This window comes from Pontibacter sp. 13R65 (assembly GCF_047525655.1).
Classification (GTDB): domain Bacteria; phylum Bacteroidota; class Bacteroidia; order Cytophagales; family Hymenobacteraceae; genus Pontibacter.
Genome location: NZ_JBLIQL010000003.1, coordinates 115,343 through 230,685, shown reverse-complemented (window position 1 = coordinate 230,685; position 115,343 = coordinate 115,343). Strand labels below are relative to the sequence as shown.

The 115,343-nt window shown below is 47.5% G+C and carries 87 protein-coding genes and 2 tRNA genes (2 of these 89 running past the window's edge); 54 read left to right on the top strand and 35 right to left on the bottom strand.

The genetic code is table 11. The annotated features are described in order from the left end of the window. The 7 genes from ACMA1I_RS05410 to ACMA1I_RS05380 all read left to right on the top strand — a co-directional run. A protein-coding gene (locus ACMA1I_RS05410; protein ID WP_337067271.1) for a hypothetical protein crosses the window boundary here: on the top strand, positions 1-550 show its end. It extends 2,885 nt beyond the left edge of the window; the window shows 550 of its 3,435 coding nt (coding positions 2,886-3,435); the start codon falls outside the window, past its left edge; the stop codon is at positions 548-550. Positions 551-928: 378 nt separating this feature from the next. After that, positions 929-1,876 (top strand): hypothetical protein, encoded by a 948-nt coding sequence (locus ACMA1I_RS05405; protein ID WP_337067270.1) that lies wholly within the window; start codon positions 929-931, stop codon positions 1,874-1,876. A gap of 177 nt (positions 1,877-2,053) precedes the next feature. Continuing rightward, on the top strand, positions 2,054-3,847 hold the full coding sequence (locus tag ACMA1I_RS05400; protein ID WP_337067269.1) for a hypothetical protein: 1,794 nt from the start codon (positions 2,054-2,056) through the stop codon (positions 3,845-3,847). 12 nt (positions 3,848-3,859) lie between these two features. Then, a complete protein-coding gene (locus ACMA1I_RS05395; protein ID WP_337067268.1) occupies positions 3,860-4,519 on the top strand; it encodes a hypothetical protein in 660 nt (219 codons plus the stop codon). Between the two features lie 751 nt (positions 4,520-5,270). Then, positions 5,271-6,419 carry a hypothetical protein gene (locus ACMA1I_RS05390; RefSeq protein ID WP_337067267.1) on the top strand — a complete coding sequence of 383 codons (1,149 nt, stop codon included), beginning with the start codon at positions 5,271-5,273 and terminating at the stop codon, positions 6,417-6,419. A 16-nt stretch (positions 6,420-6,435) separates the two neighbouring features. Next, positions 6,436-8,154, top strand: a complete 1,719-nt coding sequence (locus ACMA1I_RS05385) for a BCCT family transporter (protein ID WP_337067266.1) — start codon at positions 6,436-6,438, stop codon at positions 8,152-8,154. Beyond that, the gene (locus ACMA1I_RS05380; RefSeq protein WP_337067265.1) at positions 8,151-9,029 is read left to right on the top strand and encodes a universal stress protein; all 879 of its coding nucleotides are present in this window, start codon (positions 8,151-8,153) and stop codon (positions 9,027-9,029) included. The genes ACMA1I_RS05385 and ACMA1I_RS05380 overlap by 4 nt, the downstream gene beginning before the upstream one ends. A 96-nt stretch (positions 9,030-9,125) precedes the next feature. Here the strand turns inward: ACMA1I_RS05380 and ACMA1I_RS05375 are convergent, their stop codons facing one another. Continuing rightward, on the bottom strand, positions 9,126-9,740 hold the full coding sequence (locus ACMA1I_RS05375) for a MarC family protein (RefSeq protein WP_337067264.1): 615 nt from the start codon (positions 9,738-9,740) through the stop codon (positions 9,126-9,128). Positions 9,741-10,484: 744 nt separating this feature from the next. On the opposite strand from ACMA1I_RS05375, the gene ACMA1I_RS05370 reads away from it, so the two are divergent. Next, positions 10,485-11,279 carry a hypothetical protein gene (locus ACMA1I_RS05370; protein WP_337067263.1) on the top strand — a complete coding sequence of 265 codons (795 nt, stop codon included), beginning with the start codon at positions 10,485-10,487 and terminating at the stop codon, positions 11,277-11,279. A gap of 43 nt (positions 11,280-11,322) precedes the next feature. Continuing rightward, positions 11,323-13,221 carry a DUF5723 family protein gene (locus ACMA1I_RS05365; protein ID WP_337067262.1) on the top strand — a complete coding sequence of 633 codons (1,899 nt, stop codon included), beginning with the start codon at positions 11,323-11,325 and terminating at the stop codon, positions 13,219-13,221. Between the two features lie 285 nt (positions 13,222-13,506). Here the strand turns inward: ACMA1I_RS05365 and ACMA1I_RS05360 are convergent, their stop codons facing one another. Both ACMA1I_RS05360 and cysC read right to left on the bottom strand, forming a co-directional pair. Continuing rightward, the gene (locus ACMA1I_RS05360; protein ID WP_337067261.1) at positions 13,507-15,552 is read right to left on the bottom strand and encodes a M13 family metallopeptidase; all 2,046 of its coding nucleotides are present in this window, start codon (positions 15,550-15,552) and stop codon (positions 13,507-13,509) included. Between the two features lie 698 nt (positions 15,553-16,250). Then, the gene (gene cysC / locus ACMA1I_RS05355) at positions 16,251-16,865 is read right to left on the bottom strand and encodes an adenylyl-sulfate kinase (RefSeq protein ID WP_337067260.1); all 615 of its coding nucleotides are present in this window, start codon (positions 16,863-16,865) and stop codon (positions 16,251-16,253) included. A 133-nt stretch (positions 16,866-16,998) separates the two neighbouring features. Between cysC and ACMA1I_RS05350 the strand changes: the two genes are divergently transcribed. After that, positions 16,999-17,889, top strand: a complete 891-nt coding sequence (locus tag ACMA1I_RS05350) for a sulfotransferase domain-containing protein (RefSeq protein ID WP_337067259.1) — start codon at positions 16,999-17,001, stop codon at positions 17,887-17,889. A gap of 113 nt (positions 17,890-18,002) precedes the next feature. Here the strand turns inward: ACMA1I_RS05350 and ACMA1I_RS05345 are convergent, their stop codons facing one another. From ACMA1I_RS05345 to ACMA1I_RS05320, 6 genes are all read right to left on the bottom strand, one after another. Then, entirely contained in the window at positions 18,003-18,476 is a 474-nt protein-coding gene (locus ACMA1I_RS05345; protein ID WP_337067258.1) for a hypothetical protein, read from the bottom strand. 32 nt (positions 18,477-18,508) lie between these two features. Next, positions 18,509-19,024, bottom strand: coding sequence for a GreA/GreB family elongation factor (locus tag ACMA1I_RS05340; RefSeq protein WP_337067257.1), 516 nt, complete (start codon positions 19,022-19,024; stop codon positions 18,509-18,511). A 502-nt stretch (positions 19,025-19,526) separates the two neighbouring features. After that, positions 19,527-22,082: an ATP-dependent helicase HrpB gene (hrpB, locus tag ACMA1I_RS05335; protein WP_337067411.1), complete on the bottom strand. Its 2,556-nt coding sequence runs from the start codon at positions 22,080-22,082 to the stop codon at positions 19,527-19,529. Positions 22,083-22,333: 251 nt separating this feature from the next. Beyond that, entirely contained in the window at positions 22,334-22,702 is a 369-nt protein-coding gene (locus tag ACMA1I_RS05330; RefSeq protein ID WP_337067256.1) for a hypothetical protein, read from the bottom strand. A 207-nt stretch (positions 22,703-22,909) separates the two neighbouring features. Beyond that, positions 22,910-24,334: a 23S rRNA (uracil(1939)-C(5))-methyltransferase RlmD gene (gene rlmD / locus ACMA1I_RS05325; RefSeq protein ID WP_337067255.1), complete on the bottom strand. Its 1,425-nt coding sequence runs from the start codon at positions 24,332-24,334 to the stop codon at positions 22,910-22,912. Positions 24,335-24,370: 36 nt separating this feature from the next. Further along, the gene (locus tag ACMA1I_RS05320; RefSeq protein WP_337067254.1) at positions 24,371-24,559 is read right to left on the bottom strand and encodes a hypothetical protein; all 189 of its coding nucleotides are present in this window, start codon (positions 24,557-24,559) and stop codon (positions 24,371-24,373) included. A gap of 51 nt (positions 24,560-24,610) precedes the next feature. Between ACMA1I_RS05320 and ACMA1I_RS05315 the strand changes: the two genes are divergently transcribed. Then, positions 24,611-25,423, top strand: coding sequence for an SDR family oxidoreductase (locus ACMA1I_RS05315; protein ID WP_337067253.1), 813 nt, complete (start codon positions 24,611-24,613; stop codon positions 25,421-25,423). A gap of 384 nt (positions 25,424-25,807) precedes the next feature. On the opposite strand, the gene ACMA1I_RS05310 is transcribed toward ACMA1I_RS05315, so the two are convergent. Continuing rightward, a complete protein-coding gene (locus tag ACMA1I_RS05310; RefSeq protein WP_337067252.1) occupies positions 25,808-26,545 on the bottom strand; it encodes an SH3 domain-containing protein in 738 nt (245 codons plus the stop codon). Between the two features lie 71 nt (positions 26,546-26,616). Here ACMA1I_RS05310 and ACMA1I_RS05305 point away from each other — a divergent pair. From ACMA1I_RS05305 to ACMA1I_RS05290, 4 genes are all read left to right on the top strand, one after another. After that, a tRNA-Lys gene (locus ACMA1I_RS05305) sits at positions 26,617-26,689 on the top strand. 161 nt (positions 26,690-26,850) lie between these two features. Further along, positions 26,851-26,923 (top strand) — tRNA-Lys (locus tag ACMA1I_RS05300). A 186-nt stretch (positions 26,924-27,109) separates the two neighbouring features. Further along, positions 27,110-27,592, top strand: coding sequence for a DUF4126 family protein (locus ACMA1I_RS05295; RefSeq protein ID WP_337067251.1), 483 nt, complete (start codon positions 27,110-27,112; stop codon positions 27,590-27,592). 219 nt (positions 27,593-27,811) lie between these two features. Next, complete coding sequence (locus ACMA1I_RS05290; RefSeq protein ID WP_337067250.1) at positions 27,812-28,525, top strand: DUF4403 family protein; 714 nt, start codon at positions 27,812-27,814, stop codon at positions 28,523-28,525. A gap of 124 nt (positions 28,526-28,649) precedes the next feature. Here the strand turns inward: ACMA1I_RS05290 and hemH are convergent, their stop codons facing one another. Continuing rightward, on the bottom strand, positions 28,650-29,705 hold the full coding sequence (hemH, locus tag ACMA1I_RS05285; protein WP_337067249.1) for a ferrochelatase: 1,056 nt from the start codon (positions 29,703-29,705) through the stop codon (positions 28,650-28,652). Positions 29,706-30,424: 719 nt separating this feature from the next. Between hemH and ACMA1I_RS05280 the strand changes: the two genes are divergently transcribed. The 9 genes from ACMA1I_RS05280 to ACMA1I_RS05240 all read left to right on the top strand — a co-directional run bounded on the left by ACMA1I_RS05280 (position 30,425) and on the right by ACMA1I_RS05240 (position 40,978). Then, positions 30,425-32,833 carry a heavy metal translocating P-type ATPase gene (locus tag ACMA1I_RS05280; protein WP_337067248.1) on the top strand — a complete coding sequence of 803 codons (2,409 nt, stop codon included), beginning with the start codon at positions 30,425-30,427 and terminating at the stop codon, positions 32,831-32,833. An 85-nt stretch (positions 32,834-32,918) separates the two neighbouring features. Then, complete coding sequence (gene ccoS, locus ACMA1I_RS05275; protein WP_337067247.1) at positions 32,919-33,101, top strand: cbb3-type cytochrome oxidase assembly protein CcoS; 183 nt, start codon at positions 32,919-32,921, stop codon at positions 33,099-33,101. A gap of 167 nt (positions 33,102-33,268) precedes the next feature. Then, the gene (ccoN, locus tag ACMA1I_RS05270; RefSeq protein WP_337067246.1) at positions 33,269-35,458 is read left to right on the top strand and encodes a cytochrome-c oxidase, cbb3-type subunit I; all 2,190 of its coding nucleotides are present in this window, start codon (positions 33,269-33,271) and stop codon (positions 35,456-35,458) included. 101 nt (positions 35,459-35,559) lie between these two features. After that, positions 35,560-35,757 carry a hypothetical protein gene (locus ACMA1I_RS05265; RefSeq protein ID WP_337067245.1) on the top strand — a complete coding sequence of 66 codons (198 nt, stop codon included), beginning with the start codon at positions 35,560-35,562 and terminating at the stop codon, positions 35,755-35,757. Then, positions 35,754-36,956, top strand: coding sequence for a c-type cytochrome (locus tag ACMA1I_RS05260; protein WP_337067244.1), 1,203 nt, complete (start codon positions 35,754-35,756; stop codon positions 36,954-36,956). Before ACMA1I_RS05265 ends, ACMA1I_RS05260 begins: the two co-directional genes overlap by 4 nt. A gap of 336 nt (positions 36,957-37,292) precedes the next feature. Further along, on the top strand, positions 37,293-38,699 hold the full coding sequence (gene ccoG / locus ACMA1I_RS05255) for a cytochrome c oxidase accessory protein CcoG (RefSeq protein ID WP_337067243.1): 1,407 nt from the start codon (positions 37,293-37,295) through the stop codon (positions 38,697-38,699). A gap of 41 nt (positions 38,700-38,740) precedes the next feature. Next, on the top strand, positions 38,741-39,217 hold the full coding sequence (locus ACMA1I_RS05250; protein ID WP_337067242.1) for a FixH family protein: 477 nt from the start codon (positions 38,741-38,743) through the stop codon (positions 39,215-39,217). Between the two features lie 2 nt (positions 39,218-39,219). Then, positions 39,220-39,948, top strand: a complete 729-nt coding sequence (locus ACMA1I_RS05245) for a sulfite exporter TauE/SafE family protein (RefSeq protein ID WP_337067241.1) — start codon at positions 39,220-39,222, stop codon at positions 39,946-39,948. A gap of 115 nt (positions 39,949-40,063) precedes the next feature. After that, entirely contained in the window at positions 40,064-40,978 is a 915-nt protein-coding gene (locus ACMA1I_RS05240; protein WP_337067240.1) for a universal stress protein, read from the top strand. A 1,009-nt stretch (positions 40,979-41,987) separates the two neighbouring features. Here the strand turns inward: ACMA1I_RS05240 and ACMA1I_RS05235 are convergent. The 4 genes from ACMA1I_RS05235 to ACMA1I_RS05220 form a co-directional block, all read right to left on the bottom strand. Further along, complete coding sequence (locus ACMA1I_RS05235) at positions 41,988-43,232, bottom strand: acetate kinase (protein ID WP_337067239.1); 1,245 nt, start codon at positions 43,230-43,232, stop codon at positions 41,988-41,990. A gap of 13 nt (positions 43,233-43,245) precedes the next feature. Beyond that, positions 43,246-45,381 (bottom strand): phosphate acetyltransferase, encoded by a 2,136-nt coding sequence (pta, locus tag ACMA1I_RS05230; RefSeq protein ID WP_337067238.1) that lies wholly within the window; start codon positions 45,379-45,381, stop codon positions 43,246-43,248. 980 nt (positions 45,382-46,361) lie between these two features. Next, entirely contained in the window at positions 46,362-46,883 is a 522-nt protein-coding gene (locus tag ACMA1I_RS05225) for a 6-carboxytetrahydropterin synthase (RefSeq protein WP_337067237.1), read from the bottom strand. Continuing rightward, positions 46,846-48,642, bottom strand: a complete 1,797-nt coding sequence (locus tag ACMA1I_RS05220; protein WP_337067236.1) for a hypothetical protein — start codon at positions 48,640-48,642, stop codon at positions 46,846-46,848. The genes ACMA1I_RS05225 and ACMA1I_RS05220 overlap by 38 nt, the downstream gene beginning before the upstream one ends. A 378-nt stretch (positions 48,643-49,020) precedes the next feature. Here ACMA1I_RS05220 and ACMA1I_RS05215 point away from each other — a divergent pair, with 378 nt between their 5' ends. The 3 genes from ACMA1I_RS05215 to ACMA1I_RS05205 all read left to right on the top strand — a co-directional run bounded on the left by ACMA1I_RS05215 (position 49,021) and on the right by ACMA1I_RS05205 (position 50,604). Next, a complete protein-coding gene (locus tag ACMA1I_RS05215; RefSeq protein WP_337067235.1) occupies positions 49,021-49,299 on the top strand; it encodes a hypothetical protein in 279 nt (92 codons plus the stop codon). Positions 49,300-49,641: 342 nt separating this feature from the next. Beyond that, positions 49,642-50,013: a hypothetical protein gene (locus ACMA1I_RS05210; RefSeq protein ID WP_337067234.1), complete on the top strand. Its 372-nt coding sequence runs from the start codon at positions 49,642-49,644 to the stop codon at positions 50,011-50,013. 81 nt (positions 50,014-50,094) lie between these two features. After that, a complete protein-coding gene (locus ACMA1I_RS05205; protein ID WP_337067233.1) occupies positions 50,095-50,604 on the top strand; it encodes a DUF2306 domain-containing protein in 510 nt (169 codons plus the stop codon). A gap of 116 nt (positions 50,605-50,720) precedes the next feature. Here the strand turns inward: ACMA1I_RS05205 and ACMA1I_RS05200 are convergent, their stop codons facing one another. Both ACMA1I_RS05200 and ACMA1I_RS05195 read right to left on the bottom strand, forming a co-directional pair. Continuing rightward, positions 50,721-51,125 (bottom strand): group III truncated hemoglobin, encoded by a 405-nt coding sequence (locus tag ACMA1I_RS05200; RefSeq protein WP_337067232.1) that lies wholly within the window; start codon positions 51,123-51,125, stop codon positions 50,721-50,723. Positions 51,126-51,231: 106 nt separating this feature from the next. Next, positions 51,232-52,041, bottom strand: coding sequence for a universal stress protein (locus ACMA1I_RS05195; RefSeq protein WP_337067231.1), 810 nt, complete (start codon positions 52,039-52,041; stop codon positions 51,232-51,234). A 238-nt stretch (positions 52,042-52,279) separates the two neighbouring features. Here ACMA1I_RS05195 and ACMA1I_RS05190 point away from each other — a divergent pair, with 238 nt between their 5' ends. The 6 genes from ACMA1I_RS05190 to ACMA1I_RS05165 all read left to right on the top strand — a co-directional run bounded on the left by ACMA1I_RS05190 (position 52,280) and on the right by ACMA1I_RS05165 (position 58,373). After that, the gene (locus ACMA1I_RS05190; protein ID WP_337067230.1) at positions 52,280-53,836 is read left to right on the top strand and encodes a PAS domain S-box protein; all 1,557 of its coding nucleotides are present in this window, start codon (positions 52,280-52,282) and stop codon (positions 53,834-53,836) included. Continuing rightward, on the top strand, positions 53,829-54,275 hold the full coding sequence (locus ACMA1I_RS05185) for a response regulator (protein WP_337067229.1): 447 nt from the start codon (positions 53,829-53,831) through the stop codon (positions 54,273-54,275). Before ACMA1I_RS05190 ends, ACMA1I_RS05185 begins: the two co-directional genes overlap by 8 nt. A gap of 18 nt (positions 54,276-54,293) precedes the next feature. Beyond that, positions 54,294-55,526: an ATP-binding protein gene (locus ACMA1I_RS05180; RefSeq protein WP_337067228.1), complete on the top strand. Its 1,233-nt coding sequence runs from the start codon at positions 54,294-54,296 to the stop codon at positions 55,524-55,526. After that, positions 55,523-56,584 carry a response regulator gene (locus ACMA1I_RS05175; RefSeq protein ID WP_337067227.1) on the top strand — a complete coding sequence of 354 codons (1,062 nt, stop codon included), beginning with the start codon at positions 55,523-55,525 and terminating at the stop codon, positions 56,582-56,584. The genes ACMA1I_RS05180 and ACMA1I_RS05175 overlap by 4 nt, the downstream gene beginning before the upstream one ends. 540 nt (positions 56,585-57,124) lie before the next feature. After that, the gene (gene hemA, locus ACMA1I_RS05170) at positions 57,125-57,964 is read left to right on the top strand and encodes a glutamyl-tRNA reductase (protein ID WP_337067226.1); all 840 of its coding nucleotides are present in this window, start codon (positions 57,125-57,127) and stop codon (positions 57,962-57,964) included. Beyond that, on the top strand, positions 57,957-58,373 hold the full coding sequence (locus ACMA1I_RS05165) for a hypothetical protein (RefSeq protein ID WP_337067225.1): 417 nt from the start codon (positions 57,957-57,959) through the stop codon (positions 58,371-58,373). The genes hemA (ACMA1I_RS05170) and ACMA1I_RS05165 overlap by 8 nt, the downstream gene beginning before the upstream one ends. 421 nt (positions 58,374-58,794) lie before the next feature. Here ACMA1I_RS05165 and ACMA1I_RS05160 read toward each other — a convergent pair whose 3' ends face one another. The 5 genes from ACMA1I_RS05160 to ACMA1I_RS05140 form a co-directional block, all read right to left on the bottom strand. Further along, positions 58,795-60,249: a glutamate synthase subunit beta gene (locus ACMA1I_RS05160; RefSeq protein ID WP_337067224.1), complete on the bottom strand. Its 1,455-nt coding sequence runs from the start codon at positions 60,247-60,249 to the stop codon at positions 58,795-58,797. Then, on the bottom strand, positions 60,249-64,754 hold the full coding sequence (gene gltB / locus ACMA1I_RS05155; protein WP_337067223.1) for a glutamate synthase large subunit: 4,506 nt from the start codon (positions 64,752-64,754) through the stop codon (positions 60,249-60,251). The genes ACMA1I_RS05160 and gltB overlap by 1 nt, the downstream gene beginning before the upstream one ends. Positions 64,755-65,743: 989 nt before the next feature. After that, positions 65,744-67,594 carry a malto-oligosyltrehalose trehalohydrolase gene (gene treZ / locus ACMA1I_RS05150; RefSeq protein WP_337067222.1) on the bottom strand — a complete coding sequence of 617 codons (1,851 nt, stop codon included), beginning with the start codon at positions 67,592-67,594 and terminating at the stop codon, positions 65,744-65,746. 304 nt (positions 67,595-67,898) lie between these two features. Then, positions 67,899-69,506, bottom strand: coding sequence for an alpha-amylase family glycosyl hydrolase (locus ACMA1I_RS05145; RefSeq protein WP_337067221.1), 1,608 nt, complete (start codon positions 69,504-69,506; stop codon positions 67,899-67,901). A 363-nt stretch (positions 69,507-69,869) separates the two neighbouring features. Then, complete coding sequence (locus ACMA1I_RS05140; RefSeq protein WP_337067220.1) at positions 69,870-73,166, bottom strand: amidohydrolase family protein; 3,297 nt, start codon at positions 73,164-73,166, stop codon at positions 69,870-69,872. 1,049 nt (positions 73,167-74,215) lie between these two features. On the opposite strand from ACMA1I_RS05140, the gene ACMA1I_RS05135 reads away from it, so the two are divergent. Then, complete coding sequence (locus tag ACMA1I_RS05135; protein WP_337067219.1) at positions 74,216-74,371, top strand: hypothetical protein; 156 nt, start codon at positions 74,216-74,218, stop codon at positions 74,369-74,371. A gap of 133 nt (positions 74,372-74,504) precedes the next feature. Then, the gene (locus ACMA1I_RS05130; RefSeq protein WP_337067218.1) at positions 74,505-74,870 is read left to right on the top strand and encodes a hypothetical protein; all 366 of its coding nucleotides are present in this window, start codon (positions 74,505-74,507) and stop codon (positions 74,868-74,870) included. Between the two features lie 290 nt (positions 74,871-75,160). On the opposite strand, the gene ACMA1I_RS05125 is transcribed toward ACMA1I_RS05130, so the two are convergent. Together ACMA1I_RS05125 and ACMA1I_RS05120 are read right to left on the bottom strand one after the other, a co-directional pair. Further along, the gene (locus ACMA1I_RS05125; RefSeq protein ID WP_337067217.1) at positions 75,161-76,420 is read right to left on the bottom strand and encodes a T9SS type A sorting domain-containing protein; all 1,260 of its coding nucleotides are present in this window, start codon (positions 76,418-76,420) and stop codon (positions 75,161-75,163) included. Between the two features lie 365 nt (positions 76,421-76,785). Further along, positions 76,786-77,328, bottom strand: a complete 543-nt coding sequence (locus ACMA1I_RS05120; RefSeq protein ID WP_337067216.1) for a hypothetical protein — start codon at positions 77,326-77,328, stop codon at positions 76,786-76,788. 538 nt (positions 77,329-77,866) lie between these two features. Between ACMA1I_RS05120 and ACMA1I_RS05115 the strand changes: the two genes are divergently transcribed. From ACMA1I_RS05115 to ACMA1I_RS05090, 6 genes are all read left to right on the top strand, one after another. Then, on the top strand, positions 77,867-78,148 hold the full coding sequence (locus ACMA1I_RS05115; protein WP_147920606.1) for an ATP-dependent Clp protease adaptor ClpS: 282 nt from the start codon (positions 77,867-77,869) through the stop codon (positions 78,146-78,148). A gap of 15 nt (positions 78,149-78,163) precedes the next feature. Beyond that, the gene (gene recR, locus ACMA1I_RS05110) at positions 78,164-78,772 is read left to right on the top strand and encodes a recombination mediator RecR (protein WP_337067215.1); all 609 of its coding nucleotides are present in this window, start codon (positions 78,164-78,166) and stop codon (positions 78,770-78,772) included. A gap of 381 nt (positions 78,773-79,153) precedes the next feature. Next, positions 79,154-80,368, top strand: a complete 1,215-nt coding sequence (locus ACMA1I_RS05105; protein WP_337067214.1) for a pyridoxal phosphate-dependent aminotransferase — start codon at positions 79,154-79,156, stop codon at positions 80,366-80,368. Beyond that, positions 80,369-81,388: a bifunctional ADP-heptose synthase gene (locus tag ACMA1I_RS05100; RefSeq protein WP_337067213.1), complete on the top strand. Its 1,020-nt coding sequence runs from the start codon at positions 80,369-80,371 to the stop codon at positions 81,386-81,388. Then, positions 81,369-83,168, top strand: coding sequence for a TrkH family potassium uptake protein (locus tag ACMA1I_RS05095; RefSeq protein ID WP_337067212.1), 1,800 nt, complete (start codon positions 81,369-81,371; stop codon positions 83,166-83,168). Before ACMA1I_RS05100 ends, ACMA1I_RS05095 begins: the two co-directional genes overlap by 20 nt. 72 nt (positions 83,169-83,240) lie before the next feature. Further along, positions 83,241-85,040: a TrkH family potassium uptake protein gene (locus ACMA1I_RS05090; protein WP_337067211.1), complete on the top strand. Its 1,800-nt coding sequence runs from the start codon at positions 83,241-83,243 to the stop codon at positions 85,038-85,040. A gap of 181 nt (positions 85,041-85,221) precedes the next feature. Here ACMA1I_RS05090 and hemE read toward each other — a convergent pair whose 3' ends face one another. Together hemE and ACMA1I_RS05080 are read right to left on the bottom strand one after the other, a co-directional pair. Next, positions 85,222-86,262: a uroporphyrinogen decarboxylase gene (gene hemE / locus ACMA1I_RS05085; RefSeq protein ID WP_337067210.1), complete on the bottom strand. Its 1,041-nt coding sequence runs from the start codon at positions 86,260-86,262 to the stop codon at positions 85,222-85,224. A 305-nt stretch (positions 86,263-86,567) separates the two neighbouring features. Then, a complete protein-coding gene (locus tag ACMA1I_RS05080; protein WP_337067209.1) occupies positions 86,568-87,182 on the bottom strand; it encodes a MarC family NAAT transporter in 615 nt (204 codons plus the stop codon). 209 nt (positions 87,183-87,391) lie between these two features. Between ACMA1I_RS05080 and ACMA1I_RS05075 the strand changes: the two genes are divergently transcribed. From ACMA1I_RS05075 to ACMA1I_RS05065, 3 genes are all read left to right on the top strand, one after another. After that, a complete protein-coding gene (locus tag ACMA1I_RS05075; protein WP_337067208.1) occupies positions 87,392-88,522 on the top strand; it encodes a 5-(carboxyamino)imidazole ribonucleotide synthase in 1,131 nt (376 codons plus the stop codon). 3 nt (positions 88,523-88,525) lie between these two features. Further along, a complete protein-coding gene (gene purE / locus ACMA1I_RS05070; protein WP_337067207.1) occupies positions 88,526-89,053 on the top strand; it encodes a 5-(carboxyamino)imidazole ribonucleotide mutase in 528 nt (175 codons plus the stop codon). A gap of 203 nt (positions 89,054-89,256) precedes the next feature. Beyond that, complete coding sequence (locus tag ACMA1I_RS05065) at positions 89,257-90,699, top strand: HTTM domain-containing protein (protein WP_337067206.1); 1,443 nt, start codon at positions 89,257-89,259, stop codon at positions 90,697-90,699. Between the two features lie 481 nt (positions 90,700-91,180). On the opposite strand, the gene ACMA1I_RS05060 is transcribed toward ACMA1I_RS05065, so the two are convergent. The 7 genes from ACMA1I_RS05060 to ACMA1I_RS05030 form a co-directional block, all read right to left on the bottom strand. Continuing rightward, the gene (locus ACMA1I_RS05060) at positions 91,181-91,453 is read right to left on the bottom strand and encodes a hypothetical protein (protein WP_337067205.1); all 273 of its coding nucleotides are present in this window, start codon (positions 91,451-91,453) and stop codon (positions 91,181-91,183) included. 158 nt (positions 91,454-91,611) lie between these two features. Next, on the bottom strand, positions 91,612-95,256 hold the full coding sequence (locus ACMA1I_RS05055) for an AAA family ATPase (protein WP_337067204.1): 3,645 nt from the start codon (positions 95,254-95,256) through the stop codon (positions 91,612-91,614). Positions 95,257-95,311: 55 nt separating this feature from the next. Beyond that, positions 95,312-96,538, bottom strand: coding sequence for an exonuclease SbcCD subunit D C-terminal domain-containing protein (locus tag ACMA1I_RS05050; protein ID WP_337067203.1), 1,227 nt, complete (start codon positions 96,536-96,538; stop codon positions 95,312-95,314). 636 nt (positions 96,539-97,174) lie between these two features. Further along, a complete protein-coding gene (locus ACMA1I_RS05045; protein ID WP_337067202.1) occupies positions 97,175-97,579 on the bottom strand; it encodes a rhodanese-like domain-containing protein in 405 nt (134 codons plus the stop codon). Positions 97,580-97,697: 118 nt separating this feature from the next. Continuing rightward, positions 97,698-98,216, bottom strand: a complete 519-nt coding sequence (locus tag ACMA1I_RS05040; RefSeq protein WP_337067201.1) for an ankyrin repeat domain-containing protein — start codon at positions 98,214-98,216, stop codon at positions 97,698-97,700. A 47-nt stretch (positions 98,217-98,263) separates the two neighbouring features. Continuing rightward, the gene (hemA, locus tag ACMA1I_RS05035) at positions 98,264-99,490 is read right to left on the bottom strand and encodes a glutamyl-tRNA reductase (RefSeq protein WP_337067200.1); all 1,227 of its coding nucleotides are present in this window, start codon (positions 99,488-99,490) and stop codon (positions 98,264-98,266) included. Positions 99,491-99,681: 191 nt separating this feature from the next. Further along, complete coding sequence (locus ACMA1I_RS05030; protein ID WP_337067199.1) at positions 99,682-101,208, bottom strand: catalase; 1,527 nt, start codon at positions 101,206-101,208, stop codon at positions 99,682-99,684. A 454-nt stretch (positions 101,209-101,662) separates the two neighbouring features. On the opposite strand from ACMA1I_RS05030, the gene ACMA1I_RS05025 reads away from it, so the two are divergent. The 7 genes from ACMA1I_RS05025 to ACMA1I_RS04995 all read left to right on the top strand — a co-directional run bounded on the left by ACMA1I_RS05025 (position 101,663) and on the right by ACMA1I_RS04995 (position 111,255). Then, on the top strand, positions 101,663-102,316 hold the full coding sequence (locus ACMA1I_RS05025; RefSeq protein ID WP_337067198.1) for a response regulator transcription factor: 654 nt from the start codon (positions 101,663-101,665) through the stop codon (positions 102,314-102,316). A 302-nt stretch (positions 102,317-102,618) separates the two neighbouring features. After that, positions 102,619-103,581, top strand: a complete 963-nt coding sequence (locus ACMA1I_RS05020; protein ID WP_337067197.1) for a heme/hemin ABC transporter substrate-binding protein — start codon at positions 102,619-102,621, stop codon at positions 103,579-103,581. Further along, on the top strand, positions 103,581-104,648 hold the full coding sequence (locus ACMA1I_RS05015; RefSeq protein WP_337067196.1) for an iron ABC transporter permease: 1,068 nt from the start codon (positions 103,581-103,583) through the stop codon (positions 104,646-104,648). The genes ACMA1I_RS05020 and ACMA1I_RS05015 overlap by 1 nt, the downstream gene beginning before the upstream one ends. Before the next feature lie 3 nt (positions 104,649-104,651). After that, a complete protein-coding gene (locus tag ACMA1I_RS05010) occupies positions 104,652-105,479 on the top strand; it encodes a heme ABC transporter ATP-binding protein (protein WP_337067195.1) in 828 nt (275 codons plus the stop codon). Beyond that, a complete protein-coding gene (locus tag ACMA1I_RS05005) occupies positions 105,472-106,551 on the top strand; it encodes a hemin-degrading factor (protein WP_337067194.1) in 1,080 nt (359 codons plus the stop codon). Before ACMA1I_RS05010 ends, ACMA1I_RS05005 begins: the two co-directional genes overlap by 8 nt. A 572-nt stretch (positions 106,552-107,123) precedes the next feature. Continuing rightward, complete coding sequence (locus ACMA1I_RS05000) at positions 107,124-109,385, top strand: TonB-dependent receptor (protein ID WP_337067193.1); 2,262 nt, start codon at positions 107,124-107,126, stop codon at positions 109,383-109,385. A 499-nt stretch (positions 109,386-109,884) separates the two neighbouring features. Then, positions 109,885-111,255: an HmuY family protein gene (locus tag ACMA1I_RS04995; RefSeq protein WP_337067192.1), complete on the top strand. Its 1,371-nt coding sequence runs from the start codon at positions 109,885-109,887 to the stop codon at positions 111,253-111,255. Positions 111,256-111,359: 104 nt separating this feature from the next. On the opposite strand, the gene ACMA1I_RS04990 is transcribed toward ACMA1I_RS04995, so the two are convergent. Together ACMA1I_RS04990 and ACMA1I_RS04985 are read right to left on the bottom strand one after the other, a co-directional pair. Next, positions 111,360-111,653 carry an antibiotic biosynthesis monooxygenase family protein gene (locus ACMA1I_RS04990; protein WP_337067191.1) on the bottom strand — a complete coding sequence of 98 codons (294 nt, stop codon included), beginning with the start codon at positions 111,651-111,653 and terminating at the stop codon, positions 111,360-111,362. 240 nt (positions 111,654-111,893) lie between these two features. Further along, positions 111,894-112,715, bottom strand: a complete 822-nt coding sequence (locus tag ACMA1I_RS04985) for an SAM-dependent chlorinase/fluorinase (protein WP_337067190.1) — start codon at positions 112,713-112,715, stop codon at positions 111,894-111,896. 54 nt (positions 112,716-112,769) lie between these two features. Between ACMA1I_RS04985 and ACMA1I_RS04980 the strand changes: the two genes are divergently transcribed. From ACMA1I_RS04980 to ACMA1I_RS04970, 3 genes are all read left to right on the top strand, one after another. Then, a complete protein-coding gene (locus tag ACMA1I_RS04980; protein WP_337067189.1) occupies positions 112,770-113,813 on the top strand; it encodes a PhoH family protein in 1,044 nt (347 codons plus the stop codon). Between the two features lie 323 nt (positions 113,814-114,136). Then, complete coding sequence (locus tag ACMA1I_RS04975; protein WP_337067188.1) at positions 114,137-114,601, top strand: GNAT family N-acetyltransferase; 465 nt, start codon at positions 114,137-114,139, stop codon at positions 114,599-114,601. 65 nt (positions 114,602-114,666) lie between these two features. Then, on the top strand, positions 114,667-115,343 hold the 5' portion of the coding sequence (locus tag ACMA1I_RS04970; protein ID WP_337067187.1) for a ComEC/Rec2 family competence protein. The gene runs 1,450 nt beyond the window's last position; 677 of the gene's 2,127 nt are visible here — the first part of the coding sequence; it begins with the start codon at positions 114,667-114,669; the stop codon falls past the right edge of the window.

Here is a 115,343-nt window from a genome sequence, read left to right as displayed (position 1 = left end):
TAAATTGCTGAGTGCGGGCAACAACTTATCTAATGTAGAGCGTTATGCCAAGCTGGTGTTTAAGAAGGTAACGGGGCAGGAGCCGCCGGCCAACTTTAAACTCGTGCTTGTCGATAATCCGAAGCAGGTTACGGCTAACGGAGGCGCTATGGCCCTGGAAGGCACTAACCTCTCCGACCTCACCGATATTCCGATCATCCGTCCGACAGGTGCTGCTACCGAAGAAGATGCCCTGAAAGTGGTGAACAAAAGCCAGGTGACAGGCACGCTTCGCCAGGAAGTACTCGACAATGTAATGGATTGCCTCCAACTGCTGCTCGACGATGACGATGTGGCCCCGCTCATGCGAACTATGGGCGTGGAGGTAGACCCGCTGCAGGTGCTGGACTTTATGCGCGCCAACATGCAGGATAGCCTGACCATGGTGCTGGAAGACACACTGCGCGGCCTGAGCGACCGGGAGCAATTGCCGGAGACCATGTTCTTTATGCCGCTCAAGCAGTCGCTGTACCTGCTTTCAAGAGAGTTGTTTCAGCAGCAGCAACATTAGCAAAAGATCACTCACAGCGTCGTCCGGACCTGTGAGTGATTTGCTTTTGCAAATTATTCTAATGAAATAGGCCTTCCGGAGGTGTTTTTAGAGAAACAAGACATAGGACACAAGGCAAAGGACTTTTAGAGGCACAGGCTGCTTCCTAAGCTTTTCTTAATTTTTAATTTCTAATTTTGAATTTGGCGGAACCCATTAAATTATTCTAATGAAATTGATCTTCGGGAGGTAATTTTGCCAAAAATGGCTCAAGGGCAAAAGCCAATTCAGAATAACGATTTTTGTAAAACGAACCGGCACAAGTGGTAGCCAGCTAAGTAGCGGAGCTTACACATGTGACTTTTTAGAAAATAAACTTCTTAACTAAGCAAGTGGTGTATGGAATACGCATCGATTATAGTGAGCATTGTAGCCATTTTGGTGGCAGTTGTTGCCTTACTCAAAGTAAATACTTATAACAGAGCTTTATCTGGTAAACTGGAGCGTTTAAAAGATCGCAACAGCATTCTGGAACATCAACTGAGCGAGATCCGGGGAATGGCCAGCAGAGGGGGCGGCAAGCGCCAAGAGTCTGCTCCTGCAGCTAAACCTGTGCCCCAAACTTCCCGCGTCATGACAACCGTTCCTGGCAGAGCAACTGATACACAGCAGGAGCCACAGCAGCCCCGGCAGCCTAAAAGACGCAACGAGTTTAAAAAACCGCAGCAAACAGACCAAGCTGAGCAGCCAGTGCCACAACAGCGGTCACGCAGCGTGGCAAGCGATGAGCCAGGTGCTGCAGAAATAAATATTGCCAGCACTCCAAGGTCTCAGCATAGAGAACAGCGGGAGCCACGTGAGCAGCGGGAGCCGAAGGGGCAGCAGGGCGAGCAACGGGAACGAAGAAACCAGCGGGAACAACAGCAGGAACGTAGAGAGCCGGAGCAGGAGAGAATAGACCAGCGGGAACAACAGCAGGAGAAAAGAGAGCAGCGGGAACAGCAACAGGAGCGCAGGCCAGCACGAGCTACCAGGCAATATGCCATTATTCCGGAAGACGGTGTTATAAAGCAACATCAACTGCAGCAGCAGCCCGACTCCGACAGTTACCTGGAGGTAGACACGCCGCAAGATGGCAACAGCAACACCACCCGTTACCGCTTTAACCTGTCCGGCAACCAGGCCTTTGTGATATCGCAGGGAATCGACCGTCTAGAGAACGCCTTCAGCTTCGAAAAGCCATCTAATCGGAAGGTAAGTCAGGTAGTACTGCAAAACGATGGCATTCTGGCCAGAGTTGGCAACGGCTGGCGCATTCAGGAAAAAGCAAAAATAGATTTCAGATAAGACTCTTCGTTTTAATTTTGAATGAGTGATTGAGTGAATTTCAATTTTGAAAGAGTGATTAAATGGATGAATGAATTCTTAATTCTGAAAGAGTAGAGGTGTGATGTGAAAATTTAAGAATTTCCAAATTAAATGTTCCCTCACCCACTCAATCACTCATTCAAAATTTAAAAAGCCATGGAAGGTATATTTCTCATTGAAACAGTATTGATCCTGATTATTCTGGGTTACCAGTTGTATGTGTACAAGGGGAACAAGCAGAAGATCAGAACGATTGATGAGTTATATCCTTCGGAGCATCAGCTGTCGGTAAAAGAAAGTGTGCTGGCGAACGGAGCCGGGGCAACCACGGCTGGTGGGGCCAGTTTGCAGCAGCAGTGGGAAGAACTACTGGCAGGTAAACCATTCAAGGAATATTCGCTGCACAATCCGGTCGTAATACGAGCCATTCGGGTTGATAAAGATGAAATTCGAATTGATGCGCGAAACGGGGAGGCGGTGCAGCAGTACAACGTAGCCAAAGAAAGGCTCCGGAAGCTGCTTGAAGATGGCAAAATACTCTTTGTGGAAGAGGCCCCGCCTGCTGCTCCTGCCAACGAGATTGGCCTTAGCCAGGAACCGGTGGCGTTCGATCTGCTGGAGGTAAGCAACCCGTCGCCCACTTTCAGCAAAATAGTAAAGAGCACCAACGAGTACCTGAAACGCAACAAAGGAGCCGCCGCCGATTTCGAGATATTGAAAGATGTGTCGGAGCGGCACTCGGAAGCCTTGGATGCGGAGGTGCAGGCTACTATTGCCACGCCCCTTTATGTAGGTTTGCTGGGTACCTTTTCGGGTGTAATTATCGGACTGTCGAGCCTGGTATGGAGCGGCCTCCGGGCACCAGAGGCAGTAGAGGGTGTTGAAGCGCTTTCTCCTTTCATTACAGATCAGAACATTCCTTCCTTCCTTTTTGGGGTTCTAATTGCCATGGCGGGTAGCTTTCTGGGGCTCTTACTCACGCTGATGGGGAACCAAGCGCTCAAAAATGCCCGCAGCAAACGCGATATGCAGAAAAACGCCTACTATACTTTTCTGCAAACCAACCTGCTGCCCAAGCTCAACTCCGACATGGCCGCTAGCCTCGGTAACCTGAAGTCGGTGCTCGACTCGTTCAACAAAGATTTCCTGGATAAGATTTTAGGTTTCAGGCCCATTGTGGATAGCCTGACGGAGAACATCAGTGTGCAGAAGGAATTTATTCAGAAGCTGGATGAGATTGGCTTTACGCAAATGGCCAATGCCAACATGATGGTGTTTGATAAGATAAAAGAGAGTGAAAAGCTCTTCATGAATTTTATGAAATACCAAGAGGCGCTGAACCAGTCGGTAGAGAAAGGTGCTGCTCTTACCAATAACATCGAGCAGGTGCTCTCGCGGCTCACAAGCTTGCAGGAAGGCTTTGATAAGGTGCCAGGCTACCTACAGAAACACGATGAATCGATTCAGCGGCAGGTAAACTTTTTTGGCAAGCACGAGCAGGAACTTAACAACATTGCCAGCCGCACCGAACAGTATTTCGATAAAGCCGCCCTTAAACTGACCGACCTGATGGAAGCGCGCCTGCAACACCAGGAGCGGGATGCACAGAATGCCTACGCCAAATGGCAGGAGCATTTCAGGCTGCTGAACGAAGACAACGTATACCAGCGCATTGTCGACTATATGCGGCCTTTCGAGAACCTGAACCAGCAGCAAAACAACCTGAACACGCAGCAGCGGCAACTTTCAGAAAACATAAGCACCACGAATGAGCGCCTCCTGAAAAAAATGGAGACTGATGCCCAGATTCAGCAGCAAATCCTGCAGCAACTCACAGAACTTAATACTTTTCTGGTGAAGAGTGCAGAGCCAGGACCAGTGAAAGCGGCGTTTCAGAAGATCTTTGGCGGTGGCAGCAACAACACCAACGCCAACAGGCGAGTACAGTAGCAGGAGAGGAGCATGAGCAAAGAGAACAGAGACTTTTTCTGGCCCAGTTACGTCGACCTCATGACGGTGCTTTTTATCGTAATGTTGGTGTTGTTTGTGCTGAGCTTTAAAATGTTCCAAAGCAAAGACTACGAAAACCGCAACACACTAGCCCGCCTGGAGGTACAGCTGGAGGAAAAGAAAAAACTGGACGAAATCAAAGCCGCCCTATCACGTCTCGACGCAAAGTATTTTCAGTACAACGAAAAGTACAAACGCCACGAACTGCTGGTAAACGTGCTTTTCGAGCCTAGCCGCGCCGAAATTCCGCAGGTAGCGCTGGCTCCTTTGCGCAGGGCAGGAGAGGAGTTGAGCCAGGTGCTGAACTCTATTGAGGATGACGATGTAAAATATCTGATCGTGATCGACGGCCGCGCCGCCAGCTACCCCAAAGGCGACCCCCGAAATATTACAGAGCGCGACTATGCGCTGGAGCTGAGCTACCGCAGAGCCCTCGCCTTGCTTAAGTTCTGGCGCAGTGCCGGCATTAAACTCCCCGAAGACAAGATTGAGCTTATTGCCTCAGGCAGCGGTTTCGAAGGAGCCGGCAGAACCGGCGACGAACGCGATCGCCGTTTTGTCATCCAGATTCTGCCGAAGGTGGGAACACTGAATGTGAAGCAAGTAAAATAGAAATTAGATTAAACCTTGCAGACCCTAGCAGCAAAACAACCAAAAACATTTCTGGAAGGCTATTTTTATTAGAAGAATTCTAGGTGTGCCATAGCAAATGGTTGATTATCTCTACTTCACTGCCACACGCATTGTCATTCCGGTGGGATCTTGTGGGCGAGAGCCATTGACAATAGCTACTTTCGGTTTGGTCTAAGTTTGCATAGCTCTTGTTTCAGCTGTGACATAAGCATGAACCTGCTACGTTGTTTGCTTTCCAAGTCTTTTTGTCTTGATACCATAGCCCTCAGGCGATGTAAGTACAAAATGACTGAGTAAGACCTTTCTTGCTTTGCTCACCTTGCCATTGAAGCTAATTTTTAGTTTCTTCGCCAATCTAGGGGCCTACGCCCAGCTCAGAATGGCCAGAAAAGTAAATTGGGATCGGTAATAACAGTATTCTGAAATTCTAAAGTCATAGCCCGGCAGCTATGGTATCAGAATAAATTGAACCAGTGAGCAGGCTATGAAACCGCCTCACGCTGTTAGCATAGCAATAGAAGCTGCTATGCTAACTTAGACTAAACATTACCAGTAGCCACTGCTCTTGTCTCTCGCCCAAAGGAACTTGTCAGGATAAGAAAAGGATAAAGTCTTATTCTACTGCTTCGCCTCAAAATTTACTTCTGCATCAAAAATCGCCATAAAAACAACTTTTGAAGTAAAAGCTCGTCAAAGTAAAGGGCTGCTGTAGCTAAAAAATTAAAGTTTAATGCATAAAACACTTTTACTGCTAACCTTTTTCCTGCTATCTACACTCTGCTTTGCTCAGGCTCCTGAAGAAAAACCAGAAGAGAAGCCTTTTCTAAAGTTAGGGGGCGCGGCACGCTTTAACTACAACCTCTCTACCTGGAAAAAAGACCAACTGGAGCGCGCCGGCGACTTTGGTTTTGATTTGTTCCGCATCAATGTAGAATCAGAATACAAAGGAATTAAACTGAATGCGGAGTACCGGCAATATTCACAAGCCTTTGGAGGCGGTTTTCTAAAGCAGGGCTGGTTTCAGTACGATTTTTCGGAAATGTCGCAGCTGCAGGTAGGGCTCAACCAGGTGCCGTTTGGCATTCAGCAGTATAACTCGAACAACTGGTTTTTTAACATGACCTATTACATAGGTTTTGAAGACGACCACGACATGGGCGTGAAATACATTCATGACAACGGCCTTTGGCAGTGGCAGGCGGCCTATTACAAAAGTGCAGAAGAATTTGTGTTTGGTTTGGCGGAACCCAGCCCAAACCGCTACTCCTACGACGTAACCGGGCGCAACAAAGAAAACAACCAGCTGGATTTTAAACTGGTACGCCGACTGGGCGATAGCCTTGGGCATGAGTTAGGCGCCTCGGTGCAGGGGGGGCTGCTCTACAACATCGACACAGAGCGGAACGGTACCCGCTATGCGGGCGCAGTGCACTACGAATATAAAGCAGCGCACAGCCCCTGGAACCTGAAACTGCAGGCCATGTTTTACCGCTTCAAGCCGGAATACGCTACCGGAGACGAGCTGGATTTTGTAGAAATGGGTGCGTACGGAGCTAACTACAATGTAGCCAACAGAGGCGAAGTTTATACAGCAGGCATTGCCTACCACCTGCCCATCGATACGCGCCTGTTGCAGGGCATCACTTTCTACAACAACTATGGCTATTACAACAAGCGGGTGAGCGGGTTCGAAAATTCACATATGAATGTGCTGGGAGCCTTGTTTACCGCAGGGGCCATGTACATCTACACCGATGCGGCATTCGGCTACAACCAACCCTGGCTAGGGCCAGAATGGACGAATGCTCTTGCCAGGGGCACAGCAGATGATACACGCTGGCACATGCGCTTTAACATTAACATGGGGTACTATTTCTGATTAAAAAATAAACTGAATGAGTAAAGTAAAAGGAAGTAATAGAAAAAAATCGTTGGGGCTGGATGTAAACGGGCCCGTATTCTGGTCATCTATTGTATTTCTGGTGATAAGCATTTCGCTTACGCTGCTGTTCCAGGAGGAGGCCGAAGGAGCTTTTACATCTATGCAAGCCTTTGTGGCGGTCAAAGCAGGGTGGCTGTTTACGGTTAGTGTAAATATATTTCTGATTTTCTGCCTGTTTCTGGCTTTCAGTAACTTCGGGAGGATCAGGTTGGGCGGCAAAGACGCAAGACCGGAGTTTAGCACCAGTGCCTGGTTTGCCATGCTCTTTAGTGCGGGTATGGGTATCGGGTTGCTGTTCTGGAGTATAGCAGAACCAGTAAGCCACTTTCAGAAGCCCCCGCTGGGAGCGCCTGGCACAGCAGAGGCGGCCCGTACGGCCATGAATGTTACGTTTCTGCACTGGGGGTTCCATGCCTGGGGCATTTATGCGCTGGTGGGGCTGGCACTTGCCTACTTCAGCTTCAGCCGAAAACTACCGCTAACCATCCGATCTGTCTTTTACCCTTTCCTGGGTGAACGCATTCATGGGCCGATAGGGCATGTTATTGATGTGCTGGCAGTGTTGGCCACGCTATTTGGTCTGGCCACCTCCCTGGGGTTGGGGGTAAGCCAGGTAGCTGCCGGCCTGAACCATATATTTCCGGCTATTCCAAACACCACCATGGTGCAGGTTATCCTTATTGCAGGCATTACTTTGGTTGCAACCGGATCTGTGGTAATGGGGCTCGATAAGGGTGTACGTTTTCTGAGCGAGTGGAACATGCGGATTGCCATCTTCTTGCTGGTGGCGGTTGTGCTGCTCGGACCCACAGTTTTCATTCTGGGTGCATTTGTCCAAAACACCGGCGACTACATAGGTAACTTTATGCAATGGTCGTTCTGGAATGAAGCCTACTCTGGCAGAGACTGGCAAGCGGGCTGGACCATATTTTACTGGGGCTGGTGGATTGCCTGGTCTCCTTTTGTAGGAATGTTTATTGCCCGCGTTTCTAAAGGTCGCACTATTCGGGAGTTTGTGCTGGGCGTGCTGATCGTGCCCTCGCTGCTTACCTTTTTCTGGATTACCGCCTTTGGTAGTACTGCCATACACGAAATTCTGGGCGGCGACTTAACCATTGCAGACGCGGTGAAAGCAGATGTTTCAACAGCTCTTTTTGTGTTTTTGGAGCAGCTTCCTTTCTCTACCATTTTGTCTGTTGTCGGTATTATACTTGTAGCGGGCTTTTTTGTCACTTCTTCCGACTCGGGTTCTTTGGTGGTAGATAGTATTACCTCCGGTGGTAAATTAGACTCGCCGGTAAGCATAAGAATCTTCTGGGCGCTAACGCAAGGAGCCATTGCGGCCGTTTTGTTAATTGGCGGCGGACTGAATGCCTTGCAAACGGCCGCTATTGTAACGGGCCTTCCGTTTACCATTATCCTGCTGCTGATGTGCTACAGTCTGTACCGTGGGCTAAGCGAGGAATTGGAAGATGAACTAAAAGCAGGCAAAGCGCAGCAGCGCAAAGATTACCAGCAGGTGCTCACTGAGATGCTTGCTAAAAGGGCGCAAAAGCAGCAAGTGCCACTTGCTGAAGGACCTAAAACAGAACAAGTGCCTCCTGCTGAAGGACCTAAAACAGACATTGATTCAACAGAAAACACACTAAACGAAAAATCTGATTTATTATGATAGCAGTAGACTCCTTAATGGTTTGCCTCGATCTGAGCGAGATGGACGAGAAACTGGTAGCCTTCACACGCTCGGTTTGTGAGCAAATTCAGGTTAACAAAGTTTATTTTGCGCACAACATCAAAATGTATGACCTGAGCGACGATTTTAGGGAATGGATGGGAGATGTGGACCTGAGCAAAGAGGTGGAGGATAATATTACAGAGGTGGTGGCAGAGCATTTTGGCAACGTGGCTAATTATGAGATATTAGTAAGCGAAGAACCAAACAGTGAGGTGATACTTGCTGACCTGGTAAAGCGCTACAAAGTAAAGCTGACACTGTTGGGTAAAAAGGCCAGCGAGAAGAGTACAGGCGCTTTGGGTACCAAACTGCTGCGCATACTGCCATGCAGCGTGCTGGTGTTTCCTGAGCAGGCTAGCCACAGCATCAACCGTCTGCTAGTACCCATCGACTTTTCCGACACCTCAATACATGCCCTTCGCCTGAGCAAAAGTCTGGCAGATCAATTGGGCCTGTACCTCGAAATTCTGCATGTTTACCGTTTGCCTTCGCAATATTTCCCGCTCATATCGGAGGAGAAGGCAGTGCGGAAAGCAGAGGGAAATGCAAAAGAAAAATTTGTGGATTTACAGAAGCGCCATCGGGAGATAAGCGAGGTTCCTTATACCTTAATGCGTGCCGCAGACAAAAGTATTGGCGAACGCATTTGCCAGCACCTCAAAAGAGGAAAACATGATCTGCTGGTACTGGGTCTGAAGGGGAACAATCCTTTACCATCCCTCAGTCTGGGCAGTGTGCCTACCGAGCTATATGGCTCAGAAGTGACGGTACCCATGTGGTTTGTATACTCTGAAGATGTAATTAAGAAATAGTAGCAAGCTGGCAGAGGCTCCGAGAGGAGGCATTTCTTCTGAAAATGTCAGAAGGAGACAAACAACAATATCAAGTCAGAGCCTCTGCCAGCTTGCCTACACCTGCCCATGTGCCATAATCAGGTTGCTGATGCCGGTCACAACCATATCGATGCCGATGGCACCAAGGAAAAAACCATTGATGCGCAAAAGCAGCTCCATGTTTTTGTCGAAAGCCACTCTTACTTTTTTTGACTCCATCTGGTGCCGTACCTGCTTCAGGCCCATAATAACCATAAAGTTTATAAACATAATCAGGAAGAGCGCCAGCACTCCCTGCCATAGCTCCAATTGCTCCGACATGAGCACCGTTAGCGAAATCGTGCCTGCACCCACCATAAAAGGCAACGCAATTTCTGAGGCCAAATCGTGCAAATCGCCCTTTATCTGAATAAATGCTTTTTTGCCCTGTACAATAAACATATAGGCAAATGAGAAAAGCACAATGCCACCGAATATCCTGAACGAATCGAAATTAATTCGGAAAACTTTCTTAAATACCACATCTCCAAAAAGCAGAAACACCAGGAAAATAGAAAAAGAGATAATAGAGGCTTTCAGGAAAACAGACCGGAAATCTGTGTCTGACAGGTCGTGCATGACCGGTTTTAGATATAGGAAAAGTGCAAAGGGGTTAAGCATTACCAGGAAGCCTACTATCGCTGCAATCATAAAGTGTGTACCTGTTTAGTTTCTGTATGGTACGGTAGGCAGCCAGGATAGATTTAGTTGCTGATGCTATATTCGCTGTACTGCTAAAGAGCTGCCGCCATTTAGGAGGCCAGGCGGAGTAGCAAAGGAACCTTCGGAAGCTTGATTTAAGCTGCATCTGGTAATTGTGGTGCTGCTATTTCAGCTTAAATCGACTTTTTAGATACCAGCCTTGCTCACGCTTCTGATGGCGATATCCCATCTTTTCTTGAAATGACTTTTAAATTATGGAGGCAGTATTGCCTAACATGGGGTAACTGAACAATAATTGTTTGATCTGAGTCTGGTATATATTTAATAAAAAATTTGTTTTGTTCCAAAATTTAGTAAAAATACCCGGAAGTGGGTATTGTGGTTGATAGCCGAGATTTAAATATTTGTACAAAATATTTAAATTTTATAATGATTTATATTCGTTTGCCCTTTTCAATGTGTGTATTGGTAGTGCATTGCCTGCTCTTAGAGTGACACATTGAGCAAACTGCCACTCTACTTTGCGCTCAATCGGACCGGTAACCTCTGTTTTTGCTATCATACCGTGCGGTAAAGCAATGCCATTTAAGAGAGAATATAGCCGAACCTTGGCAACTAATGTCTTATAGCCTGTTTGTGGTCTATAACAGCAGGAGTATTGCAGCTCAGATACTTTAACATCAGATATGACTTATATTTTATTTTTTTCCACTAAAGCTTATAAACTTCAACATGAAACAAAATTTACAATTTTTTCTTCTTTTTGGGCTTCTCTTTACGCTTGCTGCTTGTGAGGAAGGTGTTTTGGGCCCCCGCCAACCCTTCTGCCAGGAGGAAAGGCAGGAAAACAGCAACGGCAGTTCTTTTGATAGATTCTACAACAATGATCGAATCACTGATTTGTATGCTTCTGCAAATGGTAACCTGTTGTATTATCACCAATTCACATATGATGATAAGGGCCGGGTTATCGAGAACAACTATCACGATATGCAGAACAACACGGTCAGTCCGCCCGAAATAATTGCCTATGATGAGAAAGGGAATTGGGTAAAGTCTACGGTTACTTACTCTAACGGCAATGAAGTATTCTACACAATTGAGTACGATGCGCAAAACCAGATGAAGAAGCTTACCTCTTCTTCTAAAAGGGCTGGTGCTGTTAGCGTGAACTTTACAATAGATTACGACTGGGAGGGAGGTAACAATGTGAAGCGCACTTATATCTCTTCTGTAATGCGGCAGGAGATAACGTATGAATTTGACCTGAGCAGACAAAACAAGCGGCGGAAGGAACAGGAAAAGTTAGCTTTTTTGTCGTTGGCGGTTGCCCATAACAGGAACATGTACCGAAAGTATACCACTATCTCAACCGACATTGCCTCCGGAGCGGTTACATCAACTGTACAGAACTTTGAGTATGAATACAACAGCCAAGGCTATCCCATCCAATTAACCCGGACCACTACCACAAACTCTGCTTCGCCTGTTACCACTACAACTTTATTTCACTACAGCTGTGAGTAGTTATGTATTGCCCATGTATTTTTTTAATCTCAAAATCAATTCTATGATTCGATATCTACTTTTTTCATTAATCCTGCTGCTTTCCTCTATTCGGTTACAGGGCCAGCACTCGCTCGGACTGGCGGGCAGTAATTATGCCGGTAGCCATGCCACCTTTCTCAATCCCTCTTCTATTGCAGATTCACGGCAAGGTTTCCATCTGAATTTAGGGACTGGTCATATTACTTTTTCTAACACATCCTTTTATAATACTGGCCCTACCGGGCATATTGGAAACTTGCTACAAGGTGGTGGGCAGGAAGTAGTGGAGAGCGGTGAGCTTGATCCTAAATCCTACTACCAGGAACGGCTAGATGGTAAGCAGAAGATGGCGCACTATGGACTGGAAATGCGCTTGCCTTCGTTCATGCTCAAGCTCGGACCACGCCACAGCATTGCCCTTACCAACCGTTTTAGAAGAGCTGCACATGCCAATAACGTTTCTGAAGATTTTGCCCGGGCTATCGGGTTTGGCATAGGCAATACTGCCATTCAAAATACTCCCTTTACCAACAGCGAAGCTTATTTTAACACCAATGCCTTTACTGAAACGGGCCTTACGTATGCCCTTGTGCTACTCTCGCAGGAGCAACGGTTCCTGAAGGCTGGTGTTACCGTAAAGAAGTTAACTGGCCTGCATACGGGGCACCTGCTGGTTTCGGAGGCCGACTATAGGCTGCAAACACAAAATGGCGAATCGACTATGCAGGTGCAACAGGGAAAGGCCAACCTCGGTTACTCCAGCAGCAATTACAGAATAGAAGCCAGAGACCTTATAGACGCCTTTCAAGGAAGCGGCATGCCTGGCTCCGGCTGGGGAATGGATATTGGTTTTACTTATGAGCACCGGCCTCAGTATGCAGCCTACCAATACACAGTAAACGGTAAGGAGCGAACTGACCACGGTGAGAACAAGTACAAGTACCGCATTGGAGCATCATTGCTGGATGTTGGGAATATCACCTACAAAGATCCGGAGCTGCGCCGCTACGAGGTTGCACGCCAGAACTTAACCATCGGCAGTTATACCTTTGAAGGCGTAAATGTAGACAGGCTCGGACCGGTAATAGAGGAAGCGCTGGAAGTGCAGGCTAGCGAGCGGAAAACGGAGATCGTGTCTGGGCTACCCACGGCCCTTCACCTGAACGTAGATTACCGGCTCACCCGAAACGTATTTGTAAACGGCTCCGTGCTTCATAACCTTCGTGCTAAGGAGGCAGTAGGAATGCGCCAGTACTCTACTCTTGCCGTAGCGCCACGCCTGGAGGGGCGAAAGCTGGAACTGGCGCTTCCACTGTATCTCACCAACAATTACCGCGATCTGGCGTTTGGTGCCATGCTGCGCTTTGGACCGTTTATAGTAGGTTCTGATAACCTGGCAGCACTTCTTGGGAGCAACAAAGCTGTAGGCCCGGACATATACCTGGGTATGGGGTTTGGTATTGCAACCGGTGGCCGGCGCCAAAGAATAGAAGAAAGAGCCAGGAAAAAAGAAGTTTCGAGGCAATTGAAAGCAGAAAAGGAGCAGCGAAAAGCAGCCAAAGCTGGTTTAACCTCTCCTGCTGTTACGTCTCCGTCTGCAGCTCAACCTGTTCATTCGGTGGAAAATACTCCTGCCGACTCTCTTTCTGGTGTAGAAATAAACAAAGTGGAAGTGCCGGTGGAAGAGCCCGTTTCTACTCCAGCTGTAGTTCCGGCCGAGAATGAAAAGCCAGAGCCAGCTCCGGCTCCTGAGCCCGCTACTTCAGTTGAGCCAGCCCCGGCTATAAAAACAGAGAACGGCAATGAGCCTGAAATGGTAAGCTACTCAGATGCTGCGCTGATAGGAACACCTGATTTTAGTTTAAATATTAAAAGCGGAGCAGAGCACGGAGCCTTACTGAAAAAGAGGCAATATTTTTAGAATTGAGCATAGCCCTGCACCCTTTTTATTGGCAGCAATAACTAAAGCAGACGTACCCAGATGTATACACCCTAAGAATAAATAAGGAATTGTGCCTCTGGAAGGTCTTTTTCATTAGAATAATTTGGTAACGACCTGTTGGCTGAGGTTTGAAAATGACTTCTATTCTTTATTTCTGGGAAAGTATATTCAAGGTGCTGAAACTGTAAATAAAAAGAACCTGCTCCGTTAAGAGCAGGTTCTTTTTTTAGGAATTTATTAAGGCTGCAATTTAACCATTCACCACTACCATATCTTCACTCGCTTCTCAGGAGCCAGATACAGTGAGTCGCCAGGTTTTACGTTAAAGGCAGTGTAGAACTCTGGAATGTTGCGGACTACGCCATTTACACGGAACTTGGCAGGAGAGTGCGGGTCGGTGTTAATCTGGTTTCGGAGCGACTCTTCGCGGGCTTTGCTCAGCCATGCTTGGCCCCATCCAATGAGCACTCGCTGCTCACCGGTAAAGCCATCAAGTACCGGGGCTTCTTTGCCGTTCAGGCTCTTTTTGTAGGCTTTCATGGCAATGCTTAATCCGCCCAGGTCACCAATGTTCTCGCCTAAGGTAAATTCGCCGTTTACATTCAGGTCATCAAAAACCTTAAACTCGTTGTACTGAGACACTAACGCGCCGGTTCTCTTTTTGAATTCCTGCTGGTCAGTTTCTGTCCACCAGTTGCGCATTACGCCATCTCCATCAAAGGTGCTTCCCTGGTCATCGAAACCGTGCCCGATTTCGTGGCCAATTACGCCACCAATGGCTCCATAATTTACGGCATCTTCTGCGCTCATGTCGAAGAAAGGAGGCTGCAGAATGGCTGCCGGAAACACAATTTCATTCAGCGGCGGGTTGTAATAGGCATTTACTGTTTGTGGCGTCATCATCCACTCGTCTCGGTCTACAGGTTTGCCGAGCTTGTTTATGTTGCGTTTATACTCAAACTCAGTGGCGCGTTGCATGTTGCCATACAGGTCGTTCTTCACCACTTTCAGGTCGGAGTAGTCGCGCCACTTGTCGGGGTAGCCAATTTTAGGAGTAAACTTATTAAGTTTGTCGAGCGCCTGTTTTTTGGTGTCCTCACTCATCCAGTCGAGCTCCTTAATGCTTGATTCGTAAGCTTTCAGCAGGTTGTCGACCAGTGTGAGCATGCGTTCTTTGGCTTCCGGCGGGAAGTGCTTTTTTACGTAAACTTTACCCACTATCTCACCCAGGTTGTTGTTTACCTCATCTACAGCGCGGCGCCATTGCGGACGTTGCTCTTTTGTGCCATACAGGGTTTTGTTGTAAAATTCGAAATGCTCATTATCCAGTTCGGAGTTAAGGGCGGTAGCAGAGCTGTGCACCAGGCTCCACTTTAGGTAAGTTTTCCAAGTGTCTAAAGGTGTGCTTTTTACAATGTTGTTGAGCGCCTTCGTGTAATCAACCTGTGTAATTACGATGCTGTCTTCCTGCTGCACCTCTGCTTTTTGTAGCATGGTGTTCCAGTCAAAATCTGGCATCAGCGTTTTCAGGTCTTTGGTGGCGTACTTGTTATAGAGGCCTACAATATTGCGGGTTTCCTCTTTTTTCATGTGCTGTGAGGCAAGCTTAGTTTCCAGGTCCAGAACTTGCGAAGCTTTTGCGGCACTGTTCTCGATGCCTGCAATGCGAAGCATATTATCTATGTGCTTCACATATTTTGCCCGGATGTCTTTCGATTTGGCATCGGTCTGCAGGTAGTACTCGCGCTCAGGCAAACCCAGGCCACCTTGCCAGGTGTACAGCATGTATTTTGTAGGATCTTTAAAATCTTCCATTACACCGATGCTAAAGGGTACCATGTTGCCCGATCGGTTGGCATAGGCAAAATAGTCGGCCAGCTGGTTCTGGTTGCTAATGGCGTCGATCCTTCGGAACTCCGCTGCGAGAGGGGCTAACCCAATGGAGTCCCGCACTTTTGTGTTCATGTAAGACTCGTAAAAGTCGCCTATTTTCTGCTCATCCGAGCCATCGGCAAAATTTCCTGAGGCAGCTTCCTCAATTATTGCTTTTACATCTTCCTGAGCCTTATCGTTTAGCATATGGAAAACTCCAAAAGACGATTTATCGGCTGGAATTTCGGTGTTTTTGTCCCAGTTGCCGTTTACGAAGGCCGTAAAGTTGTCGCCTGGGTTTACGGTGGTATCCATGTTGGCCACCAGAATACCGGACTTCAGCTCCCGGCTGGTTTCTTTGGTATTGTTACAAGCCGTAACCCATAGCAAAGAAGAAGCTAAGAGCGTAATCCCATAGGATTTTTTGATTTTCAGCATAATTTATTTTAGGGGTAAGATGATAGTTTTCTGACTTAACACGCAGCCGTAGAAATTGGAGTACAAAATTGACTGCCTAATATAACAATAATTGTGATAAAGGGCTCATGCAACAGGCAGCAAATTTTACAGAAGAAAGACTTGAAAAGAACTCAAATTGCCTGCTTCAGTGGCTCTGCTTCTGCAAGTGGAGGGGCTGCGACTATTTTAAAATTGGAGATTAGGGAAGTTTCTCCAGAGGAGCGGGCATACCAGAAAATACCCTGTATCCCATTTATCTAAAAAGGCCTCCTGAAGGCCATTTTCATTAGAATAATTGGCTCACTGTACTGTTAGGCTATCTCACATTTAAGAAATCTGATGATCTGCAATGAAGCTGGTAAGACCTCGCAGCGTGCGCAGCTCCTGCGAGCGTCTGGGCGAAGCGGAAGGATGACCGACAACCAGTTTCAAAAAAATCTATCATCTATCATCTAGTATCTAAAATCTTAAAATAGCCTCCGGAAGGCCATTTTCATTAGAATAATTTGAGCTAAAAGCTATTTTAAGCATGGTGTTGCGAAATTAGGCTACAATACCAAAAAGATTCACTTATGCCTCTCGCCCACAAGATCTTTGCAGGATGACAAAATGGTGCGTGGGGGAGATGACAATGCTTACATGTTATCAGAGTGTAAATAAATTAGAATAATCTAACCTTAAACCTTAACAAGGGCCTTATCCGGGTGCAGGAACTTTGGCGCAACATGCCGGATGAGCTTCTGCAGCGATTCCTCTATAGACTCGGTATCTGTTTGCAGCACCAGGTCTGGTGCGGCAGGAGCCTGGTAAGGAGCGCTAATGCCCGTAAAGTTCGGAATAATGCCTTTTCTGGCTTTGGCATAAAGGCCTTTTATGTCGCGTTGTTCGCAAACCTCCAGGCTGCAGGCTACATAAATTTCTGTTACCTTATCGGCTCCTACAATGGATTTCACCAGGTTCCTTTCTTCTTCGTAAGGCGAAATAAAAGCACACAGCACAATTAACCCAGCATCGAGCATCAGTTTGGCGACCTCACCTACACGCCTGATGTTCTCTTTTCGGTCTTGCTCCGAGAACCCCAGATCTTTGTTCAGCCCATTTCTGACATTGTCGCCATCGAGCAGGTACACGCTGTAGCCCTCGTGAAACAGGTAGGACTCCAACTGCAGGGCAAGGGTACTTTTTCCGGAACCAGAAAGGCCGGTAAACCAAACAAGCTGAGGCCGTTGAAGTAACCTTTGGGTACGTTGCTCGTGGCTGACTTCTGATTGTTGCGGATACAAATAGTGCATGGGCGCTGGCTTATAGATGGGGTTCAGTTTGTGTAATAATTGGGCCTTGTTAGGAAATGATGCCTCCTTGTACGCCAAAAAAGCAGGTATAGTCGTATAGGAGGCTGATAATATTTACATAAAAACGAACCACATGAAAATATTGCAAGGCGGTGCCCCCAAGTGCGGCAATTTCTGGCTGTACCAGATCCTGCAGCAGCTCCTCCGTAAGGCCGGCCACAACACGACAAGCTTTATTCAGCAGCAGCCTATCTACGAACTTGCCAAAACCTGGGACCTGAACTACCCAAGCCAGGCCAGCATCGATGTGCTCGATATCACCGATTTGCAGTACAGCTACCGCATCAGCAGTGTTTTCCGGATGCCAGTGGAAGATATCAACAGCTACCTCTCCCAAACAAACCACGTCTGGACTCACTCCCCGATCTGCAAACGAAGTCCAGAATTGCTCGGCCTGTTCGACAAAAAAGTGTACATCTTGCGCGACCCGCGCGACCGGGCTATTTCTGCTGCCAAGTATTACACCTCAGACTACATGCTGAAATACTACCCGCAAGAAGAAAAAGATCCGCAGGTGTTTCTGGAGAAGAACTTCGATAAGCTGCTGCAGGAGTGGGTGTGGCATGTGTTCGACCACCTGCGCCTGAGCCAGCCACACAACATCCACATTGCGTTCTACGAAGGCTTCCTGCTCGATTTTCAGCAGGAGTTAGAAAGGCTGCTGCAGTACCTGGGCCTGGAGGTAACAGCAGCGGAGCGGGAGGAGCTGGAGAAGGCGATGCATTTCTCTACTCTACAGAAGAAAAACCCGAAGCATCTTAGAAAAGGCGCATCGGGTTACTGGATGGAGCAGCTTACGCCTGAACAGGTAGAAAAGGCCGAAATTATTGCCGGGCCGCTCATTCGGTTTTTAGGTTATCCTTCGGAGCCAGTCCAGTCTATGACTTACACGACTACACCCCCGCATCAGGATTTTGAGCAGCTGAAGCAGGAGATCATTGCCTCGCAGGAGGTGCTGTATTAGTGCTTCGCTTAATTAGAAATTCAAAATTAGAAATGTTGAAAAATCTGCTTTCTTTATAAGAGGAGTAGATTTTTCAACTGATCAAAATTTATGCTGGTACGTTTGTTTAACTTTTACCACACCCCCAGCTGCCGCCCTATGGTTTTAAGCTGGCCGATGTGGTAAGCGTTGTGGTGCAGGGCAGTCATAGCGGCCCAGGAAATGGTTTTGCCGTTCGGTTTTACCTCCAAGAGATCCGTAGAGGCGTCTTTTACAATCTCAATCATCTCCTGTAGCTCATGTTCGAAGTGGCTTATGGCCTCCTGCCACTCCTGGTCACTGTCGGGCTGGTGGTTTTCAGGCCAGTGCGCATCCAGCCAAACCTCCTGGTTCTGCTGAGGGTCTTTCATAAACTGGAGCAGGGTGTGTTGGCGTGCCTGCATGTGGCCCAGCAGTACCCAGGCCGAAAAGTGCAAACCATCCAGCATGATGGCGGCTTTCTTATAATCAAATTCGCGGAGCAGAATAACGTTTGGGGCGAAGCCGCCCGCTAGCATTTCCACCAGTTGCTCTCTCAGTAAAGTATCGGGTTGAGTTTCTGTTTTCATGTGTTGGGTAGTGGATATCAATTGGGTAATTTTCAGTAGGAGATAGACGTGACTTCTACCTCTTCTTCGTTGCGGCCAAGGCGGAGCAAAATGTGTTGGCCCTTCTTGGTTCCTGTAACGGCCTGGGCAATAGGTGCTACAAAGGCAATGCGGCCCTCGGCTATAGATGCCTCGTCTACACCTACTATCGTAAAGGTTCTGATCGTGCCAATTTTTCCGCCTTTTAGTGTTTTTAAGGTAACAGTAGCTCCAAAGCGCACTTCGTCGGCTTGCTGCTCTTGCGGCTCAATTACCTTTGCACTGGCAATACGGGCATTTAACGCACTCCGTTTGCCGTTGAGAATGCTTAGTTCCCGGGTTCTGTTGGCTTCGTCTTCGTGGTTGGCTTCTACCTGTGTTCGTTGCGCCTCCAGGGCAGCTAGTTCTTCGCGGAGCAAAGCGATGCCGCGTGGCGTTACATAGTTTGGCGTGCCTGCAGGAAGAGCTGCTCTGGGTGGTATCAGTGGTGGTTCTCCCGCATCATCTTCTTTTACAAATGCTCTGCTCATGCCATGTAAAACGAAGTCTGGCAGCGGCAGGTTGTTATTATGCTTTTGCAGCTGGTGGGGCCTGGTTGGGGAGTAATTGTTTTTAGCTTTTGATGCTTTTGTAATCTCTCTTTTTTATTATCTCTTTGGGATCTTGTGGACGAGAGGTAAAAGCAGTGGCTATTGGCTTTTAGTCTAAGTTCGCATAGCTTATTTTCTTGCTGTGATCCCGGAGTGAAGCTGTTTCATTGCCTGCGTCTTTGTTCTTTTTGTCTTGATACAAAAAGAACAAAAAAAATCAAGACGATTTTGAACTCGCTGAACGCTCAAACAAAAAATCGTCAAATCATGCACTTGGCTATAGGTATTCGCCTAGTAGCCCCCTACCGCAATACTTTACAAGAATCTGCTACCCCACAACTTAAATTACTCTAATCAAATCATGGGTCTAGATATTAGGCTGCTCTCATCGAGAGCACAAATTTTAACTCATAACTCTAAACTTTTAACCCTTAACTCTTAACTAAATTGGAGGGTTTGGTCTTTTCTTTGTTCCACGGATGGGTGTGGCAGAAAGCGGATCGTCAGGCCAGTGGTGTTTGGGGTAGCGGCCGCGCAGATCTTTGCGCACTTCGAAGTAACCACTTGTCCAGAAGCTGCGGAGGTCGCGGGTAACCTGCACAGGGCGGGAGGCAGGGGAGAGCAGGTGAAGGAGCAAAGGCACTTTACCGCCTCCAACTCTGGGTGTATCGAGCAGTCCGAATACTTCTTGCAGGCGTACTGCCAGCACAGGGGTGGTAACTTCAGAATAATCTAAGGCGATGCGCGAACCGCTGGGAACTTCAAGATGTGAAGGCGCGAGGCGTTCCATTTCCTGACGCTGTTCCCAGGTTAGGCTGGTTAGCAGCAGCTCATTAAAATCCAGACGCGCCACCTGCTCCAGCGATCTTAGGCCCTGCAGGTGCGGCAGTAGCCATTCCTCCACCGTGGCTGCAAGTTCCTCCTCCGACACATCAGGCCACTGCTCCGGGGCCAGTTGATGCAGAAACGCGAGGCGTTGCCGGGTGCGTAAGGCTGTATCTGACCAGGGCAACCGATCTATACCTTTTTCGAGGAGCGCCTGCAGGAGAGCGTTTGCTACTAATTCCGGATCGGGTTTAGTGAGGTTAGTTTCCTCGAGAAGCAAAGCACCTAGTCTTGTAATTTGCCTGACTACAACCCGCTCTGTAGCGGCATCCCAGCGCACTTCCTGCAATTGCTCCAGTTGCTTAGTAAAATGTTTGAGAATATCGCTCTTAGAGACCGGAGCCGCCAGCATAACCCGCGGCTGTTTGTGCAGGTCGAGGTGTGCTACGCCGTAAAATGGCTCTTCGCTAAAAAGTTCTGTGGGTAAGGCTGCCCGCTGACCGGTAATAAGCCTTACGCGCCCCGACGATTCGCGCTGGGCCAGCCGGTCGGGGTAGGCCAGGGCTGTGAGTAAACCTACTGCCTCTGGTTGCGAGGTGCTATCTGGCACACGCATGCGCTGGCGCAGGTTACGTGCCTGTTCGCGGACCCGCCGTAGTGTGTTCTCATCAACAGAAAAGCCGGGAGTGTGAGGTCGTTTGCCTTGTAGTAGCTCCAGGCGAAGGTGCAGGTCTGGTAAGGTATGGCCAAGCATAGCCTCAATTGGTTTTAGCACATCGCGCTCTGCTAAGAGGGCTGCCAGGTTACAGGCTGTGGGGCCGTAGCCAAGCTCATGCCCGCGCATAACGAGGTGGCCCAGCCGCGGATGCAGTCCAAGAGATGCTAGTGCCTTTCCGTGGGCTGTAGGTTTGCCGGAGCGGTCGAGCGCTTCCAGGCGAAGCAGCAGGTCTTGGGCCAGGGCAAGGGCAGCAGCAGGAGGCATGTCGAGCCATTGGAGGTCAGCTACATTTTTTACTCCCCATAAGGCCAGTTCCAGGGCAAGGCTGCTGAGGTCGGCCTCGTAGATTTCGGGGTCCTGGCGGGGCGGTAGTTGTTGCTGATCGGCCAACGTCCAGAGGCGGTAGCAGATGCCCGGACCTAAACGACCTGCCCGGCCACGTCGCTGATCGGCTGCCGCCTGCGACACTGGTAAGGTGGCCAGTGTGGTCAGGCTGGTGCGGGGAACAAATTTCGGAACACGCGCAAATCCGCCGTCGATCACAATTTTAACACCTTCTATGGTTAAGCTGGTTTCTGCAATGCTGGTGGCCAGCACAACTTTTCGCTTGCCTGCCGGAGCCGGTTGTATAGCCGCCAATTGTTTAGCCAGGCTCAGGTCGCCGTGCAGCAGGTGCAGGTCGGTAGCAGGAGGTAGCTTGTCTTCCAGATGTTCCGCTAATCGTCGCATTTCGGCCATTCCTGGCAAAAAGACCAGTACATCTCCTTCAGCCTCCTGTGCCAGTGCCTGTCGAATAGTTTTGGGTACCAGCGATGCCAGCCGTTGCGCGGGGCGGGTACCGGCTGCGGCTACCTCGGCAGGCGAGAGGTAATGCGTTTCTACAGGGTATTGGCGGCCTTCGCTCCTTACCACCGGCGCCTGGAGCCAGGCACCAACAGTGGCTGCATCGAGAGTAGCGCTCATAACGAGCAGACGCAGGTCGGGGCGCAGTACGGCCTGTGCATCAAGGGCAAGCGCCAGCCCGAGGTCGGCGTGGAGGCTGCGCTCATGAAACTCATCAAAAATAATGGCAGCAATGCCTTCCAGAGCCGGGTCTTCCTGTAGCAGCCTTGTCAGGATGCCTTCGGTTACCACTTCGATTCTTGTTTTCTTAGAAACGGCCCGTTCCATGCGCACCCAATAGCCTACTGTTTGCCCTACAGTTTCCTGCAGCAGGTCCGACATGCGTTGCGCGGCAGCTCTGGCTGCGAGTCGGCGAGGTTCCAGCACCAGTATTTTTCCATCGGTTCGCCAACCTGCTTCTAAAAGAGCCAGCGGCACCAGTGTGGTTTTCCCGGCACCAGGAGGTGCTTCCAGAACAGCTCTCGTGTTCGTTTCTAACGTTTCGAGCAGCCGTGGCAGTGCTTCTTTAACAGGTAAATCGGGCAGGTTGGAGAAAGAGTCTGAAGTTGGCATCACACCTCAAAAGTCGGAAATTTTTTTGAGGTTTTTTTGGTGGTGGGTGTGGGTTCTTCTTCGGAAAGTGTTGTGGCTAAAAGGTTATTGGTTTTGGCTGGTTTGGCAAAATGCAGGAGAAGTAAGAGCGCTTTTGCTGTAAAATACGGAGCTAATATCAATTATTCTAATAGAAACAGCCTTCCAGAGGATTTTTGCCTCTGGCGAGCCATAGGGTAGCGGGGCTCACCAAAGGCATTCTCAGGCAGACTTTAATCTTCAGGGAAAGGAATAAATACAAAGTTGGTAAAATCCTGATCTACTACAAAGAGGCAGCAGAACTCATCCGGATCTTTGTAAGCGGCTATAAATTCTTCTGTTTTATCTTCTGCCACCAGTTTGCGTTGTACAAAATCTTCGAGGTAAGAGGCCGAAATATCCCATTCCAGCGCCAGTTCCTCTTTTGCCAGGAACAGAGAACCAACTGGCACCTGGGTGCGACTAAATACAAAAATCGGGTACTTCGATATCTGGCGCTTGCGAACCTGGTAAGAGGCTTCGCGCAGCGTTTCGGCCACCACTACAAAATCTTTGGAGATGGTGCCGAGGTATTTTCCATTTAATTCCGGATCGTTTTCCATTGGTAAGATTCTCGATAATAGATTTTAGATGCTAGACTTTTAACTCTAGTAGATGCTACAGGGGCCGCTAAAATGAGGAGTTACTGTGCGAAAGGATTAAAAGATGTTCACTCCACCCTTTGTACGCGCTTCCCGCTCACATGATTCTTTTAAAGATGACGATGTTGCTACTCCTAATCCCAACTCTAAACTCTTAACTTTTAGCTCTCAACTATTTACAGGTTTCGATTTCAGCAGCACAATATTCTCTACGTGGTGTGTTTGTGGGAACATGTCTACGGGTTGTACGCGAAGAACGTCGTATTTGTCGGAAAGCAATTCGATGTCACGGGCTTGTGTGGCCGGGTTGCAGCTTACGTATACAATCCGGTCGGCGTGCAGCTGTTGCAGTTTTTCCACCACATCGGGGTGCATGCCGGCACGCGGCGGGTCTGTAATCACCACGTCGGGCCGGCCATGGCGGGCAATCAGATCATCCGACAAAATATCTTTCATATCGCCGGCGTAAAAGGTGGTGTTGGTAATGTTATTGATGCCAGAGTTTATCTTGGCATCTTCTATGGCGCTTGGCACATACTCGATCCCGATTACTTCACGGCTTTGGCGGGCCACAAAGTTGGCAATGGTGCCAGCACCGGTATAAAGATCGTACACCAATTCGTTTCCAGTAAGTCCTGCAAATTCACGCGTTATTTTGTATAGCTCGTACGCCTGCTCAGAGTTCGTCTGGTAAAAAGATTTGGGACCTACCCGGAAGCGGATGCCTTCCATCTCCTCATGAATGTAAGGGGAGCCCTTGTAACAGATCACCTCCTGGTCGTGGTAAGTATCGTTCAGTTTTGGATTTACAACATACTGCAGTGAAGTTATCTCCGGGAAGCGCTCGTGCAGCATATCCAACACGCCGGTTATCACTTCCGGTTCATCCCATTTTACGAGCAGCAGCACCATGAGCTCGCCTGTGTTAGCTGTGCGAATAACCAGATTGCGCCAGAATCCTTCCTGCTTCACGGCATCGTAAAAAGGCAGGTCCAGATTTAGGGCGTAGTCGCGCACCGCCAGCCTGATCGCGTTAGAAGGGTCGGGTTGCAGGTAGCAGTGCTCGATGTTTAAAATTTTATCGAAGCGGCCAGGTATGTGGAAGCCAAGCGCACGGCGCTCGAACTCTTGGCCGGAGTTAATTTGCTCGTTGGTGAGCCAACCATTCCAGGAGAAGGTAAACTCCAACTTGTTGCGGTAGTACCTGTCTTGGTCATTGCCCAGGATCGGGTCGAAAGCAGGGAGTGCCACTTTGCCAATACGCTCCAGGTTATCCTGCACCTGCTTCTGTTTGTAGTGTAATTGTGTGTCATAGCTGAGGTGTTGCCATTTGCAGCCGCCGCACACGCCAAAGTGCTCGCAGAAAGGCTCCACGCGCAGGTCGGAGTAGCTATGGAAACGCACGGCTCGGCCCTCCATAAAGCTCTTTTTCTTTTTAGTGACCTGCACATCCACTACATCGCCGGGAGCCACGCCGCCTACAAAAATAACCATGTTGTTGTGGCGCGCCAGGCATTTACCCTCGGCCACCATCTCCTCTATCCGAATCTGTTCGATGAGCTCGAACTTCTGTTTTTTATTCTGTTTTCTCACGATGCTGCAAAATTAAGGAAAAATCGGGAGGAGTGTTTAAGATTTGAAAATTTGAAAATGTGTTGATTTGGAAATGATTGGAGCAGCAGTAGGAGCAGCGGCAGCTTTGGAAGGCCGAATTTTATCTAACTTATTTCTGAGGGTGAGGAACCACCAAGGGCCAACTGATGAACGTGGGCGGAAGAATGCAAGGAAGAACAATGCTTTCACTGTTCCTTTCAGCATAAATAATAACTTTGCAGGAGCGGTTTTAACTGCTGTTAAATTTTGATTGGAATGAAAGACAAAGTAGTACTTATAACAGGTGGCACTTCTGGTATTGGCAAGGCCTGTGCCTTTGCCTTTGGCAGGGCAGGAGCGAAGGTAGCCTTTTCGGGAAGAGATGAGAAGCGCCTGCAGGAAACGGCACAGGAGCTGCAGGCGGCTGGTATCGAAACGATTGCCATAAAAGCTGACGTTGCGGTGGAGCAGGAGTGTGAGCGCATGGTGGCCGAGACAGTGGCAAAATTCGGAAAGCTGGATATACTCATCAACAATGCTGGCATCTCCATGCGGGCGCTGTTCCAGGACCTGGATCTCGACGTGATCCGTAAAGTGATGGATATTAATTTCTGGGGCACCGTGTACTCTACTAAGTTCGCTTTACCTTACATTCAGGCAGCTAAAGGTTCTATCATAGGTATTTCCTCCATAGCCGGTTATCGTGGGTTGCCTGCCCGCACAGGTTATTCTGCCTCTAAATTTGCCATGCATGGTTTCCTTGAGACACTGCGCACGGAGCTGCTGCATACAGGGGTGCATGTGCTGATTGCCTGCCCAGGGTTTACGGCCTCCAACATTCGTAATTCAGCACTGGCGGCTAACGGGCAGCAGCAGGGCGAGACACCCCGCGAAGAAGAAAAAATGATGAGTGCCGAAGAAGTAGCCGAACGCATTCTAAAGGCTACGCAGCAGCGCAAGCGCGACCTGGTAATGACCATGCAGGGCAAAATGGCCGTTTGGGTAAATAAGCTGTTTCCAAGCCTTGCCGATAAGCTGGTGTATAATGTGATGGCGAAAGAGAAGGACTCCCCTCTGAAGAAGAAATAGATACAATGAAGTTAAAAAGCGGCAGCCAGAAAGCATTGAAAGTCTTCCTGGCTGCCGCTTTTCCATTTGCTAGATGCTGCTAAAATTAGAGCCGTATACAAAAAAAATAATTTTTAATTTGGTGTAGTACTACGGAAACTCCAGGATATTCCGCCGCCGGTGCGAGCTTGTAGCTTGTAACTTATATCATGCTCTATAATCCAGCGCATGAACCCTGAACAACCTGATCCTGCCCATTAAAAATTGTTGGTATGAAAATACGAGCTACAAGCTCGCACTAGCGAATAATACAGAGAATTGACTTGTACATTTTCCTCAACAAGATAAGCCTCCAATAGAGTAACATACGTTCTGCGTAACAGCAATTTCTAATTTAGCCCAGCCTTAAGGCAGCTCCAGTATATTCGCTTTCCGGATGTATGCCACTTCTCCTTTCCAACGAATCTCATACCAGATGTCCTGCTCCCCCCGAATAGGTACTTTGTGGCCCTGTGAGGCAGTAGCCAGCCAGGAGGAACCCGCCGATGGTGCCGACATAATGGCTACATGGTTGTTTTTGATGATGCCGGCATCTCCTAAATTCAGGAAGTTCACATAATAGAGGATAAACAACAGGTAAATGGTAAAGCCAATTTTAAAGGTATTGCTGAACCTGCGGCCTTTGCGCCAACTCAAAAACATAATTGTAACGATTACGACTGCTGCAATAAGCATCAGTTCGAGTATGCGCATGTAGTGTTTACTAAATTGGGTCTTAAAAAATTGCAGATCGCTGTATTCGTAGCCCGTCAGGCGGTGGGCTTGTGCCAGTTCTTCCATTTTTTTAAGAACGGAGCGGCTGGGCTGCTTGACGTAGAACAGATGCAGGTAATACATGGCGCTGGTATAATCGCGCAACCCCTCTTTGATGTAAGCCATTTTCAGGAGCATCTGCGGAGAGTAATGCTGCTCCTGATCCAGTATCTGCTTGTAAATAGTGAGAGCATCGGTGTATTCCTGCTTCTGAAAGAGAGAATCTGCCAGGTTTAAAGCATTTTTATCTGCCTGACAATAAGCAGCTTCGCTGCCAATGCCCAAAAAAAGAGTTAAAATTAAGGATATTTTGAACCAAAGACTTTGCATTTATTCAGATTGCTGTTAATTTTGCATCGCAATTCAGGGAGACGCCCAATGAAAATGCAAATTAGTAAAAAGATTCTGTAGCTCAGCTGGTAGAGCAATACACTTTTAATGTATGGGTCCTGGGTTCGAATCCCAGCGGGATCACACGATGTGAGCGAAAGCCTTTTCTTAAGGAGAAGGCTTTTTTCTTCTTCTGCTTTTTCACTTTCACATATTCAGCAGGAATTTAAAAAAGTGAAAAAAGTTTTTGATAGTAAAAATTAAATATTACCTTTGCACTCCCTTTCAGGGAAACATAAAGTACCGATTCTGTAGCTCAGCTGGTAGAGCAATACACTTTTAATGTATGGGTCCTGGGTTCGAATCCCAGCGGGATCACACCACTCAAAACGAGTAAAACATAAAAAGCCTGTTTACACAACGTAGACAGGCTTTTTGTTTTTACTATGGCTATCAATCCAGCTCGTCTATCAAAGTCAAAAAATAAAAGCTTTTCAATCGTTCACTTTTTCTTTTTATAGTTTCTTAACCTGAACTCTCCCGTATATACCAGAAAGTCTTATTATGAAACGATCTGAAAGAAATACGATTTTGCGAGCTGTAGGAATGGGGGCTATTGCAGGCATGCGTGCTATGTCTGCTCCGGCACTTATTAGCCATCAGGTACACAACAAGCCTGCAAGTCTGCTTGCCAACAGTCCGTTGCGATATTTGCAAAATGATTGGGTGGCTACGGGTTTTAAGGTATTTGCCGCCTCAGAACTGGCTGGCGATAAACTACCACAAGCCGGTGACCGAATAAGAGTACCATCGTTGCTGATGCGCGCAGCTTCCGGGGCGCTGGTAGGGGCTACGGTATTTGCTACACAAAAGCAAAAGCCATTACTAGGAGCCATGGTGGGGGCGGCAGCGGCTGTAGCAGCTACATATGCCAGCTTCTATGGCCGTAAAGCACTTGGCCAATATACTAATTTACCCAATGCTGCTTGCGGAGCTATAGAAGATGTCATTACCATAGGCGCTGGCTGGGCTATTTCCAGAAGCTAGTGCTGAGTATTGCCGTTGAAATTTAATTAATGGAGAGGTACAAGATAGTTTTGATCCAGGCATTGAGTACATTTTGCGTTGCTTGGAAAGCGGATAGTGGCTGATTTTTTTTGTGCCTATATATCTTGTTGATTTATAGGTTATTGTTCCTGCTGTTGCTGTGTCAGGAAGTATGCTTTTGAAGCCTCAAACAAAGTTTGAGGCTTTTTTTGTCTACCTTTGGGCTCGCATACTTCTTCTCGGAACAGACCAACAGCAGCCTGTTTGGCCTTGTTAGCACACTTGTTAAGTTTATCTATGGAAAACTCAATCAGCATAAACCTCCCAATTGCCGTTACCTATGGAGCCCTCGAAAATGTACTGAAACAGCAATTTACAGGCGAAGTTATTCCGAAGCCGGAGCCTGGTAAAGAAGCTAATCCTTATGCCCAAATCCTGGATGTTGGCATTGCGGGAAGTAGCGGTAGAGAAGGTACTATTATCCTGCATGTACAGCTGAAAATACTCCGGACTCTCCTGAAGCGCGATCGAGTTGACCTTTATGTATTGGCAACAGTAGGTTACGATAACGAGAGGCAACAGGTGTTTGTACAGCAATTTAACATGGAGTCGAAAACCTCGAGTAGCTTTTACAACAAGGCGCTTGAGGTATTGGTAAACAAGGTGGCCTACAACCAGATTATCCAAAGAACCAGAGTCAGTCTTCAGGATATAATAGGGGGACAGCTCAACAAAGTGAATGGTTTGCTGGCCGAGGGACTGAAGCTAAAAGGCTTGAAGCTGCTCGGGTCAGTAAACCAGGTGGCCGTGCAGGATATTGCTTTGCTCCAAGAAAAAGTGTCGCTGAACCTGCAGGTACAAGCTAACCTCGAAGCAGATATTTTTGATTTGCTCGGCCTGATGCCACCTAAAGAATCAGAAGTGCTTAGTTAAGAATTATAGGCTGAAGGAATATGCTGCCTCCTCCGCCGAGCTATTGGTAATTAATAAATAACACCTAAATTCTTCTAATAAAAAGGGCCTCATGGAGGCTTTTTAGGCACATTTAGTCTTATGCTTAGGCAACGGCTTTTAATTTGGCTGGTGTTACTATTTCGTTCGCAATTACTTCCCGAAGGCATTCTATCCAGAGCGGAGAGTCGTTCAGGCTCTCTACCAGTTGCCAGTCCGTGCCGCCGTGTTCTTCAAAAAGCTCCTTGTATTCATGTCCTACCTCCATGGTGGTTTCCAGGCAATCGGCTACAAACGAAGGCGCAAACACCAGTACCTTTTTAATGCCTTTTGCCGTCAGGTCTTTTATCACATCTTCGGTATAGGGTTGTATCCAAGGCTCATTGCCAAGCCGCGATTGGAAGGAGACGGTGTAGTTGTCTGGAGCAATTCCTAGTTTTTCGGCCAGGAGCCTACTGGTTTCGTAGCACTGGGCCCGGTAACAGAATTGATTAGCATGGTGGTATTCGGTAGCACAGTTGGCATGGTCGCAATTCCCTAAGCCATCTTCTTTATGCAATTGTCGCTCCGGAAGGCCGTGGTAGGTAAACAGGAAGTGTTCATAAGATGCGGTTGCCATATACTTTTTGCCCAGTGCAGCAAATGCTTCTGTAAACAAAGGCTGCGATAAAAAGTTAGTGATAAATTTGATTTCAGGTATTTGGTCCCAGATTTTTACCACCTCCATTACCTTCTGAAAAACTGAACCAGTGGTGGCGGAAGCATACTGCAGGTAAAGCGGCAAAACTAATATGTTGGATATTTTTCTCTCCTTAAATTTCGCCAGCGCTGTTTCTATTGAAGGACTTTGGTAGCGCATAGCCAGCTCCACTTCAAAAGCATCGCCTAGTGCATCTTGCAGCAGTTTTTTTACCTGGTAGCCATATGTTTTTAATGGCGAGCCCTCGGGTTGCCAGAGCTGCCTGTAAATTTTAGCAGATTTGGGAGCCCTGGTCGGTGCAATAATCAGGTTCACCAGCATCCATCTTTTCAGGTAAGGAATATCGATTACTCGCTCATCCATCAAGAATTCACGCAGATATTTTCTCACATCTTGCACCGAAGGGCTATCGGGTGTGCCTTGTTTTACAATCAATACGCCTGTTTTACCTTTAGAACTCATCGCTGAATAGTGTTATTATGAGGCAAAATTAGAACGGTAAGATCTGGTGCACGATGAGGTGTGGCAGTGTAAAAAATGACATTGGTCAGTTTTTTGCTCTTTATTCTGTTAAAAAGCCAAGGCATACCCAAGGCTGTTTTAAGCTAAAGTGGCTCTGAAAGGCCATTTTTATTAGAAGAATTCCATTGAAATAGAATGTCAAGCAAGGCATTGCGGCAGGAGGCAACGAAGCGAACTACCCCATCCAGGTGCACGAAATGAGCCGGCACTGTTCGAGCGTTCAGCGAGTGGGGTAGGGCCCCTCGATTCGGCGGGTCTTGATTTTTCTTGTTCTTTTTGTATCAAGACAAAAAGAACAAGAAAGCCAGCTATACAACAGCTTCACTCCGATGTCACAGTGGAACAGGCAACTTGCGAACTTAACCTAAACAGCCCACTGCTCTTGCCTCTCGCCCACAAGATCCTTTCAGGATGACAGGAATGTGGCTGTGGAAGTAGTGATATCCCTTTTGCTTCCACACAACCGGTATGAGAATAGCTGCAAGGTGCTGAACTGATATTTACCTGAAGGACATAATCCTAGAAATCCAGATTCGAACAGAAAGTCTTGCGGCCTGTGTTTTAACAAAGTGATTTGTATCACTTTGTTGACTGACTTCCATTCTTCTGCCAGCCGAGGTATGTAGGTACTTTTGTGTTATAACTAAAAGAAAATTGAGATGGAAGCCGCACTCCAAACCAATATTCAGACTTGCTACCATTGCGGGGACTCCTGCAACGATGAACCGATTGTAGCGCACGACAAAACGTTCTGCTGCGATGGTTGCAAAACTGTATACCAACTCCTCGAAGAGAACAACCTCTGTACCTATTACAACCTGGAGCAAAGCCCGGGTATATCAGGTAAGCAACCACTTGCCGAATCACGTTTCGCTTACCTCGACGATGCCGGGGTAGAGGCGCAGCTGGTGAACTTCCGCAGCGACACTATCAGCAAATTAACCTTCTACGTTCCGCAAATGCACTGCAGTTCCTGCATCTGGTTGCTGGAGAACCTCTTTAAGCTCAACCCGGGCATATCGGAGTCTACTGTGAATTTCATACGGAAAGAGCTTTCACTTACCTACTATAACCAACAAACAACGTTGCGGGAGGTCGTGCAGTTGCTTGCCCGCATCGGTTACGAACCCGCCATTACCCTGGCCGACACCGACGGAAAAAAAACGACCAGGTACAGCCGTACCATTATCTACAGATTAGGTATTGCCGGTTTTTGCTTCGGTAACGTTATGCTGCTGGCCTTCCCAGACTACCTAGCCGTAACCAACAGCCTGCAACGCAGCTTTGGCTCCTTCTTCGGTTACCTGAGCTTACTACTGTCTATTCCCACTTGGTTGTATAGTGCCCGTGGCTTTTTTACCTCGGCCATAGAAGGCATTAAACAGCGCATGGTCAACATCGACCTGCCTATTGCCACAGGTTTGCTGGCGCTGTTCTTTGTAAGCGTGTACCAGGTTTTAACAGGTTCAGGACCTGGCTACCTCGACTCCTTTACTGGCCTGGTATTCTTTATGCTTATTGGCAAGTATTTTCAGCAGAAGACCTACGATACCCTTTCCTTCGACAGAGATTATACTTCTTATTTCCCAGTGTCAATCACCGTGCTGAAAGACGATCAGGAGGAAGAGTATATCCCGGTTCGCAACCTGAAAGTGGGGCGCCGCATTCGCATCCGTAACCAGGAGCTAATACCGGCCGATGCCATTCTGCTACGAGGCACCGCCATGATCGATTATAGTTTTGTGTCCGGGGAGTCGGAGCCGGTGGAGAAAGTGACAGGCGAAATTATTTATGCCGGTGGCCGCCAGGTGGGAGAGAGCGTGGAGCTGGAGGTGGTAAAGGAGGTGTCGCAAGGCTACCTGACACAGCTCTGGAACGACAGTGTTTTCTCTAAGCAGGAGCAGGCCCAGAGTGTAGGTACCTACGCCAACGCAGCCGGTAAGTGGTTTATTATAGGTATTCTGATAGTGGCAGCGGGTACCCTCACGTACTGGGTGCCACGCGACCTCACCATGGCCATGAATGCATTTATATCGGTTCTGATTATTGCCTGCCCTTGTGCCTTATCGCTGGCTACGCCTTTTGTGCATGGGCACACGCTCCGGGTTTTCGGCAAAAATAAATTTTACCTGCGCAACACTGCTGTAGTAGAAACACTGGCTAAAATAGATACCGTTGTTTTCGACAAAACCGGTACGCTCACAGAGCCTAGTGCAGCAGAAGTTACCTACAATGGCAAAGATCTGGATCAGAAGCAGCAACGATATGTAAAATCCATTCTCAGCCACTCCACCCACCCGCTCAGCCAACGCATATTTCAGAGTATGGCTGGCGAAACCTCTACTGTACAGAGTTTTCAGGAGTTTGCCGGTAAAGGACTGGTTGGTGAAGTAGACGGGAAGCTGGTGCGCGTGGGTTCAGCGGCTTACTTGGGTGTAAATACTTTAAAAGGGCAGGATACCATGCAAACAGCCGTGTATGTATCAGTAGATGGCGTTTTGCTCGGTTATTATACCTTTTTTAACGTGTACCGCGATGGCCTGGCTGACATTCTCCAGGGGCTGGAGGATAAAAATATCTCGGTGCTATCCGGCGACAACGATCACGAACTGGTGCGCCTGCGAGGGCTGCTGGGAGAGAAAGCCTCCTTGAACTTTAACCAGTCGCCTATGCAGAAGCTAGAGTACATTCAGCAGCTAAAAGATGAGCAACACCGGGTGTTGATGGTAGGAGACGGCCTAAACGATGCCGGTGCGCTAAAACAAAGCGATGCAGGCATTGCCCTTACCAACAGCATTACCAACTTCTCGCCTTCCTGCGATGCCATCTTAGATGCCACTGCTTTTCATAAACTGAGCAAGTTTTTAGCCTTTTCCAGGAAGACGATGAACATCATTCTGGCCACGTTCGCAGTGTCGCTGGTGTACAACGTTATTGGTTTAACACTGGCTGTACAGGGCCTTTTCACTCCTATCGCCTCTGCCATCATCATGCCGATCAGTTCGCTGAGCGTGATCATATTCGCCACCCTCTCCGTGAAAATCGCCGCCAAACGCGCCGGGTTATAAACAATGCAAGCCAGTCAGGAGCTACCAGGAAAGCAGTAGTTTTTAAATTTTAACTCATAACTCTTAACTGTTAACTAAAGAAGCCATGTTCATCATCTTTTTATTAATCGGAATAAGTGTGGCAGTGGCTGCCGGCTTTTTAGGAGCTTTTTTGTGGGCTGTTCGCTCTGGGCAGTACGACGACGATTACACACCCGCTGTACGCATGCTCTTCGAGAACGAAGTGGGTGCCAGCCACAGACCTGCTACCGACAAACCAAAAAGTTAAGGCGGCAGCTCCTGCAGCAGCTGATTTCAATCAGCCCGGAAATTGACCTTGGTCATCTTTTAGGAGCGGGTTCTTTCTCAATTTTGCCATGACAACAGCAAGCGCAAACAAGCCAATGAACAACAAATCAACACATAAATCAATCAATCAAATGGAGGGCACCGCACATGTCAACTAATGTAGCAAAAGCTTTGGAACAGGACCCGAGGAGTATTTCGCCACCGAAGAAACAAGAACCCGGAAAACATGATACGTTTTTTTACGATAACAAAATTGTACGCGACTTTGGTATAGCCACTGTTTTTTGGGGTATTGCCGGTATGCTGATCGGGGTCATCATCGCGTTTCAGCTGGCCAACCCAGACATGAACATGGGCACTCAGTATACCACCTTTGGCCGTGTAAGACCATTGCACACCAATGCTGTTATTTTCGCGTTTGTGGGTAACGCCATTTTTATGGGTGTGTACTACTCGCTGCAGCGCCTCTGCAAAACCCGTATGTACAGCGACCTGCTCAGCAAGATCAACTTCTGGGGCTGGCAGCTGATTATTGTGGCAGCCGTTATCACGCTTCCTTTAGGTGTCACTACTTCTAAAGAATATGCAGAGCTGGAGTGGCCAATAGATATTGCCATTACGCTGATCTGGGTAGTGTTTGGCTGGAACATGTTCGGTACGCTGGCCAGGCGCCGGGAGCGCCACATGTACGTAGCTATCTGGTTCTACATTGCCACCTTCTTAACAGTAGCTGTGCTGCACATCGTGAACTCTTACGAAATGCCGGTCAACTTCTTTAAGAGCTACTCTGGTTATGCTGGTGTGCAGGATGCACTGGTGCAGTGGTGGTATGGCCACAACGCGGTAGCATTCTTCCTGACTACGCCATTTCTGGGCCTGATGTACTACTTCCTGCCCAAAGCTGCTAATCGTCCAGTTTATTCTTACCGCCTCTCTATTATCCACTTCTGGTCGCTGATTTTTATTTATATCTGGGCCGGGCCGCACCACTTGCTGTACACTTCATTGCCAGACTGGGCACAGTCGCTGGGTGTGGTGTTCTCTATTATGCTGATTGCGCCAAGCTGGGGCGGTATGATCAATGGCTTACTGACATTGCGCGGAGCCTGGGATAAGGTGCGGGTAGAGCCGGTACTGAAGTTTATGGTGGTAGCAATTACGGCTTACGGTATGGCTACATTCGAGGGCCCGATGCTGTCGCTGAAAAACGTAAACGCCATTGCCCACTTTACCGACTGGATTGTAGCACACGTGCACGTAGGAGCGCTTGGCTGGAACGGTTTCCTGACATTTGCCTTACTGTACTGGTTATTTCCACGTTTGTACAATACAAAGCTATTCTCCAATAAACTGGCTAACACACACTTCTGGTTAGGTACGTTGGGTATTTTATTCTATGGCATTCCAATGTACTGGGCTGGTTTTACCCAAGGCCTTATGTGGAAACAATTTACAGCAGAAGGTACACTTCAATATTCTAACTTCCTGGAAACCGTGTTGCAAATTGTACCGATGTATTACCTGCGTGGTATTGGCGGTGTGCTTTACCTGAGCGGTGTGTTCCTGATGGTATACAACCTGTATAAAACTGCCAAGTCTGGTGCCCTGGTGGCCGATGAGGTAGCCGTTGCGCCAGCCCGTGTAAAAGAGGAAAGCCACAACGCTGGCCACTGGCACAGCTGGATAGAAAAGCGGCCGACTCAAATGGCCATTTTTGCCACTGTTGCCATTCTGATTGGTGGTCTGGTAGAATTTATTCCTGCCTTCGTTATCAAATGGAATGTGCCGACTATTGCCAGCGTAAAGCCTTATACTTCGCTGGAACTACAAGGACGTGACTTGTACATTAAAGAAGGTTGCGTTAACTGCCACACTCAAATGGTAAGGCCGTTCCGCTCCGAAACAGAGCGCTATGGCGAGTATTCCAAAGCAGGTGAGTTTGTATACGACCACAACTTCTTGTGGGGGTCTAAGCGTACCGGTCCGGATTTGCACCGTGTGGGAGGAAAGTACCCGAACTCCTGGCACTACCACCACATGCTCGATCCAACGTCTATGTCGCCGGGCTCTATTATGCCAGCTTACCCTTGGTTATTTGAGCAGAATGTAGACCTGAGCACAACACAAGATAAACTGACTGTGCTGAAGAAGCTAGGTGTGCCTTACGAGGATGAGTACATCGCTAATGCCAACGAGGAACTGATGAAGCAGGCCGAAAAGGTAACAGCCGATCTGGCAAAGGAAGGCCTAGAAGTTAGGCCAGAAACCGAGATCGTAGCCCTCATTGCCTACCTGCAACGCCTGGGTGCTGATATTAAAGTGAAAACTGAAGAGTAATTAATCGATACAAGTATTACGTAGCAGGTAGCACGAATTCCCGAAGGATTTTAAATCGTGATACATAATACGTGATACGAGTATCGCTAAATCTAAAGAAAATGTACAAGAACGTTTTGCAAGCCATAGATGGCATTGAAATATATCCACTCATCTCGTTTACGATCTTCTTTGTGTTCTTCCTGGGTTTATTGCTTTATGTAACCCTAATGGACAAGACTTATGTGCAGCAAATGAGCAATTTTGCCTGCGCACCCGAAGATGACTCTGACGCAACGGTAGGAGGCAATAAGCAATGAACAGAGTAACCGAATTTTTGAAGCGAAGCAGGCTGGCCCTGGTGGCGGGACTGCTGCTGACAGGGAATCCGGCAGAAGCGCAGGACGCCGTGGCCGGAAAGAAAATTTTTGAAGGCAACTGTGCCGCCTGTCACAGCTTAGATGCCGATGTGATTGGACCTGCCTTGAAAGATGTGCACAAGCGTCGTGGCGATGACTGGCTGGTAAAGTTCATCAGCAATTCGCAGGAGCTCGTAAAAGCAGGCGATGCCGATGCCGTAGCTGTGTATGAAAAGTTCAACAAAGTGCCGATGCCTGCTTTTAGTGGCTCGCTGTCGGAAGAGGACATTACCAACGTTATTGCTTACATAAAAGAGGCCAGTGAGGCTCCGGCCGCTGTTGTGGCAGAAGCACCTGCGGCACCTGTTGCTCCTGGAGCCCAACCAACAGCCTCCAAAACAGAAGTTGCATTTATGGACCTGCCACCACTGGTATTCTTTATCATTGGGATTACTGGGTTTGTCCTCTTTTTGATCGTGGCGCTGATTTACATGCTGGCCCGCTTACTGGTGCCGATGATGGGAGATGCGTTGTACGACGAAGACTTCAGAGAATCGTGGGCTGGCCGCCTGATCTTCCTATTCCGAGGCGATTTGGCTTTGATGACGGGTAAAGCAAAGGACATAATCCACAGCAACCATGACTTTGATGGCATACAGGAATACGACAACGACCTGCCACCCTGGTGGAAAACCATGTTCTATGTTACCATTGTGTTTGCAGTGGGCTATATGCTGCACTTCCACGTGTTTAAAACTGGCGCACTACAAGCCCAGGAATACGATATGGAGATGGAACAAGCAGCTTTGTTTGCATCTTTAAATGTAGATGATCCGAATGCTGTAACCGATTATATGGTGCTGACCGATCAGGTGGCACTGGAGGCTGGTAAAACCATTTACTCGCAGAACTGCGCCGCCTGCCACGGACCAGAAGGGCAGGGTACAGTTGGCCCGAACCTTACTGACGAGTACTGGCTGCATGGAGGCGATGTAAATGATATCTTTAAAACCGTGAAATATGGGGTGCCAAGCAAAGGCATGGTACCATGGCAAGGCAAGCTGACCAAAGATCAGATATTGGAAGTAAGCAGCTATATTCTCTCGCTGCAGGGCTCAAACCCATCCAACCCCATAGAACCACAAGGAGAGAAAATGTAGTACCACCTTTAGGAGCAGCTGTTTAGGACCTCCCGGGAAGCTAATAAATATTTTACGCCTATCAGCAAATTATTCTAATAAAATCAGCCTTCTAGAGGCGTTAGAGGCTGTTTTAGGCCAAGGGCAAATTAAGCTAGTACTCGTCTAAATTAAAAAACCTTATCTGGAGCCGAAATAGCACCGGGTAAGGTTTTTTAGTATCGACATTTTTAAAATCAGGATTAGGATTAGTTTAAATGGTGACATTCGTCATTCTTCTGGAGCAGCCTTCCTCCTAATTTTGAGCATTATAATTATTAACAGGCAGGACTAATATCCGCACAAATTAAAACTGCCATGGCAGGTAAAATTCAAACAGCACCCGACGAGTTCCGGGATCACATCTCTACTGTAGATGCAGACGGAAAACGGGTTTGGGTGTATCCGAAAAAGCCGAAAGGCAAATTATACAACTATCGCAAATGGGTGAGCTATGCTTTGCTTACGCTTCTGTTTGCTGGTCCGCTTATTAAGTTAAATGGCCTCCCGCTCCTGATGCTGAACGTGGTGGAGCGTAAGTTCGTGATTTTGGGAGTGCTGTTCTGGCCTCAGGATTTCTTTATTCTGGTATTGGCTTTTCTGGCCATGGTGGTATTTATTATTTTGTTCACGGTGGTGTATGGCCGGCTGTTTTGTGGCTGGATCTGTCCGCAAACCATTTTTCTGGAGATGGTGTTCCGCCGCATTGAGTATGCAATTGAAGGAAACTACACCAAACAGAAAGCGCTGAATAAAATGCCCTGGAATGGGGAGAAGGTGCTGAAAAAGACTGTTAAAACAGCCATATTCCTGCTCATATCCCTTGTGATAGCCAATACCTTTCTAGCCTTTGTAATTGGGATAGATGAACTGAAAAAGATAGTGCTGGAGGGCCCGCAGCACGATCTGGTTGGCTTTGGTACGTTGATGGCCTTTACAGGCGTGTTTTATTGGGTTTTTGCCTACTTCCGGGAGCAGGTTTGTACCATTGTTTGCCCTTACGGTCGCTTGCAGGGCGTTATGCTCGACAAGAAAAGCCTGGTAGTAGCCTATGATTATGGCCGCGGCGAACCGCGCGCCAAACTCCGCAAAGGCCATGTCCGCACCCAAGGCGACTGCATAGACTGCAACCAATGCGTGCAGGTGTGCCCGACAGGTATTGATATCCGCAATGGGGCGCAGCAATTGGAATGTATTAATTGTACCGCCTGCATAGATGCCTGCAACGACATTATACGCATGATTGAGAAGCCTGAAGGCCTGATTCGCTACGACTCGGAAGAAGCCATTGCAGAAGGAAGGAAATGGACTTTGTTTACGCCACGTGTGCTGGGGTACACGGCCATACTCGTGGTACTGCTTTCTGCCTTAACTACCTTACTCGTGGTGCGCGACGATGCCCAGGCAACAATTCTGCGTACGCCTGGTCAACTGTATCAAAAAACTGAGCAGGGTACCATAAAAAATCTGTACAACATTTCTGTCATCAACAAGACAAACCATGAAATGCCGCTCACGCTAAAGCTGCTTTCAGGCAATGGAACCATACAGGTAATAGGAAGTGAACTGGTGCTGCCAGCACAGGGAATAGCGGAAGGTGTATTTTTTGCTGAAATACCGAAAAATCAGTTGCAGGGCATGAACTCCAAAATAGAAATCGGGGTGTATTACGACAACGAACTCATTACAACACAGGATACCAAGTTTCTGGCTCCGGCAAAATAAGACTTTGCCAACTCTACCAACAAACCTCAACTCAAAAAGTCATGACAACTTCAAATAACCAGACAAATAAGAATTTTACCTTATGGCCATATGCCATTGTAGTGTGCATGGTGCTTTTTATGGGCTACATAGCCTCTTTTGTGTACAAGGCCATGAATCAGGATGTGGATTTGGTGAGCAAAAACTATTACGAGCAGGAGATCGCTTACCAGGAGCACATCGATAAAGTAGGCAGAACAGCCGCCATTGGCGATGTAACCTTAAGCTATAGCGAAGAAGCTGAATCGGTGCTTTTACAGTTGCCCGAAACGCTGAAGGGAAAGCAGGTTCAAGGCAAAATTACGCTTTTCAGACCATCCGACGATAAGCTGGACCAGGAGCTACCCCTGCAGCCAGGCCGCGACATGAGCCAGTTAATCGAAACGAAGAACCTGGAGAAAGGCTTATGGAAAGTGCGCGTAAACTTTAGCGAAGGCACTAAAACATATTATACAGAAGAAACCATCCAACTGAAATAGCCATGATCTGGGCCGGATTCTTATTTGGATTATTAGGCAGTTTCCATTGTGTTGGGATGTGCGGCCCGATAGCAATGGCTCTACCATTTGTCGGGAGTTCCGGCTGGCGTTATTACGCAGGCCGGCTCCTGTACAATGGTGGCAGAATTGTAACTTACGCACTATTAGGAGCACTGGCAGGTGCTTTTGGGCAGTCGCTGCAAATGGCAGGACTGCAACAAACTATTTCTATAACATCCGGAGTTCTTATTCTGCTCTTACTGGTACTGCCCAAGTCAGTTAAAGGAAAATCGGCCAGTATGCTGGGCACCGATAAACTGATGACTTGGGTGCGCAGAAAGCTTGGGTATTTTTTTCAGAAAAACTCGCTTGGCGCTTTGTTTATGGTAGGTTCGCTGAACGGGTTGCTTCCTTGCGGCTTTGTGTACATTGCTTTAGCCGGGGCTATAAGCGCTCCTGGTGTAGGCGGTGCCATGCTGTACATGGTGCTGTTTGGTTTAGGCACTTTTCCGCTTATGTTCCTGGTATCGTTGTCTGGCAAGCTCATCAGCCTGAAGTTGCGCAGTACTTTTAACAGAGTGGTGCCTTATGTGGGCATGTGCCTGGCGGTGCTGTTTATTGTGCGAGGCCTGGGGCTAGGCATTCCATATCTAAGCCCGGAGGTGGTAAAAACAGCCGAGCACAAAACAGAGATGAGCTGCTGCACCAAACCTGTTGCCACTAACCATTAATCTTACTTACTGCTTTTGGCAAGCGGGAAATAGTAGATAGGACGGATCAGGCCTTCTGGGGCTGCATCTCTTTTAACCGTTCGATTTAAGTAACCTATACTTCATTACTAAAGCTATGTGCAAATCAAAAACTATAAAGCGGGTGCTAGTGCCGGTGCAGGATAGCAAGGCGGGCGAAGAACTGCTGCTTTACGCTGGGCAACTAGCTGCTACCATGGGCGCAGAGCTGCTTCTGCTCCAGACAAAATCTATCAAAGAGCTTACTTTTACACAAAAAAGCTGGTCAATTCAGGCCTTACGCACCTTCGGAGAGCGCATTTTGTCTCAGTTAAAGCATTTGATCAGCCCTGTATTATTCGAGTGTGTGGTACGGCCGGGTAACCTGAGCGATTGTGTTACCACGGTGGTCCAGGATTATAACATCGACCTGATTCTGATGGAGACTTGCCCACTGCACCAGGAAGAGGAGCAGGCGGATCCAAGCCATGCGGCTGCCATTATGGAGATGGTACCGTGCCCGGTGTTGGTAGTGCCTTGCACCGCCCGGTTCCAGAAGCTCGAGAACCTGGTGTTTGCTACCAATTTTACCGACCGGCAGGAGAAGGTGCTGAAACAAATAGCTACCTTTTCGGAGCAGGTAGGGGCAAATCTTACCCTGGTGCAAGTTTACAGCAAAGCAGAGCGGCAACACCTGTGCAGCTACAAAGCGGCCATGCAGGAAACAGAAAAGTTGCTGCACAGCCAGGATGTGAATTTTATGCTCCTGGAGGAAGAGGACGTGCTGGAGGGTATCAGCGATTTCGCTGAAATGGTGGCTGCTGATATGCTTATTCTGGCGACCCAAGATAACTACCTGCTCAAGCGCTTGTTCAGCAGCAATTACACCAAAACCATGGCCTACCATACCCGCTATCCGATCCTTACGTTCAGGCAAATCAAAAAGAAACCCTGCTCCGGCTCGTGCCTAAACTGCATGAAAAACAAAAGCCAGGTGGTGGTTCCTGCAGAGCAGCCATTCCGGGTGGATTAAAGTTTACAACACTAAATTCTGCGCTGAACCTTTGATACCCGTGAGCACTTTCTGATCTAAATACCTCTGGAAGGGTGAAATCATTAGAATAATTCAGACGGTATTTGTAGCTGTTTTCGTTTTACGGCAGTTGCTGCTTCAGACAACCTGATCTGGAGCAGCAACTGCCGTTTTTGTGCAGCAATTTCTGGATAGATCAAACTATATTATATCCTGATGGCAATGGGTAACAAGGCAATAAAAACAGGAAAGCAGCTATGAAAACTTAGAACAAACACTACAGGTAGCCAATATTTCTGGATTTCGTCTACAATACTCTTCCAATGTGACAGAGCGGTAAGAGCTGATTCAAAAATAGAAGCATGGTATTAGTTTCTGGTGTAAGTACATGCGAGCATGTTTTTACCAATAACTCACGTTACGCGCTCAACCCAAGAACTGGAATGTGTGCTACGAGCCTCAGCTACATCGCCAACAGCGGTAAGTAGTTGGGCAGGTAACATAGAATTTTACTGAATAGCTGTGGTGCGAAGTATCACTTATGATTTGGGCATATGTACCCGAGTACGGCGAAGGAGCCGAGAATTACGGCAATAAAACCCAGCCAAAAGTTTCTGTATTTTATAAGACTAGCATTAAGTTATCGTTTATAAGTTGTTTGAGTTTTTGATTTTACCGCTGTAGCGAGGTCTTTTTAACAATTAAAATGTCCGAAGTGGCAGCTTGGTAAAAGATGATGTAGGTTACTAGTAGTAGATATTTAGGTATTTTATCGTGAGAAAGTCTGTGGCGCGATGAAATAGCTGAGACGGGATGTGCAGATAAGCAATTTTTCTAATGAAAAAGCCCTTTCAGAGGTAGTATTAAGCTTTTTGCTCATAGGGTGTAGAGTATTCTGAGCATTCACTTTTTAAAAAAAAGCAGGAGGAGAAGGTGGGCAATCAGAAAACAAAAAGCCGCCACTCCTGCAGTAGGAATGGCGACTTGATATTAAATATTTAGTGCTCGTTTAACCTATAGTGTTGCTGTTCGCATTTTCAGCTACAGAAGCAGCCTGGCCCTGTAATAACTGGTAGCACTGGCGGGCAATTTCCTGCTCTTCGTTGGTCGGAATTACCAGTACCTTTACTGGTGATTCTTCTTTGTTTATTTCCCGAATGCCTTTAGCGCGTATCTTGTTCTTTTCAGCATCGAATCGGATACCCAGGTACTCCATTTGCTGGCACACGCGGTCTCTTACTAGCGCATCGTTTTCGCCTACTCCTGCCGTGAACACAATAGCATCGAGCCCGTTGAGAACTGCTGCATAAGCACCAATGTATTTTTTAATGCGGTAGGCGTAAAGGTTGTACGACAGAGCTGCGTTTTTGTCGCCTTCTTCCATGGCCTTTGTAATGTCGCGCATATCTGAAAAGCCGGTAAGGCCCTGCATGCCGCTGCGTTTATTGAGCAGTGTATTCACCTGGTCCGGGTCGTAGCCAAGCTGGTTAACCAGGTGGAATATAATGGACGGATCTATGTCGCCGGAGCGGGTGCCCATAATCAGGCCACTGAGCGGACCAAATCCCATACTAGTATCGACCGACTTGCCTGCATCTACTGCCGCCATGCTACAGCCATTGCCCAAGTGAATGGTAATTATTTTGGCCTCTGGCTTCGCTAAATACTCCAAGGCCTGCTCCGATACATACTTGTGGCTGGTGCCATGAAAGCCATATGCCCTGATGCCTAGGTCGGTATAATAGGAATTAGGAATGGCGTAGCGAAATGCCTTTTCGGGCATAGTCTGGTGAAAAGCTGTATCGAATACCGCCACCTGCTTCGCATTCTTAAAGATGTGCTCCGCCACCTCAATACCCATGTAGTTAGAGGGGTTGTGGAGTGGGGCCAGGGGGAATAGCTTTTTGATTTCGGCTTTTACTTCTTCCGTTACGATGGTGGTCGCGGCAAAACTTTCGCCTCCGTGCACTACCCGGTGCCCCACTACTTCAATTTCGGCAGGATCCTGGATAACACCAATTTGGTTGTCAGTCAGCAGCTGTACCACTTCGTGCAGGCCTGCTTCATGGTCAGGCAAGTCGAGTGTTAGCTGTTTTACTTCTTCCTGGTCGCCCAGATGTACTTTGTGCGTGATAACAGAATTTTCCAAACCGATCCGCTCCACCAAACCACTGCAAACAGGCTTGTTAGAAGGCATTCTGAAGAGTTGGTATTTAATGGAGCTGCTACCGGAGTTAACTACAAATATGTTCATGTGCGAGGTGGTGTTACTGAGTAAGAAGTAAGGTATCTTTTTCTGCCGCAGCAGGTTGTTTTTCCTGGCTTTGAATAGCAGTAATAACTACTGTATTGAAAATGTCTTCTACAGTACAACCACGGCTGAGGTCATTTACCGGTTTGTTCAACCCCTGTAGCATCGGGCCAATGGCTAATGCGCCAGTTTCGCGCTGCACGGCTTTGTAGGTGTTGTTACCTGTGTTCAGGTCAGGGAAAATAAGAACGCTGGCGCGGCCTGCTACCTCCGAATTCGGTAGTTTCTGTTTGCCGGTTACAGGGTCTACTGCAGCGTCGTACTGTATTGGTCCTTCTACTTTCAGGTCAGGACGTTTTAGTTTTACGAGCTCTGTTGCCGTGCGTACTTTGTCTACATCTGCGCCTTCGCCTGATGTGCCGGAAGAATAAGAAAGCATGGCAACCCGTGGCTCAATGCCGAAGCGCTGGCTGCTATCAGCAGAAGAAATAGCTATTTCGGCGAGTTGCTCTGCGGTAGGATTGGGGTTTACGGCGCAGTCGCCGAAAACAGACACTCTATCCGGCAAACACATAAAGAACACGGACGAGACCACTGAAACGCCAGGTTGCGTTTTAATAAATTGCAGGGCAGGGCGGATGGTGTGCAGCGTGGTGTGCACTGCGCCCGATACCATGCCATCTGCATGGCCTTTGTATACCATCATGGTGCCGAAGTAAGACACATCCGACATCATGTCGGAAGCCATCTGGTACTGCAGGCCTTTGCTTTTGCGGAGCTCCAGCAGGGTGTACACGTAATCCTCAAAATGCTCCGATTTCAGCGGATCCACAATGTTGATCTTCTTCAGGTCCAGGTTAAGGCTTAAGCGTTTTACCGAAGCGGCTATCTCCAGGGCATCGCCTAAAATAGTCAGGTCCACTATATCCTGGTTAATAAGGCGTGCGGCTGCTCTTAGAATGCGGTCGTCGTTGCCTTCTGGCAGTACAATGTGTTTTTTTGTGCTTTTAGCCCATTTCACGAGCTGGTACTGGAACATGTGTGGCGTCATGCCTTCTGACTTATAGGTCACGAGCCGCTCATCCAGCGCCTGCAGGTTTACATACTTTTTAAAGGTATTGATGGCCAGCTGAATCTTTTTATTGTTGTCGGGCGTAATGCGCGATTTAATGTTGCCCACCAAAGTGGCGGTATGGAAAGAGCCGAATTTTACAGAGATAATTGGCACTACCATCTGCAAACCATCTATCAGGCGTACAATGGGTTCGTCTGGTTCAAACTTGCCTGTAAGCACAATTCCGGCCACTTTCGGGTAGTTAACCGATATATTTGCCTGCAAGGCGCTCAGAATAATGTCGGCACGGTCGCCGGGCGTTACAATCAGTACGTTTTCCTTAATGTGGTTCAGGAAGTTTGGCACCTGCATGGCACCCATAATAAAGTGGTCCGCCTGGTTAGAGAGTTGCTGCGCACCAAACATCAGCTTGCCGCCCAATATCTCATGCACTTCCTTCATGGTAGGGCTTTTCAGGTCCTTGTTTTCCGGAATTACGCCCAGAATAATATCAGGGCTCAGGTAGTTTTCCAATAGCCGTTGCACCTCAAATGCCTGCTCTGGCTTCACCTTGTTCGCAACTACGGCTAGCACCTGCACTTCGCGTGCCCTGAAATTTCGTTTTATGGTTTTAACAGCTGTTAAGATCTGCTCATTGGTCTTATCCTCGCCAGACACCACAATTATAACCGGAGCGCCCAGGTTTTTAGCAATGGTGACGTTGGCATCAAATTCAAAAGCCGTGCCTTCTCCTAAAAAGTCGCTGCCTTCTATTACCGTGAAATCGTAGTTTTCTTCCAGCTTTTTGAATTTGCTGATGATGGTGTCTATGATCTCGCCCCTGTTGCCGGCTTCTATTAACTGCTGCGCCTGTTGCTGGGTGTAGGCATAGGTATCTTGGTAACTAACGGGCAGGCCGAAATGGCTGATGATAGTCTCGATGTGCGAATCCTTTTCCTGCTCAGGATCATAATTAATAATTGGCTTGAAATAACCGATTTTCTGAGCTTTTCCTAACAAGACATGTATCAGGCCCAGCGCCACGATAGACTTGCCGCTATAAGGTTCAGCAGTGGCGATAAATATTGTTTTTGTCATATCAATTAGACTTTGATGCAAAGATAGAGCCGACGGTTCCGATGGTGGATGATAAAAATCATTCTGTAAATAGACATTTCTACTTTAAACTAACTCTCATGCGGCAGGTTACAATTTTCGATTTTAAAATCCAATTTATCCTCTGTCAAAGGTAGAAGTTTGCCAAATTTACGATTTTATATAACGGGTTTGATTTTGGTTGAACGGTAAGTTCTCTGTTGGTTCAGATAAATTATTCAAATGAAAATGGCCTTCCGATAGCTTTTTTAGAGGTTGTAGACTAAGGGGTGGCTGCAAAATGACGCTTTGCCTGAGACATTGTATTGATCATTTTTTTACTTCTGATATTTTAGAAAGATCTTGTGAGCGAGATCAATTAGTAAAGGCTAAAGGTGGTTTGGTTTAAGTCAACATAGCTGCTTTGATTGCTGTGACAGCAGCGTAATGATGTAGCATTCCTAATGGTTTTATTCATCTTGTATCTAGAACTTAGCCTTACCCCCAGTTCAGAATGACCTGAAAATGTGGGTACTGATCTTCAGGAGAAAGTGAAAGCAATACAGAAGGGACTGCGATTTCCGGGCTGGCGCATCAGGCAGAAAAAGCACCTGCAGTTGACAAGGGCAAAGGCGCTGGCCCTGTAAAAACAGTTGATCTGGGCGATGGAGTAGATGAAGCACTCGCTGCCAATGGTAATTTATCTATGATGGTAAATGCTCTGACTGTCACCCAACCCCGAGGAAATAACCAAGAGAGTCCAGATTGCCAAGAAATTGCTGGCCGAGCACCTGACCCAAATAACAAGCCAGAACCTTTTGGAACCTGATGCCTGGGGCTTCTGGAATACCTGCGACAGAATGACCAGAAAGACTAAAAAGTAATTTAAGCAAATCCTGCCGATGCTAGTAAAGCTGTAAATAGCAGAGAAAAATCGCACCAAACCTTAAAGTTTAAAATTTCAGTTTGGGGCGATTTCTAATTTATACTTCGTCGGAGGCGTACCACTCTGCAAAGGAGTTCCCTGCTTCCCAGAGCTTCAGGCTATGGAGCTCTACGTACACTGGCAGGTAGTTCCGGAGGCGGGATTTAAAGTAGAGCAGCATGTTTTCGCAAGTAGGCTGATAGGGTGTTAGCACCAGTTTGTGATGCAGCTTCTGGAGCGTTTGCAGCAATTCTGGAGGATTGTCTTCCCGAAGCAGCAGCGCATGATCAACTTTCTGCAGCAGCCTCTCCTGCACCAGGTTTTTCAGGTCATCAAAGTCCATGACCATACCATATTTATGGTGCTGCTTATTCAGTATGGGAGTTCCGATAATAGTAACCTGCAACTTATAAGAGTGCCCATGAATGTTGCGGCGGGCACCGTCGTAGTTCTGTAGCACATGGGCCGCCTGAAACGTGAACAGGCGCGTCAGCCTGATCTTGCTTCTGATGACGCTCAGGGTTTTAAAGGGCCGGTGTTTTCTATAGTTTGGCCTGTAACAACTGGTTTTCTGCTTCAAGTAACTCATTGAGCATTATCACCTGCTTTTCCAATTCTTCATTAAACATGTCAGGCAATTTTTGCTTGTAATACCGGATGCCCTCCTGTAGGTTGTTCCAGAAGTTTTGCAGGTATTTGTATTGTTTGCCGGTAAGTGTTTCGAATTGTTCGGCTTTTTTGTTTTTCCAGTAATTTACATACATCCTGAGCTCGTTAATGAACATGTGGGGCCGGTAACTTTTATTCAGCGCATTAAACCGGCCGTAAATATGATCTACCATTTCCTGAAGCGTAAACACACCCGAAAAGTAAGCCAGGTTGGGGCCAGGGCAAATAGTAACTGCTTTTACAGAAGCTTTTTTGCTGGCCGTAAAAATTTGCGTACCGGCATTTGCAAGTCCGTCGCACAAACAATCTTTGGCCAGCACCTTCAGTTTCTCGGCCAGGTATACTTCCGGCGCCAGTTGCTGGCTCTGCAGTTGCTCCAGCTTGCGGCGCTGGTACTTGCGGGAGGCCGTGCAAATAGGTTCATCGGTAAACTCAGTGTTCGAAACCAGGTGCTTTTTTATACAAGGGCTTCCTGGCTTGCCACGATCTATCCGCATGTTTTTGAGTTGCTCGCTGGAGGTGCCACGCAAGGCATTAAATGGTACACCCAATGGCGAAATCGGGCTCAGGTACAGGTCTTCTTCTTTGGCGGCTACCAATTGCTGTAAGGTTTCTTCGTCTACAGTAGTGGCTTCTGGTACCAGCAGGAAAGGCGTTCCCCAGCCGGTGGCATCCATACCATAATGCTGCAGCAGGAATTCATTTTCACGGGCTGTGCCAATGCCGCCCTGCATCGTAATCTTCTGGCCCGGAATCTCGATAGGTACATGCAGGCCTTTGCTGGCCAGTGCGGAACTGAACAGGCTGTAAAGCTCGATGCGCAGCGCTTCGCGGTTCTGTTTAAACTCTTCCAGAATCGGCCCGATCAGGTAGCCATCTGTGGCAAAAGCGTGCCCGCCACAGTTCAGACCCGATTCGATACGGAACTCAGATACCCACAGCCCTTTTTTTGCCAATATTTTGCCTTGCACCATGGCAGAGCGGTAATCGCTTACTTTAATGATAATTCTTTTCTGAAAGGCACCGGCCGCATTGGGTAAGAAGCAAGGAAACTGATCCATGTAGGCAAAAAGCTGCATGTTCATGCCAGCCGAAAATATCACCGATGAGCGAACTGTGCTATTGGCAAAGCCGCGTAGCGCAGCCAGGGCATCGCAGTACTCCTGTGGCAGCAACTCACCGTTCTGATCGAAGTTAGCACGGTCCAGTTTGGTCATGATATTGACATCGATGCTACCGGGAACAATAGCATTCAGCAGTTCTTCCTGCAACATCTCCTTTAACCACGGAAACTCAGATTCCTGCATGTGATGATACAGAGCCTTGAGTGGGGAATGATCCGGCAGAAGTGTAAAATACTTTGTTACCTGACTATCAGGAGTAAACTTCTCCTTGCGCATTTCCTCCATTTGCTTTTTCACCACCGTGTCTACCATGTTAAGGCAGGCCGTTATGCGGCGTGCTCTGTAATCTTCATCTTTATCAGAAATAGGAGCGTACGGCAGGTTATATTGCTGGCTGTAGTAGGAACGCATCTGCTCCAGCAGCGCATCATTGCTTAGAGAGAGCACAGATGAAATGCCAAATCGGGCAACTTTTAGAGGCGAATCTACAGAAAAGGCCAGTCCCATGACAGGAATATGGAAAGTGTGCGGAGTAGTCTGTAACATGTGTGTGCGTTTTACTTTTGATAAATGATCGATAATCAGGCGCTCTGATTTTGAATTTTAATTATGGTTAGGTGCTGAGTATAGCAGCCCACCTGTATTTGGGTAGTCTTTAAACAGTAGCAAGGTAAGACGGTCAGGGAGGGGGCGGAATGAGTAGCGTCAGTTGCAAGAATGACATCGGTCATCTTCTTCGAGCAATAATCCGCAGCCATTATTTTTATGGATAAAAGGCCTCTGTGTGGCTGATTAGCATTATTCTAAGGCAAGGCCATACGAGCTAAACTTGTATGCAATAGTTTTAGAGTGGGCTGGAGACATCTCGGATAAGCCTTTTTCCTGAAAAGTCTGCCAGCGCTCCAACCACTAACTTTTACGATCATGAAATCCGTAGCCACACTGCTGCTTTTATTTAAGCTGGCATTTTCGTGTACCCACAGACCACAGCCGGAGCTGCACCGGGAGGTGGTGTACACCGTTAAAGCTGAGCTCATGCTGAACCTGGGAGAACGCTGGGAAGCAGATGCTGCTACGAGCCACAATCTGCACAGCATGCAGCGACTGGTACGCGTGCACATGTTGCAGCCTGATATCAAGACCCACGAGGCCAACCTGGTGCTCAGCAAAACCCTGCAGGGCGAGCTGAAGCATATGTTTTAACTATGTTGCCCCTCTTCCTCCGGTAGCCCCTTTAGACTTTTTAGCCTGCCCCTTCTTCGCTACAATCTGCTAAACATGGCTCAGGACCTTAATTACAAATAACTAGAAGCAATATAGCAGAGCTAAGCTTCTTCTAAAGAAAAATACATACAAGGTATTTGATTAGGAGTCTTAGTAATAAGCTTTTATCTTAGATAATAAGTACCCAGCATATACATATAAAAAATATGCAGGATAGTAGTAATGCAAGCAAAACCACCTTTGCACTTAGTGCAGATAAGAGTTTGGTTAGAGAATGTTTATTCAATAGTTGAACTGCATTATAATTTATAGAAAGTCTACATGAGTCCAGAAGAGAAGGAAAGGCAAAGAATTATTAATAAGATGGTCTCTAACGCAAGAGCCATAATATCAAACCAAGTTGCTATACCCCTTGGAGTCTACAAAATGGATCAAATCATGCGCTGGTTAGAGCCTTACAAAAGGACTGATGATGTAGACATGAGTATATTCCGAGACTATGATTTACATATTGATGATTTGCCAGTTGGAACGGAACGGCTTCAGTGGAATATTGAAAAGCTCATTATACTTGAGAAAGAGTTTGACGAGAATAACAGGATGTTTAAAGCTGACATTCTTAGGAAGTGTAGAAAACTAATTGATACTTATGCTTCCGATGAATCAAAAGAATCAGAAGGAAAAATAGGATAGCGATAGCCTAACAAGGTTGATAATTAGACTTCGTCTACGCCTTGCCCACACCATGCATGTGACGTTAGCATTTAATAAAAGATGGAACATTTAGTCGGAGATACATACGGGTTAATTCATCTGATTTCCTCAGTAGTTGCTTTGGTAGCCGGGACATTAGTCCTGAGTATGAAAAAAGGGACAATCCGACACAAGCAAATAGGATATGTTTTTGTAACAAGTATGATATTGTTACTTCTGACTTCATTCATGATTTACAGGCTGTTCAACGGATGGGGAATATTTCATTACACAACTATCGCCAGCCTTTTAACAGTTAGTTTAGGAATGATACCCATATGGACGAAGAAACCTGCTAACAAATGGAAGTACATGCATTTTTCATTTATGTACTGGTCTGTGATTGGGTTGTATTCAGCATTTGCAGCAGAAGTATTAACAAGGATACCAGAAGCCCCATTTTTTGGAATGGTTGGGGTTGCATTTGTGATAATAGTGCTTGCAGGTAGTATAGTCTTTATAGTGAATAGATCAAAATGGATGCTTCTATTCGGAATGGTGAATAAAAAACATACTGTTCCCAAGGTGTAGCAACCATAGCTCCCTATCCTGTTACTTCCTGCAGTAATTCGTTTAAAAACAAGATTATATAATAAATTTTATAAATAAGGTGTTGGTCCAATTTAAGTTCTATTCAGCCTTACCTGTTACAGAATACCTCCTTTGTTGCGCTGAAAGTAAGAAATTTTCTGGGCAAACATTTCTGCCATGCGTGCTGCACGCCATTTGGCCTCCTGCGCTTTCTGCCCGACAAATAGCTCATCTATGGTTTTGTAAAACAGGCGGAGCCACTGCTCAAAATGTGCTTCGCCAACGGGCAGGGTAATGTGTTTCATGCCGGGGCTGCCCTGGTAGGTGCGCTCCTCCAGCAGCACTGTTTGCCAGAAACGGTACATGGTGTCCAGGTGCTTCTCCCAATTGCCTTTTATCCGGTCTTCAAAAACAGGCGCCAGCAGCTCATCTTCCCGGATGCGGGAATAAAAAGTATCCACCAAGGCTTTAATATCCTCCAGCGTCAGAATGTCTTTATTTTCTTTGTTTTCCAGGTTCATGTCTGATTCTTTTAAGAAGGTAACATAAATTATTCAAATGAAAAAGCCCTTCCAGAGGCTTTTTACTGCTTTTAAGGCCAAGGCTTGTTGAAGCAGGCCGTGACAGTTAGGCTAATGCTACCTGGGCTTCTACAGGTGGAACAAGCAAAATAGGAATGAATTTATTCTGTACGGACTTGATACGAGACGCCATAGCCGGAGCTGTGTCGGCCATGGGAGCGGGCAATACAATAAGCTCAGGTTGACAGACCGTGATAATAAGGGCAAGGTTTTCCTGTGCGCCGTTTATAATGGAGTAGGAGGGAGTGGAGCTATTGGCATGAAGCGGCTGCGCGGTGTTTACTTCTTTGTTTGCAGCAGCATACACGTTGTGCTGGTGTGCCTGCAGGTGCCTGATCAGTTCCAGGTGCCGGGTAGAATCGGAAAGGTGCCTTAAAAAATTAATGCCGATGCAGTTTACTGGTTGTTCTCCGGTTTCTTCAAAAATAGCGATTCGGCTAAATGGGTTAAAGGCTGCTTTGGGCGGAACAAGCAGCGTAGGTAGCTGGGCATTCGTGAGCAGGGTAAGGGTGGCATTGGATGCTGCAGGCCTGGCATTGTCCGCACTCATAATTACCAGATCAGCCTTTATTTTTTGGGCTATGTAAAGTGTCTCGTCTTCAGACAGGTGCGGCTTGAGCAGGCGTGTAATAGATAAGCTCGGAACTTTTTTCAGCTTCCAGGTCAGGTTATCCATTTTGCTTTGCACCGCCCTTTCCATATGGACATGCTGGGGAGATTGTGCGTGTTGGCCAGTGGGTTCGTATGCATGAAAAATAATAAGGCGGGCACCAATATACCTGCACAAATAGGCTGCATAAAGAGCTATGTTACAAGCATGTTTAGATAAATCAGTCGAAAAAAGTATGTTTTTCATGTAAAGAATTCTAACAATTTTTAGCTTTTCTTTTAAAAGCAAGTCCTAATTAGTTTTAAAGCCATTGCCCCTGCGATGCAAATCTTTTTGGTTCTGTAAAAGTACCCAGGGGCCCTAAACAGTTGAATGACCTGCCGCAGCCTCAGTAGTGATATATATCATCTAGAGCGAATTACGGCCTTTGTTTGCTTTGCTATTGATATTGGAATAGCTATTTTTAGCTAAAATTCATTTAAGCTTGGAAGAATCCTTACATACCGGAAACCAAAGTGCAGATAATATATCGCGCTTAAAAGCTGTAATCGAAACGGCCATAGATGGTATTATTACAATAGACCAGAAGGGCATTATAGAAACAGTAAACCCTGCCGCCGCCCGTATTTTTGGTTACGAGCCAGCCGAGGTCATTGGCCGGAACGTGAGCATGTTAATGCCGGAGCCGGACAAAAGCCAGCACGACCAGTACATAGAAAATTACCACCGCACCGGCATAGGGCAGATTATCGGTAAAGGACGTGAGGTACAGGGGCTTAGAAAAGACGGTACTACTTTTCCTTTTCTGCTCAGCATTAGCGAAGTAAAACTGCAGGATAAAGTTATCTATACCGGCATTGTGCACGACATCAGCGGCCTTAAAAAAGCCGAAGCGGCCCTTCGCGAAAGTGAGAACAAAATACACTCTATTATACAAGGCGCTGTAGATGGTATTATAACCATAGATACACGCGGCATAATAGAAATGCTGAACCCCTCCGCTGCCAGGCAGTTTGGATACGAAGTAGAAGAGCTTATAGGCAAAAGCGTAAACGTGCTGATGCCGGAGCCAGACCGCAGCAGGCACGATGGCTACATCCACCACTACCACAAAACAGGTCAAAAACGCATCATCGGGATTGGGCGCGAGGTAACTGGCAAGCGAAAAGATGGAAGTGTTTTTCCTTTTTTCCTGAGCATAAGCGAGGTGCAGCTTATGAACCGAAAGGTATACACTGGCTTTGTGCATGACATTACACGCCAAAAACTAAATGAAGAGCGCCTTCGCCGGTATGCTGCTGAACTAGAAAGAAGTAACCGCGAACTTCAGGATTTTGCCTATGTGTCGTCGCACGACCTGCAGGAGCCGCTGCGCAAAATACAGGCGTTTGGCGACAGGCTCAAAACAAAGGATTACGACAAGCTGAGCGAACAGGGGAAAGACTATGTAGACCGCATGCTCAATGCAGCCTCGCGCATGCAAAACCTGATCAACGACCTGCTGAACTTTTCGAGAGTAACCTCTAAAGCAAATTCTTTTGTGAAAGTGAGCCTCGACCAGATTCTGACAGAAGTGATATCGGACATGGAGGTAACCATCGAGAAAACCGGTGCCGAAATAATTCGCTCTCCTCTGCCCGAAATAGAAGCGGAACCAACCCAGATGCGCCAGCTGTTTCAGAACCTGCTCAGCAATGCCATTAAGTTCCGGAAAGAAGACGAAAGCCCTATTATCAACATATATGCCAAGCACCTGCAACGCACGGCGCACCTAACGGCAACGCCCGGCGACGAGGTTACTGAGATTTATGTAGAAGACAACGGCATCGGGTTCGATGAAAAGTACCTGGACCGGATTTTCAACATTTTTCAGCGCCTGGAGGGCCAGAAGTTTGAAGGTTCCGGTATAGGTCTGGCAGTTTGCCGCAAAATCGCCATCAGGCATGGAGGCGACATTACAGCCAGCAGCCAGCCAGGCGTGGGAACTCGCTTTATTATTACCTTAGCATTACGACAACCAGAAGAAGAATACAATGCCTGAGAAAAGAACGATTGTCATACTCATTGCAGATGACGATGCCGAAGACCGCATGTTGGTTAAAGACGCCCTGGAAGAGAGCCGCCTTAAAAACAACATGCATTTTGTGGAAAACGGAGAAGACCTGATGGATTACCTCCACCACCGGGGCAAGTACACCGACAAAACCCAGCATCCAACACCGGGCCTGATATTGCTGGATTTGAACATGCCGAAAAAAGATGGACGGGAAGCGCTGAAAGAAATTAAGGCAGATGAGCACCTGCGTCTGATTCCGGTAGTGGTGTTAACAACTTCTAAGGCAGAAGAAGATATTCTGAAGACCTACGATTTAGGAGTGTCATCCTTTATTACAAAACCAGTAACATTTGCCTCTTTAGTAGATGTTATGAAAACGCTGAGCAAGTACTGGTTCGAAATAGTAGAGTTGCCAAAACTTTAAGCTTAATTCTCTTTCTGAATGCCTGATGAAATACGCATACTACTGGTAGATGACGACGAGGATGACTACATCATCACGCGCGATATTATTACCGATATACCTGAGCGGCATTACCTGCTGGAGTGGACAAGTTCTTTTTCAGACGCTCTTAAAATAATAGAGGAGAGAAGGCATAGCATTTACCTCGTAGATTACAGGTTAGGGGCACACGATGGGCTGGAACTGATTCGAGAAGCCGTTAAGGGTGGTTCTGTCGCTCCTTTTATTCTACTAACCGGCCAAAGCGACCGTGAAACCGATGAAAAGGCCATGCGGGCAGGGGCTTTGGATTATCTGGTAAAAGGTAAAATCAGTCCGAACGAGTTGGAACGGTCTATTCGGTACAGCATTGAGCATGCCAAGAGCCTGGCTGTAATTCAGCGGCTCAATACAGAGCTTGAGGAGCGGGTAAAAGACCGTACACAGGAGCTGGCCAAGGTTATTCAGAAACTCGAGCAAACCAACAAAAGCCTGCACGAAGCCGAACTGGAAGTGCGCAAAGCGCTGCAAAAAGAGAAAGAACTGCATGAGCTAAAATCCCGGTTTGTAACCATTGCCTCACACGAATTCAGAACGCCGCTAAGTACAATTCTCTCGTCGGCTTCATTAATTAGCAAGTACAAAACCGCCGAAACCGACGACAAGCGGGTAAAGCACGTAGACCGTATAAAATCTGCTGTAAGTAACCTAACCAGTATTCTGAACGACTTTTTGTCCATCAGCCGCATAGAAGAAGGTAAAATATACAACGTGCCCTCTACCTTTGACCTGGAGTCCTTTGCAGCAGAAATTTCGGAAGAGGCGCAGGGCGTGCTGAAAGTAGGGCAGCAGATAAATTATCAGCACAAAGGGAATCAAAGCGTAGTGCACCTGGATAAGCAGCTGTTGCGCAACATTCTGTTCAACCTGCTCTCCAACGCCAGCAAATATTCCAACGAACATAAAACTGTTTTTTTCGAAACCGAGATAACTGATAAGCAAATTATTGTAAAAGTGCAGGACCAGGGTATTGGCATACCCGAAAACGACAAAGCCCACTTGTTTACGCCGTTTTTCCGTGCCCAGAACGTAACCAACATTCAGGGTACTGGCCTGGGGCTGAACATCGTTAAAAAATATATGGATATTATGGCTGGCACCCTCCAGTACGAGAGCGAGTTGGACAGAGGCACCACCTTTACCGTTACATTTCCCTTAACCTCCGAATCATGAAAAAGATACTACTGATAGAAGATAACCAGGAAATCAGAGAGAATATTGCCGAAATACTTTCGCTCGCCAACTACGATATACTGGAAGCAGAAAATGGAAAAGTAGGAGTAGACCTGGCAAAGAGGGAGCTTCCTGACCTGATTATCTGCGACATTATGATGCCTCAGCTCGATGGCTACGGCGTGCTGCACATGCTCAGCGGAAACACAGCCACCTCTGCCATTCCGTTTATTTTTCTTACAGCCAAATCGGAGAAGGAGGATTTTAGAAAGGGAATGAATCTGGGCGCCGACGATTACCTGATTAAACCATTCGACGACCTGGAACTGCTAGATGCCGTGGAAATGCGACTCCGGAAGAACGAAGCCTTGAAAAGCGGTTTCCAGAAAAATGCGGAGGGTCTTAACGAGTTTATACAGGAAGCCAAAGGCCAGGAAAACCTAGACAAACTGACTTCTGACAAACAAAAGCTGCAGCGTTTTAAGAAAAAGCAGCCTTTGTTTTCTGAAGGAAATTTCCCCAATGCGCTATACTTTATCAACAAAGGCAAGGTAAAGACCTATAAATCGAACGAAGACGGGCGGGAGTACATTACCAACCTCTACAAAGACGGCGATTTTATTGGCTACCTCGACCTGATTGAAGAAAAAGCTTATCGCGAGTCGGCCCTGGTAATGGAGGATTCAGAGATCTACGTTATTTCAAAAGAAGATTTCTTTCTGCTACTGCACAACAACCGGCTGGTGGCCAATAAATTCATAAAAATACTTTCTGATAACCTTGCTGAAAGAGAGGAGCGGCTGCTGAAGCTGGCTTATAACTCCGTGCGGAAGCGTGTGGCGGAGGCTCTGCTCTTTGTGGAAAAGCAGTACAAGACAGAAGAAAAAGATGCCACACAAGTGGTTATTTCGCGAGAAGACCTGGCTAGTATAGTGGGTGCCTCTAAAGAAACTGTCATCAGGACGCTGGCCGACTTTAAAGACGAAAAACTGATCGAGAGTCAGGGTAGCAAAATTACGATTATCAACAGCGAAAAGCTTCGGCGCATGCGCAACTAGCGCTTCTCCAACTTATAAATTTGAAATTATGATAGCGCGAGCGTCCTTGCTCGTGCCAACTATTCCACGGCCTCTGACGGCTTTGGAATTACTTTGCTGATTGCGCAATCAACTCCAGAAATTAAATTGAGGGTACAGTTGAGCTGATAAGTCCTAACCGGAAGGGAAATTTTTCTAATGAAAGTGACCTTCCGGAAGCTTTTAATAAGATTTTAGATGCTGGATTGTAGCTGTAAGATTTTTATTGGAACTGTTGCCAAGCCAACTCTAGGCGCTCGCAGGAGCTGCGTACGCTACAAGGCTTTTACTGCTCCTGCTCACGACAACCTTTTAGCCATTTAACAATTTAACCATTCAGCAATCAGCAGCCAACAACCAATTCTGCTAATAAAACTGGTCTTTCAGAGGCTTTTCAGGTGTAGAATCAACAGGGCTTCCAGTAAGCGTAGTACCTGCTACATCTCATCTTTAAAATTGACAATTGTCATGTTTTACCTTCGCATATTTCCTGAATTTTGATTGTTAACGGATCGAAACAAAATGCAGAATCAGTTCAAGGTACTTACCCTTTCCTTTAAAAACGCTCCTATAGCTGTTCGTGAGGCTGTTGCGCTAAACGAAATCGCCTGCAGAAACCTGCTGGATAAGGTAAAGGAATTTACCGGCGCAACCGATGTGCTGGTACTCTCGACCTGCAACCGCACCGAAGTTTACTATGCCGCAGACTGTAGTTTTGAAAAGGAACTGATAAAGCTGATTACCATAGAAAAAGGATTTGTAGCTACCTCCACTGTAGCCACTTATTTTCAGCATATAAACGACCACGATGTGGCGGTGAGGCACCTGTTCAACGTAGCGCTTGGGCTGGAGTCGCAGGTGGTGGGCGATGTGCAGATTCTGAACCAGGTAAAAAACGCTTACCAATGGGCTGCCGATGCCGGTACTGCTGGTCCCTTCCTGCACCGTTTGCTGCATACGATCTTTAACGCCAACAAAATTGTAGTAAACGAAACAGCCTTCCGCACGGGAGCTGCCTCCGTGTCGTATGCCACCGTAGAACTGGTAGAGGAACTGACACAAAACATTTTAAATCCGCGGGTGCTGGTAATTGGGGTGGGCGATATGGGCAGAGAAGTGTGTCTGAACTTTCAGAAATCAGGCATCAACAACTTGATTATTGTTAACCGAACTCACCATAAGGCGCAGGAATTGGCACAGAAGGCAGGTGCTCGGTCTGTATACTGGGAAAATGTGTGGCAGGAGATAGAGCAGGCCGATGTAGTGATTTCAGCAGTGCCAGGCGATTGCTTCTTTATTTCCAGGGAAAAAGGGGAGCAGCTGTTAACGCATAAAAGGCGCTTCTTTATTAATATTGGATAGTGAGCTTAAAACATTGGCTGGCACTTATGTGTACAACATCGACAATATCCGGAATCGCACCAATGAAGCTTTGGAGAAGCGGCTGGCGGCGATACCGCAGATACACCGTATTATAGCAGAAGCAGCAGCTGAGTTCGAATCCTGGACACGTGAAATGGCTATGTCACCGGCTCTGCAACAGTTCAAAAACACGCTGGAGCAGATAAGGCAACAGGAAATTGCCCGTTATACCAAAAAGCTGGGCGCAGCAGAAAAAGAAATGGTAGAAGCCATTACCAGCAACATACTCAACAAAATTGTGAAGATGCCGGCACTGGAGCTAAAAGCCGCCTGCCAACGTGGGGAAGCTGAAGCCCTTCTCGGAAGCCTGACAATGCTCTTCGACCTTGAAAAAGAGCCCGCCCGATAAGTATGGCCGCAAAGCAAGAACCGATGAAATTATTCAAATAAAAATGACCTTCCAGAGGCATTTTTACTGTTCTAAGTCCAAGGGAGTTCCTCTAAATTTTCGAGAACTATTTTAGGAAAGATTGAATAATTAACTGCTTTGGCAATACCAATCTCAGAAATAGTTTCAAGCCAAACAACCTATAATTAAACTGCAGCTAACAACTGGCTCAACAGCGCAATTCTTCTAATGAAAAAGGCCTTACAGGACTTTTTCTATTGTCTGAGGTCCAGAGTTAGTTTAACCTCATAAACGGGGCCTTTGCTGTTCCCAGTGCTTTACCTGGGGCAACTGTAACAAAAGGATTCTTTTAAAAGGACATTACAAAAAAAGCTCCTGCCGGATTAGCGGCAGGAGCTTTTTTACTATGTAACTATCATGCTTAAGCCAGTTCCAGCTTCGATATTTCTTTGGATGGCAGGTTAGAGTCTCCCATCAGGTAAATATCAATGGCACGGGCAGCTTCACGTCCATCAGAAATGGCCCACACCACCAGCGACTGCCCACGGTAAGAATCACCGGCAGAGAACACACCAGGAACACTAGTCTGCCAGTTCTGCAGCTTAAAGTTGCCTCTGTTGTCATACTCAAACTCAAAATTGCCGTGGAAAGCATCGTGCTCCGGACGCTCATAACCAATGGCAATAAAGGCCAGGTCGCACGGCAGAATTCTTTCGCTATCTGGTTTTTCAGTGTACTCTCTGTGGTTTTTCCACTCCAGTTCCACCACTTTCAGGCCTTTTACATAGCCGTTTTCGTCGGCAATAAACTCTTTGTTCAGCCAGCCCCAGCTACGCTCGCAACCTTCGTCGTGAGAGCTGGAGGCGGTAAACACCATCGGTAACTCTGGCCAAGGGTTGGTCGGCATGCGTTGCGTAGAAGGCATGTTGCGGTATTGCAGCTGCGTAATAGATTTTGCAAACTGGCGGTTGGAGGTGCCTACGCAGTCGGAGCCGGTATCGCCACCACCAATCACAATCACGTGCTTGTCACGGGCATCTATGTCCAGTTCAGCCGGTATGGTTTCGCCAGCCACCTTCTTGTTCTGCAGCGTCAGGAAATCCATGGCAAAATGAATACCCTTCAGGTGGTTGCCAGGAATAGTAAGTGCGCGTGGCTTAGAAGATCCTATACAAAGAATTACGGCATCATACTTTTTGTAAAGTTTTTTCAGCGTTACATCTTTGCCAATTTCCACACCCAGCTCAAACATAATGCCTTCCTGTTCCAGTATCTCCAGGCGGCGGTCGATGGTCCATTTCTCCAGCTTGAAATCCGGAATACCGTAGCGCAGCAAACCGCCTGCTTTGTCGGCCTTGTCGAACACGGTAACCAGGTGACCGGCTTTGTTCAGTTGCGCTGCTGCTGCCAGACCTGCCGGGCCGGAACCAACTACTGCTACCTTACGACCTGTTCTTTTCTTTGGCGGCTCCGGCTTCACCAGACCCAGCTCAAAAGACTTTTCAGCAATCGACTTCTCGATGTGCTCAATGGCTACTGCCGGTTTGTTTATAGAAAGCACGCAGCTCGACTCGCACGGAGCGGGGCAGATGCGGCCGGTAAACTCCGGGAAGTTATTGGTTGAGTACAGTATTTCTGCTGCACGTTCCCATTCGCCTTCGTACACGGCATCGTTAAAGTCAGGAATAAGGTTGCCTAGTGGACAACCGTTATGACAGAAAGGAACGCCACAGTCCATGCAACGAGCTGCCTGCTCCTGCGTTTTTATAACCGGAAATTCTAAATATATTTCTTTTGAGTCGTTTATTCTTTCTTTCGGATCGCGATAAGAGGGTAACTCACGATCGAATATCAAAAAACCATCTGCTTTTCCCATCAGGCTACTACTTTTAATGATTCGTTAATACTTACTTGCAAGGCTTTTTTCAGATCGTGCGGCATTACTTTCTGGAAGAACTTCTGTTGTTCATCCCAGTTATCGAGTAGTTGCTGCGCCAGGGCACTTCCTGTGTAGTTGTAGTGCTCAATGAGTTTCTGTTCGATCCAGGCCAGATCAGATTCATCGGGCTGCTCCAGGTCTACCATGTCCAGGTTGCACTGGTCCTGGAACTGATTTTTGCAATCGAACACAAAGGCCATACCGCCACTCATACCGGCACCGAAGTTTTTGCCAACTTCGCCAAGTACCAGCACTTTTCCACCTGTCATGTACTCGCAACCGTGGTCGCCAATACCTTCTACCACAGCCTCAGCTCCTGAGTTTCTTACACAGAAACGCTCACCAGCCATACCATTTATATAAGCATGACCAGAGGTGGCACCGTAAAACGCCACGTTGCCTGTAATTATGTGCTCGTGCGCTGCGTAGTTTGTTTCTTTAAACGGCTTAATGATCAGTTTACCGCCTGATAAGCCTTTGCCAATGTAGTCATTTGCTTCGCCTACCAGTTTAAACGTAACACCAGGTGCCAGGAAAGCTCCGAAAGTCTGACCTGCTGAACCATGGAATTCAGCTGTAAAGCTGTCTTCCGGCAAACCTGCTTTTCCGAATTTCTTAGAAATTTCGTAAGAAAGCATGGCTCCAACAGAACGGTCGATGTTTACAATTTTATATTCCTGCACACCTTGTTTACCAGCTTCAAAGTCTTGGATCAGCTGTCTGTCCAGCACATGGTCTATTTCGTGGTCCTGAGAGATCTGGTGGTAGATACCTACGTTGTTGCCTACATACTCCTGGTAAAGAATAGGAGAGAGGTCGAGGTTTGTCAGCTTCCAGTGGTCAATGTCGGTTCTTACTTTCAGTACCTGCGACTGGCCCACCATTTCGTTTATGGTTCTGAAACCAAGCTGCGCCATTACCTGGCGGAGTTCCATGGCCATAAAGGTGAAGAAATTCACCAGGTGGTCAGGGTCGCCGGTAAACAGCTGGCGAAGCTCAGGATTTTGCGTGGCAATACCAACAGGGCAGGTGTTCAAGTGGCACTTACGCATCATAATACAACCTTCTACAATCAAGGCAGCGGTAGCCACACCATATTCTTCTGCTCCAAGCAAAGTAGCTACTGCCAGATCATAACCAGTCATTAATTTACCGTCGGTCTGCAGTACTACGCGGCTGCGCAGGTTGTTTTTAATAAGCGTTTGGTGTGCTTCTGCCAACCCGATTTCCCAAGGTAAACCAGCGTGGCGGATAGAGCTCAGCGGGCTGGCTCCTGTGCCGCCATCGGCACCAGAAATCATAATGGCATCTGCTTTTGCCTTGGCTACACCAGAGGCAATAGTACCTACACCTGCTTCTGATACCAGCTTCACGTTTATTCTGGCATTCGGATTCGCATTTTTAAGATCGTAGATCAGCTGCTTTAAATCCTCAATAGAATAAATATCGTGGTGCGGAGGAGGAGATATAAGACCAACGCCCGGAGTAGAATGGCGCACGCGTGCAATCCAATGGTCTACTTTATGACCAGGTAACTGACCACCTTCTCCTGGTTTGGCTCCCTGTGCAATTTTAATTTGTATTTCGTCGGCATTAGCCAGGTAGTGGCTGGTTACCCCGAATCGGCCGGATGCCACCTGCTTTACAGCAGATCTTTCGGAGTCGCCGTTTGCTTTGGTAATAAAGCGTGCTTCATCTTCGCCACCTTCGCCACTGTTGCTTTTACCGCCAATGCGGTTCATGGCAATGGCCAGCGTGGTGTGCGCCTCATGCGAGATAGAACCGAAAGACATGGCACCTGTCGCAAAACGCTTCAGAATGTTCTCTACAGGTTCTACTTCTTCTAAAGCCACAGATTGGCGCTTCCGGAACTCGAACAGGTTACGCAATGTAATTGTTTTCTGCTGATGCTCCCGAATGAGTTTAGAATATTCCTTGAAGAGCGTAAAGTCACCAAGTCTGGATGATTTCTGAAGCAGGTGAATTACCTGTGGCTGCAGCAAGTGCGTTTCTCCGGTGCGCTTCCACTGGAAGAAACCGCCCATCTCTAAAATGCCATTCTTGTTGTTAAAGGCAGAATGATGCTTGGTAAGGGCTTCTCTTTCCAGGTCTTCAAAGTTCAAGCCCTCTAAGCGGCTGGTGGTGCCTTTAAAGCATTTCTGTACAACTTCCTGCCCAAAGCCGAGTATCTCAAAAATCTGAGAACTCTGGTAAGACTGTAGCGTGCTGATTCCCATTTTCGAGAGAATCTTAAGCAATCCGTTGCCTACCGCTTCTATAAAGTTCTGGAAGTAGTAAGACAGTGGCTTGGAGTTATCTAACTTCTCCTGCTCATAAAGGCTCTGAATGGTATCGTACACCAGGTAAGGATAGACAGCACTCGCTCCATAACCTATAATAGTTGCGAAATGGTGTGTTTCCCAGGCATCCCCGGCCTCTACAACCAGACCTGTTTTAGTCCGGATTCTTTTTTCGATCAGGTGGTGGTGAATGGCACCAACCGCCAGCAAAGATGGTATAGCAGCACGTTGTGCCTTTATGGCTTTGTTAGAGATTACCAGTACTTTTTTGCCGTTTTGAACTGCTTCTTCCGCTTCCGCACAAATTATATCGAGCGCTTTTTGCAGCGAGCCGGTTTCTCTGGTGTTAAACGTAGCATCAATTATCTGGTACTCGAACCCCTGCTTTTTCAGGTAAGGCAGTTTATGGAAATCTTCTCTTCTGAGAACAGGCTGTTGAATGTGCACCTGGCGTGAGTGCGCCGGTGTCTCATCAAGTATATTAAGCGATTCTCCTACTCTTGTGAAAAGCGACATTACCAGGCGCTCCCGAATCGGGTCGATAGGAGGGTTACTTACCTGGGCAAAGTGTTGTTTAAAGTAGTTTGCCACGTGCTGGCTCTGGCGCGACAAAACAGCTAAAGGTGCATCGGAACCCATACTGCCTACCGGCTCTTTGCCTGTAACAGCCATCGGTTGGATAAGCATGCGCAGGTCTTCGGCAGTGTAGCCAAAAGCTTTCTGCGTCTGACGAATGGCTTCCGGGCGAACAGTAGTAACAGGTACACGTGGGTCAGGAATGCGCGGCAACCGGATACGGTTCTGCTCAATCCATTCCATGTAAGGCTTATCGTTACATACCAGCTCTTTTATTTCGTCGTCGTGGTAAATTTTGTTTAAAGCAGTATCGGCTAACAGCATTTTGCCTGGCTGTAACCTGCCTCTTTTAATTACATCGTTCGGGTCTACTGGCAGCGCTCCGGTTTCAGAGGCCATTATCAGGCGACCAGATTTGGTGATGCAATAGCGCACCGGGCGCAGACCATTACGGTCGAGGGTTGCACCAATCTGAGTACCATCTGTAAAGAACAGGGCAGCAGGACCGTCCCAAGGCTCCATTAAAGAAGCATGGAATTTATAGAAGGCTTTGCGGCGCTTGTCCATGTAGGGGTTATCCTGCCAAGCTTCCGGTACCAGCATCATCATCACGTGCGGGAGCGGTCTGCCAGCTAAGGTCAGCAGCTCTACCATGGCATCGAGGTTGGCCGAGTCAGAGAACTCGGGGTTCGTAACCGGCAGCAACGATTGCATCTCCTCGTCGGTAAACAACGGAGAAGACATTAAGGCCTCCTTCGACTTCATTTTGTTCACGTTTCCCTTAATGGTGTTGATTTCACCGTTGTGGGCAATAAAACGGAATGGCTGTGCCAGTTTCCAGTTCGCAAACGTGTTGGTAGAGAAGCGGGAGTGCACGATGGCCAGCGCCGACTTAAAGTCTGGATCGCGCAGGTCGTGGTAATAACGCCCAAGCTGATCTGTTTTCAGCTGACCTTTATATATAATAGTACGTGCCGAGAAACTGGCAATAAAGAAAGTGCCGTTTTCGCCAGGTACAGTTCTTTTGATACTATGAGAAACAGAGTTCCGTAACACAAACAGCTTACGCTCCAGGTCCTCACCCTTCAGGGCAGGATCTACAGGTTTTACAAAAACCTGTTCGATATACGGTTCCACAGCTTTAGATTCGTGCCCCGGAACTTGTCCGTTTACTGGCACGAGGCGGTACCCCAGCAGTTCAAATCCCTGGGCCCTGATACTTAGGTTTAAGGCTTTGCGACTTTTTTCCCTTACTTCGTAAACAGTTGGGAAAAAAACCATACCTACACCATATCCACCAGCATTGGGTAGCTTAATGGCAAATTCTTCTAACTCTTTTAGAAAGAATTCGTGAGGGATTTGTACTGAAATTCCTGCTCCGTCACCCGTTTCTGAGTCGCTGCCGGTGGCACCACGGTGTTCCATGTTCTCCAACATGGTGAGTGCGTCTTTTACTGTTGAATGGCTCTTAGTTCCATCCAAGTTCACCACACATCCAACACCGCAGGAGTCGTGTTCTAACTCAGGCGTATAGAGTCCTCGCTGTGGTTTATCTGTTTGAATCATCTATTAAAAAGCTATTGTTTAAGTCTCCTTGGTCAAAAGGCGAGTGAAAAGTTACTGAATAAAATTTTATTTTCCAATTCATGTTATTAATAAATGAACAGAAGTAATTGTTCTTGTTTGTTAAATTGGTAAAAATGAGACAGTATTATTGTTAATGTGTGAATTTGAAAGGATTCTAAAACAAGCTGATTATCAAACTATTAATTTGTTGTTACTATATTTTTAAGAAAGTTTTTAATACAAATAAAAAATCATAAAAACTTGATAGTCTGCATCTTGCGAGTTGATGGTTGTGCTGTGGTGAGGTTCTGAGTATAAATCATCTTGTTGATTTTCAGGCATATACATGCTAAAAATGAAGGGTTTTATTGCCTTTTCCCCATCTTGTTGGCAAAAATATTTAATGCAGTCATAGAATTAACTTTTTTAAATTTTTGATCATCTTTTTTTCTGATTAGATAATGATTTGCATCAATAAGAGGTAATGTCATACCTAACACTTGATAGTATTTGAGTTTTGGCAAATTCTATATTCAAGTCTATGCCATGTTAATTTCCAGTTGAAGGTTATTATAAATTTATTGCACAGCTTGTGCTCTGCCAGGTGCAACATCTAATCAAAGTCTCCTGCTTTATGCGCAGCGGTATTAGTTTAGTACTATTATAGCCCAAGTGCATGTGCTATTATGTGGGAAGGGTATAAGAGGAAGAGAACCTGTAAAGGCTAACGCTTTAAAAAGAGTAGTATGTTACCTGAGCATTACAGGAGAGTAGTAAGCTGCTGAAGGCGGCAGGAGCAGCCGTAAACGCAAAACGACACATAACCGGCATAGGTCATTTATGTGTCGTTTTATAAATTGAAATGACATGGGAAATGCCTGCTGTTTTCCCCTAAATCAAAAATAGCAAATTAACCTCCGGAAGTGCTTTTTGATTAGAATAATTGAGGATGCAGTACCTGAACCATTTATTGCTGAATCTAAATGACCTTACTTGATAGCCCTATAAACAGTAAGACTCAGAGGAGGCAGTTCCTGGTTGCTACCGCTATCAGCCTGGGCTGGCAGGGTAGCAGTTCCCTTTTTGTCTCCGCCGTTTTGCCATTTGCTTTGTTTTGAGTCCAGCAATTTTTTCCATCCGGTTTCTTCATTGGCAGGAAAAGTATAAGGCAAAGCTTCTTCCGACAGGTTAAACAGGCACAGCATCTTTTCCTGATCGTTCTCGCATTGGCGCAATAGTACAAAGCCTTTCTGGTTTATGGTGTACACTCTAATCCGGTTTTTGTCGAAGCACTGGAGAGCCGGTTCTGTGCGCCGAAGTTTTATAAGCTCCTGATGCCATTGCAGCATGGTTTTGTTTTTACCACTGTCGCGTTTCTCCCAGCGCAACTTCGAGTCCAGAAATGTTTGCTCGGCCTGCGGATCGGGTGGTGCGGCATCCCAATGGAAGTCAGCAAATTCTTCTTCGCGGCCTTTTTGCACAGCCTTTATAAGCTCTTCATCGCTGTGATGCACAAAGTAGTTAAACGGAGTGTCTTCGGCATATTCTTCTCCCATAAAGAGCATAGGAACATAAGGGGCCAGCAAAACTGCAGCGGCTGCCAGTTTTAACCGTTCGAAATCTACAAGCGCGCTTAACCGCAGGCTGCCTACATGGTTGCCTACCTGGTCGTGGTTTTGGATAAAGGCGATAAACTTGTCGCCCGACATGCCAGCGGAGGAAGCGCCATGCCGCTGTTTCCTGAACTTTACAAATTCTCCGCTGTGCACAAAGCCATCGGAGTAGGCTTTGGCAAGTTGTTCCATCTGCCCAAAATCTTCGTAATACTTTTTGGCTTCCTCGTTGAGCAGCACATACAGCGAATGATGGAAATCATCGAGCCATTGCGCCTGAAACCCGAACCCGCCTACCTCCGGCGATTTCATAACTTTAGGGCTGTTGTAATCGCTTTCGGCAGTCATGTAAAGAGTGCGGCCTAGTTTCTGCTCGAGTTGCTTTACCTTATAATAAGTAAGCTCCCAAAAATTAATCGCCTTTTTATCGAATACGGTATGAATGGCATCCAGTCGAAGTCCGTCTATGTGGTAATGCTCGAACCAGTGCAGCGGGTTGTTGGAGAAATAGTCGCGCACGCCATCAGACCAGGCATCGTCGAAATTAATGGCCTCGCCCCAGGGGGTGCTGTATTTGTCGGTAAAGTAGGGTGCAAATTTGCCAAAGTAATTTCCTTCGGGGCCAAGGTGATTGTACACCACATCTAAAAACACGGCGATACCCCGGGCATGGCAGGCATCTACCAGCTTTTTCAAACCATCAGGGCCCCCATACGACTGCTGCACCGCAAAAGGATAAACCCCGTCGTAGCCCCAGTTGCGACTCCCCGGGCACTGCGCCACCGGCATTAGCTCTATGGCATTTATACCGGTTTCGTATAAGCTCTCGAGCCGGGGAATGATGGCCTCGAAAGTTCCTTCTTCTGAAAAAGTGCCTACGTGCAGTTCGTACAGCACAAGGTCTTTAAACGGAAGCCCACGCCAGGTGGTGTCTTGCCAGTTGTAGGACAAATGATCTACGACGGCAGATGGACCATGTACTCCCTCCGGTTGGTGGTGGGAAGCCGGATCAGGAAAATCCTGGTCTCCGTCTGGCATATAATAATACTTGTCGCCTGGACTTACATTTTCAACTTCTGCTTTAAAATACCCGAAATCGTGTCGCTGCATATTTATCTTCCTGTCTTTCGGAGAAAGCAGGTGGAGTATCATCGTCTCCTTTTCAGGAGCCCAAACGTTAAATTTACATTTATTATTCCCTAAGTACGCTGCCCCAATATGATCCATCTCTTATAACTAATTATTTTGATTGCTGAGTTAAACACTTAATCAAAATCTGTAGATTTCTCTGCCAGTTGGTTTTTATACTCTATTTTGAATAAAGCTAGGGTATAGACGAAATTAATACGGATAAGTTTGGTGCTTTACTATGGTAGCAGGCAGACGTGATTTTATTTTTGATAATAGCTTAGTGGCTCATAAAAAACAGAACACCAGGCCGACATATTTTATATGTGCTACTGGTGTTCAGATTATTGTAATGAAAATGGCCTTCCGGAGGTTTTTCAGGTGTTTCTGATAAGGGGGAAGATTAGTTGTCGAGCCTTACCAGGATGCCCTCGTCACCACCAAGGCTGATGCTTTCGGTAATGGTGGTGTTTTCTCGCTCCGGGATGGTGGCCAGAAGTACAGTTCCTGAAAATGTTTGATGTTTCGGCTTAAAGAAACAAGGTCTGTGGCTCAGGTTCAGTACGATCAGGAACCGCTGACTACCAGATTTGCGGATGTAAGCCAGCACCTGGTGGTCGGAGTACACCGGAATGTAATCTCCTATTTTGAGAGCCGGTTCTTCCTGGCGCAGTTTTATCAGGCGCCGGTAAAGGGTTAGCATTGAGAACGGATCGTCCTGCTGCACCTTTACGTTAATTCTTCTGAAGTAATCAGGGAGCCGGAGCCAGGGCTTGCCATCTGTAAAGCCTGCGTGAGGAGTATCTTCCCACTGCATTGGCGTGCGGGCCGGGTCGCGGCTCAGGTGCAGGTCGGGCATGTTAAGGCCTTGCGGGTCTTGTACTTCCTCAGGTGGAATAGGTACATCTCGCATGCCTATTTCGTCTCCGTAATATATAGTAGGGGTGCCACGTAAAGTAAGTAGGAGCATAGCTGCTACCTTGGCCTGAGAGGCACCTACCCGGCTGGTAATACGGGGCTGATCGTGGTTACCTAATACCCAGTTTGGCCAGCCTCCATCAGGCAGAGCACCTTCGTACATGTCTACGTTAGAGGCAATTTGCTGTGCTTCCCACTTAAGCGACAACAGCAGGAAGTTAAAAGGTAAATGCGCTCCATTGTTGTCGTTGCCATAGTAGGTCATGAGTTTATGGATAGGCAGGTAAATTTCGCCGATCATCATTCGCTCTTCATATTCATCAAGTACCGCGCGCATTTTTCGGACAATGTCGTGTACCTCCGGCTGGTCTGTGGAGTAGGCCGGTATTAGTCTTTCGTAAGTGGCCATGTGCGGCTCGTAGTTAGGATTGACTGGGTTGTCGCGCAACCGGTCGTCTTTTACCATGTGCCACATTACGTCTACCCTGAAACCGTCAACGCCTTTGTCGAGCCAGAAACGCATGACATTCAGCATGGCTTCCTGCACTTCAGGGTTGCGCCAGTTCAGGTCGGGCTGCTCCTTCAGAAAGGCGTGATAGTAATATTGCTGCGTAGATTCATCCCACTCCCAGCCACTGCCGCCAAAAACGCTCAGCCAGTTATTGGGCTCTGAGCCATCAGGGAGAGCATCTTGCCAGATGTACCAATCGCGTTTTGGGTTGTCGCGCGAGGATTTAGATTCCAGAAACCAAGGGTGCTGATCGGAGGTATGGTTTGGCACCAGGTCTAGAATCAGTTTCATGTCCCGGGCGTGCACTTCTGCCAGCAGCCGATCAAAATCTTCCATTGTTCCGAACAGTGGGTGAATGTCCTGGTAATTGGAAATATCGTAACCGAAGTCGGCCATTGGCGATGAAAAGATTGGAGATACCCAAATAGCATTTATACCAAGCCATTTCAGGTAGTCAAGTCTTTTAATGATGCCTTGCAAATCTCCAACGCCATCGCCGTTGCTGTCCTGGTAAGACCTTGGATAAATCTGATAGATGACGCCTTCCTGCCACCATAGGTGTTTTAATTGATCTTCTTTCATGGTTTAATGGGGTTCCTGGTATATCGGAGATTAAGTACTTTTTTTTGAATGTTGTTTGTACGGAGAAAATTAGAAGTAGATTAATCTGTTTTCAGGAAGTTGCCATAACAGTAGATGGCTTTGCGGTACAGGAGGTGCTATGGTAAAGTAATGAATGGCGGTAGAATTATTCTAATGAAAAAGGCCTTCAAGAGGCAAATATGAAGAGTTTTACTTGAGCCAATCCATAACTTCTATTGGTGAATTTGGCGCAGTAGCTTGTGCAAGTAAAAGTGTTTTGCCGCAGGATTACGACTGCAAGGTTAAAATAAAAAAGCCACCTCTGCACAAGCGGAGGTGGCTTTTTTAGTAGAATTGTTGTGTTTAGTGGCGGCAGGAGCATTGCTCTCCGGCGATGCCAATTACGTGAGAATCGGTGCCTTCGTGCCAGCCGAAGGGGCTAGCGTAGCGGCTGTTTTCCCAGTAGAATTTGCCTGGCTTACGGTCGTAGTTGCCAATTTCGGTCATGGTGGCGGCATCGTAGAGGCGGCCGTTTACCATGGTGTAGCGAACATGCTCTGTGTTCTGGATGTTTTCGAGCGGGTTCTGGTCCAGCACAATCAGGTCAGCGAGTTTACCAACCTCCAGTGAGCCAATTTCTTTGCTCATGCCGATGTACTCTGCTCCGTTAAGGGTAGCGGCGCGGATGGCTTCCAGGTTGCTCATACCACCTTGCTGCAGCATCCAAAGCTCCCAGTGTGCTCCCAAGCCTTGTAACTGGCCGTGTGCACCCAGGTTAACTTTCACGCCAGCGTCGGTTAACTTTTTGCAGGCTTCCGATACTTTAATATAACCATTCTCGTACTCCTCGTCTGGCACCTGTGTTACGTGGCGCGAGCGGCTGTCTATTATGGAGCGCGGCGTAAACTTCAGCAGGCGTTCCTTCTCCCATACATTGGTTTTCTGGTACCAGTAGTATTCTCCGTTTACGGCACCGTAATTTACGATCAGGGTAGGGGTGTAGCCGGTGCTGCTGGCTCGCCAAAGTTCCACCACATCTTTATAAAGCGGCGCTATGGGTATGTTGTGTTCTATACCACTGTGGCCATCCAGAATCATGCTCATGTTGTGGAAAAAGGTAGAGCCTCCTTCGGGCACAACGGTCATGTCTAGTTCGCGGGCTGCCTGAATGACTTGTTGGCGCTGTTCGCGGCGTGGCTGGTTGTAGCTTTTTACAGAGAAACCACCTAGCGCTTTAATACGGCGCAGGTGAGATCGGGCATCATCGAGATTATTTACTACGGCCTTAAAATTGCCATCGGCTCCATAAAGCACGGTACCTGTAGAGTAAATACGTGGACCCACCATAGTGCCGGCTTTTACAGCCTCCGACTGGCTAAACACCATTTCGCTGGTAGAAGACGGGTCGTGGGTGGTGGTAACGCCGTAGGCCAGGTTGGCATAATATGCCCACTGCTTTTGCGGACTCATGCCCAAACGGAAGGTACCCATGTGTGCATGAACATCTACTATACCCGGCATAATCGTTTTGCCGCTTGCGTCTATTACTTTGGCTCCGGCCGGTACCTGCACATTAGCGCCTATGCCTATAATGCGGTTACCATCTACTACCACAGTGCCACGCTCAATTACTTCGTCGCCTTTCATGGTAATAATGCGGGCGTTTGTAAAGGCAACTTTGCCTTGCGGAATATCGGTATTTAAAACCAGCCCTATTTTGGTGCCTGTTGTATCAATGGCTGGGAGTTTGTCTGGTGCACCTTCAACAAACTTGAAACGATTTTTAAGGTCATTCGAAAAGTATTCATCGCCGGTAACCCAGTTTACTTTTTTACTGTCGGCAGACCAGTGGATACTGGTGCCCAGGTCACGGGTAAAGCGAGAGACAGGTATGGACTTGGTTTCGGCGCTCAGATCTAGGGCGCCAGCGTTTGGTGTAAAAGGTGCTACAAAGCCATTGAACAATTCAACAAAGGCAATCCATTTGTTATCGGGGCTTGGGTAAAATTCGGTGGCGTATTTAGAGGTATAATGCGTTTGCTCCTGAGTTCCTTGTAGGCTGATGCTCTGGAAGGTAGTGTTGCCATCTTTGCTTCCTGTAAAGAAAACACGGTCGGAGGTAGTGTTAAACTGCGGAGAACTTCCTTGTTCAGTTAGTTTCACAGGCGTTCCTCCGTTAGCAGGCATATAATAGATGCCGGCTTCTTTGCCAAAGGCATGCCCAAGGTGGTTGTTGCCGCTCTCCCGCGTGTACACTATCAGCTTGCCGTTAGGCGAAAAAGAAGCATTGGTATAATAGCCTTTTTCTGACGTAAGCTTAGTTGGCTTCGGGTTCTTTTTGCTGATATCCATTTTGTGCAGCGCACCCAGGTTTTCATCGCTCCAGGTAGCATATACTATTGTCTTGCCATCAGGAGCAAAAGCTGGGTAGAACTCAAAGTCCTGGCCACTGGTAATACGCTCCGGCTTTCCGTTAGGAAGCGACTTTTTATAGAGGTGTCCGGCAGCATTAAATACCAGTGTTTTGCCATCGGGCGAAGTGGTGGCATGGCGAATAGCTTTGGCTGTAAACTGGCTTGGAGAGAGACCTGCTTTGCTGTGGTCGTGGCGAACAGCTTCAGCTATGGCATGCGTGGCAGTTGCCTCAAACGGAATAACAGACGTGTTATAAGTGGCTACGTCTACTTTATTTATCTTTCCGTTGGCCCAGAAAATAATGCTTTTATTATCTGGTGTCCAAGCAAAGTTCGGGTATACGCCAAAAATAGCCCATGCTTCCTGCTGGTCGTGGCTCAGGTTGTCGTACACCGGCCACTCTTCCCCGGTTTTAAGGTCATGCAGAAACAGCACCGATTTAGTGCGTACCCGGCGTACAAAAGCCAGATGTTTTCCGTCCGGCGATACCACAGGGCGTGCAGCACCTCCCGCTCCGCCAGTTATATTTTTAATCTCTCCTGTGTTACGGTCTACACGGCGAACTACGTAGATTTGAGAATTAGGGTCTTTGTTGTACTGAAACGTAGAGCCGCCGCTCATGTCTTCGGAGAAGTACACGTACTTTCCATCCGGCGACACCCAAGGCTCACCTACATCCTGCTGGTCGTTCTTGCGCTTGGTAAGCTGCACGCCACCTCCGCCTGCCCGGTGGAACATCCACATTTCGCCGGCACCCAAAGAGCGGGTAGCGGTAAAGTGCTTGCGGGCAACCAGGTATTCACTATCGGGTGTCCAGGTAGCGTTGTTGAGCAGCCTGAAATTCTCGTTTGTTACCTGCTGGGGATTGGAGCCATCGCGGTTCACAATCCATATATTGTCGCCGCCTGCTCGGTCAGATGTAAAAGAAATATATTTGCCGTTGGGGCTGAAGCGCGGCTGCACTTCATAAGCAGGTCCGCCTGAGAGCAGTTTAGCTTTGCCGCCTGTAACAGGCATTATGTAAAGGTCTCCTAATAAGTCAAAAACAATTTCCTTTCCGTCCGGACTAATGTCCAGGTTCATCCAGGTTCCTTCGTCTGTGGTGATGGTTATTTGTTTTTGGGGGCCGTGGGCTGCATCCACTTTCCATTTAGAGTCTTCTTTCTTCTCCTGGGCAAGGGCTGCCCCAGCTGGTAAAGCCAGAGCAGCCGCCAGAAACAAACTTAAAAAAGTGTGTTTAGACATTTGTAAGATGTAGATGTGGTTTTTTCCAGAGCCCAAAGATATAAAAGTTTTCGGTTTTTTAGTGGGTTGAAACTTTAAGATCTGAAATTACCCCTGTTTTTTTAGGGGTAATTTCTCATTGCATGATGGTAATGCAGCGAGATAGCCGGTATTATAGAACAAGTGTTCTTTAGACAGAGGCCAAATGAACCCCTATGAGGGTAAATGAAAATAATTTTTAAATAGCTGCTAAAGGCTTGTTTGAATATGAATTTTTAGTGGTTATTAGTATCAATTTAATTAGGGTTTATTTAAAAGTTTGCAATTTTTGCAATTCTGTTTTGCCGTCGACCTTACTAAGTTTTAAAGGTAATTGGAGTCTCTGAAGCTTATTCCGGTAATGGATCTGCTGCATGAATTGGCTATCAATCTAGCTTGTACTCCAAGAATGAAATTTGCGTGCAATTTTTTTAAGGTGAACCTTATTGAAGAGAATATTAGACGGGCAGTGGCAGTGAAAAAGCTTTTATAACAACTCTTAAGATGGTTAAGAAGAAAGTCGTAAGTCCAGGTGTTTTAATATAATATTTAAAATGTTTTATAAACGAATAACATAATTGTTATATTAAGACAATAAACTATTATATTTAGCTGTTGTTAAAGCCTGACCTGATGAGCTGTGAAACAATTACTTAAACCTTTTATTCTATTGCCGCTGATCCTGCTGCTTTTGTTAAGTTGCAGGAAAAAGGATATGTCGCCATTGAGCAGCTTCTACCCTCCACACAAACGGGGAAACATTAGTTAACAGGAGGGCCTTTGTGTCAAGGTTTGAAAAGATGAGGGGCCCAGATATAAAAGTGAGCTCGCCTACTCCAATTTACCTCCTGTGCAAGAACATTTCTTTAGTGTATCTGCCAGCTTGCGAATGAGGGATGGCATAGAAAGTGTGCCCATAAGTGCCAATATGTTAGCTGTTGAGGTCGGTAAAACTTATGTGCTTAAAAAATGGGGTGAGGAGAGGGAAGCCTTTAGGGGCTATGCAACTATAACAGGAGGAGGTAATATTCATGAGTTTACCACGAGTGGCATTTACCAGGGCGAGCTGCACATCACCAGGCAAAATCATTTTTATTCCCGGCACCTTTTGGTTCGATGCCGTGGATGACCAGGGCGAAAAGGTGGAGGTGCGGGAGAGTCGCTTCGATGTTGACTTGAAGAGATGAAATTCTCCATTTTCTTTTATAGTTGAAATTCCTAATAGCTTATAAACCCCTGTTACAAAAAATGTCATATTGTTTATATCTGCCAGTTTAGGTGTTGGCGCTAATCTTACATCTTATGCTAAAACAATTACTCATGAAAACTACAAGCCATTTGATACTGCTATTGCTGGTAATTGCCGCTATAGGTTGTGCTAACGATGATTTTGACCTGACGCAAATGAAAAACTGTGAGGAATCTACAGTAGAACAATCAGGTTGGTTCCAGTTGCTGATAAAGGATGGAGGAGACTGCAAGCTCTATGCGGGGGCAAAAATTTATTCTTATCAAGCTGAAAAAGAAACTTTGTACTACTTAACCAATCCTGCCTCTTCTGTAGGCGCTTGCAACGAAGCTGTCTATAATTGCTCCGGAACTCTGGTTTCCAAAGCATGGAGCCCAGCGCAATGGTCTGAGCTCAGAAGCAGAGTGAGTGAAATGTCGCAGATATGGGAAAAGTAATAGGTTCAGAGTCTTCAGAATTTATTCTTTTTACTTCTGATATAAAGTTTGCAGCGTAGGCTTGAACTAGCTTAGTTTCTAATGGTGCAAGGGACCCTGATGCGCCCGGTTTGTGGCAGCCAATAAAAAGACTTTATCGCATATTTGCCGATATAGTTGCTTTTCAACGCCGAATGTAAGCATCTTTTACACCCCTGCAGAGGTTCCTAATCAATCTCAAAAGCATAAGGTAGCTGATAACTCAGCGGCTGGTTCCGGTTGTGGAACAATGCCAGAGTTGAGCTGATAATTTACTTCTTTACTAACTTTTCTGTAGTAGTTCCATTTTTGTTTTTTATACGCATTACATAAATTCCTTGCGGTAACATCCGAATATCCAAAGATGTCTCTGGAGAACGTAATTTTTGGTTGGAAAGTAAAGCACCTTCTAAATTGTAGATGGAAACATCTGAGCCTAAGTGGTCGCCTATTATTTTAACGAAATCAATAGCAGGATTTGGATACACTATTTTATCACTTTTATCTGTAAAAGCTGGTGCAGAAGATAATGGTCGGTTATATAAAACAAATAAACCATGATAATTTTTAGTAACCCAAATTTTACCATTCTCATCTGCCCTTATTGAATTAAATCCGAAGCCAGGACCACCACCTGCTCCAGGTGGTCTGAATAAATGCCAATTATCATCCCCTTGAAAAATAAAAGTGCCATCAGCTGTGCCAAGCCATACTTTACCATCATTATTAACAGTTACGCAAGTAAGATCACTAAAAGGTAATTCCTTCCCAACTTCATATGTAGTCCAAGAGCTTCCATTGTAACGACGTAATTTATAAGATGATACTGCCCAAATAATGCCATTGTCATCTATTGTTAAATCACGAAAATTATTATCTACTGAGTATTCATCTGTTGAGTTTTCATCAAAAGTATGTTGAACCCAGCTTAGCCCATCAAAGTGAAGTAGACCTTTAGAAGCTCTAATCCAGAATCCACCTTTTTTGTCTAGCTTAAATTTACCTTCAACATTATTTGGCATAGTAATATAATCGCGCCAGAAGGTACCATCGTAGCGAACAATTCTGTTGTCATACGTCTGAAACCATAGAACCCCATCTTTATCCATCTGTATAGTAATTACATTAGCAGGATTAGCATATTCTGAAAAATCTTCATCCCTGACAATTTTTAGATCATCATTATAATTCTTCCAGGTAGTGCCATCAAAGCTAAAAGCACCTGCACTCGTTGCAAACCACCGTACACCTGTTTTATCTATTAAAATGTCATTAGTGTGATAGTGCCTGCCTCCATAGTCATAAGCTCCCCAAGAACTACCATTCCAGAAATAAAGTGCGGCTCCTCTTGGTCTGAGATCGCGAGTCATGCCTACCCAAAGTGTGCCTTCATGATCTACTGCAGATGATGCTACTCCGTTAAAAGGAGTATCTATTCTTTCCCATACTCGGTCTTGAGCATTTGCCGTTTCTCCGGATATAAGTAGGAGTACTAGGAGTGCGATTGTTAATAAGGATATGTTGAGGTTCATAGCTTATATTGATTTTTAGAAGGCTTTGAAACAAATATAAGAAGGCACTTTTGATGGAATTATCTTATTAAAGGCAATGTCTCAAAAAATTCAACTAGTCGTGCACTCTTATAATTTACTCTTTTGGCGAAAAGCGCAGCAGGTGGTTAACATAGTTGTTAAGATTAACTTTATATGTTTTTAAAGCTTATACCTTTTGTGAATTTTAGGAAATAGAAAATTTATGCCATTAAGTACTTAATTTATTAATCAAGTAAAATTAGAAAAAAATTGGATTTTGTATATAATTATCTATAAAATATTTTGAAGCAATAAATCTTCAAATTAATAGCCAATCTTGTAGTACTTATAGTAAAGAATTTCCCTCACTTATTCATCTCCCAAGGCAGCTGAAAACTCAGCGGCTGGTTCCGGTTGTGGATCTGCTGCAGAAAGTGGTCTACTTCCGGTTTGTACTCCAGGTGGTAATCTTCGTGCAGGTTTTTTCGGATGAGCTGCGTTGTTTTGAGCAGCAGACGCGCTGTAGCCGTAAAAAAGCTTTTGTAGTAGCCCTCAAAGTGGCTGGTGTAATGCTCGAAAATAAGGCGAAGGGTGTGCAGGTGCAGGTCTACCTCTCCTTTGGGATCTTTGGTAATGCGCTTAAAACGGGCAATCTCCTTCACTGCTTTTCGCAAAGCTTTGTTGCGGGCTTTGCTCATGTTGCGGCCGCTAGCGTTGTGCAGCAATTCCGTTATGGTCTCGGCCGATTGATTGTAAACCTCCTGCAATGTTACTTCTTCTACAAGCTCATAGCTTAGTATATCGTAAAGTTCGGCATCGCGACGAGCCGCCTTCAGGATAACGGCTTCTTTTTCTTTGTCGCTTAATTGGCGCACGGCCTGACGTAAGGCAGGGGAGATGGCAGGCATAATTCAAAAATTATTAACGTTCGAGTTCTCAGCAAGTACGCTGAAACAATAGCTGTAGGTTCAGGAGCCAGCTAGTTGCACCCCACCCTAGGCCAAAATTAAGTAAATATACCTCCGGAAGGTCAATTTCATTAGCATAATTTAAATCTGTGCGGTATTAGGTGAACATGGAAATTGGGAGGCTGGTAGAAGCAGAACTTCTATTGGACCAGTTGTTTAGTTGCTCTATATCCAGCACTTTTATTTAGAATATCACCGATCTGGACCCTTTTAATGTGTGTGCCTTTTTTACTCTGGAAGGCTATTTTTATTAGCATAATTAGCGGCAGGGCTAAAGTTGATTCCCAACGAAAACAGCTTTAAATAGCTTTTACTTCTGACCAGCCGTATAGAGAGGGATAATATTAACCATTGTGGAATTTAACCTGGTTTGAATTTGTTTTATGGAACGCTCATTATCAATAGAATACATTTAATCTATTGAATAAGTATTGAGCACGGGCTTCATAAAATTTAAAATTTTTCATAAATTCGTGTCATGAATATAGGAACAGAAATTTTACATCAGGAAGATGTAGCAGTTTTGGAAGAAACTACTGATTTCCGGAACCTGGTTGTTTACAACGATGATGTAAATACCTTTGATCATGTGATCGAAACGCTGATCAGAGTTTGCGGCCATGATGCGGAACAGGCAGAGCAGTGCACCTTGCTGATTCATTATAAAGGGAAATGCACGGTAAAGGTGGGGGCTTACGAAGAACTGGAAGGTATGTGCACAGCCTTACACGACAAAGATCTTTCAGCTAACATCGAATAACAGGACGGAGGTTGAATGAATTTTCCGTCTAAGCTTATAGAAGGCGCTGTTGAGGAGTTGGCAAAGCTGCCGGGTGTTGGTCGCAAAACTGCTTTGCGGCTTGCGCTGCACCTATTAAAAGAAGAATCTGAAGAAACCTTTCAGCTGGCCGAGGCACTTGTAAAAATGCGTGCCGAAATCAAGCACTGCCAGCAATGCCATAATATTTCTGACACTGACATTTGCAGTATCTGCGCTAATCCGCTTCGCGATCGCAGCCTGCTTTGTGTTGTAAGCGATATTCGCGATGTTATTGCCATCGAAAACACGGCTCAGTATAAAGGCTTGTACCACGTGCTGGGTGGAGTTATTTCACCTATCGAGGGCATTGGGCCTTCCGACCTGCACATAGAGTCGCTGTTGGAACGCTTGCCTAAATCGGAGGTAAAAGAAATAGTGCTGGCCATAAGCCCGACCATGGAAGGCGACACCACCGGCTTCTACCTCACTCGCAAACTCCGCGATGCCAATGTGCGCATCACCACCATCGCCAGGGGAGTTCCTGTAGGAGGAGAACTGGAGTACACCGACGAGATTACGCTTGGCCGTAGCATTGTAGAAAGAACCAACTACGGAAAGGTATAAAAAGAAATTGATAATTAACAAAAAGAGATACTGCCCGTCGCAGTATCTCTTTTTGTTTGAAGGTGATGCGCCTGCACATGCAAGCTTTAGTTGGGCAAGTCATCACAAAACAGCAAAGCACCTTCTCCTCCTGGTTCAAAAACAATTCGATCCGACGGCAATTTTGCATTGCTATATCAGGTAGCTGAAAATATTCAAAGTAGAAGCTTTAGAGGGGCTGCATTCAAATTTTTTCAAGTTTTCGTGTTTTTCTTTTTAAAATCCATTGCTTATTCACAATTTACCCGCTTAAATGAAAAGGCTTTCCTAAGTAAGGGCGTTTGCCATGTTGGGAAGTCTGTTTTAGAATAAGTAACTTTGGCTTAAATAAATTTTAACCTTATGTATCAGACAGAAGAGGTGAATATTGTACTATCAGACAGAATTAACGCATTAGCGGAGTCTCAGACAATCGCTATGGCAAAAAAAGGCCGTGAGCTGGCTGCTCAGGGCTTCGATGTGATAAACCTGAGCTTTGGAGAGCCTGATTTCCAGACCCCACAGTATATCAAGGACGCTGCCAAAAAGGCCATCGACGATGGTTTTACTTTCTATACGCCAGTGCCCGGCTATCCTGAGCTGCGTCAGGCGATTGTAGACAAGTTCAAGCGCGACAACAACCTCGACTACAAACCAGAGAACATTGTGGTTTCTACTGGTGCCAAGCAGTCTATCGCAAACGTGGTGATGTGCCTGGTAAACCCTGGTGATGAGGTTATTATATTCTCACCTTATTGGGTGTCTTACGAAGAAGTGGTAAAGCTTTCGGAAGGCGTTTCTGTGCCGATCATGGGCACGCTCGAAAATGACTTCAAAGTTACAGCCGAGCAGCTGGAGCAGGCAATCACCTCTAACACCAAGCTAGTTATGTTCTCATCGCCATGTAACCCAACGGGTTCAGTGTTCGATGCAGCAGAACTGGAAGCTATTGCCAGGGTACTGGAGAAGCATCCGCAGGTGTATATTATGGCTGATGAAATTTACGAATACATTAACTTTGGCGCAAAGCATGCCAGCATTGCCAGCTTCGACTTTATTAAGGACCGTGTAATTACGGTAAACGGCTTTTCTAAAGGATATGCCATGACCGGCTGGCGTGTAGGGTACATTGCTGCCCACAAAGAGATTGCCACCGCTTGCGACAAAATACAAAGCCAGATGACATCGGGCACTTGCTCCATCGCCCAGAAAGCTGCTTATGCTGCCCTGCAAGGTGGTAAGTCAGCCGCTGAGGAAATGTCTGCTGTGTATCTTCGTCGCCGCGACCTGGTGCTGGACCTGATGAAGGATATCCCAGGCTTTGCGACCAACGTGCCCAATGGTGCTTTCTACCTGTTCCCGGATGTGAGCTACTACTTCGGAAAAAGCGTAGATGGCAAAGAAATAAAAGATTCTTTTGACCTGAGCATGTACCTGCTGACCGATGCCCATGTGGCCCTGGTAAGTGGCGATGCTTTTGGCGCTCCACAATGTATCCGCTTCTCTTATGCCACTTCCGACGAAAAACTCGTTGAAGCCATGGAGCGCATCAAGAAAAGTCTGGCAAAACTTCAATAGATGAATGAAATAAATTCTCTGGAGGCTATATCCGAAGCATTTAACAGACTTACTGTACTGATCGTAGGCGATGTCATGATCGATTCGTATCTGTGGGGTAAGTCTACTCGGATATCTCCTGAGGCTCCGGTGCCCATTGTAAACGTGGTAAAACGCGAGAAACGATTGGGCGGAGCCGCCAATGTGGCCCTTAATGTGCAGGCATTAGGGGCCACTCCTTTACTATGCTCTGTTGTAGGAGACGATTCCGATGGTGCCGACTTTCTGCGGTTAATGGAGGAACGCAACCTATCGGTGGCAGGTGTTGTGCAAAGTCCCGAACGCATTACTACCATTAAACACAGGATCATAGCCTCTGGCCAACAGTTACTTCGGGTAGATTCCGAGATAGAAACAAACCTGACAGAGTACGAAGAACGTTTTCTGGAAGAACGCTACCTCCGGTTGCTCAATCAGGCGCATGTGGTCATTTTCGAGGATTACGACAAAGGCATTTTTTCAGCTCAGAATATCCAAACCTTTATTCGGCTGGCAAAAGAGCAGGGGGTGCCTACGGTGGTTGACCCAAAAAAGAAAAATTTTCTGAGCTATATAGGGTGCGGGCTTTTTAAGCCAAACCTGAAAGAACTGAAAGAGGGGCTGGGAACTGATTTTTCTGATGAGAATCACATAGCCTTTGAGAAGGCTGTGGTTACTCTGCAGGAGCGCCTGGAAGTGGAGAACGTGCTTGTTACGCTGTCTGAGCGGGGCGTGTTTGTAGCAGAAGGAGAAGAGAAGACCTACCTGGCTGCTCATCGGAGAGATATTTCCGATGTTTCGGGTGCAGGCGATACTGTTATTAGTATTGCCGCTTTGTGCATGGCGCTGCAAACGTCTATGCCATTTTTGGCCGGCCTGAGCAATTTAGGCGGTGGTCTTGTTTGTGAGCAGGTTGGAGTAGTACCGGTAGATAAAGCACGGTTATTTGAGGAGGCAAAGCAAATAAGGCTATTCGAGGTGCATGAGTACAGAAACGCTTAACAGCTATTTATACGACAGCAAGCTGAAGGCCTACGCCCTGATGCGGCGTACGACCTATGTGCTGACCACGCTCTCCATAGCCTTGCTCATCTACGCCCACGGGGTGGTAGAGAGTCCGGTGGAGCTGCAGGTGCTGTACTACGCCATCGACGCCATCCTGGCGGTGTTCGTGGTGATCTACCTCCTGCGGATTCTCTACAACTTTGAGCGGGTCCGCTTTTTGCGGCGCACCTGGTTCGAGGGGCTGCTGATGGGGGTGATCCTGGTTAACCAGGTGGGCACTTACCTGCTGGACCTCCCCGTGGTATACATCCTGTTTGAGCGGGTGGGCATCCCGCTCTCGGTGGAGCTCTACCGCATCGCTATCTCCCTTTACATGCTGGTGCTGCTGCTCATCGAGCTCTTCGAAACCAGAATCTACCATAAAACACTTCAGCTAAAGCCTACTATCACCTTTATTCTGAGCTTTGTTTTGCTCATAATTACAGGATCTTGCCTCTTCATGCTGCCTAAGATGACTAACGCACCGGAAGGCATGCGCTTTGTTGATGCTCTTTTTATGGCAACAAGTGCCTCCTGTATTACCGGCCTGGCTGTGGTAGACCCTGGCACCTACTTTACCTTTGCCGGGCAGGTGGTGCTCTTAATGCTGGTGCAGCTGGGGGGCTTGGGCATTCTTACCTTTGCCACCTTTTTTGCTTCGCTTATGCGGCAGGGGTTGGGTATAAAGCAGCACGTGGCCATGCACAGTCTTATGGAAGGTGAAACGCTTTTTTCAACCAAAGGACTGTTGCGCAAGCTCATCATTCTCACGCTCACCATCGAAGCTATTGGAGCTATTGTCATATTCAACTCCTGGAGCTCCGAGGCGCAGTTCACAAACCTGGGTACCAAAATATTTTACTCTGTCTTTCATGCGATTTCTGCTTTTTGCAATGCAGGGTTCTCGCTTTACCCGGAGGGGCTGTATTCTGCGCCAGTACAAAAATCGTACGTGCTGCACATGATAGTTGCAATCCTGATTTTGTTTGGAGGAATTGGATTTCCAACGATCCTGGATGTGCTATCGCCAAAGGCCATGCGGCGGCGGATGGAGGCGTCTTGGCAGAACTGGAAGCTGCTTTCACGCATCACCATTTTTACTTCTGCCGCCTTACTACTTTTTGGAACAGTCTTTTTCTTTTTGCTGGAGTACTTTAATACCCTCTCTCACATGAGTTTTGTGGAGGCGCTTATTACTTCCTTTTTTCAGTCTGTCACCACCAGGTCCTCAGGCTTCAGTACGGTAGATATTTCGGCCTTGTCGGAGCCCACATTGCTCATTTTTATGATTCTGATGTTTATTGGTGCATCGCCGGGTTCTACAGGGGGAGGTATCAAAACAACTACTTTTCTGGTGGTACTGCTCTCGGTTCTCACCACTATTCGTGGCCGCGATAATCTGGAAGTGGGGCGGCGCACGATCCCGCACTCCGTATCCTATAAAGCCTTCTCTGTATTTACCTTTGCCGTGCTGATAGATATGAGCTTCATTTTTCTGCTTTCCATTACCGATGCGCAATACGATATTTTGCGGTTGGCGTTTGAGCAGGTATCGGCCTTTGCCACAACAGGGTTAAGCACTGGTATAACGGCTGGTCTGTCTGATCCTGGTAAGCTTCTTATCTCCATTTCGATGTTTACCGGAAGGGTTGGTACACTTACACTTGCACTGGCCCTCAGTACAAAAGTGAAATCAACCTCTTATAAATACCCGCCGACGCACCTGCCGGTTGGTTAAAATATTGAAGTATAGACGGAACAGGCAGAAATATTTAAAAGGTAATGCTAAGTACAGTTCTCTTTTACATGCATGAGTACAGAAACGCTTAACAGCTATTTATACGACAGCAAGCTGAAGGCCTACGCCCTGATGCGGCGTACGACCTATGTGCTGACCACGCTCTCCATAGCCTTGCTCATCTACGCCCACGGGGTGGTGGAGAGCCCAGTGGAGCTGCAGGTGCTGTACTACGCCATCGACGCCATCCTGGCGGTGTTCGTGGTGATCTACCTCCTGCGCATTCTCTACAACTTTGAGCGGGTCCGCTTTTTGCGGCGCACCTGGTTCGAGGGGCTGCTGATGGGGGTGATCCTGGTTAACCAGGTGGGCACCTACCTGCTGGGCTTCCCCGTGGTATACATCCTGTTTGAGCGCGTGGGCATCCCGCTCTCGGTGGAGCTCTACCGCATCGCCATCTCCCTTTACATGCTGGTGTTGCTGCTTATCGAGCTCTTCGAAACAAAGGTCCTTCACGAAACAGTGCGCCTTAAACCTAGCATAACCTTTATTTTTAGCTTTGTGCTGCTTATTCTAGGAGGTGCCTGCCTGCTCATGCTGCCTAAGATGACCAATGCGCCGGAAGGCATGCGCTTTGTTGATGCTCTTTTTATGGCTACCAGCGCCTCCTGCGTTACCGGCCTGGCTGTGGTAGACCCTGGCACCTACTTTACCTTTGCCGGGCAGGTGGTGCTCTTAATGCTGGTGCAGCTGGGGGGCTTGGGAATTCTTACCTTTGCCACCTTTTTTGCTTCGCTTATGCGGCAGGGGCTTGGGTTTAAACAGCACGTGGCCATGCACCAGCTCCTCGAAAGTGAAACGCTTTTTTCAACTAAAGGACTGCTACGCCAGCTTATCTTCCTTACTATAACCATAGAGGCAACAGGGGCGATGGTCATCTTTTTTACCTGGGGACCAGATGCTGAATTTACGAACCTGGGCACTAAGATTTTTTACTCCATTTTCCACTCTGTTTCTGCTTTTTGCAACGCAGGTTTTTCCCTTTACCCGGAGGGATTGTATTCAGCGCCGGTGCGGGTGGCTTACGTTCTGCACATTGTAGTTGCTATTCTTATTTTGTTTGGAGGAATTGGTTTTCCAACGATTTTGGATGTGCTATCGCCAAAGGCTATGCGCCGGCGGATGGATGTGCCTTGGCAGAACTGGAAGCTGCTTTCCCGCGTGACAATTTACACCTCTACGGTGCTGGTTGTGTTTGGAACAGTTTTTTTCTTTTTGCTGGAGTATTTCAACACGCTCTCGCACATGAGTTTTGTGGAGGCGCTTATTACCTCCTTCTTTCAGTCGGTGACTACGCGTACAGCTGGTTTCAATACTGTAGATATCTCTGCCTTGTCGGTGCCTACGCTGCTCGTGTTCCTGGTGCTGATGTTTATTGGCGCGTCGCCGGGTTCTACAGGGGGAGGTATCAAAACAACTACTTTTCTGGTGGTGCTGCTTTCCGTTATTACTACGATACGGGGGCGCGAAAACCTGGAAGTAGGCCACAGAACAATTCCGCACTCTGTAAGTTATAAAGCCTTTGCTGTGTTTACTTTCGCCGTGCTGATAGATATGAGCTTCATTTTTCTGCTTTCCATTACCGATGCGCAATACGATATTTTGCGGTTGGCATTTGAGCAGGTATCGGCCTTTGCCACAGTTGGGCTGAGTACTGGCATTACAGCTGGCCTTTCTGATCCCGGAAAGCTCATAATTGTTTTGTCGATGTTTATCGGTAGGGTGGGTACCTTAACTTTAGCACTAGCCCTCAGTACCAGAGCCAAATCCACCTCTTATAAATACCCACCCACCCACCTGCCTGTTGGCTAAAAAAGCTGCCCCCAAGCGAGGTTTAGTCCAGGCCTGGGGGCAGCTTTTTTATATTAGCAATAACTTCAATTGTTGTTGTCGAACCTCAGCCCTAATGGTGTAAAGGCGGCAAACACCTCCGGAAGACTATTTTTATTACAATAATTTACTTTTATACCAACTGAAGCCTAAGCAATCAAAGCTAGCTATTTATGATATTGCTATATTCCTTCACCGTCTGAATAAAGCATTTTACCTTCTCCGGATCAGTGTCTGGGTATACGCCATGGCCCAGATTTGCAATATGCTGTTGTGGTCCAAATTCCTTCAGCATCTTAATTGTTTCTGCCTGAATAGTGTCAAAGGAGCTGTAAAGCAGGCAAGGGTCCATGTTGCCTTGCAGAGTTTTGCTGTTGCCCACCTGCTGGCGTGCTTTACCAATTTCCATGTTCCAGTCAAGACCGATTACCTCGCAATTTAATTTGCTGAAATCTTCCAGCGCAAAAAAGGCACCTTTAGCAAATACGGTTACAGGCACATCGTTAATAGCATTGCATATTTCACTAATGTATGGCAACGAGAAAGTACGGTACTGCGCCGGGGATAAAATGCCTGCCCAGGAGTCGAACAACTGAATGAGGTTGGCACCTGCCTTTACCTGTGCCTTCAGGTAGGCAATGGTGGTATCGGTGATCATGCGCAGCAACTGGTGCGCCAGCTTGGGGTTGGTGTACAACAGGCCTCGGGCGTGCGAAAATGTTTTAGAACCGCTACCTTCTACCATATAGGCCAGAATAGTCCAGGGAGCCCCGGCAAAACCAATGAGCGGCACACGGCCGTTTAAGGCTCTTTTGGTAACTCTTATTGCTTCGAGCACATAGCCTAGATGTTCTTCAGGGTCTGCAACCCGTAGTCTTTTCAAGTCCTGTTCCGTCCGGATAGTGGCAGGGAAGTAAGGTCCCCGCTTTTCTACCATTTCGTACGTACAGCCCATCGCCTCCGGTACTACCAGTATATCCGAAAAGATAATGGCAGCGTCCACGTCCAGAATATCTACCGGTTGTATGGTAACTTCCGCTGCGAACTCCGGTGTTTCCACCAGCTCCTTAAAGCCACTCAGGCTTTCGCGTACAGCTCTGTATTCAGGTAAAATGCGCCCAGCCTGGCGCATAAGCCAAACAGGAGTACGTTCTACTACCTCTCCCTTAGCCGCTCTAATAAGCAAATCGTTTTTCAGTTGCATATCGCAAAGATAGGGATTTTTAAGGATTTCGAATGAAGGAATGAGAGGATGAATGAATGGTTTTGTTTCGAAATTTTGATGGAAAGAGGGAGCAAATGCACTTATGAGTGAGTGGAAAAACGAACCGGACCTTTTTCTGAAACTTGTGCAGGGGCCATTCAGCTATAACTCTTATGCCTTGGCAATAAATACCTGAAAAACCTTCTGAAGGCCAAATCATTAGAATAATTGCAACGAACACCAAACCTTTTATATAAAAGGCAAAATTTCCACCATTCAAAATTCACTCATCCACTCAATCAAAATTAAAAAAAGAGCGCTCTCAGGGCAGAAACAATAAAGTTCACGCCAATAGAGAGTACGATGAATCCCATTATTCTGGAAAGAGCGGCCAAACCTGATTTTCCCATAAAGCGGGTGAGCTGGTGCGAAAAACGAAGAATGACGAACGTGACCACCGCCAGCAGCAGGATAGCGGCCAGTATCATGATCATGTCCATTATCGAGAGGGAAGTGGTAAAAAAACCGATACTTACTGCTATGGCACCTGGCCCTGAGAGCATCGGCATGGCTAGTGGGGTAAAGGAGATGTCTTCTTTTTGCTGTCCTTCTTCTACTACATCCGGTGAAATCTTTTTCTTGTTTGCGCCGGGTGTAAGCAGGTCGAAACCGGCTTTCATAATCATAAGTCCTCCTGCAATCCGAAGGTCATGCATCCTGATGCCGAAAAAGTTGAGCACATACTGGCCAGTCAGAAAGAAAATGGCTAGTATGCCCACCATGTAGAGGCAAGCTTTGAGCGCCTGTTGGTTCCGGTGAGCCGGACTATCGTCCTGGGTCAGGGTAAGGAACACAGGCATGGCGCCAAATGGGTTAACAACAGAAAACAAGGCAGAGAATGTAGCCAGTAAAATTTCCATAGAGGATCAGTAGCGTGTAATGTAGGTCGATAAATATAGCTTTTTCAGGATGCAAAACAAAAGTATACGCTTACAGGATGCATAATACAGCAGCGGGGGCTGCAGGGTTTGTAGATAATCCTTAATTTTGAGGAAACATTTGGCTGACCCGGCTACAACTGGTGCAGCTATAGGCAAGAAAAGTTAAAAGGTTACCTTAATTAATATTTATGAAAGGAGAAATAAAGCTGGGTATTTTGGGAGGCGGACAACTGGGCCGGATGCTCATGCAGGCCGGACTGGATTTTAATCTCTATACCCTGGTGCTCGACCCCGATGAAAATGCTCCATGTAAAGACATTTGCCATGAGTTTTTTGTCGGCAGCTTCCGTGATTTCGATACCGTGTATGAATTCGGCAAAAACTGTGACATCCTCACCATCGAAATTGAGCACGTAAATGCCGATGCCCTGGCGAAGCTGGAGGAGGAAGGCGTAAAAGTACACCCGGATGCCAAAACCGTGCGCACCATTCAGGACAAAGGTCTGCAGAAAGAATTTTTCCTGAAGCACAATATCCCAACCTCCGATTTCAGGCTGCTGCAGAATGCAACAGAACTCGAAGCAAATACCGACTTTTTACCCGCTTTCCAGAAACTGCGCCGCGAAGGCTACGATGGCCGTGGTGTGGTAAAACTTGCGGGCAAAGCTGATCTGGAAAAAGGTTTTCAGGAGCCATCGGTACTCGAGAAGCTGGTAGATTACGAAAAAGAAATTTCAGTAATTGTAGCCCGAAACCCTGCAGGTGAGGTAACAGCGTTTCCGGTGGTGGAACTTAGCTTTCACCCGGAGCACAACCTGGTCGATTCGCTGTTCGCGCCGGCCAATGTACCTTATAAGCTACAGCGCCTTGCCATAGAAATTGCCAGCCGCGTAATAGAAGCCTTCGACATGGTAGGTATTCTGGCAGTAGAAATGTTCCTCACCAAAGATGGGCAGATACTGGTGAATGAAGTGGCGCCCCGTCCGCACAATAGCGGACACCATACTATAAAAGCCAACTTTACCTCGCAGTACGAGCAGCACCTGCGGGCTATCCTGAACCTTCCGTTAGGCGCCACCGATATACAGAGTGCCGCTGTTATGTTAAACCTGCTGGGCGAGCCCGGTTACGATGGCGAAGCTGCCTACGAAGGATTGCAGGAAGCGCTGGCAGTACCAGGAGTTTACATTCATCTCTACGGTAAAAAATATACAAGGCCCGCCCGCAAAATGGGGCATATCACCGTGCTCGGTCAAAACATAGAAGAGGCACAGCAACGGGCGGAGTCTGTTAAAAGTGTAATTAAAGTAAAAGCATAAACTATGTCTGAAGAAACGAAACATACACAACCGCTGGTGGGCATTATTATGGGCAGCCAATCTGACCTGAGTGTAATGGATGCTGCGGCAGAATTTTTGGAGAACCTGGGTATTCCGTTTGAACTCACCATTGTATCAGCGCACCGCACACCGCACCGCATGATAGAATATGCTGAGTCGGCACGCAAAAAAGGTTTAAAAGTGATTATTGCCGGGGCAGGGGGCGCAGCGCATTTACCAGGTATGGTGGCCTCTATTACCACACTTCCTGTAATTGGCGTACCTGTTAAGTCAAGTAATTCTATAGATGGCTGGGACTCTGTACTTTCTATCCTGCAAATGCCAGGTGGTGTGCCTGTGGCAACAGTGGCCTTGAACGGAGCCTTAAATGCCGGTATTCTGGCAGCTCAGATTTTGGGAACCTCCAATGCCGCCATTGCCGATAAGCTGGAGAAATACAAGACAGGCCTTAAAGACAAGGTGATGCGCTCAGTTGAAGAACTCAGAAGAGGAGACCGCGACCTGGATTAAACCTGCTTACAAGTCAGGTAAAGCAATTAGATAAACAGCTTTCTCTGTTAACAGGGAAAGCTGTTTTGTTTTACAGGCAGTGCAGGAATCTAGTGCGATGAATAGTCTTTTATTTTTTTCTTAACATAAGCTTAACGAGGCAGCTTCAACCAATAGGTAACTGGTTCGTAGGTTCTACTTTCAGTTTTAGGACCTATACTATTATGCGCACTGTTTACCCCCTGAAGACCACGTATGCACCTCTCGACCAGTTGGCTGTTTTCTGTTTACTATGGGGAATGGCAAACTTGTTTCACCTGCTTTCATTCCCTTACGTTGTTAGCTTAAGCGACCCCTTCAGTTGGTTGGTGGGCGTTTTTGCGCTGCTCCTGGTACTCCGGCCCCAATCTTTGGTGCTCCTGTTCCTGATGCTCTGCTTCAGTCTTACCAGAACATTTCGCTGGATGCCCGACACACCCAATCATATTTTATTTGAGTTCGTGCTCAATTCTACCATCCTGTTGGTCATTTTATATGCTTGCTTTTCCTCCTTCAATAAAAACAGGAAAATCCCAGACCTGGATGACCCGGCACTCAGAGCGCAGATATTTAATGCCTTTGCAGCACCTGCCCGAATCAGTTTGCTTCTGCTCTATTTCTATGCAGTACTCCACAAGCTGAACTGGGATTACTTAAATACCGACATCAGTTGCAGTTCCGTGCTGCTCACGACTTTCGGCGACCGCTTGCCTTTTCTGCCTACGAACCAAACTGCACAAATAGGAGCGATTTATGGTACCTTGTTAATAGAGGCTGCTATTCCACTCATGTTCTGCTTTAGGCGCACACGTGCTGCTGGTATTTTTTTAGGCTTGGGTTTTCACTTTTTCCTGTCGCTGCACCCACACGATGGGCTCTATAGTTTCTCCTCGCTATTGTTTTCACTCTTTTTCCTGTTCACCCCACCTGCTTTTACAGCGAACCTAAACAATTTGCTGCAGCCTATCCATGATAAAATTAAGCGACCTTTCCGCCTTTTTCTGAAGGTGCTTTTGCTGATAGCTGCAGCAGCCATACTTGTTCGGTGGGCAGGGGCCATTAATTTTGCTGGCCTTTTAATCTGGTGTGTATATGGAGCTTTTGTAATAGTAGTGTACACGGTGCTGACTGTGAAATGGCCTGCCAAAGAGAGTAGCTTTTCCTATTACTTCGCCATTAGGCCGGCTGCTCTTTGGGTATTTCCGGCGCTGGTACTGTTCAATGGCATGAATCCCTACCTTGGCTTTAAAACTCAAACCAGTTTCTCGATGTTCAGCAACCTGCGTACAGAGGGTGGTTACAGCAACCATTTGTTTATTCCTACCAATTTGCATCTCACAAACCTGCAGGAAGATTTAATTGAAATTGTAGAGACCGATTTAGAGGAGCTAAGGCTGTATAAAGAAAAGGAGCAGTATATTACTTTTTTTGAACTACGCAGAATTGTAAGTGCCAACCTGAACGAAGATTTTCATGTGGATTTTCTGAGGGATGGGCAGTTGCAACAGCTTAGCGTGCAGAACGGTGTCGCTAGTCAGCCAGACCTAGCCTACCCGCACAATTACCTGACTTCTAAATTTGTTCGTTTCAGACCAATAGATAAAGGAGCTTGCCTCTGTAAGCACTAGTAGCCAAAACGAACCAACAATTTGAAGTAATCTTGTTTTTGCTTAAGTTGTGGGGTAGAAAAGGGTTTTTTATTTCTACTTGTACCAACTCCCTTATTCTGTCATCCTGAAAGGATCTTGTGGGCGAGATGCATCAGCTATTACTATCTGCTTTTAAGTTTAGGTTCGCATAGCTACTGCTGATGCTTTATCAAGCTGAAATTATTTCATTGCTGGCTTTTTGGTTCTTTTTGTCTTGATACAAAAAGAACCAAAAAAATTAAGACCCGCCAAACTCGCTGAACGCTCGGACAGTGCTGGCTCAATAGGTGCACCTGGCAAATGTCTTCGCCCTGTTGTTGCTTGCCGCAATTTATTAGAAGGAGTGGCTATGGCGCAACTCTAATTATTCTAATGAAAACTGTCTCCCGACGATTTTAAGCCCGTTTTTTCAATAGGGTAGTGTTGGGGTATAGTGCTGATGTGGCAGAAAAGACAAACTTTAAATATCGCATTTAAAGTACTCTGTGTCGTAGCCGGGAGCGGGTTTATCTCCTACACGCACTAGCCGCGACAACGGAATTTCCTCGCCGGTAGCCAGTATCAGATTTTCTCCGCCGTCAGTGGTTTTCAGCTCCTTCAGCAGGGCCCTGGCAGCCAGAAACTCGCCAATCTCACTGTGGTACTGCACCCGCACATATACCTTTTGCTGCACCATTTCCTGGAGTACCTCCCGGAATTCCTGCTCCTGTGTTTCTTTTTCTGATGGGTTCATGCTTTTTCCTATTTACTTTAAGAGCTATACGTAAGGCAGTAGCAAAGGCTAAACAAATTCTGCTAATGAAAAAGGCCTTCCAGAGCCATTTTAGTGCTTTGTGATAAAAGGGTGTCAAAAGCTTTCCTGGTATTGTGGCGTAGAAAAGTGATTTGGCATCAGCCTTCTACTACCACTTTACTTACGCCACCCGCCATTTTCTGGACTCTTATCTGCGTGTTAATTCGCTCTTTCAGTGCATCTACGTGTGAGATAATGCCAATCATTTTGCCGCTTGCCTGCAGGTTCTCCAGTGTAGAAATGGCAGCATCCAGGGTTTCTGCGTCCAGAGTGCCAAAGCCTTCATCAATAAATAGCGAGTTAATTTGGGTGCGGCGGCCGGCTAAGTCGGAGAGGCCCAGGGCCAGCGCCAAACTCACCAAAAAGCTTTCGCCACCCGATAGCGTGTTCATCGGTCGCACCGCCTCCGCCTGGTAGGTGTCTACGATCAGCAGCTCCAGGTCTTCGGCCGATGATTTTAGAATACGGTACCTTTCGTTGAGCTTGAGCAGGTGGCGGTTGGCCAGGTCTACGAGCCGTGCCAGCGTGAGGCCCTGAGCAAAACGGCTGAACTTGTTACCATCTGCAGAGCCAATGAGCTGTGCCAACTGATCCCAACGGTTGCATACCTGCTGCTGTGTCTGGAGTTGCTCAGCCAGTTCGCGATTTTTGTTGCGTTGCTGCGCATCCTGCTCCAGCAGTTGCTCAAAACGTGCGCGCTTTTCGATGAGGTGGCGCTGTGCTTCTGCCTTTTGCTGTTGCAGAGTCTGTAGTTCGTCTGCGCTTTTATCTGTCAGGTTTCGGAGCTGTACCTGGGCCAGCTCCTGCTGTACATCGGCGGTGCTCTTGCGAAGCTCAGTCAGGTGCTTTTCAGTTTGGGCTTTCAGATTTGCCAGGCGCAGAGCCTCGTCTTTGTCCAGGAGCATCTGGCTCAAAGCTTCTATGGTTTGGATGCCCTCTTGCTGTAGTACCCGAAGCAAGCCGTCCCGGAGCTTGTCCAGCACCGATTGGTTTTCGTGGTGCGACTGCTGGCACTCCTGCTGGCGCTTTCGGTTCTCCAGGAGTTGTTGCTGCTTGCGAAGATGCGCCGCGCGGGCTTCTTCGGCCAGGTTCGTTTTGGCTTTTAGTTCTTCTTGCGCCTTTTTTCGCTCCTTTTCCGGTTGTTTATCGCCAAACAGCTGATTCCGCTCTTCTTTCAGCTGGGTGAGCGACAGGTGGGTCAGCCGCAGTTTTTCCTGGCGCTCTTTTAGGTCCTGCTGCTTTTCCTGGAGCCGGACCGTTAGGTTTTTAACCAGCTCCTTCAGCTGCTGGAACGGGTCACGCAGGTCTTCGTAGGCCGCAAACTGCCGCTGATATTCCGCTACCTGCGCCTCAAAAGCCTGCAGCGTTGCCTCCCGCTGTGCCAGGTTAAATGTAGCGCCGTAGGCCGCCGCAAACGAAGCAGCTGTTTCCTGTTGGTCTTGCTGCTGTTCCTGCAAGTCTTGTAGCTGCGCCTGTAACTTGTGGAGGTGCGCCCGCCGCATTTTCTCCGATTGCTCCAGCCGGCTCTGCTGACCATGTGCCCGAATCTGATCTTCGCGGATCTGCTGCAAGGCCTGGTTTAGCTTCTCGGTTTCGCGGCTAAGGGCGCGAACCTGACTTATGGTTTGGTTTAGTTTACCCAGGGCTTCCCGCTGCTGCGCCAGGCTATGCGATAGTTTTTCCGGCTCCGCAATAGTAGCCGGAATGTTTTGGGCCTGTTGCTTATATAACTGCTGTAACCTGTCTATTTCAGCCTCAGCCTCAGCTTGTAGCCTAACGTTTGCCTCCTGCTGGTGCTGCAGGGTATGCAACCGCAGTTGAAGGCTGTTTCGTTCTGCCTCCAGCTCGTCTACAAGCTGCAACTGCTTGTCGCGGCGCAGCGCTTCTTCCGATAAGGTGGTTTTGTACTCGCCTTCCACAAAAGGGTGGTGGGCAGAGCCGCAGAGGGGGCATGGTTCGTCTGGCTGCAGCGTATGCCGTGCCTGCTCAAATTCCTGAATCCGTTGCTGCAAGGCCACAATTTGCTGCAGGTCTTCGAGCCGTTGCTTGGCAGCGGCATGTGCTGTTTGGGTTTCCTGCAGCTTAGCCTGATGCTGCGTTAGCTGCTGCAGGTCCTGCTGCAACTGCGCTGTGAGCTGTTGCTTTTTTTGTTGCTGGTTTGCATGCTGGTGCGATAGCTCCAGGAGGCGCTCAAACCTGTTTAAAAGTTGCTGTTGCTCCTGGGGCTGCGCTTCCAGTTCCTCCAGTTTCCGGTTGGCAAGCAGTTGCTGCAGTTGTGTAAACTGCTGGTGTTTCTGGGCTTCCAGTTCCTTGTATTGTGCCTGTTGAGAGGCCTGCTGTTTGGTTAGCTGCTCCCGTTGCTGCGCCTCCTGTTGCAGGTCTTGTTGCAGGTTTTGCTGCTCCTGCAGTAGCCGCTGCGTACTTTTTTCCAGCTCAGCTAAACTCTTTATTGTTTGGCTGAATTCGGGGAGGTGCAGCTGCAGGTCTTTGAGTTTATGGTGTTGTTGCAGCCAGTTTTTATGCGCATTTGCCTTTTGGGTAAGCGTTTCCAGCTCCTCCTGTTTTTGCTTCAGAAGGAGGTTTTCCTGCTGCAGGGCAGCATTAAACTGCTCGTATATTTTTTTATTTTCCTGAAAACTTTCCCGTACGGTTTGTAGCTGGTGGTCGAGCTGCGCAGTTTTTTGCAGAATTGGCTCCAGCGCATGCAGGGCCGCCTCTTGTTGTTGTTGTTGCTTGCCAGCCTCTTCTGCCACCTTCCCCGATAGCTCCAGCTCCGCCTCCAGCACTGGCAACTGCTTTACCAAAGTCTCGAGCTGTGTTTGCACCTGCACCAGTTGTTTGCCAGCCATGTCGATGCGCGTCAGGTCGCCTTCGTATTGCCTTGCCTGCTCGTGCTGTTGTAGTTTCTGAAAATCGGGTTGCAGCTGCGCCAGCTTCTGTTCCTGCTCCTGCAGGGCCTGTTTGCTGTGCTGCTCTCTTGCCTGCAGTTGCCGTACCTGCCCCAGCCATTGCACCTGCTCCTGAAGCACTTGAGCCTCTTGTTGCAGCTCTCTTTCCTGCGCCTGCAGCTCTGTTATTTGCTGCTGATAGGCCTCCAAATCCTCTTCCGGCAGTAGTTTCGTGTCTTTCAGCCGACGCTCCAGCTCCTCTTTCTGGCTTCTTTCTGTTCTGGCTTTCTCAAAAGCAAAGCGCGAGATATCGGAGTAAATGCCTGTTTCGGTTATTTTCTCGAGCAGGCTGCTTCTTTCGTTCGGATTGGCTTTTAAGAACCGGGCAAAATCGCCTTGCGAAAGCATGACCGACCTCAAAAACTGGCTGTAGTCGAGTCCGCAAAGCTCAGCTACTTTGTCGGGCACCTGGCTTGGCTTCAGGTCGAACGCTTTTTCGTCGGCCAGGTCGCACACCTCCATGTGCACCGCCTGCATGTTGCCATCTGCCTTGCCCCGGCTCCGCCTGATCTGCCATTTGGAGCGGTAACGCCTGCCATTGGCCTCGAACTCTACTTCTGAGGAGCTTTCTGCCGTATGGCGCGTCATGAGTTCCAGTGGTTTGTCATTGCTGTGGCGGTGCACCAGCCCGTACAAACCTACCGTAATCGCATCCAGAATAGTGGTTTTGCCTGCTCCTGTCGGACCCGTAATGGCAAACAAACCTGCTTCTGCCAGCGGAGCCTGGTCAAAGCGGATTTCGTGCTGCCCTTTAAGTGAGTTCAGGTTCTGGAAACGGACGGCGAGGATTTTCATGCGGTATGGTAAATTATGCTAAGGTGATAAATTGGCGAGAGGCTGTTATTGGCTGCTAACTCTCTTTCTCCTGGCCCATAAGTTCCAGCAGCTCCGAAAAGGTGGCAAGCAGTTCGGTGTGGTCTGTGTCGGGGAATACACTTTCGCAACGTTTCAAAAACACGTCTTTTTCGCGGAGTGTATGCAGGTCTGCTTCCTGCTCTACCTGTTGCTCCAGCGTTTGCCGCACTGAGTGGATAAGTGGCGGCCGGTGAATAAGCATTTCTATTTCGGGTTTTAATCGCAGCACTTCCTCGAGTTGCTGGTTCAGGTCGGGGAGAGGGGTTTCGAGTTCTACCTGCACTTCGGCCCAGGCGGTAAGGCTGTAGCTGCTGTTGTCGTACACGGCTAACTGCTGCTTCACCTTCTCCAGCGGTCCTTTAAACCGAACAAGTTTGCGGCTGCAGGGTACCTCCAGCTCCTGCAGATCGGTGAGTTTGCCGGCATGGAACTCCAGCACATACACTACTTTCTTATCTGTTACCTCGCTAAAGCTAAGCGGAATAGGAGAGCCGGAGTAGCGGATGTGGTGCGTTTTGTTTACCAGCTGTGGGCGGTGCAGATGCCCCAGGGCCACATAGTCAAATTCTGCAGGGAACTGGTCTGCGCCAATTTGCCCAAGGTTGCCCACATGAATTTCTTTTTCGCTTTCGGAGGCGGTGCCGCCGGCTGCAAACAAGTGCCCCATAGCTACTACCGGTACCTGCTGCGCTTTGTAGGGCTGCAGGTGAGGCACAAATGCCTGGTAATGTGCGGCAATGCCCTGCTTTATGCGCTGCTCCCGCTCCTCATACGTTTCTCCCGCCACCGATAGCCGAACATCGCGGTCGCGCAGAAATGGCACGGCACACACCACCAGTTGCAGCTTTCCCTGCGCATCGTGAAGTTCTATGAGTTCGTCTAAAATATTATCGGTGGCACCACCCATTACCTTTATGTCGAGGCAGTTAAGAAGTTCTTTGGGCGCGTTGAGGGTGGAGACGGAGTCGTGGTTACCGCCTGTAATAATGACGTGGCGGCAACAGGTCGCGCAGACATTGGTCAGAAAACGGTAATACTGTTTCAGAGCCGTGTTAGAGGGAGCGCCTGTGTCGAACACGTCGCCCGACATGAGGAGTACCTCTACCTGCTCCTCTTCAATAGTTTTCAGCAGCCAGTCCAGAAAGCACTGGTGTTCTTCTGTCCGTTCGAGGTTGACGAGGCGCTGGCCCAAATGCCAGTCAGAGGTGTGTAGTATGCGCATGTTCCCAGATTCCTTTCTCCAATACCTCCAAGATACAGCAGGATAGCGGAACATGGCAAGTGATGGCCACAAAAATTAGAGATAAGTTTAGCGGGTGCCGCTTTGGCTCTTTGATAAAGCGTTTAGTGGAGCGGAGTAGTAGAAGCAGCATTTAGCAGCCGCTTCGTGATTAGATAAGCACTTGTATTCAGTAATTGACACTTGCTTCAGTTGATTGGAGTAAGCTTTTGCTTCCCTTTTGTTATTTTTAGTCTAAGTTCGCATAGCTACTACTAAAGCTGTGACAGCAGAAGCTAATTGTTCCATTGCCTGCTTTCTTGTTCTTTTTGTCTTGATTCAAAAAGAACCAAAAAAATCAAGACGATTTTGAACTCGCTGAACGCTCAAACAAAAAATCGTCAATGGGTGCACCTGGCAATGGTGTTTGCGCTGTGGCCTCCTGGTTAGACTTCTGCTAAATTATTCTAATGATTTTTGCCTTCCGGATGTTTTTTGATGTTAGACTATCAAGAGTTTGAAAGGGGTGTTTCCGTAACCATTCAAAATCTAAAAAAACGACTCTTTAAGAAGCGGTACCTAGCAAGCAGCTACCAATTATTCTAATGAATTTACCCTTCCACAGGTATTTTTAGATGTTTAAGGCTTAGGGTTTGCAAGGGGTAAACCGGCTTCTTTCAAGTCTTTGAACCCACCAATATTGAACACCCGCTTAAAGCCCGCTTCTTCCATGAGTTTGGCTGCTTTGCCGCTGCGGTTGCCGGAGGCGCAGTACAGATAATAGGTTTTAGACTTGTCCCATTGCTGCATCGCCTCCTGAAATTCATGGCTCAGGAAGTCGGCGTTTTGCGCTCCTTGGAGGTGTCCCCCTTCAAACTCAGCAGGAGTGCGCACATCGACCAGAACAGTATTTTTCTTTTTTGCATGATGATCTTCTTTATAAGTTGAAGCGGTTAATGCAGAGTTAACTTGGGCATTATCCTGCTGAGGTGGGGCAGCACAGGAAGTTAAGTATGACAGAACAATTACAAATATCCATTTCATATAAGCAAGTTAGCAAGTTACCACCTGTTTATAAACGCTCCTCTTTATTTTTAGATTGTGTATTGGCTATTTAGTTCAAAAAGTTGTCTGGCGCTTTACTTCCTGTGGCACGCCAAGACTACTGAAGCAATACCACTGCCTCTTGGTTTCCCTGCTGAATTGCCAGGTCAAGAGCAGTCAAATTTCGCTCGTCTTTCACACTTTTGTCAGCTCCATTTTCTAACAGTATTTTAACTAATTCGTTGCGGCCGAACATGCTGGCAAACATAAGTGCGGTACCGCCATTGCCGTTTTGCAGATTTGCCTCAGCACCACTTTTTAGCAATAGTGTCGCTATTTCATAGTTGCCTTTAAATGCAGCTCCCATCAGGGCCGTGTTACCGGTGGCATCCTGGTGGTTCACATTAGCACCTGCTTTTAGTAATTGTTCAGTTGCCTCAATATGGCCACCATACACAGCAATTATAAGTGGTGTAAACCCTTTTTGATCCTGAGAATTTACTTCCGTGTTGTTTTGCAACAGCTTTTGAATGGCGGCAGCATCACCGGCTCTGGCTGCTGCAATCAGATCAGTGGATTGTGCCATAAGTGCAGCAGGTATAAGCAAAAAGAAGAGGTTCAGGAAAAACGTTTTCATGGTTGATTTGTTATGTTAAATAAAAATTTGATGTATGTAACTTTAGCCTACGCTATTTTAAAAAGGGTATTTAGTGAGTCGAGCAATACCTGGCGAGAGGGACCTTCCGTGGCTCTGAGTGCACCGGCAGGTCTTCTGATGAGCCGGTTAAGTGCTGCTTTTGCCATTCTGCGAGCTGTGTCTTGTTGTAGTTGGCTGTCATGGTTGCCTAGCTCATGCTCCAGCACGCCGGCAAAAAATGCCTTGAGCTCATGTATAGTTCTGGCCACTGGTAGCTCTTCCAGCCACTGCGCAAATTGCATGGTTTCTTCTTCAACAATGGTCTCCACAGCTGCAATAGCCTCTATACGGGCCGCTTTTACAGCTTGGGTATGGCTTGTAATCTGATCGATATTGATGAGGGTGGTATGCGCCAGCTTATCAACTTCTGGAGAAATTTGCTGCGGCACCGACAGATCTATTACCACACGTCTGCTGGCACTTTGTCCAAACTGCACGGCCTTCAGCTGTGCTCCGCCACTCACACAGGAAATCACGATATCAAAGGCTGGCAGTTCTGCCTGGTACTGATTGTAAGGCAAGTAGTGCAGGTGCATTTTGGAGGCTAGTGCCTCAGCTTTAGCATTGGTGCGGTTGGTTACACTTATGTCTCTAAAACCAAAAGAAGCAGCGTATTTGGCTACATCCACGCCCATTTGCCCGGCACCAATCAGGAGCAGCCGCTTTGATGAGACTTCTTTGCGAGGTATAAAATCGGCTATGCGTTCCAGGGCGGCATAACCAATTGAAGAGGCTCCGGAGCGGAAGCCCGTCTCGTTATGCACCCGCTTGTGTACCCTAAACAAGGTTTGTAGCGCCTTGTGCAGTAAGGGGCTTCCCAGTTTCAGGTCAGAGGTTTGCCGGTAGCTTTCCTTAAACTGCCCTAATATCTGTCGGTCTCCAAGTACCTGAGAGCGAAGGCCCAGCCCCACCTCCAGCAAGTACTGGAGGGTACTTTCGCTGTAGCTGTAGTGGGTAAACAAATTATCGTAAAAAGCCTGACTTAGAAGGCCCTTAAACTGCAATAGTTGCTCCTGTACCTGTGCCGGGGTGGTGGTAGCAGCCTCAAAATACACCTCTGTCCGGTTGCAGGTCGCTATTACCATTACCCCCTCCACCAAGCCGCTGCTTCTCAACAAGTCCATAAAGGTCGCGGCCTCTTCTTTGCTGAGCTGCAAGGCCTGTCTATGAGCTAGGGCAGCCGTTTGGTGCGAAAGAGATACTGCTTTAAGCATAATTTTGGATTAGTATTGCTAGGAATAAAATGAGTTAAATGAAGAAATGAGCGAGGGCGTGACAGGCTTAAGGTTGTTCTTGTGAGTCGGATGAATTTCTATGATGCTACCACCATGGAAAGACTTACCTTATCCTCTCCCTCACCGGTTGAAACAAAAACCTTCACGCCATCACTCATTATAAAATGCTACTATTTTGCAGCAGCTACAAAAGAAGTTACCTCTTTCTGGTTTAGCTTCAGGCTTTTGATCAGTCTGTTACCGAAATCGGCATCAGCTTGGTAGAAATAGCTTACCATTCTATTAAGAACCTCTTTGTTCTGCACCTGCCCCAAGTCACCTGATAGGTTGCTGACCAGGTGCTTTTTGTCAGCTTCTGTCAGGGAACGGTACAACTCGCCAGCCTGGCTAAAGTTGTCGGTTTTGGAGATAGTTCGTTGCATGGTTTCAGCATTGATCTTACGGGTGGAGTAGGCATACTGAGCGTTATCTGTTACTGCCTGTGTTACACTTGGCTGGTAGTTCACATTAGACTTTGTACCACGGTTGCTCATGGCTCCATGCTGGTTGTAGCTGTTTACTTCCACTTTAGGAGCGTTTACCGGAATGCGTTGGAAGTTGGTGCCCAGGCGGTATCGTTGCGTATCAAAGTATGAAAAAACGCGGCCCTGCAGTAACCTGTCTTCTGAAGGCTCGATGCCTGGTACCAAAGTGCCTGGCGCGAAGGCAGCTTGTTCTACTTCTTCAAAGAAGTTTTCAGGCATGCGGTTCAATACTATTTTGCCAATTTTCATACTAGGTGCTATTGCCTCAGGCCATATTTTGGTAGGATCGAGGGGGTTAAAGTCAAACTTGTCGAGGTCTTCGGGTTTAATCATTTGCACCGAAAGCTCCCAGGCAGGAAAGTTACCTTTGTTTATTTCCTCATAAAGGTCGGCTGTGGCATGCTGATGGTTTTTGGCTTGCATAGCAGAGGCTTCTGATGCTGTAAGGCTCTTTACTCCCTGCTGCGAGGCCCATTTGTATTTTACATAAACCACCTCGCCCTGTGCATTCACCCACTTGAACGCGTGTACTCCAAAACCATCCATCTGACGATAGTTAGCAGGTGTTCCCAGGTTAGTGTACAGGTATGTGAACATATTAGTAGCCTCCGGAATGTGTGAGAAAAAGTCGAACACACGATTCTGGTCCTGCGCATTGTATACTGGCGAAGGTTTAAAGGCATGAACCATGTCCGGGAACTTAATGGCATCGCGGATAAAGAAAACAGGTAGGTTGTTTCCTACTAAATCATAGTTTCCTTGGTCGGTGTAAAATTTAATGGCAAAACCGCGTGGGTCGCGCAGCGTTTCCGGCGAGCCTTGTTGGTGCACCACCGTTGAGAAACGTACAAAAAGCGGCGTTTTTTTGCCTTTGGTGCTAAATAATGAGGCTTTGGTGTATTGTGCAAAGTCGCCATAGCTTTCGAACTCCCCATAGGCACCTGCGCCTCTGGCATGCACCACACGCTCCGGTATCCGCTCCCGGTCGAAAACTGCTAATTTTTCAATTAAGTGTACGTCTTCCAATAGGACCGGTCCGTTTTCTCCGGCCGTTTTTGAGTTCTGGTTGTTGCCTACCGGAGCTCCTGTATTGGTAGTAAGTGGCTTTTGCTGTGCAAAGGCTACTTGAGCACTAAAAAGTGTCGTCAGAAGTAAAAGTTTGTGCTTAAACATTCGTAGTATGGTTGGTTAATATGCTGCAAAGCTGCTCTAAGTGCGATTATTAATCAAATTGATATTTGTAATGATAATATAGTTTTTGCTTATAAGATTAGTTGCTTTATAATTTCTAACACGATAATCAGCTAAGGATGAGAAAGAGAGGATATTTTGGTTGCGACAGGATGATACTTACAGCTACTGCTTTTGAATGGTAGAGAAAGTAAAATAATCTGCCACATGGCTTTTTAGCATATTCACATTTCACCGCCTTAGTATAATATGTTTTAATAATAAATCAGTAGTTTGCCATTGGTTATGTGCTAAAAATGAGTTGGTGCCAGCCTATTACAATGAGAGGAGCAAAGTATGCAATATGTGTTAGTTGTTTAGAATTATTCTAAATAACTTTGTATACATACACATTCTTCTATACATTTAGCTTTTATTCACGAAGCCAGACCTGCACATGCCCCCAATTTCTGTTCTTGTTGTAGAAGCGAACCTGCTTGTCCGGAGGGGGCTGGTGGCTTTGCTGTCGGAGCAGGAAGAGGTGCAGCTTGTGGGCGAAACCAATACCTTACAAGAGGTGCAACCACTTGTGGAGCAGTACCAGCCACAGGTGGTCACCATAGATTGCACGCAGCCAGAAACATTTTCAGCCGCTGTTATACAAGACCTGAAATCGACCTACCCGCACACGCATTGGCTTGCACTGAGTGCCCAGGCAGATAAAAGCCATATTCTGGAGGTGCTACGCAGTGGTGTCTGCAGCTATATTTTAAAAGAGTGCGGAGAGCAGGAAATCTTGACGGCGGTTCGGGCTACGGCACGCGGCGACAAGTTTATGTGCAGTCAAGTGCTGGAGCTACTGTTTTCAGATACAAAGCCTGGCGTAGCAGAGCCAGAGATGGAGCCGCTATCGCCCCGCGAAACTGAAATTGTGCAGCTTATAGCGGCAGGCAAATCTACCATGCAAATTGCCGATCAACTCCACCTCAGTTACCACACCATCAACTCTCACCGCAAGAATATCCTGCGCAAGCTGCAGATTAAATCACCCGCCGAACTTATCATTAAAGCCCTTGATCTGGGCATTATTAAAATAAAGCCTGGACCTTAGGCCTGTAAACATGAAAAATGCCTCTTGGAGCGCGTTTTTATTAGCATAATTAAAGAAGAGCAATAGCTACTGGTTCTGCGTTTGCAGTCCAGAAAAAAGAAAGCCGGGCAGGTATCAAAAGCTTGCTTGGAGGCAACTTACATTGTTTCGGGAATGGCCGCTTTTTTCCCGTTAGTCACTAGAACTAGCTACGCTTCTAGCTACTGTTGGTATAAAAATAGGCTATCTCTGGCGATTGACAGGGCCCTGCTATTGCCCCTACCTTTGTAACAGTTAAAACAATCAATCTCAACACAAAGGGCATGGTAAGAGCTTCTGAATCAACTATAAAAATAAATAAATTTGTACAAAATAAAATGCTGCTGTTGCCCTTGCTGCTGCTTTGCCTCGGTACCCTGGGCTGCAAGCAAAGTACCGGCACACAAGCCGAGGCAGCTATCACCTCGGCCGTGAAAATTGTGGCAATCGGCGGTACGGTTTCCGAAACTGTTTGCGCCCTGGGCCTCTGCGATAACATTGTAGCCACCGACCTCACCAGTACCTATCCGGAGCAACTGCAGCAGCTGCCATCATTAGGCTACCGCAACAGCATTAAGGCCGAAGGCATTATTTCTGCTGGTGCAGACCTGGTGCTGGTGGAAGAAGGATTTCTGGATAAAAAGGTGGCAGAGCAGCTTCGGTCGGCACGGGTACCGCTGCACCATTTCGAGAACAAGTTAACGAAAGCAGGCACTGTGGCGCTTATTACCCAGCTAGGGCAGTTGCTGCACCGCGAAAAAAGAGCCCAAGAGTTGGTTGCGCAACTCGAAGCTGATTTAGCAGAAGCGGACATGCTCCTGCAAGGAGTACATTCTAAACCCAAGGTCCTCTTTGTATATGCGCGGGGGCAGGGCACTCTGAACATTGGCGGCCGGAATACTTTTGCAGAAGCCATGCTGCAACTGGCGGAAGCGCAGCTGGCTGTGCCGGAAATTGAAGATTACAAACCCCTTACCGCGGAAGCGGTGATAGCAGCCAACCCCGATTACCTGCTCTTCTTCGATTCGGGTTTGCAAAGCCTGGGAGGTGCCAACGGAGTAGCCGCTATTCCGGGTATAGCCGAGACAACAGCCGGCAGGAAAATGCAGGTGGTGGCAATGGAGGGGCTGTATTTGTCGGGTTTCGGGCCACGATTAGGCAAAGCCGTGAAGGACCTGGCCCTGCAACTGCACCCGGAGCTACAGCAGCAAGCAAATTTTTCGGCCACCGCCTTTACAAATCTATAATGCAGGTACTTCAGATAAAAGCCATATCGGGACAAAACCGGATGGTGCTGGTTGGGCTGTTCCTGCTCTTGTTGGCCGTGCTGGTGCTGTCGCTGCAGGTGGGGGCCGTTAAAATTACAGCAACAGAGGCTGTAGCCATTCTGATGCACCAACTAGGTGGCTCCAATACGGGCTTTACAAGGCAGCAGGAGGTGGTGCTGTTAAGTATTCGGTTGCCCCGGCTCGTGTTGGGCATGGTAGTAGGAGGAGCGTTGGGAGTGGCAGGTGCTTCGCTGCAGGGACTTTTCCGGAACCCGCTGGTGGAGCCAGGCTTAATTGGCGTGTCGAGCGGAGCGGCCTTGTTCGCGGTGGTTGCCATCATTTTCGGAGGTTCCCTTACTGGCATAGGTGCTCTTTTAGCGGGACCTGTTATGTTGCCGGTGGCTGCCTTTGCCGGAGGCTTGCTTACCACATTGCTTACCTACAAGCTGGGGCAGCGGGAAGGAAAAGTAGACATCACGATCCTGATTTTGGCAGGTATTGCCATTAACGCGCTGGCTGGAGCACTTATTGGGCTCTGTGTGTATTATGCCGACGATGCCGCCCTTCGCTCTTTTACTTTTTGGAATATGGGTGACCTGGGAGGTGCTACCTGGAGTCGCCTGGGTGTAGCCTTGCCCATGCTCTTGCTGCCTGTGCTATTCCTCACGCAGCTCGGTAACCCGCTCAACGCGCTGGCACTTGGCGAGTCGGAGGCATACCATCTGGGTGTAAAGGTGGAGCGTGTTAAGTACAGCGTTATTCTACTCAGTTCCATGGCTGTAGGGGCTGCAGTTTCGCTTACTGGCATTATCGGGTTTGTGGGGCTGGTGGTGCCCCACATCCTGCGCATGGCCTTTGGCCCCGATCACCGGTTGGTGCTGCCGGGTGCCGTACTCACAGGAGCTGTCGTGCTGGTACTAAGCGACCTGTTTTCCCGCACGGTGGTATCGCCTTCGGAGCTGCCCATTGGCATTGTAACTGCCATGTTGGGAGGCCCCTTTTTTATCTGGATTTTGATAAATGCCAAAAATAAACGCATACTCTAGCACATGTACTCAGCCAACCAAATATCTTTAAAAAGAGGCCAACAGCAGGTGCTGGATCAGGTAAGTCTGGCCATAAAACCAGGAGTGTTTACAGCCGTGCTGGGCCCCAACGGAGCAGGTAAATCTACTTTGCTTAAAGTATTCTCCAATGAGCTGGCACCCTCTGCCGGAGAAGTAAGTCTCAATGGAAAAGTGTTGAGGCAATACGAGGCACAGGATCTGGCGCTGTTGCGGGCGGTGCTGCCGCAAAGTACTCATATCAACTTTCCGTTTACGGCCCGTGAAATTGTGCAACTGGGGCGGCTACCCTACCAGGAGCCTCGGCACCAAACCGAGGCAGTTGTAGAAGAAGTATTAACCGAAGTAGGCATACAGGCCCTTGCCGACCGAAAATATAGTACGCTCTCGGGCGGAGAGCAGCAGCGGGTGCAGCTGGCCAGAGTTATGGCCCAAATTAAAAGCCAGACACTTGCGCCCCGTTACCTGCTGCTCGACGAGCCTACCTCCAGCCTTGATATGGCGCAGCAGCAGAGCATGCTGCACTTAGCTAAAGCCTTGAGTCAGCAAAATGTTGGCGTGCTGGCCATTCTGCACGACCTCAACCTGGCGGCCCAGTATGCCGACGAACTACTTTTACTTAAAAGCGGTAAAACAGTAGCACAGGGCCCTGTAGCCGAAGTACTGCAGGAAAAAATACTGGAGCGCACGTTTTCGCACCCGGTGCAAGTGGTGCACAATGGCTGCTGTGGCCGTCCTTTTGTAATGGCTATGCCACATTATCAAATAGAAAATAAACTTATTTACCCTATAAAAATCAGCAATCATGGATAATACAGTTATAGAAGAAAAAGCCGCTACCAATGCCAGCGCGCTGGCAAAAGCCTGGGAAGGACTGCAGCAGGCAAAGCCCGGAATCCGCATCAGGGAGGGTGCCCGCGAATTGGGGACCACCGAAGCCGCCTTAGTAGCCACCATGGTAGGCACCCAGGCTATTCGTCTTAACAATAACTGGCATGCCTTGGTAAAGCGCCTGCCGGAGTTGGGCCACGTGATGTCGCTTACCCGCAACAACAGCTGCATTCTGGAGCACAAAGGCTCTTTTGAGCAAGTTAGTGCCAGCGGCGGAGTAGGTACAGTTATCGGCCCTATAGAAACGCGCATGTTCTTCTTTAACTGGCATGTTGCCTTTTTGGTGGAGCAGGAGAAAAGCGGTCGAAAACTTACCAGCCTGCAGGTGTTTGATAAAGCCGGTGATGCGATTACAAAAATTTACCTGCAGGAAGGCAAAAGTAGCTACGAGGCACTGGCTGGCATAGAAGAGGATTTCCGGTCGGAGGACCAGAGCCAGGAGCAGGATACAACGCCTTACCCACCCAAAAATTTTGCTACCGAGGTAGATGTGGAGTCGCTGCTGTACGATTGGTCGGAGCTGCAGGACACGCACCATTTCCATAGCATGCTGCAAAAGTATGAGCTGCAGCGGCACCATGCCTTGCAGTTGGCAAAAGGGCCCTTCACGTACGAAGTGGATCCTGCCTGCTCCAAAACATTACTGGAAGCTGCTTCGGCCGCCAAGATCCCGATTATGATATTTGTTGGCAACCGCGGCAACATCCAGATTCATCAGGACAAGGTGCGCACCATCAGGGTGTTGGAGCGGGGACATGCCGGCGCAGAAACCTGGGTAAATGTGCTCGATCCGCACTTTAACATGCACCTGCTGCAAGACACTATTGCCTCCGCCTGGGTTGTGCTAAAACCTACCCGCGACGGGCTTGTAACATCGGTGGAGCTGTTCGACCATCATCAGGAATTGGTAGTAAGCTACTTTGGGTTGCGTAAGCCAGGGCAGCCGGAAATGGAAGAATGGAAGAACCTCGTAAAGCAGCTGCCGAAGCTGTAGCTAAAGTTTAGTTGTTTATGTTAGTGTTTTAGTGCTTTATTTTGATGATTCTGAAGGGGCAGGTACCAGGTACCAGTTGCAAGTACCTGCCCTAACGGAACATTTGTTAAGGGAATTCCTGATGATTCGGCTTAACTCCAAAGTGATGTAATAAGAGTCACCTCCAGCGCCCTAATACGAAAGTACAGAGTGCTGCATCCGATATCACTAAATAAGAATGGCGAGGTTTAGCTTTTAATAAGGATGAATTATTTAAATGAAAATGGCCTTCCAGAGCTATTTTCAGCATAAAAGCAGCTCCTTGGTCAAAGGTCATTCTAGTCGGTACAATGGGATGCATTAGTCGAATTCACAACACCTACCTTCAACAGATTTTGTTGGCACTACCTGTTTTAGCAATTGGCAGGAGCTAGTGCATTGCTTTAAGTTAACATAAGATGTATGCTGTTTATGGCAGCTAAAATCACCTTTGGGCCTCCTGCAAAAGTTGGTAAAACAAAGGTAAAAGGAAACTGCTATGACTGAAAAAACGGCATGCAGCAAATGCGCCTAACCTGTTTTTAAATAAAATTATGAAAAGAATTTCTACGCTTTTGCTCTTTTGCCTGCTGCTGGGCGTTAGCACTACCTTTGCGCAGCAACAGTTGGGTACGCTCAAAGGCAAGGTAGTTACCGCCGATGGTAAAGCGGTTGCCTACGCCATTGTTGCTTTAGAGAACACTTCCTCCGGCACCACAACCCGCGATGATGGCACTTTTGCCCTTGCGGCACACACTGGCAGCTATACCTTAACAGCGCATGCTATTGGAGCCACTGTAGAAAAGCGCATGGTTCAGCTAGAGTCACAGCAAACCCTTGAACTTCCGCCTATCCGTCTGAAGCAGAAAGCCGTGGAGTTGCAGCAGGTGGTGGTAACCGGGCAGTATGAGCCGCAGTCGGTACGGAAGTCGGTGTACCAAATGCGCACCATTAGTAGCGAGCAAATTAAAATGCGGGGAGCAACCGATGTGCAGGGGGTGCTGAACAACGAGTTGGGCATTCGATTTGATCAGGATCTGGCGCTGGGAAGCTCCAACCTGAGCCTGCAGGGAATTTCTGGCCAAAACGTGAAGGTGCTGCTGGATGGCGCGCCTCTGGTTGGCCGTGGCGGAACTTCCAATGAAATCAACATAAATCAGCTTGATGTTAACAACATAGAACGCATCGAAATTGTGGAGGGACCGATGTCGGTAGTGTACGGTGCCGATGCACTGGCAGGCGTGATCAACATCATCTCGAAAAAGCCGCAGGGAGAGCAGCTCACCCTACAGGCACGGCTGCACGAGGAGACCATTAGCAAAGAATATGGCGCCGGGCGGGGTATTCATAACCAAAGCGCGAGAGTAACCTGGCAACGCAGCGGCTGGCAAGTGGCAGGCGGGTTTTCGCACAATCAGTTTTCGGGTTTAAAAGAGAACCAGGAGGGGCGGGGACTGGAGTGGGCATGGCACCCGAAAGAGCAATGGCTCGGCGATGTGGCGGCAGGTTACAGATCGGCTAAAGTGCACGCGTGGTACCGCCTGAACCTGCTCGATGAGACCATTAACAGCCTGGGCACTTTTGTGAACGGAAAAGCCACCGACAAAAATTTTCTGAGCAAACGCATAATGCACCAGGCGCAGGCCGATTGGCAGATTTCAGATAAAATCAACATGACTAGCGTTGCCTCCTACACCGACTTTGGCCGCAGAACCCAGGGCGTGGAGGTGGAAGAAGAAACTGGGCGCGAAACGCTTTCGCTGGCTGCCGGCGCACAGGATCATACCCGTTTTGAAGGGGCCTCGTTTCGTGGTACAGTGCACTACAAGCTTTCTCCTGTGGTGGCCCTTCAGCCCGGCCTTGACCTGAACCTCGAAAAGGGGAGCGGAGAGAGATTAGCGGGATCGGCTGGCATAAACGATTATGCAGTTTTTTTTTCGGCTGAGCTAAAGCCGAAGCCGCGAATTAATATCCGGCCCGGGCTGCGGCTGGTGCATAATTCTGCGTATGAGGCGCCTCCTGTAATTCCATCGCTCCATGCCAAGGTGAGCCTAACGGAGAAGCTGGATTTACGGCTGGCTTACGGTCGCGGGTTCCGGGCGCCGTCGCTACGCGAGCTGTACTTCAACTTTCATGACGCAAGCCATAACATTGTGGGAAATACTAATCTGCAGGCAGAGCTTTCGCACAGCTTCAATGGCTCACTGGCATGGCAGGTATGGGAGGCAGAGCAGATGCAGGTTTTATCTACGTTGGGCGGCTTTTATAACCACCTCGAGCACCTGATCACAACCGGGCAGGATGAGCGCAACCCCACACACTACACCTATATCAATATAGAAAAATATAAAACCACGGGCGTATCGCTCCAGAACACGCTACGGCTGCACGATCTCGAAGCCACAGTGGGAGCCTCGTATATTGGGCGCTACAACCAACTTTATGAGCAGCAGCAGGGTCTGGAGCTGTTTACATGGTATCCCGAAGTAAACCTGAATGCCACCTACACCTTTACCAAGGCAGGTGCCAGCCTAGGCTTTTTCTACAAATATACCGGTGCTTTGCCAACCTATGTGCTCGGATCAGATGCTGTTTACCTGGCACAGATAAATGGTTATTCCTGGGCCGATATAACTGCTACGAAATCGCTGGGTAAGCTCCTGACCCTGCAAACCGGTGTAAAAAACCTGTTGAATGTAAAGCAGGTTAGCAGTTCTGAAATAGCAAGTGGTGGTGCCCACAGCACCGGAGGAAACCACCCTATGGGGTATGGCCGCTCCTTCTTTTTGGGGCTCAGTTTCCGGTTCGCTAAATAATTATTTGCTTTTAGCGCACAGCCTGGCCGACCCTTGTGCGGCAAAGGTCCCAGCGCCTCTGCTGTTAATTGTTATTTGTTTAGGGGATAAGATTATGACTAGCTGGCTCGTGCAAGAACAGGATTAGACCTCGCAGAGCGCGCAGCTACTGCGAGCGTCTTGTGAGCAAAGCAGATGAAGGAAAGCCACTCCAGAGGAAAAGTCTAATATCTAAAGTCTAGTATCTAATATCTTGAAATAGCCTCCGGAAGGGCTTTTTCATTAGTGGAATTCCATGGCATCGCATCAGGCTTTTGCTGGAAGTCAACGGTTGTTTTCCTCGCGTAAACAGCGGCTCACCCCATCGAAATTGAATTCACCTTTTATATAAATGAGTAGCAGTTGTGTGCCGTGATTCGTGTGTCGTTTCTCTCAAGGTGATGCCATTTTTGATTCCGATAAGTTAAAACGCAGCTCTAACTTCAAATTAACCCATTACCATTCTATAACCAATATTTTTATGAAAAGAAGATTATATAGTTTCCTTGTTCTAGGTTTTCTGACAACGCTAAGTGCCTGTAAAGACGAAGACCCGCCGCTGCCGGACAACCTGTTGCAGTTCGAAGCTCCAGCAATAGGCTTTGAGGCACAGGCAGGTGAGGTGGAGGTGAAGGTGCTCCTGAGTCGGGCTGCAGATGCTGCCGTGCCTATTACACTGGCCTTGCAAAGCAGCGGCTTAACCTACGGCACTGAATTCACCACCGATCCGGCCGCTTCTAATGGCTCCATTTCCCTTACAGTGCCGGCCGGGAGCTCTGAGGCGGTGCTGAAGGTGAAGAAAGTAGCCGGTGTACTGTTGTTAGACGGAGACGAAGAAATTACTTTTACTGTTTCGGCTGCCAGTCCGGCTGTGGTGCTGAGCGGTAACACCACTACTACCCTCCGCTTTTCCGAAATACTTTCAGAAAGTGCTGCTATGGTGCTGAATGGGGGAGGTGCTGCTTTTACAAATAAAGTGTTCATCGACCTAAGTGCCAATCGGCAAACGGCAATTGCCCGTACTGCCTGGGATCTTGCATTTTACTCCGGCAACGAATTCAGGGTAGTGTTGAATAACGAGACAGGCGCTTTGGCTGTGGCCTTAGATAAAACCGACCTGAACCAGGTAACAGCGCAGGATACCGTGGCACTGGTGGCAAAATTAACCTTAGACACTTACTCTCCGGAAGCCATGCAATATATAGATGATGTGGAGGGCGACCTCACTAAGACAGCGATAGCTTCCGTAGCTACCACGGATTCTGAAAACAAGGTGTACATCGTAAACCGGGGTACTAAAGGAGCAACTGCCCGGGGCTGGCAAAAAATACGGGTGTTGCGCAGCAGCAACGGCTATAAGCTGCAGTATGCCGATATAAAAGCCACCACCTATAAAGAACTCACCATCACAAAAGACAGCAACCTGAACTTCAGCTATGTGTCGTTTGCAACTGGAGCCGTGGCAGTAGAGCCTGCCAAAGACCGCTGGGATATCGCTTGGACCGCCTACACCTATAAATTGGGCCCTATTCCTTATTATTTCCAGGATATGGTGCTGCTAAACCACCTGGGAGGGGCCAGTGTGGCAAAAGTGCAGACCAGCATGGTGAGCTACGAAGCATTCGGCGAAGCCAATCTTTCTGCGCTTGAGTTCCAAACTAACAAGCTGGCCATTGGCTCCGACTGGCGGTTTACTACGGGTGCAGGAGCCCCTAATGTGCACACCGATCGTTTTTATGTAGTAAAAGATGCCGACGGAAATATTTACAAACTCCGGTTTACTTCCATGGCACAAAACGGAGAGCGAGGAAAACCGCAGATCGAGTATAGGCTGGTGAAGAAGGCAAGCTAGAGATAGTAAATACTCAGTTTGTTTGTTATGTTAAGTTAATGCTACGTCCAGTAAAGCTGCCTGAGGTAAGGCAGCTGCAGAAAATCAGATCCGGCGAGGGCAGTTCAGGGAAAGACAACTTGCCTGTGCGACCAAGCCTGAGCCTTTTCGGAAAACAAGGCTTTCGTTTTTTTCCAGACGGAGCCAAATAGCTCCGATTGCCGGTAGGCATTTAAATGTGCCTCAGACTCCCAGAGGCTGTAAGTACTGTATACATTGGGTTGGTGCAGGTCCTGTAGAAGCTCCAAACGCTGGCAGCCCTCAAAGGCCTGGATTTTGTCTTTGGATTCCCTGAAAATCTCCAGGAAAACAGCGGTTTCTTCTTCCCGAAAAGCCATTCTGACAATGCGTATCAGCATTTCCTAATTTTGAGTTTTTATTGAGTGATTGAGAGAATATTTTGTCTGAAACTTTGTACAGGGTTCAAATCCTAAGAATGATATAATTTTAGAGCCTCCGCCTTTGGAATATCTTTTGTTTTCAGAATCTAAAATCTAACATCCTAATAAAGGATAACTTTGTTGGGCCTTCCTGCTCTTGCCGCACGCCAATGCTTAAGACCAGAATCATTCGCTCAATCACTCACTCATTCTAAATTATCACCCTCCCGGGTAAAAGCGAACATCTATTTTGGAGTCGAAGCCGAGACGCAGGACCTGAGAGGCGTTGCCTTTGTTAATGCCGATGCAAAGCTGGTCGAGGCTGTTATAAATGCAGCAGGTATCCCCATCGTCGGCCTGGTTATAATTGCCTAATATTTTGGCAATCGTTTCTCTCCCAAAATGGATGGTATAGGTGCGGCCGTGCGAGATAGTTTCGATGGACTCGCGGGTGATGTTCGTAACCAAATTTCCGAATTGGTCTACGTGTATAACATGGCCTGTAATGGAGTGGTCGTTGAGGCGGAGCTGCCGGTTTAGCAGGTGCCTGAAATTGTACGTGGCTTCACCCAAAATGTCGATGTCGCCTCCCTTGGCAAGGAAAACAGCCGCTGGAGCCAGTAGTTCTTTAGCCGGAAAAGAATAAATATTGCCATGCGTTGCAATTTCTACCACTTTATCAGGCTTATCATCGGTGAGCAGCGACAGCAAACCATTATCTGCCATCACAAAATAATGCTCTTTGTAAAGGGCAGCATGATATTGTACCTGCTTAGAGCCATGTGTGTCTAAACCTACTAAATGAACCGTTCCGGGCGGGAATTCGTGAAAGACAGAACCTAAAACATACTCGGCCTGCGGTATATTAAACGGCTCCACGGCATGAGAAATGTCCACGATGTGAGCCTTGGCATCGTGCGTCAGAATTCTGGCCTTTACAGCTGCCACGTAGTGGTCGGCGTATCCAAAATCGGAGGTAAACGTAATTACAGCCATATCACGAACTATAATTTCAGGATTATTGTATTCTATATGTGACAAATTTATTTAAATTAAGCAAAAAATTACCATCGAACTATTTATAAGAGGAAGCATTTGGTAGAGAAAGTTATAACGCTGGAGAACATCTCCCTTGTAGACTTCTTGGGGACAGGAAATCAGAACATAAAACAACTTGCCGCTGCATTCCCAAGCAGCAAGATTATTTCGAGAGGAAACGAGATCAAGATTCAGGGTCAAACGCCCGAGATCATTAAAATCCACGAAATCCTTTCTTCTCTTATCGACCATTATCATAAGTTTGGTAAGGTTACGGAAAATAGTGTAAACAGATACCTTTCTACAGATCCTTTGTTGGATGATGAAGAAATAATCACGGCGCCAGACGTAATCGTGTACGGTGTAAAGGGCGGTATGATTAAAGCCAAAACCGCGAACCAGCAAAAGTTGGTAGACACCGTAGCCAAAAACGATCTGGTTTTTGCTCTTGGACCTGCTGGTACTGGTAAAACCTATATTTCGGTTGCCATGGCGGTGCGGGCTTTGAAGAACAAGGAAGTCCGAAAAATCATTATTTCCAGACCAGTGGTAGAGGCAGGGGAGAGCCTGGGCTTTTTGCCAGGCGATATGAAGGATAAGGTAGACCCTTACCTGCGCCCTATCTACGACGCACTGGAAGACATGATACCGGTCGAAAAGCTAAAGTATTACCAGGAAAATAAAATTATTGAGATCGCGCCGTTGGCTTACATGCGCGGGCGTACGCTCAACAACGCATTTGTGCTGCTCGACGAGGCGCAGAACACTACCCCGGCGCAGATCAAGATGTTCCTGACGCGGATGGGGCCGAGCGCCAAAGTACTTGTAAACGGCGACCGTTCTCAGATCGACTTGCCGCGCAACCAACGTTCTGGCCTGATGGAGGCCCTGCACATTCTCCGCGATATTAAAGGCATCGGCTTTGTAGAGATGACGGCAGAAGATGTAGTGCGACACAGACTGGTAAGAGACATCGTGAATGCCTACACCAAACTGGATGAGGACCGCCGTGCCGCCAAAGACGAAGCTACGGCAGAGGTTGGCGGGCAAAGCAGGGAAAGCGACCGCCGCAGGAACTTTGAACCAGTTTTAAAGGACTAAGTGTTTGACAAAATGAACTGCCACTGGTTTACAAGCTATGGTAATCTTATAAATTTGAATTTGTGCAAAAGAGCTCCTGTCAGCAGGAGCTCTTTTTGCGTAATAAGGGCCAAGGTGGTAAACACGAGATATGCCTCCGGAAGGATGATTTTATTTAAATAATTCAGGTGAAGAAGAAACCCGAAATACGGTAACTTTGTGCAAACAACATGGCCAGAGCCTATTTGTAGAAAAAAACGAGCCAGCCTCTGAAGCAGGCACTAGTAAACACAAGACTTATATAATCGTATTTTATCCAATATTAAAGCAAGAGTAAAAGTAGCATGCAGCACGAAAGAGAGGTAGAAGCTCCGGAGGATGTGATTGAGATCATCCGGATAGAAAGAGAAACAGAAAAGCAGTTGGCACTGCAGGTACGGCGAGAGGTGTTTGTACAGGAGCAGGGGGTGCCAGCCGATGCGGAATACGATGTACACGATAGTACTGCTACTCATTACCTGGCGCGCTATGCAGGGGCACCCGTAGGAGCAGCCCGTTGGCGCGAAACAGCAAACGGCATAAAGCTGGAACGTTTTGCGGTTCTGAAAAGCCACCGAAACCAACTGATAGGGGAGAAGTTGCTGGCGACAGTTCTGGAAGATGTGCAGGAGCAGCATCCTGGCAAAAAGATTTACCTGCACGCACAGTTGCCGGCTTTTAAGTTCTACAGTCGCCACAGCTTTGAAGCGGAAGGAGAAAAGTTCAGCGAGTGCGATATAGAGCACTACAAAATGTACTATATAGGCTGATGCAGCTGCCTTGGGCACCATACCCGTTTTTGCGCATCACGCTATGTTTTATAGCAGGCATTTTATTGTACATAATTTCAGGCAGGGAGTTTCGGCATAGCCAGGAGCTCCTTGCTTTTTTTATGGTGGCTTTTGGAGCGGCTTATCTGGTTAGCAGGAACCGTAAAAGTGCAAGGGCTACGGCTGTGGCTGGCACTCTGGGCCTGCTTTGCTTTATGGCTGGTGGTGCATGGCTCGCAGATTGGCATCATGAGGGGCGGCAAGACGCTCACCTGCTGCAGCTACGGCAAGCTCCTGCAGCCTATGTAGGCACCGTAAGCGATTTTGTGGCCCAGAAGCCGGGGTATCAGAATACGGTGCTGCGGGTGGAGCAGGTGCAGGTAAACGGAGAGTGGTGGCAGGTTAAAGGAAACGTACAAATTTCGGTGCCGCACGATTCGGGAAAAAACTATGAAGTAAGCTACGGCGACAGGCTTTTGATACGTGGCGCTCCACAAACGGTGCCTCCTCCTGCCAACCCTAATCAATTTGATTACCGGAAGTACCTGGCCAATAAAAACATTTACCACCGGCACTCGCTGCGGTTAAACCAATTTATTAAAATTGGTGAGGCTCCTCCTAATTACTTAAAATTCTACAGCATACAGCTTCGTCGTAAGCTGGACGGGCTGCTGCGGGCTGCCATACCCGAACGGCGGGAATATGGCATAGCGTCGGCCCTGGTACTCGGGGTGAAAGATGA

What these genes read in the sequence shown, in the direction of transcription:
- ACMA1I_RS05405 (WP_337067270.1), top strand. Translation starts at nt 929, where the DNA reads ATGGAATACGCATCGATTATAGTGAGCATTGTAGCCATTTTGGTGGCA.
- ACMA1I_RS05400 (WP_337067269.1), top strand. Translation starts at nt 2,054, where the DNA reads ATGGAAGGTATATTTCTCATTGAAACAGTATTGATCCTGATTATTCTG.
- ACMA1I_RS05395 (WP_337067268.1), top strand. Translation starts at nt 3,860, where the DNA reads ATGAGCAAAGAGAACAGAGACTTTTTCTGGCCCAGTTACGTCGACCTC.
- ACMA1I_RS05390 (WP_337067267.1), top strand. Translation starts at nt 5,271, where the DNA reads ATGCATAAAACACTTTTACTGCTAACCTTTTTCCTGCTATCTACACTC.
- ACMA1I_RS05385 (WP_337067266.1), top strand. Translation starts at nt 6,436, where the DNA reads ATGAGTAAAGTAAAAGGAAGTAATAGAAAAAAATCGTTGGGGCTGGAT.
- ACMA1I_RS05380 (WP_337067265.1), top strand. Translation starts at nt 8,151, where the DNA reads ATGATAGCAGTAGACTCCTTAATGGTTTGCCTCGATCTGAGCGAGATG.
- ACMA1I_RS05375 (WP_337067264.1), bottom strand. Translation starts at nt 9,740, where the DNA reads ATGATTGCAGCGATAGTAGGCTTCCTGGTAATGCTTAACCCCTTTGCA.
- ACMA1I_RS05370 (WP_337067263.1), top strand. Translation starts at nt 10,485, where the DNA reads ATGAAACAAAATTTACAATTTTTTCTTCTTTTTGGGCTTCTCTTTACG.
- ACMA1I_RS05365 (WP_337067262.1), top strand. Translation starts at nt 11,323, where the DNA reads ATGATTCGATATCTACTTTTTTCATTAATCCTGCTGCTTTCCTCTATT.
- ACMA1I_RS05360 (WP_337067261.1), bottom strand. Translation starts at nt 15,552, where the DNA reads ATGCTGAAAATCAAAAAATCCTATGGGATTACGCTCTTAGCTTCTTCT.
- cysC (WP_337067260.1), bottom strand. Translation starts at nt 16,865, where the DNA reads ATGCACTATTTGTATCCGCAACAATCAGAAGTCAGCCACGAGCAACGT.
- ACMA1I_RS05350 (WP_337067259.1), top strand. Translation starts at nt 16,999, where the DNA reads ATGAAAATATTGCAAGGCGGTGCCCCCAAGTGCGGCAATTTCTGGCTG.
- ACMA1I_RS05345 (WP_337067258.1), bottom strand. Translation starts at nt 18,476, where the DNA reads ATGAAAACAGAAACTCAACCCGATACTTTACTGAGAGAGCAACTGGTG.
- ACMA1I_RS05340 (WP_337067257.1), bottom strand. Translation starts at nt 19,024, where the DNA reads ATGAGCAGAGCATTTGTAAAAGAAGATGATGCGGGAGAACCACCACTG.
- hrpB (WP_337067411.1), bottom strand. Translation starts at nt 22,082, where the DNA reads ATGCCAACTTCAGACTCTTTCTCCAACCTGCCCGATTTACCTGTTAAA.
- ACMA1I_RS05330 (WP_337067256.1), bottom strand. Translation starts at nt 22,702, where the DNA reads ATGGAAAACGATCCGGAATTAAATGGAAAATACCTCGGCACCATCTCC.
- ACMA1I_RS05320 (WP_337067254.1), bottom strand. Translation starts at nt 24,559, where the DNA reads ATGCTGAAAGGAACAGTGAAAGCATTGTTCTTCCTTGCATTCTTCCGC.
- ACMA1I_RS05315 (WP_337067253.1), top strand. Translation starts at nt 24,611, where the DNA reads ATGAAAGACAAAGTAGTACTTATAACAGGTGGCACTTCTGGTATTGGC.
- ACMA1I_RS05310 (WP_337067252.1), bottom strand. Translation starts at nt 26,545, where the DNA reads ATGCAAAGTCTTTGGTTCAAAATATCCTTAATTTTAACTCTTTTTTTG.
- ACMA1I_RS05295 (WP_337067251.1), top strand. Translation starts at nt 27,110, where the DNA reads ATGAAACGATCTGAAAGAAATACGATTTTGCGAGCTGTAGGAATGGGG.
- hemH (WP_337067249.1), bottom strand. Translation starts at nt 29,705, where the DNA reads ATGAGTTCTAAAGGTAAAACAGGCGTATTGATTGTAAAACAAGGCACA.
- ACMA1I_RS05280 (WP_337067248.1), top strand. Translation starts at nt 30,425, where the DNA reads ATGGAAGCCGCACTCCAAACCAATATTCAGACTTGCTACCATTGCGGG.
- ccoS (WP_337067247.1), top strand. Translation starts at nt 32,919, where the DNA reads ATGTTCATCATCTTTTTATTAATCGGAATAAGTGTGGCAGTGGCTGCC.
- ccoN (WP_337067246.1), top strand. Translation starts at nt 33,269, where the DNA reads ATGTCAACTAATGTAGCAAAAGCTTTGGAACAGGACCCGAGGAGTATT.
- ACMA1I_RS05265 (WP_337067245.1), top strand. Translation starts at nt 35,560, where the DNA reads ATGTACAAGAACGTTTTGCAAGCCATAGATGGCATTGAAATATATCCA.
- ACMA1I_RS05260 (WP_337067244.1), top strand. Translation starts at nt 35,754, where the DNA reads ATGAACAGAGTAACCGAATTTTTGAAGCGAAGCAGGCTGGCCCTGGTG.
- ccoG (WP_337067243.1), top strand. Translation starts at nt 37,293, where the DNA reads ATGGCAGGTAAAATTCAAACAGCACCCGACGAGTTCCGGGATCACATC.
- ACMA1I_RS05250 (WP_337067242.1), top strand. Translation starts at nt 38,741, where the DNA reads ATGACAACTTCAAATAACCAGACAAATAAGAATTTTACCTTATGGCCA.
- ACMA1I_RS05245 (WP_337067241.1), top strand. Translation starts at nt 39,220, where the DNA reads ATGATCTGGGCCGGATTCTTATTTGGATTATTAGGCAGTTTCCATTGT.
- ACMA1I_RS05240 (WP_337067240.1), top strand. Translation starts at nt 40,064, where the DNA reads ATGTGCAAATCAAAAACTATAAAGCGGGTGCTAGTGCCGGTGCAGGAT.
- ACMA1I_RS05235 (WP_337067239.1), bottom strand. Translation starts at nt 43,232, where the DNA reads ATGAACATATTTGTAGTTAACTCCGGTAGCAGCTCCATTAAATACCAA.
- pta (WP_337067238.1), bottom strand. Translation starts at nt 45,381, where the DNA reads ATGACAAAAACAATATTTATCGCCACTGCTGAACCTTATAGCGGCAAG.
- ACMA1I_RS05220 (WP_337067236.1), bottom strand. Translation starts at nt 48,642, where the DNA reads ATGTTACAGACTACTCCGCACACTTTCCATATTCCTGTCATGGGACTG.
- ACMA1I_RS05215 (WP_337067235.1), top strand. Translation starts at nt 49,021, where the DNA reads ATGAAATCCGTAGCCACACTGCTGCTTTTATTTAAGCTGGCATTTTCG.
- ACMA1I_RS05210 (WP_337067234.1), top strand. Translation starts at nt 49,642, where the DNA reads ATGAGTCCAGAAGAGAAGGAAAGGCAAAGAATTATTAATAAGATGGTC.
- ACMA1I_RS05205 (WP_337067233.1), top strand. Translation starts at nt 50,095, where the DNA reads ATGGAACATTTAGTCGGAGATACATACGGGTTAATTCATCTGATTTCC.
- ACMA1I_RS05200 (WP_337067232.1), bottom strand. Translation starts at nt 51,125, where the DNA reads ATGAACCTGGAAAACAAAGAAAATAAAGACATTCTGACGCTGGAGGAT.
- ACMA1I_RS05195 (WP_337067231.1), bottom strand. Translation starts at nt 52,041, where the DNA reads ATGAAAAACATACTTTTTTCGACTGATTTATCTAAACATGCTTGTAAC.
- ACMA1I_RS05185 (WP_337067229.1), top strand. Translation starts at nt 53,829, where the DNA reads ATGCCTGAGAAAAGAACGATTGTCATACTCATTGCAGATGACGATGCC.
- ACMA1I_RS05180 (WP_337067228.1), top strand. Translation starts at nt 54,294, where the DNA reads ATGCCTGATGAAATACGCATACTACTGGTAGATGACGACGAGGATGAC.
- ACMA1I_RS05175 (WP_337067227.1), top strand. Translation starts at nt 55,523, where the DNA reads ATGAAAAAGATACTACTGATAGAAGATAACCAGGAAATCAGAGAGAAT.
- hemA (WP_337067226.1), top strand. Translation starts at nt 57,125, where the DNA reads ATGCAGAATCAGTTCAAGGTACTTACCCTTTCCTTTAAAAACGCTCCT.
- ACMA1I_RS05160 (WP_337067224.1), bottom strand. Translation starts at nt 60,249, where the DNA reads ATGGGAAAAGCAGATGGTTTTTTGATATTCGATCGTGAGTTACCCTCT.
- gltB (WP_337067223.1), bottom strand. Translation starts at nt 64,754, where the DNA reads ATGATTCAAACAGATAAACCACAGCGAGGACTCTATACGCCTGAGTTA.
- treZ (WP_337067222.1), bottom strand. Translation starts at nt 67,594, where the DNA reads ATGGATCATATTGGGGCAGCGTACTTAGGGAATAATAAATGTAAATTT.
- ACMA1I_RS05145 (WP_337067221.1), bottom strand. Translation starts at nt 69,506, where the DNA reads ATGAAAGAAGATCAATTAAAACACCTATGGTGGCAGGAAGGCGTCATC.
- ACMA1I_RS05140 (WP_337067220.1), bottom strand. Translation starts at nt 73,166, where the DNA reads ATGTCTAAACACACTTTTTTAAGTTTGTTTCTGGCGGCTGCTCTGGCT.
- ACMA1I_RS05135 (WP_337067219.1), top strand. Translation starts at nt 74,216, where the DNA reads ATGAGTTTACCACGAGTGGCATTTACCAGGGCGAGCTGCACATCACCA.
- ACMA1I_RS05130 (WP_337067218.1), top strand. Translation starts at nt 74,505, where the DNA reads ATGAAAACTACAAGCCATTTGATACTGCTATTGCTGGTAATTGCCGCT.
- ACMA1I_RS05125 (WP_337067217.1), bottom strand. Translation starts at nt 76,420, where the DNA reads ATGAACCTCAACATATCCTTATTAACAATCGCACTCCTAGTACTCCTA.
- ACMA1I_RS05120 (WP_337067216.1), bottom strand. Translation starts at nt 77,328, where the DNA reads ATGCCTGCCATCTCCCCTGCCTTACGTCAGGCCGTGCGCCAATTAAGC.
- ACMA1I_RS05115 (WP_147920606.1), top strand. Translation starts at nt 77,867, where the DNA reads ATGAATATAGGAACAGAAATTTTACATCAGGAAGATGTAGCAGTTTTG.
- recR (WP_337067215.1), top strand. Translation starts at nt 78,164, where the DNA reads ATGAATTTTCCGTCTAAGCTTATAGAAGGCGCTGTTGAGGAGTTGGCA.
- ACMA1I_RS05105 (WP_337067214.1), top strand. Translation starts at nt 79,154, where the DNA reads ATGTATCAGACAGAAGAGGTGAATATTGTACTATCAGACAGAATTAAC.
- ACMA1I_RS05100 (WP_337067213.1), top strand. Translation starts at nt 80,369, where the DNA reads ATGAATGAAATAAATTCTCTGGAGGCTATATCCGAAGCATTTAACAGA.
- ACMA1I_RS05095 (WP_337067212.1), top strand. Translation starts at nt 81,369, where the DNA reads ATGAGTACAGAAACGCTTAACAGCTATTTATACGACAGCAAGCTGAAG.
- ACMA1I_RS05090 (WP_337067211.1), top strand. Translation starts at nt 83,241, where the DNA reads ATGAGTACAGAAACGCTTAACAGCTATTTATACGACAGCAAGCTGAAG.
- hemE (WP_337067210.1), bottom strand. Translation starts at nt 86,262, where the DNA reads ATGCAACTGAAAAACGATTTGCTTATTAGAGCGGCTAAGGGAGAGGTA.
- ACMA1I_RS05080 (WP_337067209.1), bottom strand. Translation starts at nt 87,182, where the DNA reads ATGGAAATTTTACTGGCTACATTCTCTGCCTTGTTTTCTGTTGTTAAC.
- ACMA1I_RS05075 (WP_337067208.1), top strand. Translation starts at nt 87,392, where the DNA reads ATGAAAGGAGAAATAAAGCTGGGTATTTTGGGAGGCGGACAACTGGGC.
- purE (WP_337067207.1), top strand. Translation starts at nt 88,526, where the DNA reads ATGTCTGAAGAAACGAAACATACACAACCGCTGGTGGGCATTATTATG.
- ACMA1I_RS05065 (WP_337067206.1), top strand. Translation starts at nt 89,257, where the DNA reads ATGCGCACTGTTTACCCCCTGAAGACCACGTATGCACCTCTCGACCAG.
- ACMA1I_RS05060 (WP_337067205.1), bottom strand. Translation starts at nt 91,453, where the DNA reads ATGAACCCATCAGAAAAAGAAACACAGGAGCAGGAATTCCGGGAGGTA.
- ACMA1I_RS05055 (WP_337067204.1), bottom strand. Translation starts at nt 95,256, where the DNA reads ATGAAAATCCTCGCCGTCCGTTTCCAGAACCTGAACTCACTTAAAGGG.
- ACMA1I_RS05050 (WP_337067203.1), bottom strand. Translation starts at nt 96,538, where the DNA reads ATGCGCATACTACACACCTCTGACTGGCATTTGGGCCAGCGCCTCGTC.
- ACMA1I_RS05045 (WP_337067202.1), bottom strand. Translation starts at nt 97,579, where the DNA reads ATGAAATGGATATTTGTAATTGTTCTGTCATACTTAACTTCCTGTGCT.
- ACMA1I_RS05040 (WP_337067201.1), bottom strand. Translation starts at nt 98,216, where the DNA reads ATGAAAACGTTTTTCCTGAACCTCTTCTTTTTGCTTATACCTGCTGCA.
- hemA (WP_337067200.1), bottom strand. Translation starts at nt 99,490, where the DNA reads ATGCTTAAAGCAGTATCTCTTTCGCACCAAACGGCTGCCCTAGCTCAT.
- ACMA1I_RS05030 (WP_337067199.1), bottom strand. Translation starts at nt 101,208, where the DNA reads ATGTTTAAGCACAAACTTTTACTTCTGACGACACTTTTTAGTGCTCAA.
- ACMA1I_RS05025 (WP_337067198.1), top strand. Translation starts at nt 101,663, where the DNA reads ATGCCCCCAATTTCTGTTCTTGTTGTAGAAGCGAACCTGCTTGTCCGG.
- ACMA1I_RS05020 (WP_337067197.1), top strand. Translation starts at nt 102,619, where the DNA reads ATGGTAAGAGCTTCTGAATCAACTATAAAAATAAATAAATTTGTACAA.
- ACMA1I_RS05015 (WP_337067196.1), top strand. Translation starts at nt 103,581, where the DNA reads ATGCAGGTACTTCAGATAAAAGCCATATCGGGACAAAACCGGATGGTG.
- ACMA1I_RS05010 (WP_337067195.1), top strand. Translation starts at nt 104,652, where the DNA reads ATGTACTCAGCCAACCAAATATCTTTAAAAAGAGGCCAACAGCAGGTG.
- ACMA1I_RS05005 (WP_337067194.1), top strand. Translation starts at nt 105,472, where the DNA reads ATGGATAATACAGTTATAGAAGAAAAAGCCGCTACCAATGCCAGCGCG.
- ACMA1I_RS05000 (WP_337067193.1), top strand. Translation starts at nt 107,124, where the DNA reads ATGAAAAGAATTTCTACGCTTTTGCTCTTTTGCCTGCTGCTGGGCGTT.
- ACMA1I_RS04995 (WP_337067192.1), top strand. Translation starts at nt 109,885, where the DNA reads ATGAAAAGAAGATTATATAGTTTCCTTGTTCTAGGTTTTCTGACAACG.
- ACMA1I_RS04990 (WP_337067191.1), bottom strand. Translation starts at nt 111,653, where the DNA reads ATGCTGATACGCATTGTCAGAATGGCTTTTCGGGAAGAAGAAACCGCT.
- ACMA1I_RS04975 (WP_337067188.1), top strand. Translation starts at nt 114,137, where the DNA reads ATGCAGCACGAAAGAGAGGTAGAAGCTCCGGAGGATGTGATTGAGATC.